This is a genomic window from Glutamicibacter sp. NPDC088483 (assembly GCF_044753145.1).
Lineage (GTDB): Bacteria > Actinomycetota > Actinomycetes > Actinomycetales > Micrococcaceae > Glutamicibacter.
On record NZ_JBIVMP010000005.1, the window covers coordinates 114,812 to 226,396 of the forward strand.

Genomic DNA, 111,585 nt, shown 5'->3' on the forward strand with positions numbered 1-111,585 from the left:
AAAGGGCATCTGCGGTCGCATAGGCGGTTCCCGCTGATGAAGATGAAGCACGCGAATTGTATTGCGTTGATGAATCGCCCAGTCAGTGCCCATGGGGAGAACTCTCCATGGCGGAGGTTTTGTCAGTTCGTTAGAATTGGAGGGCGTTGAGTCTGGCCTTGGGGAATAAGGCCGGATTCTGGCGCACACTCGTACCAGCAAACCAAGGACTGACCTCTAGATGGCTAAAGCCGCTTCGACCGGATGGACTGGACTGCTCAAAAGCACCGGGTTCAAGGTGACTGCGATCCCAGTCGTGGCGGCCCTTGCCGTCACCGGCGCCATTATCTATCCGGGCTTCGAAACAGCTGACGTGGAACTCAACGACGGTGGTGTCTGGGTAGTCAATCAGTCCGAAGGCAAGATCGGGCATGTCAACTACCAGTCGCGCACCATCGACGGTGGCGTTGCCACCCCGCTGGCCAACTATGACCTGGTGCAGCATGAAGAAAGCGTGCTGGTACGCAACCTGGAACAGGCCTCGCTGACCACTATTGACCCCGCGATGGTGCAATTTGCTGGCGATAACAACCTGCCAGCCAACTCATCCTTCTCCTTCGGTGCGTCCGTTGTCGCCGTTACCGACGCGGAACACGGAACTGTCCAGGCCAGCAACCTCGAACAGATTGCCGATTTCAAGGGCGAAGGCGCCGAACCGCTGATCGAGTCCAAGGGCGAAGTCGCCGCCGTGGTTGGCGCCGACGACACCATCTGGGCCGCAGACCTCGGCGCAGGAACCCTTTCCAGCTTCACCCTGGACGACGATGGCAAAGCCGAACTCGCCCAGGAATTCGAAATTCCGGAACTGGCCGAAATGAAGGAGCCGCAGCTTTCGGCCGTCGGCAAGATCGGCGTGGTCTTCGATGAAGCCACCGGCGAACTGGTCACCTCGGAGGGCAACTCCGCAATTCTCGAGAATCCTGCCAACGCCCGGATCCAGTCTCCGGGCCCGGCAGCCGAGAACATTGCTGTGGCCCTGGACCAGTCGCTGGCAACGGTGAGCCTGTCCGGCAAGGACACCAACTATGAGCAGCTGGAAACCGCTGGCACCCCTATCCAGCCGGTGCGCGTGGGAACGTGCACCTACGCGGCCTGGCAGACCAGCGGCGAGTATCTGCGCTTCTGCGATGACCCGGCACATAACCAGAGCACCGCAATTCCGGAAATGCCAGAAGGCGCTGAACTGGCGTTCCGCGTCAACCGGGACGTGGTCGTGCTCAACGACGTGCATTCGGGGCAAGTCTGGTTGGCCAATGAAGGCATGGAAATCGTCAGCAACTGGAGTGATCTGGAACCGCCTGCTGGCAAGGGCGAAGCCAAGGAAGAAGAAACCAAGGAAATCACCGACGCCATCGAGCTGCCCAACCGCACCGAGGAAAACAAGAAGCCGATCGCCGAGGACGACAGCTATTCGGTACGCCCTGGCCGCACCACCTTGCTGCCGGTGCTCTATAACGACGTGGATCCGGACGGCGATTTGCTGACCGCGAACCTGGAAGGCGCTGCGCCCTCGGTAGGTGCCGTGCAGCCGGTCCATGACGGCACCGGATTCCAGATTGTGGTCCCCGAAGATGCCAGGGGCGGCGCGAGTTTTTCCTACACCACCAAAGACGGCCGCGGGGGACAGGACACCGCGACCGTCAAGCTGAACGTGGTGGACGATGAAACCAACAAGGCTCCGGAACAAAAGCGCACCACCGTGCTGCGCGTGCAGCAGGGCGAGTCAGTCAGCCACAACGTGCTCGCTGACTGGACCGACGCGGAAGGCGATGACCTCCGCTTGCTCGGTGGAACCTCCGATGGCGATGACGTGATCCGCGTCCAACCCGATGGCACCTTGACCTTCCAGGATGACGGAAAGAAGCTGGGGCAAAAGGAATTGGCCATCCAGGTTTCCGACGGGCAGGAGGGCACCAAGGGCCGGGTACTGATCGAGGTCTTGGCCGACGCCACCGTGAAACCGGTGACCGCGACCGATCATGTGGTGGCCAATATCAATGAATCCGCCAGTTTCTCCCCGCTGGAAAATGACACTGATCCCAGCGGGGACGGTCTGCGGCTGGCCGGCGTGGATGATGTTCCCGGGTTGGAAATCAAAACCAACGCACAGACCGGAACCGTGACCGCACGTGCCGAACGTGCCGGAACCTACTACGTTGAATACATGGCCACCAACGGCCCGGCCAGCGCCCCGGGCCTGGCCCGCATCGATATCAAGAAGCCGGAAGAAAATGCCGAGGATCCGATCGCGGTACGCGATGTCGCCTTGCTGCCTGCCGGCCAGGATGTATTGGTCAACGTGCTGGGCAACGACACCGACCCGGCCGGTGGCGTACTGGTGGTAACCGGCGTGCAGACCGCCAGCGACAAGCCGTTCTCCACCTCCGTAGAACGCAATACCTTTGTCCGCATCACCGACGTGCGCGGCCTCACCGACCCGACCACCATTAGCTACACCGTGTCCAATGGCTCTCGTGAAGCGACCGGTTCCATCCGCGTGATTCCGATTCCGGCACCACCACGCATGGATCCGCCGCAGGCCAACCCGGACACCGTCACCGTCCGCGAGAACGACGTGGCCACCGTCAAGGTTCTGGAAAACGACATCCACCCGAACGGCGGAGAGCTGCTCTTGCGTCCCGAGCTGGAAGAAGCTGATGATCTGGGAGAAGGGTCCCTGATCTCGGTTGCCGACGAAACGATTCGATTCCGCGCCGGCGACTTTGGCGGCAAGGCCAAGCAGGTTTCCGCGGTCTACACCGTGGCAGGACCTGATGGCCAGGAAACCAGCGCCAGCGTCACCTTCAACGTCCTGCCCGAGGCAGAAGCCAATGACCTGGAAAAGAACACCCCGCCGAACCCGGAACCAGTCACCGGGCGCGTCTTCGCCGGCTCCAGCACCAACGTGCTGATCCCGATTGACGCTATCGACCCCGATGGCGACTCGGTCTCCCTCGTGCAATTCGGCGATTCCCCGCGCATGGGCACCGCGAAGATCCGCGGGGCCTCCATCGACTACACGGCTAACCCCGATGCCTCGGGCACCGATGAATTCAGCTACGTGGTGGAAGACCGTTTGGGTGCCCGCGCCACCGGCACGATCAAGATCGGCGTGGCACCGCTTGCCGAATCGAATAATTCCCCGGTTGCCGTCAACGACTTCTTGACCGTGCGCCCCAACCGCCCGGTGGCGGTGGACGTGATGGACAACGACACCGACCCGGATGGCGACCCGATCGCCTTGATGAGCGAAGTCTCCACCGAAGCCAGCATGGAGGTGGAAGTCATTGACGGCCGCGTCACCCTGACCTCGCCCCCGGAAGACGGCAACGTTTCGGTGCGCTACATGATTTCCGACGGCCGCGGCGGCACCGCGGCGGGCACGCTGAGCATCAAGTCCGATCCAGAGGCCCAGCTGCTGGCGCCCATTGCCCGCGATGACCGGGTTTCCTTGGAAGAAGTCATCGGCGATGAACAAGTGACCGTAGATATCTTGCGCAATGACGAGGACCCGGATGGCAGCTCCAGCGAATTGGAGATCAGCTTGCCGGATAACCCGTCTACTGCCCAAGTCACCGAAGATGGCTTGGTCGTCACCGCCACCGAGGACGCGCAGATCATTGCCTACACCCTGACCGACCCCGACGAACTGGCTTCTACTGCCTTCGTCCATGTGCCAGGCACCGCCGGAGCACGGCCAATCCTGCGCAGCGGGCTGAATCTGCAGGTCGAGGCGGGACAGGTCCTGCCACTGAACCTGGATGACCTGGTCCTCGTCCGCGAGGGACGCACCCCGCGCTTGACCACCGAAGAGTCGGTGGCCTCGATGCCGCAAAACGACGGCGAGCTGGTCAAGTCCGCCACCGAGCTTTCCTTCCGTGCACCGGTCGATTTCGACGGTTCGGCTACCGTCAGCTTCGAAGTCACCGACGGCACCGGCCCCGACGATGAAATGGGCCTGAAGTCCAAGCTGACTCTGCCAATCAATGTCACCCCGGCTCCGCGCCAGAACGATTCCGAGGAACGCCAGAACCAGAACGAGGAAGGCCAACCGGAGGAAGAAGAGCCAGAGGAAGAGGAAGAAGAGCAGCCGCAGGAGGAGAACTTCGCTCCGACCCTGCAGGCCAATGCCTTGGCCGTGGGCCAGGGCGAGGAGCCAGCCTTCCTGGACCTGCGCATGGCCGCCAACGATGCCAATGAAGACGACGTTCCGAAGTTGAAGTTCGCCATCTCTTCGGTGGATATCCAAGGTGTCCAGGCCGAACTGGTCGAAGAGCATAACCTGAAGGTCAGCGCCGGAGCTTCGACCCCGAAGGGCACCACCGGTACCGTCACCGTCACGGTCAGCGACGGTGTGAACCCGCCGGTTCCGGCCGCCATGAACATCACCGTGACCGGCTCGGTCCGCGAGCTGCCGGTAGCTGTGGCCGATAACGTGGCCGATGCGGCCCAGGGCAAGACCGAAGTGGTCGATGTGCTGGCCAACGACCACAACCCGTACGCGGATGAAGGCCCGCTGCGCCTGATCAACGCCCGCGCCCTGGAAGACACCGGGGAAGTGGAAACGAGCGGCGACAAGGTATCCATCACCCCGAAGGACAACTTCGTGGGCACCATGCGGGTGGAATACACCATTGGCGATGTCACCGAAGACGTGGCACGCAACGTCATCGGTACCGTGACGCTGAACGTCAAGGGCGCCCCGGAAGCCCCGGGCCTGCCACGCGTCCAGTCCACCGGGGATGAGAAGGCTGTGCTGCAGTGGGATCCACCGGCCAACAACGGCTCGCAGATCACCAACTACACCGTGACCGGCGGCGGGCACACCCAGCGGTGCGCCACCACCACCTGCACCATCACCCCGCTGGCCAACGACACCGTATACAACTTCACGGTGACCGCCGCCAACGAGATCGGCCAGTCCCCGGCCTCGGCGCCGTCAGCCGATGCCCGACCGGACGTGGAACCCGAACAGCCTGCCGCCCCGACCGGCACCGACGGCGACCAGCAGGCGGCCTTCAAGTGGACTGCCCCCGCCAGCCGGGGTTCGGCCATCCAGAGCTACACCTTGGAGATCTCCCCGGCACCGGCCAACGGCGTCACCCAGGTCACCGGCATTACCGGCACTTCCTATACCTGGAAGGGCCTGAAGAACGGCACCGATTACCAGGTCCGCGTGCGTGCGGTGAACAAGGCGTCCAAGCCATCGGCCTTCAGCGCCTACTCGGCAGCCGTGACCCCGGCTGGCAAGCCGTTCAAGCCGTCCGCCCCCACCGCGGCCCGCAAGGAATCCGCGGTGGATGGCGGCGTGGTCAACGTCGCCTGGAACGCACCGGGCACCAATGGCGCACCGATCACCGGCTATGCCCTGCGCGTCTACAAGTCCGGAACCCTGGAGAAGACCATTGGCTCCATTGCGGCCAACCAGACCAGCCAGTCGGTCACCGGCCTGAGCACCTCGGGTTCCTACACCTTCACCATCGCGGCAACCAACCGCAAGGGCAGCTCGGAACAGAGCTCGAATTCGGTGGCGGTGACCCCGTACGGGCGTCCAAAGGCCGTGTCCAGCGTGAGCGCCAAGGCCACCGGCGCCAATCGCATGGTGCAACTGGGCTTCCAGGCTCCTGCGGCCAACGGCTCGAAGATCACCGGATACCAGTACTCCGCCGATGGCGGAGGGTGGCAGTCCTTCGGCGGCCCCGGCTCGGTGATCGACACCGGTTCCCACGGCACCGCGCATACCTGGCGCGTGCGTGCCTTGAATGCTGCCGGCCCGGGAGATCCCAGCCCGGCCAGCAACCAGACCAGCGCCTACGGTCCGCTGCGCGATAACGCGAAGATTTCCTCGTCGCATGGCGATAACTGGATTTCCTTCAGCTGGAATACAGCCGCCGGCGAATCCAACGGACGCAAGGTCACCCAGACGGTAGCCATTGGCGGGTCTAACACGGCTAACGATGGTACGGAGAAGGTCAGCAACCTGGGCTACTCCACCAGCCGCACCCTTAAGATCGTGGCAACGGATACCGAAGGCCAGAGCAAGTCCTGGTCCAAAACGGATCAGACCAATCCTAAGCCGGCCCGTTCGGTGAAGCTGTCCGAAGGACCGTTGTACAACGGCTACGCGAACTCCACCTGCCCGCCGAACTGCTACAAGTACCACGTGGAGCTCTACGACTTCGACCCGGGCACCCACACCTACCTGGCGCAGTGCTACCACTCCAAGGGAATGTTCTCGGATAATTACGTGACCTTCAACGTCGACGGCAATGGCCGGGCCTCCAAGGACTTGCCATGCGTGATCGAATCGGGATATGCCCAGCCGTACTTCGCGAAAATCGACGGCACGGAATCCGACCGGGTTAATTTCAGATAAGCGCGGCATCGGCCGAGCATCAAGACGTACAGAAAGAACAAACACTGCCATGACCATGAGCACCGAGCAGGCCAACTGGTTCTGCGATACCTTCGCCAAATTGGTGTCCAATGTCGGACTGTCCGTGCTGGGCAAGGACCAGGCCATCAAGCTGGTGCTAACTGCCATGCTCACCGAAGGGCACGTGCTGCTCGAAGACGCACCGGGCACCGGCAAGACCATGCTGGCCCGCTCGCTGGCCGCCACGGTGCGGGGCAGCAACTCGCGCATCCAATTCACCCCGGACCTGTTGCCCTCGGACGTCACCGGCATCACCATATACGACCAGCGCAGCGGGCAGTTCGACTTCCACCATGGACCGATCTTCGCCAACCTCGTGCTGGCCGATGAGATCAACCGCGCGTCTCCAAAGACCCAGTCGGCGTTGCTGGAAGTCATGGAAGAAGGGCGGGTCACCGTCGATGGCACCACCTACCCGCAGGCTCGCCCGTTCATGGTGATTGCCACCCAGAACCCGATCGAGCAGGCCGGTACCTACCGGCTGCCCGAAGCCCAGCTGGACCGTTTCCTGATCAAGACCTCCATCGGGTATCCGGACCGGGAAGCCACCGTGGCGCTGCTTTCGGGCAGCACCCAGCGTGACCGCTCGACCGCGCTGAGCGCCATCATCACTACCGAAGCAGTGGTGGAAATGGCCGAGCTGGCAACCACCGTGCATGTGGACACCGCCGTGCTGGAGTACGTCGCGGCGCTGTGCGAAGCGACCCGCGAAGTTCCGGAAACCCGTTTGGGAGTTTCGGTCCGCGGAGCCCTGGCGATGGTGCGCGCGGCCAAGGTGTGGGCTGCCAGCCAGGGACGGAACTACGTGCTGCCGGATGACATCAAGGAATTGGCGCCCTATATCTTCACCCATCGCCTGGTGCTGGACCCGGAAGCGGAATTCACCGGCACCACCTCCGCCCAGGTCATCACCTCGGTGCTGCGCAAGGTCCCGGCCCCAACCCGCCGTGGCAACGACGACTCCGCCCCGGTCGCCGGCAAGGACCAGGACGAGCATTAATGAGCCGACGAGCTAAGCGTTCTGCGCGGAGCACCAAGTTGAATCGCAGGGCCGAAAAGTCGCTGACCATGGCCAGCGAAGCAATGCAGGTGCTGCGCGAATACCTGCGCCCTGCAACAGCGCGGGTCAAGGAATTCAGCGCCCGTTTCCTTGCACCGGTCACCTCGGTCATCTCCCCGCTGGGCTTCGTGCTGCTGGGTACGGCGATTCTCCTGTGGATTCTTGGTACCAATTTCGGCTGGCAGGAGGCCCTGCTGGGTGCCTTCATGGCCACCTTGCTGCTGCTGGCTTCCGTGGGATTCATCCTGGGCCGCAATGATTTCAGCGTGGACCTGGACCTGCACCGCACCCGAGTGGCTGTGGGGGACCGCGCCGTTGGCGCCCTGCAGGTGGCCAACCAGGCCTCGCGCAGCGCAGCGCCGGTGATGATGGAACTTCCGGTAGGCCATGGTGCCGCCCAGTTCCGGATCCCGCGCCTGGAGCCGCAAGGAACGCACGAAGACCTGTTCACCATCCCAACCCAGCGCCGCCAGGTGCTGGACGTGGGGCCGGTCCGCTCGGTCCGCCAGGATCCCTTCGCCATTCTGCGCCGGCAGGTGAAATGGACCGACCGCTACGAGCTGTTCATCCATCCGCGCACCACCGCGCTGGATGGTTCCTCTGCTGGTTTCATCCGCGACCTCGAAGGCATGCCCACTTCCGACCTCTCGAACTCCGATGTGTCTTTCCACGCCCTGCGCGAATACCAGGCAGGAGACGACCGCCGCCATATCCACTGGAAGTCAACGGCGCGTACCGGTGAATTGATGGTCCGCCAGTTCGAAGAGACCCGGCGTTCGCACCTGGCACTGAGCCTGAGCACCAATCTGGACGAGTACTGCGAGGCGCACGCAGAGGAAGATTTCGAACTGGCTATTTCGGTCGCTGCCTCCATCGGGCAGCAGGCAGTGGCGGAACAGCGCAAGCTGGCCATCGTGACCCAGCAAGGTCCGGTGCGCACCGACAGCGGCCGCATGATGATGGACTCGCTGACCCGCATCGAAGCAGCCGCTGGCCAGCGCGAGAACCTGGTGCAGGTGGTTCGCCACACCGCCGATATCGTGCCCGGAGCGTCGGTGCTTTTCTTCCTCACCGGCACCAGGACCAGTGCAAAGTCGCTGCGTGAAGCCTGGATGCATGTGCCTGCCGGAGTGCGCGCCATCGCTATCAGGTGCGAGACCGGCATGGAGCCGACGCGCTCGAACATTGGCGAGCTGACGGTACTGAGCCTGGGCAAGCTGGAAGAACTCGGCTTGATGCTGCGAAAGGCCGTGGCATGAAACAGACTTTGCCCCTCTGGCGCTTCGGCGTTGACGCGGCCTGCCTGGGATTGGCCCTGGTCCTTGGTGCCCTGGGTCTCCTGGACGCCTACGGCGCGAGCTTGAACTTCATCCTGGCTGCCGTGGGCGGAATTGTTGCCGGTCTTGCTTTGGCCTGGGCCAATGTGCACTTCAAGCTGGGCACGTGGCGGACCATGGCCCTGTTCGCACTGCTGTACCTCGTGCTGGGCACGCCGTTGGCCACTCCACGCGAGGCTGCCTTCGGAATCTTGCCCACCGGGCAATCCCTGCGCACCTTGCTGACCGGCCTGGTCTTCAGCTGGAAAGACATGCTCACCGTGGCGCCACCGGTAGGCTCCTACGGCGGCGTATTGATCGTGGCCTTCCTTTCCGCGCTGCTCACCGCGCTGCTGGCCGGCTTGGCGGCCTGGCATTTGCGCTCGCCGTATTGGACTTTGCTGCCGCTGCTGGCGATGTTCGTGCTGGGTATTGTTTTCGGCACCCGCGACGTGCCGATGCCGATCGCCCGAGGCGTCGCCTTGATTGCGGTATTGGTCGGTTGGCTTGCCTGGCGGCGCTTCATGGACACGCGCATTTCCGGCGGATTCAGCTCGGTGAACCACGAGCAGCTTGATTCCCATGGCGGCCAGCAGATGTTGCTGCGCCGCATCATCGCCGGAGCCCTGGTGCTGGCCGGAGCCGGCGTAGCGACCGCCGCGGCCACTCCGCTGCTGGCCCCCGAAACCCCGCGCCAGGTGTTGCGCGATGCGTTGGAACCACCGGTGGATCTCTACGATTATCCAAGCCCGCTGACGAGTTTCCGCAAGTATGTGAAGACAATGGCTGACGACACCCTGCTGACCGTCAAGGGCTTGCCAAAGGACGAGCGCATCCGCTTGGCCGCATTGGATTCCTACAACGGCATGGTCATCAACGTGGATCCTTCCGCGGGTGGCAGTTTTGCCCCCGTGGGTGATGCCAGCGATATTCGTTCTGCCCAGACGCTGGAAGGCCGCGAAGCGGCTGAACTTGAAATCTCGATCCAGGACTATGAAGGGGTGTGGGTTCCTTCCGGAGGCAAGCTCATGGGCTTGGATCTGGCCGGCGGTCGTGAAGATGAACTGGCCCGTTCCCTGTTCTACAGCGATACCTCTGAAAGCGCGCTGAGCTCCATTGGCCTGGAGAAGGGCGATGCCTACACGGCTAAGGTGCTCTTCCCCGCCAAGCCGAGCGATGACCAGCTCAATGAACTGGATTTGGCGCAGTTCCGCATGCCAGAGCTGGCCAATGTGCCAGCCACGGCGGGAGCCAAGGCCGCCGAATTCACCGGTACGGCACGCGGCGACCTGCAGCGCGTGCGGAGCATTGAAGCCATGCTTTCCGGAACCGGATTCTTCTCCAACGGCACCGAGGGCCAGGTTCCCTCGCTCTCCGGGCACGGAGCGGGACGTATCACCAGCCTGCTCGATGCCGAGCAGATGATCGGCGATGACGAGCAGTATGCTGTCGCGATGGCGCTGATGGCCCGCGAGCAAGGGATCCCTGCGCGCGTAGTCATGGGTTTCTACCCGGAGGAATACGCGCCGGGGAAAGCCGTTGAAATCAAGGGGTCCGATGTTCATGCCTGGGTGGAGATCGCTTTCGAGGAAATAGGCTGGGTTGCTTTCAACCCGACGCCGAATGAAGACGAGCAGCCCACTCCTCCGGAACAGGAACCCAAAGCTGTGCCGCAGCCGCAGGTGCTGCAACCGCCACCACCGGCGCAGGAAGAAGCGGATTTGCCTCCGCAAACTGCACCGGAGCCGCAGGAAGTCGAAGAGGAACCGAAAACCTTCTGGGAACGCTGGGGCCAGGTCATCATTGTCGCCGGCATTTCGCTGGGTTCGGTGCTGCTTGTGCTCTCGCCGCTGCTGCTGGTTGCCTTGCTGAAGCTGCGCCGCAGGCAGAAGCGTTCTCAAACCGGCAGCGCCGGTGACCGCGTGAGCGGTGGCTGGCAGGAATTGCTCAGCCATGCCACTGACCACCGAATCGCGACTGCCAGCGGTGCGACCCGGCGGGAAAGTGCCGGCGTGCTGGCCGACGGTTTCCCGGCGCTGTCCAGCCCGGTGCAGTCGCTGGCGCAGCGTGCGGATGCGGCGAACTTCGCGCATGAAGAACCGACCGAAGAGCAAGTGCGGAAGTACTGGGAGGATGTCATTGCGCAGACCCAGAAGATGCAGGAGCCGCTGGGCTTCTTCGGCAAGATGCGGGTGAAATACTCTCCACGCTCTCTGATACACGAATTGGCAGCTAAAACAGTCAAGACGGCACGAACATTGCAACGGAAAAACGGGAGCAAGCCATGGCGGTAAAGATGGACCTGGTAGATGCCAGAACTACGCAGCGACTGCTCTCGTGGCTCGTCGACTTCCTGCCAGTACTGGTCCTCTCGGTTATTTTCCTGCCGATGATCGCATCCAGGATGGTGAACTCGCTGAATGCTCCGCAGATCATGGGCGAGATCGCCGGAACGTACATCCTGTACAGCGTCCTCACTCTGGCCTGCACGGTTTTCTTGTGGTGGTGGGAAGCTGCTGCAGGCAAGAGTCTTGGCAATGTGCTCCTCGGGTTACGCACCGCTACTGTTTCAGGTGAGCGCCCGGGCTGGGGCAAGACCATTATTCGCCGCTTGCTGATAGCCGTCGCAGGTATCGTTCCGATCCTGGGATCGGTGCTGATGGTGATCTCCAATCAATTCGACGCGAATGGCAAGAAGCAGGGATGGCACGATAAGGCGGCCGGTACGCTGGTACTCGATATCAAAGCTGGACGGGATCCGCTGACTACCGGAGGTACCGGGGGACCAGGGTCTTTCGCGCCTCAGCAGCAGTATGCTCCGGGCCGTCGCTTCGTGGGCGAGCCAGAAGAAGTGCCCGGCAAGCCGTCGGGAGTCATTGATTCGGTGCCAGGTGCCGTGCGCAACAATGCGCCTGAGGCGCGTCCCCGTCCTGCGGCGCAGCCTAAGCCGGAGGCGAAGATCGTTGAGGTCCGGTCGTCCAAGGCCGATGCGGATCCGGATGCAGATCATGGGCATACACAGATTCGTTCGCAATCACCTGATGCCTTGCATCTGCTCTTTGACGATAGCCGGTGCCTCGACCTTGCCGGCAGCATTTTGATCGGACGCAACCCTTCCTACGCAGATGGCGATGTAGGTGTTCACCTGGTTGCGGTGGATGATCCGGAACGCACGGTCTCCAAAACGCATCTGCTGATCCAGCCCGGGGTAGGCAGTGTCTGGGTTACGGACCGGGATTCTGGCAATGGCTCTTCCATTGTTGATGAAGACGGAAACGTGCGCGAACTTGTCCCGGGCAAGCCGGAGCAGGCAATGATTGGCCATACGGTGTACTTCGGTGACCGCTACTTCCAGGTGGAACGTCCGTGACAGATCTTACCCCCGGAGTCAGCCTCAGATTCAGCCACGGCCAGGCAACTGACCGTGGACTGCGCCGCGCCCTGAACGAGGACAGCCTGCTGGCCTCGGAACGGTTGCTGGCCATTGCCGATGGCATGGGCGGGCATGAGGCCGGTGAAATAGCTAGCGCCCTGTGCCTCAAGATCCTGGGTGAAGGATTCCAAGACGCAGGCGCCAAGCTCGACCCGGAAACCCTGGACGTGCTGTTGACCGAAGCTGATCGCAGCATCGTGGAGGCAGGCTCCGGTCGAGCCGGAACCACACTCACCGGGGCCGTGCTGATTGATCCAAGGACCTCCAGCGCGCAGGAAGAACAACCCGAACTGCTGGTGTTCAATGTGGGCGACTCGCGCACCTACCTTTGGGCCCAGGGCTTGCTGCAACAGGTCAGCGTCGATCACTCCGAGGTGCAGGAGCTGATGGATATCGGCCAGCTGGACGCCGCGCAAGCGGCCACCCATCCGCGCCGGCACGTCATCACCCGCGCATTGGGGATCAACGCCAACAGCCATCCCGATTACTGGTTGGTGCCGCTGGCAGGGAACGAACGCATTCTGGTCTGTTCAGATGGGCTCAGCAGCGAAGTCGGCGATGCCGCAATCCAGGAGATCCTCACGCGTTTCCCGGACCCGCAGCAGGCTTCCGAGGAACTGGTCCGAGCGGCCCTGGACGCCGGGGGACGAGATAATATCAGCGTGATCGTCGCCGACGTGCAGTATGGGCACCCCGACGATGTTGGCATTACAATCCCACGCATATCGACCACGAGCCACCAAGAGGAGAAATCATGAACAGCCTGCGTTACATTCCCGGAGACTGGTACGCCCTGGTAAATGACCAGCACATCGTCCTCCTTCCTGCAAGCGCCAGCGCCGAGCAGGTCAACGGCTTGTGGGCCAGCGTCGCTGGTAAGACGACGGTGGAAGCACTGCTCTCAGAGCTGTTGCCGCTTTACCGGATGAACATTGCCGAGCTGCCGAACTTCGCTCTGGTATCCCGTGACAGCGCACCACATCTGGTCTTGCGGGGAGCCCCAGAATTTACCGCCCGGACAGCTGCCGGTGACGAAAAAGTTAGCGGTACCGGCATCGCGACCTGGGCCGAACGCAAACTTGGCGAGTCGAACTCATGGACTTTGAGCACCGGTTCGGCGAATCCTGAAGCTGCGTTCGCGCTGCCAATTAGCGAAGGCATTGTTCGAGTATCAAGCCTTGAGTGGGGCACCGAAGGGGATGCGGCTGCTGGTGCGCCCGCCGGTGCCGCATCCAAATCACCTGCCACCCCTTCTGCTCCGGCCAAAGCAGCTCCAAGCGTGATGGCGCCTGCCGCCGCTGCGGCCAAGCCTGTTGCGGCTCCGGCAAAGGCGCCAGCGCCAACTGCGGCTAAGCCTGCTGCTGCGCCCGCGCAGGCAAAGGCCCCCGCAGCAACGGCGGCTAAGCCTGCGGCGGCCCCCGCTGTTGCCAAGCCGGCGGCTGCTCCGGCAAAAGCTCCAGCGGCAGCGAAAGAGCCAGTGCCAGCTGCGGCTAAGCCTGCGGCGGCCCCCGCTGTTGCCAAGCCGGCGGCTGCTCCGGCAAAAGCTCCAGCGGCAGCGAAAGAACCAGTGCCAGCTGCGGCTAAGCCTGCGGCGGCGCCCGCGCAGGCAAAGACCCCCGCAGCAACCGCGGCCAAGCCTGCTGCTGCGCCCGCGCCGGCAAAGGCCCCAGCGGCAGCGAAAGAACCAGCGCCAACTGCCGCCAAGCCGGCATCCGACCCGGGCGCCGCCGCGCCGTCCAAAGAAGCAGGAGATCCCAAGGGCCCCGCAGCTGTGCTGGCACGAGCAGCCAAGGCAGCCGACGCGGCCAAGGTATCTGCACAGGGTGCCGGGGATGAGCAGACAGATGGCACGGCAACGAGTTATGCGCTGCCGCCGACCGAAGTCTCGGAAGAAACTCAGGATCCAGCACAATACGAGCAGGAAGCCTACTCGGAGGAACTATCGCTGGGCGGACAGCTGCTGGGCGCCAGAGGTGCAGCAGAGACCGTCTACGATACCGGCCAGGGCGATGATCTGGACACGATAATCAAACCGCGCCCGGGAAGTCCTGCATCTTCGGCGCGGCCGGTTGAACCAGCCGACGACGAGCACACGATCATCCGCGGCTCCAGTGTTCCGAAATCCAGCGCCGCTTCAGGTTTGGACGCCAAGGACGGCACCGAAAATTCGGTGTCGCTGAATGAATTCATCTTGGCCCGCTCTTGCTCCAAGCGGCATCCCAACCCTCCAACTGCCTCGACCTGCCGGGAATGCGGCGAGCGCCTCACCGGCCAAGCGCAGCAAGTTCGCAAACCGGCCATGGGGCGCATGATTGTCAGCGATCACGGTGGCGCCCGCGAATACGCCCATGAACTGAACCGCTCGGTGATCCTGGGGCGCCAGCCAAGCGCAGCAGCCATCAAATCCGACACCGAACCCCGCCTGCTGAAGGTGGAAAGCCCAAGCGGTGACATCTCCCGCTCGCACCTGCATGTGCGAGTGGAAGGATGGCATGTGCAGCTGGTTGACCTGGGCGCGACCAATGGCACCGTGCTCCTGCGCGAAGGGCAGCGGCCACGGCGCCTGTCCCGGCACCAGGAGATCATGCTGATCAAGGGCGATGTCGCTGATCTGGGCGATGGCGTGAGCATACGTTTCGAGGATCTGCCGTGAGCCTGCGGCGCGCGCCAGCTCCGGCGCCGCAGATCCCGGGATTCACCTACGTCAAGCCGCTGGGCACGGGCGGATTTTCCGATGTCTATCTGTACGAGCAGCACCGGCCCAACCGCAAGGTGGCGGTGAAGGTGCTGCTGGCGGATGTCAGCGATGAGGAAGCTCGCCAGCGATTCGAGGCGGAAGCCAACTTGATGGCCCAGCTGTCCACTCATCCGTATATTGTCACGATCTACCAAGCGGAGATCACCGAAGACGGACGTTCCTATTTGGCCATGGAGTATTGTTCCCGGCCTTCTTTGGACGTCCGATACCGTCGTGGCGTCCTGAGCATTGATGAAACGCTGTCCCTGGCGATCCAGTTGTGTTCAGCGGTGCATACTGCGCATCTTGCTGGCATTGTGCATCGCGATATCAAGCCGGGAAACGTGCTGACCACCGACTACAACAGGCCGGCGCTGACCGACTTCGGCATCTCGGGAACTATCGGTTCACACACCGCTGGGCTTTCGGTGCCATGGTCCGCGCCGGAAGCCTTCGGCGATGGCATGCCTCCGGGTGTGCGCATGGATGTGTACTCGCTCGGTGCCACGATCTATACGATCTTGGCCGGGCATTCGCCATTCGTCCGTCCTGGACAGGATAATTCGCAGGCAGTACTCATTGAGCGGATTTGCAATACGCCGTTGGTGCCGTTGGAACGGCTTGATGTTCCTGAATCATTGAGCCAGGCGCTGGCGGTAGCCATGGCGAAGAACCCGGCGTCGCGATTCGGCTCGGCTGCCGAACTGGCCCGCTCGATGCAACGAATCCAGATCGAGCTGGGCTTCTCGGTCACGCCCTTTGAAGTACTTGAAGAACCTGCAGAAGCGGTTGACGAAGATCACGGCGAGAGCACTCGCGTTCGCAATGTTACTTCGATTAGCGATGCGCAGCGTCCGCTGCCTACCCCACCGATGATTTCCTCCGTTCCCGGGCAACGGCTGCGGCAGGCAGGACCGTCAGTTCCAATACCGCGGCTGGAAATGCCGAAGGATTCCATTTCGGCTCCGGGCCAGCAGAGCGCAGCTCCAGGCGAATCAGGAACGCCGGTGGACGCGCCGGCAGAACCGAAGCCGCGCCAGGGCCTGCCGAAGGTCTTCATCGCAGTGGGCCTTGTGCTATTTCTCCTGGTTGGCGGCGCTGTCATTGCCAACATGTACTTGCCGGACCAAAATGCTGCACAGCGTTCTGGCCCGCCTATTACAGCGACGGACGGGCCCAAGGATGCATTGGTTGGCGGCACTGTGCCGAAGGTGGATAATTTTGCGTACTCCACGGTCGGAGAAACTGTAACTTTCCGTTGGTCCAACCCAGAACCGAATAAGGCAGACCATTACCGGTGGGCTCCAATTACCGCCACGGAAACGGGAGAATACAAGCAGACGATGTCCCCAAGCGCCACTACCGAGATCGGGAAAGGCGGACAAACCTGTATCGAGGTCAAGCTCGTGCGCGATGATGGACGTATCTCGGATGGAGCACGGTTCTGCACCGCCGCAGGTTCAGGAAAGTAGGCAAGAGAGATGAGTGAAGTAACTATCGAGTACTGCGGACAGTACTATCCTGTCCAAGACGCCAAGCCCTTCACCATCGGCCGAGAAGGCGATCTGGCCATCGACGACAATCCCTACTTGCACCGGCACTTCTTGACGATTACCAAGCAAAGCGGGCTGTGGTGGCTTAATAACGTCGGTAGCCGGCTGACCGCGACGATTGCTGACCGTACCGGCGGACTGCAGGCCTGGCTCTCGCCGGAATCGAGCCTGCCCCTGGTGCTGAACCGGGTGGGCGTGGTTTTCACCGCCGGTCCCACCACCTACGAGCTATCGATTCATGTTGCGCAGCCCGCGTTCCGACAGGCCTACATGGACTACGACGCTTCGGGCGAGACCACCATTGGCCCGGTGGTGCTGACCAGTGCCCAGCGGGCCTTGGTCGTTGTCCTGGCTGAGCCGATGCTGCGCCGTGAAGGCACTGGCTTGAGTTCAATTCCCACGAGTGCCGCTGCCGCCGCCCGGCTGGGGTGGGGAATTACGAAGTTCAATCGCAAACTCGATAACGTCTGCGACAAATTGGACAAGGCCGGCGTGGCCGGGCTGCGCGGGGGACCTGGAAAATTGGCCACCAACCGCAGGGCGCGACTGGTGGAACATGCTGTGAGTTCGCATCTGGTGACTCGTGCAGACCTAGCCATCTTGGACTTCGAAGTTCCCGACGAAGACTAGGATGCCAGCGGCGCTGCACAGAGCAATGGCCCGGAAAATTCCGCTAGGGAACGTTCCGGGCCATCGCTTTCAGCAGGCCTTAGCGCCGGCCAATAGTCCAGCCCAAACGCGGGGCCAGCGCCCGGCGCCTGCGGATCCGGGCTACACGCTTTTTGGGCTCGGCGGCTTCTGGTGCAGGAGCCGGAGTATTGCCCATGGCAGCGAGCAGCGCGGTAACTACCGCCACTTCCTCGTCACTGGGGTTTCCCTTGGTGACGCGGATCTGCGGGGCAACAGGCAACGCAGCGTTCTGTTCCATGGGAGTGCTCCTTATTGGTTTTAGCTGGTACTAGGCGGGCAGGCACTGCTGCTTACAGCGGGATGTTGCCGTGCTTCTTCGGAGGCAGGCTAACGTGCTTCTCGCGCAGCGCGCGCAGGCCGCGAACCAGCTGGAAGCGGGTCTCGCTCGGGGCGATGACCGCATCCACGTAACCCAGCTCCGCCGCCTGGTAGGGGTTGAGCAGTTCGGCCTCGTAGTCGTCGATAATCTGCTTGCGGCGTGCCTCGACGTCTCCGCCTTCGGCTTCCACTGCGGCCAGATCGCGGCGGTAGAGGATGTTCACTGCGCCCTGGGCACCCATCACGCCGATTTGCGCGGTAGGCCAAGCCAGGTTCAGGTCCGCGCCCAGCTTCTTCGAACCCATCACGATGTACGCTCCGCCGTAGGCCTTGCGGGTGATCACGGTCAGCTTCGGCACCGTGGCCTCGGCGTAGGCGTAGAGCAGCTTCGCACCGCGGCGGATGATGCCCTGGAATTCCTGGTCCTTGCCCGGCAGGAAGCCTGGCACGTCCACGAAGGTGAGGATCGGGATGTTGAAGGCGTCGCAGTTGCGCACGAAGCGGGCAGCTTTTTCCGAGGCAGCGATATCCAAGGTGCCAGCGAACTGCATTGGCTGGTTGGCGACGATGCCCACGGTGCGTCCTTCGATGCGGGCGTAGCCAATCATCACGTTCGGTGCGTACAGCGACTGCATTTCAAAGAAATGCTCGTCGTCGACAACCGACTCGATGACCGTGCGCATGTCATAAGGCTGGTTGGCGGAGTCCGGGATGAGCGTATCGAGCTCCAGGTCCTCGGCAGTGATATCCAGCTCTTCATCGAATTCGGCAATCAGCGGATCCGAGAGGTTGGACGACGGGAGGAAATCGAGCAGTTCCTTGCAGAACTCCACGGCGTCTTCTTCATCGGACGCAAGATAGGTGGCGGTACCGGTATTGGCGTTGTGCTGGCGGGCGCCGCCCAGGGTTTCCATGTCGATCTCCTCGCCGGTAACCGTCTTGATGACGTCCGGACCGGTGATGAACATGTGGCTGGTCTTGTCGACCATGATCACGTAGTCGGTCAGTGCAGGGGAGTACGCTGCACCACCGGCCGATGGGCCCATGATCAGCGAGATCTGCGGGACAACGCCCGAGGCATGGACATTGTTGCGGAAGATGTCGGCGAACATGGCCAGGGAAGCGACGCCTTCTTGGATGCGGGCACCTCCGCCATCCAGGATGCCGACAACTGGGCAGCCGTTGCGCAGCGCAAATTCCTGGACCTTGACGATTTTCTCGCCATTGACCTGGGACAGGGAGCCGCCGTAGACGGTGAAGTCCTGGGAGTAGACAGCCACCAGGCGGCCATCGACGGTGCCGTAGCCGGAGACCAGGCCATCGCCTAATGGCTTCTTCTTCTCCATGCCGAAGGCCGTGGAGCGGTGGACTGCGAGGGCGTCGAACTCAACGAAGGAATCCTCGTCCATGAGCATTTCAATGCGTTCGCGGGCAGTGTGCTTGCCGCGGGAGTGCTGCTTTTCAATCGCTCCTTCGCCACTTGGCGCTTTAGAGAGCTTCTGGCGGCGGCGGAACTCAGCAAGCTTTCCGGCGGTGGTGGACAGGTCGATTGACTCGGCTGCCTCGGTTCTGCCCTGCGTCATGCCTTCGACTCCCTCGAGTTGTCTTCAATGTGTAGGAATGGCACAAGAAAAATGCCAACTAAGCCAGTCTAGCTGGGCAAACAGCTCATTTGTTTGTAGGAATCTTACAAAATGGCCCGATATCTGGTGCGTGGCACGCCAGAATAAGTTACTGAACAGTAGCTTAGTGGGGGATCATCGCGTAATCTATATCACATGACTAGTGAATCGCGCACTCTTATCGCACCTGTTCCCGGGAACCTGGAAAACCGCACCATCCTGATGAGCGGCGGTAGCCGCGGCATCGGCCTGGCTATCGCCCTGGCCGCAGCCAAGCATGGGGCCAATGTGGTCCTGCTGTCCAAGACCGATACGCCGCATCCGGCACTGGAAGGGACTATCCACACCGCCGTTGCGCAGATCGAAGAAGCAGGTGGCAAGGGCCTGGCCGTAGTTGGCGATGTCCGCGTGGACGCCGATGTGCAGCGCGCGGTGGAAGAGGCCGTGGCAAAGTTCGGCGGCATCGACATTGTGGTCAACAACGCCTCGGCCATCAACCTGGCCAAGACCGATCAGCTTGATATGAAGCGCTACGACCTGATGCAGGACATCAACGTCCGCGGCACCTTCCTGCTCTCCAAGTCCGCGCTCCCGTACCTGCGCGCCTCCGAGCATGCCCATATACTCACCCTCTCCCCGCCATTGAACCTGGAACCGAAGTGGGCTGGACGGCATTTGGCCTACACCATGGCCAAATACGGCATGTCGCTGACCACCCTTGGCCTAGCCGAAGAACTGAAGGACGATGGCGTCGGCGTGAACTCGCTTTGGCCGGAAACCCTGATCGATACCGCAGCCATCCGGAACCTGCCGGGTGGACAGGAAATGGTTCAGGGAGCGCGCGATGCTTCGGTCGTGGCAGATGCCGCCATGGCCATTCTTGCCAGCCCGCCGGCCGGAGTCAGCGGAAACTTCTTCACGGATGGCCAGGTGCTGACGCTGGCTGGCGAGACGGACCTGGAGAAGTACACGTTGAACCCCGAAGTCCCGCTGGTTGAAGACATCTTCCTCTAGGCAGATGACGAGGCAGGACTAAGCATAATCATCGGCCGGTGCCATAGGGTTGGAGGTATGGAAAACCCGCATGGCACCGACCGCGCAGTTCTCGATTCCCGGCTCTTCACCGAGCTCACCGCCCAGCTGGGATTGGGGCTGGTTAATATCAAGCCAACCTCCGGTTCAACCAATACCGAGTTGGCGCAACTGGCTGGCAATGGCGAGGCCGGTCACCTCAGCGTGTACTTCACGGAGCACCAGCAGGCAGGCAAAGGGCGTTTGGGCCGTGAATGGGTAACTCCGGCAGGATCCTCCCTCACCGTCAGTGTCTTGGCAGTGCCCGGTCCCAGCTTCCCTGCCGAATCCCTGTCTTGGTACACCATGCTTGCGGCCTTGGCTTGGAGCCGGGCCGCCGAGAATATCGGCGGCGTCCCCTTGGGCATCAAATGGCCCAACGATTTGTTGGCCGGAGAGCAGAAAGTCTGCGGCATACTGGCGCAAATGGTTCCAACTGGCAACGGCTACGGGGTAGTGGTTGGCACCGGAATCAATGTGAACCAGAACCGGGACGAGCTTCCGGTGCCCACCGCGACGTCCCTGCGTTTGGCTGGCGCCCAGAACTTGGACCGCACCGAACTTCTGGCTGAGTACCTGAAGCAATTCGCAGCACTGGATCAGGGTTTCCGCCGGGTCGGCGGCTTTGCGCAGATGCCGTTGCCGGGAAATAATGGAAAATCTTTGCGCCAGCTCGTCAGCGGCAAGCTGGCCACACTGGGACATGAAGTGCGTGTGGAATTCCCCGATGGATCCACGCTGGTTGGCAACGCGGTCGAGTTGGGCGCAGACGGCTCGTTGGTCCTGGAATATGGAACCGGGCAGCGGAAGCACGTGATGGCAGGGGACGTGCACCACGTACGGCGCGCCGACGGAAAGTATGCCTAACCAGACTTGGGTCTTGGCCCGGGACTATTATTGGAGATGATGACCGAAACACGGAGTCGAGAACAGGAGGGGCGAGGAACAACACGATGAAGTTGCCGCTGCATGAAAGGGAACGAGTGATTATCAAAACTCGTGAACATTCCCGAGTGCTGCGCCAGCCCGTGGGAGCCTTCCTCGTATTGACTGCCCTGTGCACCTTCTCGTTGGGCTATCTCTCCCGGGACGATCTCTCGGACTGGCTAGCTGGCAACGCGAATGTGTGGATGGTCGTTTCGGTGGTTCTCTGGGCCGCACTGGTGCTGATCTGGAGCGTGATTCCCTGGGCACGGTGGCTACGCAGCCAAATCGTCTTGACCACCGAGCGGATCATGTTCCGGCCCACATACAACGATGGCAAGCTGCAATCTGTAGGATTATTTACAGTTCGCGACCTCGTCGCGCACAGCAAGGCGAAAAACACCATGACGCGTGCGGGAACCTTGGATATCGTGCTGAACCAGGGATACGTGAGACTCTCACATGTCCCCTCGGTACCGTATTTCCGTTCCCTGGCAATGGAGGCGATGGCGAACCTGCGCAGCAACCAGAATGCGGCACACACCGAAACGACGAACAGTGAGGGCATGGGGGCATGAGCACCGAGCACACCAACACACCCCGAGCAGACTCTCCGCAGTCCGCCGCCGAGGCTGTCCGCGGCGCCCGCCAGCACCCCCCTGTGGCCGCACCGGCCGAGTCAGATCCAATATTCGAACTTGCGCAGGCCATGGAAGGCCCCTTGCGCATTCCGGCCCACACCCCCGACGCTGTCCGCGACACCGTCGCTTCGCTGGAAAGGCGGCTCATCGGCGGCCAACGCGAATTCCGCCGACGCGAGGTCGCTTCTGAGGCCGGTGTTTCCCTGCACTCCGCGCGCAAGCTCTGGCGCGCCATCGGCTTCCCTGAACTCAGCGATGATGAAGTGTTCTTCACCCAGGCCGACAAGGAAGCCCTGGGCACCATGGTGGGCATGGTCCGCGAAGGCAAGCTGACCGAAGAAACCGCTATTTCCCTGATGCGTTCGGTTGGCCAGATGACTGACCGCATGGTGGTGTGGCAGATCGAAGCCCTGGTTGAGGACATGATCGCCAACCAGAACATGTCGGACCGCCAGGCGCGCCGCCAGCTTTTCGGCCTGCTGCCCGAAATCATCCCAGCGATTGAAGACCTGCTGCTCTACTCATGGCGCCGCCAGCTGAACTCTGCCGTGCACCGCATGGCATTGCGGGTGGAAACCGGAGTGGCTGCCTACAACCAAGACCGTGGCGACGAAGATGGCGGCACCCCGCTGCCGCTGGCCCGTGCGGTGGGCTTTGCCGACCTGGTCTCCTACACTTCGCTGTCGCGCCGCATGAACGAGCGCACCCTGGCCCAGCTGGTGCAGCGCTTCGAAGCCAAATGCGCCGAAGTCATTTCCGTGGGCGGTGGCCGCCTGGTCAAGACCATTGGCGATGAAGTGCTCTACGTGGCCGAAACCCCGCAGGCCGGCGCCGAGATTGCGCTGTCCCTGTCGCGCGAGCTGGCCAAGGACGAGCTCTTCCCGCAAACCCGCGGCGCGGTGGTCTGGGGCCGGCTGCTCTCACGCCTGGGCGATATCTATGGTCCTACGGTGAACATGGCGGCTCGGCTGACCTCGCTGGCGGAACCGGGCACCGTGCTGACCGACGCGATTACCGCAAACACCCTGCGCAATGACGCACGCTTTGTGCTCACCGCCCAGGAAATCACCGCGGTGCGCGGCTTTGGCGACATTCAACCCTATGAGCTCTCCGCAGGCGAGGGAGCAGGACTGGTGATCGACTAATGGCTAAAGAACCAGCACCGGTACCGTTCATCCTCGCCGCGGCAGGGCTGACGGACGTGGGCCGGAAACGAACGCAAAACCAGGACCGCATCCTGATGCACGACATCGTGTATGCGGTAGCCGACGGCATGGGCGGTCACGAAGCTGGCGAGGTGGCCAGCCAGCTTGCGGTGGAAACCATGCAGGAAATCTGCACCTTCGCCAATAAGACGTCGGTTCGGAAACTGCCATCCGTGCCGGATGTCCAGCGCCAGGTGCAGCTGGCTGATGACCGCATTCGCGAAGCGCTTGAATCACGTGGCGGCACTACCTTGTGCGCATTGGTGCAGATCAAGACCCCGGGCAAAGGCCGGGACAATGTGACCGCTCCACTGGCCGCGGTGCCGCCCTGGACCTCAAGTTTCGCGATGACGCAGAACACTGATGTCATCTCCAAGATCACTCCGCAAATGCTGGAGAACCACCGCGCCAGTTTGGCTCCAGCTACCGAGCCGATCCCGGTAGTCGCCGATGAAATCCCGAGCCTGTTGCTGGTCAACGTGGGGGACTCGCGCGGATACCGGCTGCGTGATGGCGCCCTGCAGCAGCTGACCCGTGACCACTCGGCCGTGCAGGAAATGGTGGATGCCGGGCAGATCACCGAGTTGGAAGCCCGCAATCATCCGCACCGGAATCTGATTACCCGTGCGCTTGGCGCCGGCGCCGAAAGCCAGCCGGATCTCACCGTCTTGCAGCCGCGCATCGGCGACCGCTACATGCTGTGCAGCGACGGGCTCTCGGGCGAACTGACCGAAGACATCTTGCAGACCTTGCTGGTGAACTACAAGGACCGCACCGAAGCGGCCCGGATTCTCACCGGGGCCGCACTGGAAGCTGGCGGCCGGGACAACATCGCGGTGATTGTCCTTGATGTGCTGGCAGCCGAGTCCGCGCAAATTGACGCACCTGGGAACTAGGGCTCCAAGCCAGCTAAACTGTCCGCCGGTGGGGCACAATTGAATACGTGAGTGAAAAAGACGTAACACCAGTTGAGGCCTCCAACGTTCCGCCAGAAGCTGACAAGTCCCGCTATGAACAGCTGGTCGAGCAGATCCGTGCCCACCGCGAGGCGTACTACCAAAACGATGCTCCTCTGGTCTCCGACGCGCAATACGATGCGTTGTTCCATGAGATCCAGCTGCTCGAGGCAACCTATCCCATCCTGGCTGGACAGGATTCGCCCACGCAGGAAGTCGGCGGCGAAGTTTCCGCCGCCTTCGCATCGGTCACCCACGCAAGCCGCATGTACTCGCTGGAAGACGTTTTCTCACTTGATGAACTCGAAGCGTGGCTCGAACGTGCCCAGATCAATGCCGAACGCCTGCACCCGCAAACCCCGGTCAAGTGGCTGTGCGAAGTCAAAATCGATGGCCTGGCACTGAACCTGACCTACCGCCAGGGCAAGCTGGTGCGTGCAGCTACCCGCGGCGACGGCACCACCGGTGAAGACGTTACCCACAATGCGCTGACCATCGGCGACATCCCGCAGGAGTTGTCCGGCACCGGCTGGCCCGAAGAATTCGAAGTCCGCGGCGAAGTCTTCATTGCCACCGATGACTTCAACAAGTTCAATGAAGCGTTGATTGCCCAGGGCAAGGCGCCCCTGGCCAACCCGCGCAACGCGGCCGCCGGGTCCTTGCGCCAGAAGGACCCGGAACAGACTGCCAAGCGTCCGCTGCGCATGTTCGTGCACGGACTGGGCCGCAGCCGCGATTTCAACCTTGCTGAACAGTCCCAGGCTTACGAGCTGATGCGCAACTGGGGTCTTCCGGTTTCGCCCTACGGCCGCGTTGTCGGCAGCCGCCAGGAAGCCAAGGACTACATTGCCGAGCACGGCGAGAAGCGCCACGATTTGATCCATGACATCGATGGCATCGTCATCAAGGTCGATGACCTGGCCACCCAGGAACAGCTGGGCTACACCTCGCGTGTTCCACGCTGGGCTGTCGCCTACAAGTACCCGCCAGAAGAAGTGCACACCAAGCTGCTGGACATCCAGGTCCAGGTGGGGCGCACCGGCCGCGTGACGCCTTTCGGCGTGATGGAACCGGTCCTCGTCGCTGGCTCCACCGTTGCCCGCGCGACCCTGCACAACCAGGAAGTCGTCAAGGCGAAGAACGTCAAGATTGGCGACACCATTATCCTGCGCAAGGCGGGAGACGTCATCCCTGAAATTGTTGGTCCGGTGCTGCCACTGCGTGAGGGCAACGAAGACCTGCGTGATTTCGTCATGCCTGTCGAATGCCCATCCTGCGGGCAGCCACTGGCGCCGGCCAAGGAAGGCGATGTGGACATTCGTTGCCTCAACGCTGAATCCTGCCCGGCCCAGCTCACCGAACGCGTGGCCTACCTCGGCGGACGCAGCGCCCTTGATATCGAGGCATTGGGCTACGAAGCAGCGGCGGCCCTGACCAGCGGTCCGGGCGAGGACCCTGCCACCCAGGGCGGCATCATTCTGCCTGCTGGCCCCGGCCCGCTGAAAAACGAAGCCGAACTGTTCAACCTCAAGGACATGCTCGACGAGCTTGGCGAGGTGAAGGTATGGCGGGAAAAGCGTTCCAAGGGGGAAGGCACCGGCATTTTCGAGCTCGTCCCGTACTTCTACTCCAAGGCCACCGCCAAGAAGCCGTCAGAGCCAACCAAGAGCACCATGAAGCTGCTCGATGAGCTGGAAAAGGCCAAGGGCAACCCGCTGTGGCGCGTGCTGGTGGCACTGTCCATCCGCCACGTTGGCCCGAACGCTTCGCGGGCCATTGCCACCCGCTACGGCTCCATGGATGCCCTGCTCGACGTCCTTGACTCGGGCAACGCCGAGGCTGAACTGAGCGAAATCGATTCCGTCGGATCAATCATTGCCGAAGCGCTGGTGGACTGGTTCAAGGTGGATTGGCACCGTGAAATTGTCTCCTCCTGGCAGGCCGCTGGGGTGAAGATGGAAGACGAGCAAGATGCGAACATCACCAAGAACCTCGAAGGCTTGGCCATCGTGGTGACCGGTACCTTGGAACACTATTCCCGCGATACCGCCAAGGAAGCGATCATTGTCCGTGGCGGCAAGGCCACCGGCAGCGTTTCGAAGAAGACTGACTTCCTGGTGGCCGGCGAAGCCGCAGGGTCAAAGCTGGACAAAGCCCAGTCCCTGGGTGTTCCGGTACTGGACGAAACCGGATTCGGCGTCCTGCTTGAACAGGGCCCAGACGCAGCGCGCGAGGTAGCCCTCGCCGCACCAACGGAAGGCTAGAAATGGACCGCGCAGTGACTCATGATCCGCTGGTAATGGTTGCCCGCCGGGCCGCCGCCGCCGGCGCCGAAGTACTCAACCGCCGCGATGAATCGCAGTTCAACCTCACCGACAAATCGGCGGCCGGGGACTGGGTGACCGACTTCGACCGTGCCGCCGAGGAAGCAATTCGCGCGGCCATCCTGACCTCCCGGCCCAACGACGAACTGACCGGCGAGGAATATCCAAGTGCCAAGCCTGCGAACCCGAGCGGCTTGCGCTGGAGCATTGATCCGCTGGATGGCACCACGAACTTCGTGCGCAACATCGCCTATTACTGCTCCTCGGTGGGCGTCTGCCAACGCAATGAGGATGGCAGCGAGACCTGGGTAGCCGCGGCCATCGTCGCCCCTGCATTGCAGGTGGAATACTTCGCCGGAAAGGGATTGGGTGCATGGAAGCTTGATCTGCGATCCGGGAAGCTCACACAGCTCACCGGGCCGGCCGAATCCGAGACCAGGATCCTGGCAACTGGCTTCGGCTATGATTCCCAGCGCCGCCAGTTCCAAGCCCAAGTGCTCGGGCAGATGCTCCAGGACTACGTCAATGTGCGCCGACTCGGCTCGGCCGCGCTGGACCTGTGCCTGGTGGCCGAGGGGTCTTTGGACGCCTACGCCGAATATGGCACCCAGGAGTATGACTGGGCTGCCGGCGCGCTGATTGCAGAGGAAGCCGGATGCCAGGTAGGCCGGCCCAGCAGCAACCCGGGCTGGCAGTACGCCGGATTGGTGGATCCAGCCAAGCTCGCGGAGCCTAGCGCCTAGGGAAGCAAAGCTGCTATCCATTGATGCGCGTAATGGATGGCGATGCCCACAGCTACACCGCCGCACACCTGTGTGGCGGTGTGCTGGTAGCTGCGGATCCGGGCCCAGGAAAGCACTGCATGGAAGAACACCACTAGCGGCATCAGCTCGGCCTGCTGTCCCGCCACCTGCAAAACAACGTAGGTGCCCACAGCCAGGTGCACCGAGACCTTCCACCACAAATTGATCACGGCAACAAGCGCCAATCCAATCAGGATGCTGAGCACTTCGAGGAAGATCCCGGAAGCGGCATCCATGACCCGCAGCACGAGCAGGCCGCACAGGATCAATCCTGCGGTATAGGCATAGATCCCATGCCGCTGACGCCTGACGGTCACGTGCATATCGGTGACCTTGCCGCGCAGTTTCGCCCCGGCCAGGATCAGCCACGGAATAATCGTGGTGAACAGGGCTGCAACAATCGACTCGGTCCAGCGCACTGAGGAATCCCGCCATGGCGTTGCCAGCAGCAACACGGTAGCCAGGATAATGGGGGAGAGCACGTGCGAAACCACTAAGGCGATTTTTCGCACCGAAAGAGGTGAGCTGGCTGTCGAGGTCTGCTGCATCGGGGTCATCGGCCTTGATAGGGGTAGCGGTTTACTGCCGTCGTGGCGACTAATCCACTGTACACGTGGAGCCGTCAATAATTCCCCTCGCAGGCCGACGGCGATGAGCCCTCGGATCCAACTTCCAATCCGCACTGCAACCGTGTACTCCGTCATCTTGGAGCGGGGCGAAGCCATATCGGATCAAGGCCCGGATCTGAAGATCCCGGTTAACACCGACGGTTCGTTCAGCCATGTGCTTCCGGTGGTTCCCAATGAATTGCCCAGCCCGATGGCCTTCATCGTCCAGGCGCAGCCGCAGACCGGAGAATGCGGGGAATCCGACTCCTGCGCGGTGCGCCAGTGGGCTGTGGTCATCGAGCCACAGGACCGCTAGCGAGCAGGATTAGCCTTGCGCGTTGACCAGGTAGTCGTTGCGGATCCGGATGAGCTTGGGCAGGTACCAGCCAAGCACGAGCCGCTCGGCTAGCCAGCCCAAGGGACCCAATGGAGCGCTGAAGCGGATCTTGTCCACCATCAACGTCCCCTGGTCCGACTCGTAGAATTCATGGACGTGGTGGAAGGATTTGAAAGGCCCTCGCTCCTGCTGGTCGGTGAACGTGTGCGGGGCATCCAGGTCGGAAATCCTCGAGGTCATCCGGAAGGGGATGCCGAAATGCTTGGCACGCCAGGTGACCTGCTCGCCTAATCCGATAGCGCCGCTGGTAACCCCCGCCACGGCCTTTTCCTGCGAATCGGCCATTGAACCGGCGTGCGCGTCGATGCTGAGCGATTTCTCGAAGAGGTCGGCACGTGAAGCACCGCAAAGCGTAACGCATTCAAAGTAGACGGCCATGGCTTCAGTATGCCATTGGCTGGGCGGTTTAGCTGACCACGAGGTCTACGACGGTCAGTTCCTCAGCCGCGTCATCGTAGTATTCACGCAGTTTCAGCCCCTTGGCTGCCGCTTCATCAACTACTACCACGGCATCCTGGTGCAGCTGCAGGACGGATGCCGGGCAGGAAGCTGACAGCGGCCCTTCTACGGCAGCGGCAATGGCTTGGGCCTTGCCCGCGCCTACAGCCACCAGGACCAAGCGGCCGGCGTCAAGAATAGTACCTAGTCCCTGGGTGACGCAGTGGGTGGGAACGTGCTCGATGCCGTCGAAGAACCGGGCGTTGTCTTCACGGGTATTGGCCGCAAGGCGCTTGATGCGGGTGCGGCTTCGCAGCGCGCTGCCTGGTTCGTTGAAGCCCAGATGCCCATTGGATCCGATACCCAGAATCTGTACGTGGATGCCACCGGCCTGGGCGATGGCGTCATCGTACGCCCGGGCCGCCGTCTCGATGGCCTCCACGGATGCGGCCATGCCCTGCGGTACATGCAGGCAGCGCGCAGGCAAGCCGATGACATTGCAGACCTCGTTGATCAGCGTCTGGCGGTAGGACTGCTCGTGGGTGTCCGGGATCCCGATGTACTCATCCAAGGCGAAACCCTGGGTATCGGTGAAGTCGGCACGGCCTTCCTGGACCGCACGGGAAAGTTCACGGTACAGGCCCAACGGAGACGAACCTGTGGCAAGCCCCAAATTCGAGGGGGCTCCAGCGCTGTGGTGGGCCAGGCCGGCCAACACGTTGTCGGCAGCGATGCGTGCAACTTCTTCAGGGGATGAACCAATGAGCACTCGCATGGTGGGCACTCTCCGATCTTGGCAGTGATGATTAGTGGAATACAGGTATGGAGAAACCGGGCGGTCCCGCTAGGTGATCCCCAGTTCATGGAATAGCACGTTGACCGCGCAACCTCGGAGCACCAGATGCTCTGGATCTTCGCTCAGCGAAAGCCGGAAGTTCTCGGCGCGTGCAGTATGCGAGCGCAGGGCCAGTGCTTCGCGTAGCGCTTGCGCGAGAGGCTGATCGACGACTTCCGGGGTGCCGGTGAAAATGACATCGCGAATGTCGAGTACCGAAAGAAGCGGGGCAAGTGCGCCAGCAAGATACGCGGCGATCCGCTGGTCCAGCTGATCCTTTGGTTCCCCTTCGGCCAGGGACTTCCAGATTGCAGGAACGGAAGCATAGGCTTCCAGGCAGCCGATTTGCCCGCAGCTGCATAAGGCAGTGTCCTGCGCACGCTGGCGGACATGGCCCAGCTCGCCGGCGGCGAAATCGGAGCCGCGCACCAGGGTGTTGTGGGTGATGACGCCGCAGCCCACACCGCGCCCCAGGCGCAGCAAGATCATGTGGTCGCTGCCTTGGCCGAAAGTGTGCTCGGAAAGGATGGCGCAGTCGGCGTCATTGAGGACATGAGCGGCCAGGCCGGTAGCCTGCTCGACCGCAGATCGCAGGTCGTAGTCGCGCCAACCGAACTTTTCGGCTGCGACGACAATTCCCCGATCGGTCACTACGCCGGGCGAGCCAATGCCCACGCCCAGAACCGGTGCGTCGCATTCGGCTAGTGCGGTGTCGAGCAGCTCCAGGAGCTGTACCGTCGCGGCCTCACCGGTTGCTTCACGTGCCTGGGCAGAAAAACTCTTGAGGATGGCGCCATCCAGGTCCATGATGGCCGCCCGGAACGGGACAACGCCGGATAAGTCCACGCCGATGATCCTGAGCCCCGGGCGATTCAAATCGACGAGGGTGGAGGGCTTGCCGGGGCGTTTTTGCTCTTGCTGCCCGGTCTCAATGACGTGCGAGCGGTTGATCAATTCCGCGACCAGTTCCGAGACGGTGACACGTGTCAGGCCGGTAGCGCGTGCCAGATCGGCACGGCTCGAAGCGCCTTGGTCCGAAAGTGTTTGCAGAACCAGAGAGAGGTTGTGCTCCCTTCCATGGGAGGGCAAAATAGCGCTGCCGTGCGACAGCACATTCCAGTCCTTGCGTGGGGAAGTCACAGGGTTAGTTAACTCCATTAACAAACTTGCGGGCAAGTTTTTCTCCCAGTTATTCGCAAGGCACTAATTCCCACCGCGAATCACTGCAGATCAGAGAAGAATTGCTCCGCAAAAATTTCAGCCAGAGCATCATTTGCCTTGGGTTCGGTGACGTGCAGAAAACCATCTGAGCTCGTGGCACACTTGGAGCATCATGACTGACGCGCAAACTTTTTCAACCAGCATTGGCGACTTGTCGATTGAACTGGCTGCTCCCGAGCACTACCAGCGTGTGGGGGAGCTGACCGCAGAGTCCTATTTTGCCGCTGGGCATTTCGACAGCCCGGATAACGAGTACCTGGACTTCGTGCGCAAGGTGGCCGAGCGTGCAGCCCAGACCGAAATCTACGTGGTGCGCCGGGAAGAAGAGATCATCGGTTCCATGACCTTGATCCGGGCGGGCAGCGACTATGCGGACATTGCCAGAGCGGACGAGCTGGAAATCCGCATGCTCAGCGTTGATCCGGCCGCGCAGCGCAGGGGTGTTGGCCGGAGCATGGTGCAGGCTGCCATCGAGCGCGCCCGGCTCATTCCCGGAATCAATGCCGTCTCCCTGACTACCGGCAGCAGCTGGGATTCTGCCCGGGGACTGTATGAATCCCTCGGATTCGTCCACTATCCCGAACGCGACTGGTTTGTGCCGAACACCGATATCGAATTGGTTGTCTACGCCTATAGCCTGCAGCCAAGATGGATTCAGCCTGGATCCAGGTGAACCGCCCATGACTTCGGCGGACACACGTTGTGGTCTGTCCGAGCGCGTGAATAGAATGGCGCCATGAGTGCTATTCGCCGAAGTGTTGCCGCCCTGTCCATTGCGTCCCTGGCCATGGCCGCACTAAGCGCCTGCAGTGCTGGCGCGCCAGACCCGGCGCCTTCGGCCGATGCACTGGTATCCGCCATGAATAGCGGCGATTTCGGCTCAGTGCAATTCGCTGGGACCAGCCCAGAAGATGCAGCGAAAGCCCAGGAAACTGCCTTTGGCACCATGGGCGAAATCAAGCACACGAGCACTGTTCGTTCGGTGGCCGAAGACGAAGAAGAGCAAGATGGGGTCAAGACTGCTACCGCGAGCATCACCACGGTATGGGATATCGACAAGTCGGACAAGGATCTGAGCTACGACACCCAGGCTGTGTGGGAATTCGACAAGGAATCCGATTCCTGGAAACTGCGCTTTGACCCGTCAATTCTTGCCCCTGAGTTCGAAACCGGCGACTACCTCAAAGCGGCCTTCGACCCTGCAGCACGAGGCAGCATCACCGATGCTGAAGGCGAAAGCATTGTCTCCAATCGGCCGGTGATTCGTGTTGGCATGGACAAGACCCACACCGGAAAAGAAAACTGGGAAAGCTCGGCGAAGAAACTGGCCAAGCTCGTGGACATCGATGAACAGACCTATGCGCAACGAGTGATGGCCGCTGGCGACAAAGCCTGGGTGGAAGCTATTGTCTTGCGCGATGACGCAACGCGGGAAGTCACCGACGAGGAAATCAAGGGCATTCCGGGTGCCGGCTTCCACAACGACGAGCTGCCCTTGGCACCCACTCGCTCCTTCGCCCGCCCGCTGCTAGGCAGCGTTGGCAAGGCCATCGCCGAGAATATCGAGAAGTCTGAAGGCAAGGTCAAGGCCGGTGACCAGGTAGGCCAATCAGGATTGCAAGCCGCCTACAATGACACCCTCGCGGGAACTGCAGGAGTCTCGGTATCGCAGTACAACGCTGAAGATGAAGCGGTAGCGGAACTGATCACCACAGCCCCGGTAGCAGGCAAGGACCTGAAGACCACTTTGGACACCGGACTGCAGGAAACCGCGGATGAACTGCTGGCCGAAGCCGAATCGAACTCTGCCATCGTGGTCATTCGGCCCTCTGACGGCAGCGTCCTCGCGGCCTCCTCGGGCCCGGTTGCTTCCGGGCTGAACACCTCCTTGCAAGCTTCCTATGCACCGGGTTCTTCCTTCAAGGTCGTGAGCGCCTTGGCGATGCTGCGTGACGGAGCGACACCGGGTACCGAGATCAAGTGCCCGGCAACCACGGTGGTGGATGGCAAGAGCTTCAAGAACTATGACGGCTATCCTGCTGCCGCCGTAGGCACCATCCCGCTATCCGAAGCAATCGCGCAGTCCTGCAACACGGTCTTTGTGAATCAGGGAACGGAAATTGGCGGCAAGAACCTGGCTGAAGCCGCAGCTGCTCTCGGCTTGCTGGCAGAGGACGGAACCGGTGCCGGTGCAGTGTTCGGTTCGGTGCCCGAAGATTCTGAAGGCACCACCCAGGCCGCGAACATGATTGGCCAGGGCGTGGTGGAAGCATCGCCACTGGGCATGGCCACCGTGATGGCATCGATCCAGGCGAAGTCCACGGTGCAGCCCAAGCTGATCCTGGCGCCAGAACCCCAGGCACCTGCCAAGCCGGCTTCCACGCTGAGCGAAGAGGAAGCAGGGCAGCTGTCCACCATGATGGCCGAGGTCGTGGACCACGGAACCCTGGAGGACCTGAAAGCGGTAGGCAGCGGAAAGATCATCGGCAAGAGCGGCACCGCCGAATACGACGGCGAAAAGAACGCGCATGCCTGGGCCATCGCCGCCCAAGGCGATCTGGCGGTTGCCGCGTTCGTCGAGGATGGAGACGGCGGAGCCCAGACGGCGGGACCGCTGGTGAAGTCCATGCTGGAGGAAGCGGCCAAATAGTACCGCGGGGTGCTGCTCAGCCCCGCTGGGCGAAGTATTCTCCGGCGAGCAGGCTCAGCTGCACCTGGTCGTGGAATACGCCATTGTGGAAGTACACCTCGCGTTGGCGCCCCTCCTGGGTATACCCGGCTTTCTCATAAGCCCGGATGGCCCGCTGGTTGAAGGCGGCAACGCACAGGCTAATCCGGTGCAGTCCCAACTCGCGGAAACCATAGCCGGACATCAACGCGGTGGCACGGGTGCCGAAACCCTGGCCGACGAAGTCCGGGCCGATCATCACCGCCATTTCAGCGGCGCGATGGGGCAACTGGCCGCCATGCAGCGTGATGTGCCCGATGAAGGTTCCGCTGCCGCGCTCGAAGATGCTGAAGCCGGCATCGCCGGAAGAGGGCTTGTTCTCGCTGAACTGTGCGAACATTTCCACGAGCGGAGTCCCGGGACGCGGTTTGATGGTTCGTTGCTGGAGCACCGCCCAGGCCGGGTCGTTCCACCACCCGGCCATGAACGAGAAGTCCTCGTGCTCGGACTCGCGCAGTTCAATGGCGGCATCTCGCAGCAGGTTCTGCCCGTACTGCTGCGCCTGCTGAACTTCATCCCACGGCTCATGTGTGTGCATGAAACCATCGTAGGAGCTATCAGCTGGCCAAAGAACCATTGCGCCAACACTTGTGCCTAATACCAGCAATTGACAGACTAAGCTCATGGGAATCGTCTACAACACCACTATGTCTCCAACCAAGACCGAGTTGGTGGCAGCCTGGCTGGCCAAGCAGGAGTTCTACACCGGCCAGGGCGCGCCGAAACTTGAAAGTGTTGGCGGATTCCGCCTGGAAGACCCGCAGGGTGAAGTCGGTATCGAGTTGAGCTTCTACGCAGACCACAGCGATACCTCTGACGTGATTTACCACGTCCCGCTGACCTATCGGGATGCCCCGGTTGACGGCGCGGAACGCTACCTCCTGGGAACGAGCGAGCACGCGATTCTGGGCACCCGCTTTGTCTATGACGCCGCCGGCGACCCCATTTTCATCGCCCAGGCACGTGAACTGCTGGCCGGGAATGCCACGCCGCAGCACCGGTCCGAGTCCTTTACCGCGGATCCGCGGATCCTGGTCCGCGGCGAGAGTCGGGGCAAGGACGCGGTGATCATCCGCAAACCGGTAGCCGGCGATCCCGCCGAAGCCGGTGTTATCGGGATCTGGGAGAACGCCCTCGGCCAGGACCTGAGCGGTTTGGTATTGCGCACAGCATAACTAATGCCCCGCATATAGGCATTGGGGCAGGCGCGTAAGGGATAGACTTGTCTATGAAACCCAACCGCCATTCTAGGGAGATACATGTCTGCCATCAGCCGTGAGGACGTTGTGCATCTGGCACACCTTGCCCACATCGAGATGAGCGACGCAGAGCTGGACAAAATGACCGGTGAACTCGACGCTATCGTCGGTGCCATCGCGTCCGTCAGCGAAGTCGCCGCCTCCGACGTCCCAGCCACCAGCCACCCGATCCCGCTGACCAACGTGTTGCGCGAAGATACGGTGGGGCAGACGCTGAGCATTGAAGAAGTTCTGCTCAACGCGCCTGATTCGGACTCGGACCGCTTCAAGGTCCCGGCTATTCTGGATGGTGAATAATCCAAGTGAATGAACTGATTAAGCTTTCCGCCACCGAGCTGGCCGCCAAGCTGCGCGCCGGTGAGGCCACCTCCGTTCAAGCAGTCCAGGCCCACCTGGACCGCATCGCCGAGGTTGACGGCGCACTGAATGCCTTCCTGCACGTGAACGCCGAAGAAGCGCTCGCCGTCGCAGCCGAAGTTGACGCCATCCGTGCCGCCGGCGGCGCGCAGGCCGAAGCCCTGCACCAGCTGGCCGGCGTGCCCATCGCGATCAAGGACCTGATCGTCACCAAGGGCCAGCCGACCACCGCGGCATCGAAGATGCTCGAAGGCTGGATGAGCCCCTACGATGCGACCGTGATCGAGAAGATCCGCGCTGCCAAGCTGCCGATGCTGGGCAAGACCAACTTGGATGAATTCGCCATGGGTTCCTCCACCGAGCACTCCGCCTACGGCGTGACCCGCAACCCGTGGAACCTGAACCGCATTCCGGGCGGGTCCGGCGGCGGCTCGGCCGCAGCCGTGGCCTCCTTCGAAGCTCCGCTGGCACTGGGCACCGACACCGGCGGCTCCATCCGCCAGCCAGGCGCCGTCACCGGTACCGTCGGCGTGAAGCCGACCTACGGTGCCGTCTCGCGCTACGGCGCGATCGCCATGGCTTCCTCGCTGGACCAGATCGGCCCGGTCTCGCGTACCGTGCTGGACTCGGCCTACCTGCAGGAACTGATCGGCGGGCACGATCCCAAGGATTCCACCTCGCTGCCCAACCCGCTCGAAGGCCTGGTTGCCGCCGCTGAATCCGGCGCCACCGGGGATATCAAGGGCCTGCGCATTGGCGTCATCAAGGAACTGACCGGCGAAGGCTACCAGGAGGGTGTCCAGGCACGCTTCAACGAGTCGCTGGAACTGCTCAAGGCTGCCGGTGCAGAAATCGTCGAGGTTTCCTGCCCGAACTTCAAGTACGCGCTGGGCGCCTACTACCTGATCATGCCGTCGGAAGTTTCCTCCAACCTGGCCAAATTCGATGGTGTGCGCTACGGCCACCGCGTGCTTCCGGAAGAGGGCCCGATGACCATCGAGCGCGTCATGGGCTCCACCCGTGCCGCCGGCTTCGGCGACGAGGTCAAGCGCCGCATCATCCTGGGCACCTACGCCCTGTCCGCCGGCTACTACGACGCCTACTACGGCTCGGCGCAGAAGGTCCGCACGCTGATCCAGCGCGACTTCGAGGCCGCTTTCGAGCAGGCCGACGTGCTGGTTTCCCCCACCGCGCCGACCGTCGCCTTCGAGCTGGGCGCGAACGACAACGACCCGCTGGCCATGTACCTCAACGACGTGGCCACCATCCCGGCCAACCTCGCTGGCGTTCCGGGCATCACCGTCCCGGGCGGCCTGTCCGAGAACCTGCCGGTAGGCATCCAGTTCCTGGCCCCGGCCTACGAGGATGCCCGCTTGTACCGTGCCGGCGCAGCACTGGAAACCCTGCTCGAGAAGCAGTGGGGCCACTCGCTGATCTCGCAGGCACCAGCCATTGACACCGCTTCGATCGCGCAGGAGGCCTAGGCACCATGAGCAACTACACCGATGAACTGGTCGACTTCGATACGGCGCTGGATCGCTACGACCCGGTCCTGGGCTTCGAGGTCCACGTTGAGCTGAACACCAAGACCAAGATGTTCTCCGACGCGCCGAACGCTTTTGGCGATGCCCCGAACACCAACGTCACCCCGGTAGACCTGGGCCTGCCCGGCGTGCTGCCGGTAGTCAACAAGACCGCCGTGGAGTACTCCATCCTGATCGGCCTGGCACTGAACTGCCAGATCGCGCAGAAGTGCGGCTTCGCCCGCAAGAACTACTTCTACCCGGATACCCCGAAGAACTTCCAGACCTCCCAGTACGATGATCCAATTGCCTTCGACGGCTACCTGGACATCGAGCTGGAAGACGGCGAAGTCTTCCGCGTCGAGATCGAACGCGCCCACATGGAAGAAGATGCCGGCAAGCTGACCCACATGGGTGGCGCTGCCGGGCGCATCCAGGGTGCGGACTACTCGCTGGTTGACTACAACCGTGCTGGTGTTCCGCTGGTGGAGATCGTGACCAAGCCAATTACGGGTGCCGGCAAGCGCGCTCCCGAGCTGGCCAAAGCCTACGTGGCCGCCGTGCGCGAAATCGTGAAGAACCTGGGCGTTTCGGATGCCAAGATGGAACGCGGCAACGTGCGTTGCGATGCCAACGTCTCGCTGATGCCCAAGGGCGCCCAGAAGTTCGGCACCCGTACCGAAACCAAGAACGTGAACTCCCTGCGCGCGGTGGAGCACGCCGTGCACTTCGAGATCGAGCGGCACGCAGCGGTGCTGGATTCCGGGGCGAAGATCGTCCAGGAAACCCGCCACTGGCATGAGGACACCCGTTCGACCACCTCGGGCCGCCCGAAGTCGGATGCCGATGACTACCGCTACTTCCCGGAGCCGGATCTGGTGCCTATCGTCACCACCGCCGAATGGGTCGAAGAGCTGCGCGGCCGCCTGCCGGAACCGCCAGCCGAGCGCCGCAAGCGCCTGAAGGCCGAGTGGGGCTACGCGGACAAGGAATTCCGCGACGTGGTCAACGCCGGTGTGCTCGACGAGATCGAGCAGACCATTGCCGCTGGCGCCAGCGCCGCTGTGGCCCGCAAGTGGTGGATGGGCGAGATCGCCCGCCTGGCCAAGGCCGCGGACAAGGACATCGCCGATCTGGGCGTGAGCGCTGCGACCATCGTTGAGCTGAACTCGCTGATCGAGGCGAAGAAGATCAACGACAAGATCGCCCGCCAGGTGCTGGAATTCGCCATCGCCGGCGAAGGCACCCCAAGCGAAATCGTCGAGAAGCGCAGCTTGGCTGTGGTGAATGACGATGATGCCTTGGGCAAGGCCGTGGATGATGCCATGGCTGCCATGCCTGATGTGGTCGAGAAGATCAAGGGCGGCAAGATGCAGGCCATCGGTGCGCTGATGGGCCCTGTCATGAAGGCCACCCGCGGACAGGCCGACGCCGGCCGCGTGCGCGAAATCGTGATGGAGAAGCTGGGACTCTAGTCCCCGGACTCCAAACCCTGCGCCAGCCTCGGACTTCCAATCGTGAAGTCCGAGGCTGGCGTTTTTTAGCAAGCATTACGCGCAAGCGGTCTTGATGGCACAAGTTTTTATGATTCGTTTTTATATTCAGTTATCATCTGAACATGATCAATGCATCTCGTGGAGCAAGAATTTTCAGCACGGTGGCCGCGGTTGGGCTGCTGCTCACTGGGTGCAGCGAACCGGAGCCGGACCTGGAATCCTCAACGCCAACGGTAGTTCCTTCGCCGAGCAAGGAAGAGCCTGGGATCGAATCCCTGCGAGATGCGGATCTTGGAAACGCAATCTGGATGGATCCGATGGCGCTCGATGGCAATCCCTCGAAGATCCGTCTTGAGAATTCGAAAGCCAGCGATGAATTCAACAGCTATGAGCTGGGCAAGATCGTCTACGCGGATCTGGACGGCGACGGCGTAGACGATGCCGTCGCATCGTTCATCAGCACGTCCGGCAATGCCTATTGGGAGCACTTCGTCGCCTGGGTTGCGACGGAGGAGGGGCCAGTCCAGGTTCCCGGCGAGATCGCTTATTCGCATAATTGCGGATCCACCGTTGCGAGCGTGGTGCCAGCCACGCAGGGCGTCAAGGTCACTGAGTACCTGCGCAGCGATTTCCAGAATACTGCCTGCGCGGAAAATGCCCCGCTGGAACAGGTTCGAACGGTAGGCGTAAAACAGTATTCCGGCGATGACCAGTACTACCTCGTGCGCACGGACGCTCTTGGAGGCGACGGTGGATACTGCCACCCGGAGGCAAAGGGCGACACCATTTCCGTGTCGATCCCCGTCTATTCTGCCCCGAACGCCAAGAGCGAGATGCCTTTGGAAGATCAAGAAATGATGGGCTACCTGGCCGGACCGGAAGCCATGGAGGAAGTCACCGACGACGGGCAGTGGATGCTGGGCACGGTGCTGATCAGGGATGGGCAAGCGGAGTCGGGCATGCAGACGCGCTGCGCGTGGATGCCGACGATGAAAAACCCGCTGCATACCGACGGGGACGCGGTGCTGGGTGAAAACGGCCAGCCGGCTGGATAGGGCGAAGTGGAACCTGCCTGGAATCGCACCTTCCGGCTTCTGTCATCGAGGCATACTGGATAGATGAATAGCGACTGGTTCGATAGGCCCGGTGGTGAACCTGTCCATCTTGTCGAGCATGATCCGTCGTGGGCCGTCCAGGCCGCTGATTGGATGCTGCGCATCAAGGCCGCCATTGGTCCTGACGCGGCATCTGCAGAGCATATCGGGTCGACAGCAGTTCCGGGCCTCATCGCCAAAGCAGTTCTCGACCTCCAAATAGCTGTTCCGGATATTTCAGAAGAGTCCGCGTACCGCAGCGGCCTCGAAGCGCTGGGGCTTGTGCTGCGGCAACGGGAGACCGGCCATCTCTTCTTTCGTCCGCCCGCGGGAGAGCCCCGAACAGTGCATGTTCACGTGTGCCAACTCGGTTCGGTCTGGGAACGCGAGCATCTGGTGTTCCGCGATCGACTGAGGGAAGACGCCAATGTTGCTACCGCATATGCCGAGCTGAAACAGGACTTGGCCACGAGGGTCGGGGATGACAGGATCGCTTATGCGCGAGGCAAGGCGCAATTCATCAAGGACGTTGTCGACGGAAAGTCGCTGCATGGCCGGTCGGCGTGATCCCCAATCGCGACGAGAAATGCTTGCGCAGCAGATCATCAGAAGCAAAGCCAACCTGACGGGCAACGGCGCCAACCGACAGGTCGCTTTGTTCCAGTAGGCGTTGGGCCTCGCTGACTCGAAGATCATTGAGCCATGCAATAGGTGTTGTCCCGACCGCGTCTGAGAACCACCGGTGAAAAGTCCGTGGTGACATTGCGCAGACCGCTGCTAGTTGTTGGACGTTCCAATGCCGTTGAAGATCTTGGCTGACTGCCAGATGCAGTTGTTCAACTGACGGCGATGAATTCCCAGGGATGCTGGTATCCGCGTATTGCGCTTGGGTTCCCGGTCTGAAAATAGGGGTGACCATGGCCTTCGCGATAGTTTCTGCAGCGCTGGTTCCCCAGTCCAGACGTACTAGATGGAGTAATAGATCAACTCCTGCGGTGACTCCAGCCGAAGTCCATACTTTGTCCTCGCCACAATACAAATCCCTCGACTTGACGTTGACCTCTGGATAACGCCTTGCAAGTTCATTGGCAAAACGCCAGTGGGTCGTCGCGCTTCGCCCATCGAGCAGTCCTGCAGCGGCGAGTGTGAATGCGCCGGTACACAATGAGGCGACAAGGACCCCGGAGGAAGCAGCTCGTGCAACTGCTGCCACTTCCTGCGGGTGAGGTTCTGCGAGCGGATTCTCGCTTCCTGGAACCACCATCATGTCGAGTTCCTCCACCGAAGCAAGCGGATGTGTGCGCCGTATTGAGCGAACCGGGTCAAGAGCGGTGACCGTGGTTGCTGCGAGGATTCGAACTGCGGGCCGGGGGAGACCACGGTCGGTTCGGTCGTCGTACACCTCACGTGCAACTTCGATATCAAATGCTCGACGGCCCGGCCCAATTAGAATCCCCACAATGGACATGGCGCAATCTTATCGAACCATGTCATTTATGCCACTGGTTGGGTTCCTCGATCCCTGATGAAGTAGAAGCATGATGACAAGTACAAAGACCGCATTGATCGTGGTTGACATGCAACAGGGTTTCTACGACACCTCATGGGGCCCGACAACCAACTACCCGCAATGCGAGAACAACGTTGATCGGCTTCTCTTGGAGTGGTCCCAAAAGAACATGCCGATAGTGATCGTCAGGCACGATAGCCGAAATTCGGACTCGCCCTTGTTCGTGGAAAGTCCCGGCAATAATCTTCACGAATCGGTGCAAGCGGTCACCCCTGATCTGTTCGTAACCAAGTCAGTGAACTCATCATTTTATGGCTCCCCGGATTTGGGCCAGTGGCTGAGGTCCAATCAGATCAAAAAAGATCGTGGTTTGCGGAATCCAAACCAACTTGTGTGTAGAAGCCACCGCCCGGATGGGCGGAAATCTGGGATTTGACATCATTGTGCCTCTCGATGCCACACGAACATTTGATCTGGCAGGACCTGACGGCACGGTAATACCGGCAGCCACTCTGATGCAGGTCACGGCGACCAATCTTCACGGAGACGGCTTTGCGCTGGTGGTTTCGACGCGAGAGATTCTGGATTCATTGAAAGCGGCCTGACATGGAAGCAGATATTCGGCCGGGTGCTGTCGCCACCGGATTCATGTTTACGCTGACTGGATCCGGCATGTCTTCTATAGGCTTGCCCCATGAATATCTCGTTCACAGCAATGGCACCGGAAGACAGCAGTGCCATCGCCGCTTTTCTATCAAGCAACAGCTTCCCATTCCATGTCCGTCGGAACTGGACAGAGCCGGAGCTGAGACGACTAGTCGATAGCGGACGATATTGGAACAGCGAGAGCCAAGGATTCTGGATTATTGGCGACGGAGAATGCTTGGGAATGGCAGTACTCGAAGATCTGGAAGACGACACCCCCCATGCTTGAGCTGCGCTTGGCGGAAAAGTACCGGGGATCAGGCCTGGGTACCCTCGTACTGAGGGAATTGACCGCCAAGGTGTTCACTGATTTCCCCGGCACCCTGCGCTTCGAAGGCCAAACCAGGGAAGACAACTTCGCGATGCGCAAGACTTTTCTTCGCGCCGGATTCCTCAAGGAAGCGCATTACCGGATGGCGTGGCCCACCGGCGACGGGCGCCATCTCGCCTCGGTTGCCTACGCGATCCTGCGCCAGGATTGGGAATCCGGGACCACTACCCGCTTCGATTGGGAAGATCTGGACCTGTGAGCGGCGCGCGGTCCTGCGGCATTTGATTCGGTGCCTCTGGCGAATGCGCACTGATCCTGCTAGGGTTTCACACCAAATCAACTACCGCTGAGCGGTAGAAGGCTTCTAGGAGGGTAGCCATGGCTGCATGGCCCAGAATCGCGGCGCTGGCCATGCTGCTGGCCGCCATGGTGGCATTGGTAGCATTCCAGTGGCTTCCAGCTCTCTTGTTCTTGCCTGCTGCAGGAGCCTTGCTCGTTTGGGACAGCTCTGCGCGCGGACGCTCTTCAGGCCGCGGGAAAGGCCATGGGTAGGCCAGCTGTGACCTGCCGGATGCCTTTCACGACGCGTCTTTGGCCAAGTGATCCCGGGTGATTTCCAGATGCCCCAAGTGCTGGCAGAGCTCTTCGAGCACATGCAGCAGCACGCCCTGGCAGGTGGACATCCAGTATTCGCCCTCCCTGCGTGGCGGGGCCGCAACGGGAGCATCATGCATGGCAGTGAACGCCAGGTCGTTGGCGAACGCCTTCCTGGCCTCATGCGCCAGTTGCAGGGCAGCCTCCTTGTCCATCACCGCGGTGAACTCGGCGGCCCGATCGCGGGGGACCTCGATGCCGAGATTGACCGTGGAAGACCAGCGGCGCATCATCCCGCAGCAATGCAGCACCAGCTGCACCGGCGAATTGCTGCCGTGAACGGGCAGGACGCTATTGGCCTGTTCCTGCGGAATGCTCGCCAAGGTTTCGGTAAGCTGGTCGAATTTCTCCAGCAGGAGCGTGGCGAGGATCTGCTCGCCGGGTGCAGGGGAGTCCATGCACCGATTCTAGAACGATTCGCGCGGCAGGGTGAGCCATGCGGGGTGCACTAGCATTGAGCAATGACTTCTTCTGTCTCCACGGATAAGGGAATGCCGCCAGCCGAAGTTGAAATTGACGCGGAGCTGGTCAGGCACCTGCTGGTTAGCCAGGCGCCGCACTGGGCGAACCAGGACATTGCCTATCTGGCTACCGGGTGGGATAACGAGGTGTACCGGCTGGGTGCTGAGCTGGTGGTGCGCCTGCCGCGCCGGGAACTAGGCGAGGCCATTGGACTCAAGGAACGGCGTTGGCTGCCGCAATTGGCCGCCGAGACCGGCCTGCCCATCGCCATGCCGGTCTTCGTTGGACGGCCCGCACCGCAGTACCCCTTCACGTTCTCCATCTGCCCCTATGTCCCGGGCCGCAGCGCCGCGACGGTGGACCGCCGCAGGCGCGATGGCTACGCCGGAGAATTCGCGCAGTACCTGTACCGGCTGCACCAGCCTGCCGGAGCCGCAGCGCCCAGCAGCGAATTCCGGGGCGTGGGGCTGGCCGCACTCGATGCGAAAACCTGCGGCCAGATTGCGGCGCTGGACTCCCCGCTGCGAGGTCCGGCGCAGGCCCTCTGGTCCCACGCATTGTCCGCCGCGCCGCATGATAAGGCATCGCTGTGGTTGCACGGTGATCCGCATCCGCACAATACGGTCATCACTGAGCAGCACGGCCGCTGCCAGCTAGCGGCGCTGATCGATTTCGGGGATTTGTGTGCCGGGGACCCGGCCTCGGATCTGGGCATGCTGTGGATGCACTTCAGCGCCGAAGCCACCGCCTCGGCTTTCGAAGGCTACGGCGCCCAACCGGGCAGCGACCTGTGGCAGCGGTCCAGGGGATGGGCGCTGCGCTACGCCATGCTTACCGCAACGCTTACCGAGGAGGATCCGCTGGGCCGCATCGGGCGCCAGACGCTGCGACTGCTGCTCGCCGGCGGCCAGTACCGGAAGTGAGCAGCAACCGGCCGGCGCGGATCGGGATTCTTGGAAGTGACCGGGGAATTGCTCCGGGCACTGGCCGGGCCCGGTTGCCGGCGATAGCCTGAAGCCACGCACGAAGTTTCTTGCAACTTCATCGATCCATGATGAGCTGGACATGGCCAAGAAAACCTCGCCGGAACCGGTTCGCGATCAGCGCGCAGATCACTTGCTCACTCCGGAGAATTGCGTGCTGGCGTTGATCGACTTCCAGCCCGAGCAGTATGGCACGGTCACTTCCACCACTCGCGAGCGGATCGATCTGAATGTCGTGGCGCTGTGCCAGCTGGCTACGGAGTACGGGATTCCGGTGGTGCTCTCGACCGTGGGCGTGGACATGGGAGTCAACCAAGGCACCGCGCAGGTGATCAAGGACGAGCTGCCCGGGGTCAAGGAAATCGACCGCAGCGGAGTCAACGCCTGGGAGGATGCCGAGTTCAGGCAGGCCATCGAAAGCAGCGGCCGGCGCAAGGTGGTCATGGCCGGGTTGTGGACCGAGGTCTGCCTCGCCTTTCCCACCCTGGACATGCTTTCCGAAGGCTACGAGGTCTATCCTGTAGCCGACGCGGTGGGCGGCATATCCCAGGCGGCGCACGACTTCGCCTTCGAACGGATGATCGCCGCCGGCGCCCAGCCGGTCACGGCCATTTCCTTCGGAGGCGAGCTCATGCGCAACTGGGCCCGCGATGATTCGGACAAATTGCGCAAGATCATGCGCTGGTACTTCCCGCTGAAGCATGAACTGGATTCGGCTGGGAAGTAGGCCCCGCGGATTTGCCGAGGCGTCAATGCGATAATTCCAGCTGGCGGTTACCTATTCTTGTGAATGTCCTCCGTTGAGTTTTCGAGAAAGCCGCACGATGTCCGCCAGCACGGGTCTTGATTTCTATCAGCACGGCCTGCACCGCATGCGCGGACGCGATCCGCAGGAGCAGAACCGGACCGCCACCACCTTGGAACTGTTCTTCGACCTGACGTTTGTCACGGCCTTCGGAATTGCCGGCAGCGAGCTGGCCCACGGCATCGAGGTGGGGCACTATGCGCCGGCCATCATCTCCTTCGCCATCGCGTGCTTGTCGATCATCTGGGCCTGGGCCAATTACGCGTGGCTGGCCTCGGCCTTCGACAACGACGGCTGGCTGTTCCGGAGCCTGACCTTGGTGCAGATGGCGGGCGTCATCGTGCTGGCGGTCGGCATCCCGATGATGTTCGCCTCCATCGATCAGGGGGCGGTGCTTGATGCCAATGTGATGGTCGCCGGCTACATTGTCATGCGCGTGGCGCTGATCGGGCAGTGGCTGCGGGTGGCCCGGCACGATCCGCAGCACCGGATGTCAGCGCGCGGCAATGCTATCGGGGTGGGCATTGCCCAGCTGGGCTGGACCTCATTCCTCTTCCTTCCGCTCTCGCTGGTTCCGGCGTTGTGCTGCCTGGCGGTCTTCTGGATCATCGATTTCAGCGCACCGCTGATTGCGGAGCGGGTGGCCCGTTCCCATGGCGAATCGGGTATTCCCTGGCACGCCCACCATCTGGCGGAACGCTATTCGCTCATGTCGATCATTGCCCTGGGCGAATGCATCGTGGGAACCTTGGCAGCTGCCCGGACGATCTCCCAAGGGGCGAACTGGAATTTCGAGAGCATCGTGGTGGTCGCCGCGGGCGTGCTGATTTCTTTCTCGCTGTGGTGGGCGTACTTCCAGCTGCCCTCCGGACCGGTGCTCCATTTGCGGCGGGACAAGGCCGCGGCGTGGATCTTCGGGCATATTGCGCTTTTCACGTCCATTGCCGCGATCGGCGCCGGGCTGCACACCATCGGCTACGCTTATGATCCCGAAGCCGCTACCGACCCAGTGGTGGTCATTGTGGCTCTGGCGATTCCGGTTTTCGCCTTCATGGTCATCATTACCCTGCTGCTGACCTGGTTGCTCGGTGCCCCGATGTTCACCTGGGCGCATTGCCCACGTTCCTGATGCCGCTGGCCGCTGGCCGCGGCCGGGCTCAGCCAGCTGGGCGTTCCGGTGTGGGCCTGCTTGCTGGTGCTGCTGTGCTCGCCGCTGACCGTGATCATCGTCTACGAGCTGGGGTATTGGCGCAAGCTGGCAGTATCCCTGGACAGGGTCCTGGTCCGGCCGGCGGGGTAGCGGTACTCGATCAGCCCAGCCGGCAATTATGCTCCGGAAGCCATGCCGGGCAGTGCGTCCATGCTGCTGAACACCTGGGTTGCTCCGGCCGCGCGCAGCAGCTCGGGCGAAGTGCTCGTGGGTCCGCCGTTGGAATAGCCGTACACCGTCGCGCCGGCCGCGATCCCGGCAGCCACCCCGGTGGCCGTGTCCTCGATAACCAGTGCGCCAGCTGGGTCAAGGCCCAGTGACGCGGCTGCGGCCAGGTAGACATCCGGTGCCGGTTTGCTGCGTGGGCATTCCATGCCGCTGAAGACCCGGTCTCCGAAGTACTCGGTGAACCCGGCCAGGGCCAGCTGCATTTCGACCTTGGCCCGGTCTGCGCCAGTGGCGCAGGCAATGTTCTGGCCGTAGACCGCCGAAATCTGCTTGACTGCTTCCAGCGCTCCGGGGATCGGCTGCAGCTCGGAGCGCAGCGCTTCGTCGCGGCGTGCGCGGAACTGGCTAATCCACTGGTCGTCGATGCGGAATCCGGTCTGGTCGAGGATGGGTTGCCACTGGTCTTTCAACGCCTTGCCGATGAAGATCTCGATGCATTGCTCGGGGCTGATCTCCCAGCCCAGCTCGATGAGCATCTGGCGGAGCACGGAATTGGTGATGGACTCGGAATCCACCAGGACGCCATCGCAATCGAAAAGCACGGCGGAAAATTTCGGATGCAGCAAGGACGGTCCCTTCCAAGGATTCAGCAATTGGCTACGCGGCAGAGAATTCGTGGAGAATGCGGGCCAGCGGCGCCAGCTCGGGCTGCTCTTCTGCCTGCTTCAACACGCGTTCCAGCGTGGCATCGTGAATGGGCTTGGCCTTCTGGTACAGCTCGTGGCCAGTGGCAGTGAGCTCGGTGTAAATGCCGCGGCGGTCATCGGCGCACAGCACCCGCGAGAGCAGATTGCGGTCTTCGAGCCTGGTAACCAGTCGCGTCGTTGCGCTGGGGCTCAGGGCCGTGGCGCGGGCCAGCTGCGCCATGCGCATATGCCAGCCATCCTGACGATTCAGGGCATCCAGAAGTGTGTACTCGACCACAGAGAGCCCCACTTGCGCCGTCAGGTCCTTTTCAAGTGCAGTATCGATTAATCCGTGCAACGACGCCAAAGTGCGCCATCCTCTTGCCCGAATTTCGACAGCATCATCTGCGATTCCCATCGGTTCCTCCAAAAGTACTTGCTTGCGCTGGTTAGTTGCGTGTGCAACGATAGTGTTCATCGCGCAATAACAAGCGTGTGCAACTAATTTATCTAGTCTATCAGGAGTAACGCTATGCCGCTCGGTCTTATTGCGTTGGCCATCGGTGCCTTCGGCATCGGGCTTACCGAATTTGTCATCATGGGCTTGTTGCCGGATGTGGCGGCCGACTTCGGCGTCAGCGAGGCCGCAGCTGGCTGGCTCATTTCCGGATACGCATTGAGCGTGGTGGTCGGCGCCCTCGGCCTGACCGCAGCCACCGTCCGCTGGCCGCGCAAGCCGGTGCTCGTCGGTTTGCTGGTGCTTTTCATCATCGGCAACTCGCTTACCGCGATGGCAGCAACGTACGAAGTGGCCATGATCGGCCGTGTCATTGCTGCCCTGTGCCACGGTGCCTTCTTCGGCATCGGCGCGGTCGTGGCAGCCGACCTGGTCCCGGCCAACAAGAAGGCTGGCGCCATTGCCATCATGTTCACCGGGCTGACCGCGGCCAACGTACTGGGTGTTCCCTTCGGTACCCTGCTGGGGCAGCATTCCGGCTGGCGCTCGACTTTCTGGGCCATCTCCGGCATTGGCGTTATCGCCCTGATCGGCATCCTCGTGCTGGTGCCAGCCATCAAGCACGCAGCCGAAGGCATCTCCCTGCGCAGAGAACTCGGGGCCTTCACCTCGCTGCAGGTCTGGCTGTCCCTAAGTGTCACGGTCCTTGGCTACGGTGGCATGTTCGGCGCCTTCACATACATCGCCTACACCCTGACCGAGGTCACCGGATTCAATGAGACCAGCGTTCCATGGCTGCTGATGCTCTTCGGCGTGGGTCTGTTCGTCGGCAACTGGATCGGTGGCCGCATGGCTGACAAGAGCATCGACCGCACTCTGCTCATCTTCATCTCGGCACTGCTGGTGGTCCTTGTCCTCTTCGGATTCTTCGCAAGCAACCAGATCGCCACCGTTATCGCTTTGCTGCTGATGGGCGGCTTCGGGTTCGGAACCGTTCCCGGTCTGCAAAGCCGCATCATGCAGTACGCCGGCAATGCACCGACCCTGGCATCCGGCGCCAATATCGGTGCGTTCAATGTCGGCAATGCGCTGGGCGCATGGGCTGGCGGCCTGGGCATTGCGGCAGGCCTGGGCTACACCTCGCCGATCTGGATCGGCGCGCTGATCACCCTCGTCGCACTGGTCGTTATTCTCCTGGCCATGGGCTTGGCCAAGAAGTCTTCGGCAGCATCACCCCAGCTGGTTACAGCTGGCTAATCCACAGTTTTGTTCAGTCCCCAACCAATTTCTAGGAGTTAGACATGACTACCCCCATTCCAACCATCACGCTGAACAATGGCGTTGAAATGCCTCAGGTAGGTTTTGGAGTCTTCCAGGTTCCCAACGAAGAGACCACTGCTGCAGTGGGTTCAGCGCTCAAGGCCGGCTACCGCAGCATCGATACCGCCGCCATCTACGGCAATGAGGAAGGCGTGGGCGCAGCACTGGCCCAGTCCGGCATCGCCCGAGAAGACCTGTTCATCACCTCCAAGATCTGGATTGCGGACATGGGTTACGAGCAGGCGCTGGAAGCCTTTGATGCAAGTCTTGAGCGCTTGGGCCTGGACTACCTGGACCTGTACTTGATTCACTGGCCAGCCCCGGAAAAGAATCTCTACGTTGAGACGTGGAAGGCGCTGGAGAAGCTGTATGCAGAGAAGAAGATCCGCGCCATCGGGGTTTCCAACTTCCAGCCTGAGCACCTGAAGCAGCTGGTCGCCGAAGGAACCATCGTTCCGGCCGTGAACCAGGTGGAGCTCCACCCAGCTTTGCAGAACCGCGAAGTCGTTGCAGCTAACGCGCAGCACGGTATCGTCACCGAAGCATGGAGCCCGCTGGCTCAGGGTGCAATGCTCACCGACGAAACCATCGTGGGCATCGCTCAGGCACATGAGGTGTCCGCGGCTCAGGTCATCCTGCGCTGGCATCTGCAGCAGGGCCGGGTGATCATCCCGAAGTCTGTGACTGAATCACGAATCATCGCCAACTTGAACTTGTTCGGCTTCAAATTGACCAGCGACGAACTGGCAAGCATTGATGCCCTTGATCGCGATGGACGCACCGGCCCAAACCCGGACACCTTCAACGGCTAACTTGATGACAACAACCAAGATGCTGCCTGTGCCCTCATCGGGCCACGGGCAGCATCTATGGCTTGGATAGTCCGAGGATTTGTTCGGATGTGGACTTTCTGCACTGGCGCCGGCTGGCCACAAGCATTATGGAGTGACGGACGACTATGCGTCTGATACAGCTATACGGCGGATCGTACAGTTTCCATTGATCAATGCTCTGCGGAAAAATGTAGGTAGAAATCATGTTTCGCCCGTCGGCCAGCTATACAGTCAAATGGAGACAGATCGGCGACGCGTGCTGTCTCCGGTTCGGCATCCTGCTGGTACGGCAAATTTTTTTCTGCCGCAGTCACGGTTGGAGAACGCAACGGCGCGTACTTGCTTGAGAATCATGCCTATCAGCGCCGTAAGTTCGCCTTTGGAGATTTCGAATGCCGAACTTGCAACTGCAGCGGGCGTTAGTTCGCCACCCCGGAGATAGCCACGGCGAGGACTCCACCCGTTCCCTCACCGAGGATGCCGTTGAATTGCACCGCATCGACCTGTGCCGTAGACAGGATCTCTGAAACCGATACGTTGTTCTCCTCGCCATTGCAGATGACTTCGACAGTATCGTTGCCGCTCCAACTGGACCCAGTCTGGGTAGCGAATCCGAGTCGAAGCGTTCCCTCTCCGAAGCAACTGACGCGGATCCCCGTGATCCGGGCGCCGGAGTCATAGTTGAGAACGATGCCCGAATCAGTATCTCCCGGAGTACCTTGGCCAACGCGCAGGGTGCCCCCACCGAGGGATCCCTTTGCAGACGTGGCTGCCTCTAGGAACATACTTGCCTCGTTTTGTGACTGATTCCAATCGACCTCAGGCATCGACGAGCAAGAGGCCAACCCGATAATAAGGACAGTTGGCATGATGACCGGAGAAAGACATTTAACCATTTGAAGCCATACTATCAAGGTGACTGAAGAATGAAACTTTGGTGTAACCGGACTGTCAGAGCTACGGCACGGCTGGTGTTTGAACGTGTTTGGTTTTAGGCGCACAATGTAGAAAGTTCAAAGGCCGTGAATCTGGGCGCGCTTTGTCTCAAAGAGGTGACGTACGCTGGGAGAAGTTGGATCCGCTCAGCCTTTACCCTACCTGGCGACGGAGCGCCCGCGTCGAGGATCCGATTCATGAGCGTCCATGTAGATTCGAAAATAAGTACTTCTACCGCGCAGGACCGCAATCAGTCTGAGACGGGCTCGACGATTGCTAAATCCAGACTGGGAAAGCTCGTATCCGTGAAACCGGTTCAATCAAATCGTGAAACTACGTTGTTGAGTCGGCTGATTGTCACTATCGTGTTGGGATGCTTTGCGATTTATTTCCTAGCACCAATATGGTGGTTACTGGTGTCGGCTTCAAAACCGATGGGCGAGCAGTTTGCTGCTCCAGGTTTTTGGTTCAACGGAATGCACCTGGGGAACAACATCGCCGAGTTGTTGGCGGCACGCGACGGAATTTTCCTGCGGTGGATTATGAATTCCGTATTTTATGCCGGGATCGGTGCCCTGGTTGGGACGTTACTGGTATCGATGGCTGGCTATGCCATGGCCAAATACCGCTTTCGTGGACGCGAAGTAGTTTTCAGTGTGGTGCTAGCAGCGGTACTAATTCCCAAGATTCTTTTCACTTTGCCCCTGTACCTCATGTTTTCAGAGCTGGGATTGATCAATAATCCATTGGCTGTCCTGCTGCCCAGTATCGTCAGCCCCTTCGGTGTATACCTTTCGCGAGTCTTCGCCGCGCAGTCCGTACCTGACGAAGTAATTGAAGCAGCGCGTCTTGACGGGGTAAGTGAAGTTGGGATCTTCTTCCGCGTGGGTGTGCGCATGATGACGCCCGCGCTGGTGACCATCTTCTTGTTCAATTTTGTAGAAATCTGGAATAACTATCTGTTGCCTGCAATGGTCATCAATGACTCCTCATTGCAGCCCGTGACAGTGGGTTTGGTGGCTTGGTTTGCTTCCAATGGCAAGGTGCCAATGTCGCTGTTAGTCGTTGGAGCACTGGTTTCCGTGATTCCGTTGCTGTTGCTATTCCTGTTCCTGCAACGCTTCTGGAAAGCAGGCCTGACAGCTGGCGCCATCAAATAAGCGGAATGCCCAAGGCTCGGTATTTTTACATCATTGGTCAGCAAAGCGGCCAGCTCAACGCTCTAGGTTGAGCTGGCCGCCTTGCTGTTCGGAGCTGTCCGGGAAAGTGGAAAAGCCTCCCAAGAAATGGCCTCCAACGCGAACTAACCCGGCGCTAGAGATTTTCGGCCACCAACTTCCGCGCCGTCTCTCTGAGGGCATCGATAACTCGAATAACTGTCGGTCTGTGAAGGTGTTCGGCGCGTACCAGGATGTCGATTTGTCGACCGGATTCCAAGCCTGAAACTGGTCGTAAAGTCACATCCTTGCCCAGCATGGACCGCGAAGTGAAGCGAGGCAAAATTCCCAAGCAATGACTGGCTCGTACCAGTGCGGCTGCCGTGCCGTAGTCGTTGACCCGATGCTCAATTCGAGGAGCCGACCCCGACAACGCGGCGATGGTATCGAGCACATCAGCCGGCGAGAATCCTGGGCGGGAGACCACCCAAGGCTCTTCGATAACTTGAGCTGGCGAGAGACTTTCAAACCGTGCCAGTGGATGATCTTGATGCACAGCAATATCTAGGGGTTCGAAGGCCAATGGGATTACGGAAACTCTGTCGGCAGGCCAGGCCTCGGTATGCGGCATTCGGTGAGCGAGGACCAGATCATATGTAGAAGTTAGGGCCGGAAAATCTTGTTGTGAAACGTCTTCATCAAAGAAACGCAAGGGCGGCAGGTCATCATCACCGGAATTCAGTAACGGCGCGAAGATCGTTTGGCCAATGGAATGAAATCCAGCGATGAGTACCGGTTGGGCAAAGTTGCCTTCATAGTTCCTGATCTTGGAGTCTGCCTCGGCGAGAGTTGAAGCAACCTGGGCGCTGGCTTGTGCCAAGATCCTTCCTTGGCTGGTGAGTACTAGCCGCCGTCCCTCTTTCTGTGTCAGTGGCACAGGGAAATTGCGCTGCAGTTGGGCCAAATGCTGCGAGACCGCCGAGGGCGAGACAAAAAGGGCCTTCGCCACGGCGTTGACGCTGCCCAAATCCGCGAGTTCACGCAGAATCCTCAACTGATGCAATTCCATGAAGTAAATTCTAAATCGTTGGATCAGTAAATCAGTGATCTTCTAAGGTGTTGTACCGTGCTGTCGGGTGCGACACTTGAAGCGACCCCATGTCTGTGTTGCGCGCACCCAGGTGCCCAATCCAAAGGAACCCGCATGAAAGCACTGTACAAGTCCGGCCCGCACGCGGGGCTGGAACTCGTTGATCGCCCAGAACCAGAGACCGGCGCCCACGAGGTCAAGATCCGCGTCATGACCGCCGGAATCTGCGGCACCGATCTGCACATCGAAGCCTACGATGATGCAGCCAAGGCCATGATCAACACCCCGCTGGTTCCGGGCCACGAGTTCTACGGCGAGGTCGTGGAAATCGGCGACTTCGTGCACGGGGTCAAGATCGGCGACCGCGTCTCGGGTGAAGGCCACGTTGTGTGCGGCCTGTGCCGCAACTGCCGCGCCGGACGCAAGCAGATGTGCATCAACGTCGATTCGGTAGGCGTGCAGCGTGACGGCGCATTCGCCGAATACGTGGTGATCCCCGAAAGCAATGTCTACATCCACCGCGATGAGCGCATCACCCCACTGCTCGGCGCCATCTTCGACCCGTTCGGCAATGCCGTGCACACCGCACTGCAGTTTCCGATGGTGGGCGAGGACGTGCTGATTACCGGCGCCGGACCCATCGGCCTGATGGCCGCGGCAGTGGCCCGCCACGTCGGCGCCCGCAACATCGCCATCACCGATGTCTCCGAGCAGCGCCTGGAACTGGCCCAGTCCATGGGCATCGATCTGGCCGTGAATGTCGCGACCACCCGCATCAAGGAAGCGCAGCAGAAGCTGGGCATGGTCGAAGGCTTCGACTACGGCATGGAAATGTCCGGGCACAAGACCGCCCTGCCGGAAATGATCGAGAACATGAACCATGGCGGCAAGATCGCCATGCTCGGCTTGCCCAGCACCTCGATCGACATCAACTGGGGCAAGGTTGTCACCCACATGCTGACCCTGCGCGGCATCTACGGCCGCGAAATGTTCGAGACCTGGTACGCCATGAGCGCCATGCTCACCTCCTCGGAGGTGATGCGCGAGCGCATTGCCTCGGTGGTTACCGACTTCCTGCCGGCCACCGAATGGCAGCAGGGATTCGAAGCTGCTCGCAGCGGGCACGGCGGCAAGGTCGTGCTCGACTGGACCGTTTTCTCAGGCTAAGAATTTCCCGCATCAACAAGGAGCATTTGCAATGTACACGGATCTCAAAGACCAGCTTGCCGCCGAATTGGACGAGCTGAAGTCCTCCGGCCTGTTCAAGGCAGAACGCCACATCGACTCGGCCCAGTCCGCTTCCATCATGGCCGGCTCGCTGGGCGACGATGCACGGAAGGTGCTGAATTTCTGCGCCAACAACTACCTGGGCTTGGCCGATAACCAGCAGATCATCGACGCGGCCAAGACCGCCATGGATGAGCGCGGCTTCGGCATGGCCTCGGTCCGCTTCATCTGCGGCACCCAGGACCTGCACCTGGACCTGGAAGCCAAGCTCTCTAAATTCCTGGGCACCGAGGACACCATCTTGTTCTCCAGCTGCTTCGATGCCAACGGCGGCGTGTTCGAATCGCTGTTCGGCAAGGAAGACGCCATCATCTCCGATGCGCTGAACCACGCCTCGATCATCGATGGCATCCGCTTGTCCAAGGCCGCGCGCTTCCGCTACGCCAACCAGGACACGGCCGACCTGGAAACCCAGCTGCAATCCGCCGCGCAGCTCAACGGCGGGGCGGGCGCCCGCCGCACCATCATCGTCACCGATGGCGTCTTCTCCATGGACGGCTACCTGGCTCCCTTGGAGGCCATCTGCGATCTGGCTGACAAGTACAACGCGCTGGTCATGGTCGATGACTCCCACGCCGTGGGCTTCATGGGCGCCACCGGGGCAGGCACCCCGGAGCATGCAGGAGTCTCAGACCGCGTGGACATCTACACCGGCACCTTCGGCAAGGCATTGGGCGGCGCCTCGGGCGGCTACGTGTCCGGCCGCGGCGAGATTGTCGCGATGCTGCGCCAGAAGGCCCGCCCGTACCTGTTCTCCAACTCGCTGGCTCCATCGATCGTGGCTGCCACGTTGAAGGCGCTGGACCTGGTGGTGGACTCCGGGGACCTGCGCGAGAAGCTCTTCGAGAACGCTGCGCACTTCCGCCGCCGCATGACCGAAGAGGGCTTCGAATTGCTCGACGGCGAGCACGCCATCATTCCGGTGATGTTCGGCGACGCGGTCAAGGCCGCAGAGGTCGCAGGCAAGATGCTGGAGCAGGGCGTCTTCGTCACGGCCTTCAGCTTCCCGGTAGTGCCCAAGGGCGCCGCGCGCATCCGCGTCCAGCTTTCTGCCGCGCATTCGGCTGAGGATATCGAGGCCTGCGTGCAGGCATTCGTCGCCAGCCGCTGACCCAGGGGGATTGCCCGCCGCCGTGTTTCAATAGGGATGACGAGTTGGAATAACCAAAGGCGGTGGGCTCATGGCCACCAGGAACGACGTGGCGCGCTTGGCCGGCGTATCTCCTAGTACCGTGTCCTACGTGATCAGCGGCCGGCGCACCATTTCCGAGGCGACCAAGGCCAGGGTCCTGGCGGCCATGCGGGAGTTGAACTACACCCCGGATGCCTTTGCCCAGGGCCTGGCCGGATCGCGCCGGGGCATCCTTGCCCTGCACTTTCCCACCAGCCTGGACGGCTATTCTTCCACCGAGTTCGAGTACGTCACCGCCGCCATGGAGCGTGCCCGCGCGCTGGGCTACCACATGCTGTTGTGGTCCAACCCGATGACCGATGCCATGGGATTGGAAAGCCTGGTCGGGCAGAAGCTGGTGGCCGGGGTGCTCTTGATGGAAGTGTCGATCAATGACCCGCGCTTTGATGTCCTGCGGCGCGCGGGCATTGCCTTTGCCTCCATTGGCCGTCCCGATGACAGCGCGGACCTGTCCTATGTCGATAATGATTTTGCCCAGGCCGGGCGCATCGCGGTGGATTATTTGGCGAGCCTCGGCCACCAATCCATCATGTACATCAACGTATCGGTGGAAGACCAGGAAGCCGGCAACGGCCCGGCCGTCCGCACGGCCCGGGCCATCTGCGATGCCGTGCGCGATCGGGGCATGGCGATGCAGGAAGTGCCGGTGGAAAACAACGCCCGCGGCGGCCGCGCGGCGCTGGATGCCTATCTGGAACTGCACCCGCGACCCACTGCGGTGCTTGCGCTCAAGGAGTTCGCCACCGCGGGATTTGTCAACGCCGCTGGCCTAGCTGCGTTGCGGATCCCCGATGACCTCTCGGTGATCGCCCTGGGGGTCGGGGACCGTTCGGCCGAGATGGTTGCCCCGGCGCTGACCACGGTAGCCCCGCCGGGGGAGGCCATTTCCCATGCCGCGGTGGACGCCCTGGTGCAGCAGATCGAGGGGCGCTCCCAGGCGCCGGTGCAGCAACTGGTCGCGCCGCTGATGGTGGTCCGGGACAGCTCGGGCCCGGCACCGCGATGACCTGCCCGCGCCATTTTCTCCACGGTGTTCACCCATAACTGTTGACGCGCGTCGATGACCTGCGTCACTATTGAGGGGATCACTCGTGCCAGGCCGCCTCATCCGGCAGGGCATTACCCAACGTGGAGGGCATCATGACTAAAGCAAAACGTGGGCTGAAGTTCGCGCCGGTTATCTCGGTGGCAGCAATCGGCCTGCTCCTGGCCGGTTGCTCGGGCGGAGCAGACCCCAATGACCCCAACGCCTCCGGCGGCGGCGAAGCCCAAGTGGGCCAAGCCGACGGAGTCGTCGATATCTACGGTCCGGTCACCGGCATTGAAGCCGAACTGCTGGAAGAATCCTGGGCCAAGTGGTCCGAGGAGAACGGCATCAAGATCCGCTACACCGGCGACAAGAACTTCGAATCCCAAATCGGAATCAAGGTCCAGGGCGGCGACACCCCGGACCTGGCCGTCTTCCCGCAACCCGGCTTGCTGCAGGCCACCGTGGCCCAGGGCAAGGTGCAGCAACTTCCCGAGGCAGTCCAGTCCCAGCTGCAGAGCAACTGGTCCGAGGACTGGCAGAACTACGGCAAGGTCGATGGGGTGCAGTACGGGGTGCCGCTGATGGCCAGCGTGAAAGGCTACATCTGGTACTCGCCCAAGCAGTTCGAGCAGTGGGGCTTGAGCGTCCCGGAAACCTGGGATGAAATGACCACCCTGGGCACCGAAATCTCGAAGCAGACCAATGAACCGGCCTGGTGTGCCGGATTCGCCTCGGGCGAGGCATCGGGATGGCCGGGCACCGACTGGATTGAAGACGCGGTCCTGCGCCAGTCCGGAACCGAAGCCTACGACAAGTGGGTTTCGGGCGATCTGGAATTCACTTCGCCAGAAATCACCAGCGCCTTCGAATCCGTTGGAAAGATCCTGCTGGACCCAGAGCAAGTCAACGCCGGATATGGCGACGTGAAGTCGATCAACGCCACCGCCTTCGGCGATGTTGGCACGGCCGTGGCCAAGGCAACCTGCCCGCTGACCCACCAGGCATCCTTCCTGGAAGGATACGTCCTGGATTCCAAGAACGCCGATGGCGAGAAAGCTACCGTGGCGCCTGACGGGGATGTCTGGGCTTTCGTTGCCCCGCCAGCCAAAGCCGATGACCCCGTATCTGTTGTAGGCGGCGGTGAATTCGTTGCCGCCTTCTCCAATGATGAGGATACCGCCAAGGTCCAGGAATACCTGGCCAGCGCGGATTGGGCCAATAGCCGCGTTGGACTCGGCGGCGTGATCTCGGCGAACTCCGGGCTTGATCCGGAGAACGCCAGCAGCGACCTGCTGCGTTCCGCTGTTGAATTGCTGCAGGATCCGAACACCACTTTCCGCTTCGACGGGTCTGATCTGATGCCCAAGAGCGTCGGCTCCGACTCCTTCTGGAAGGGCCTGGTGGACTGGATCGATGGCAAGCCGACCAAGGAAGTGCTTGAAAATATCCAGTCCGGCTATGACTCCTAGTCGCCATCTGGTCCATCGCCAACGGCCGGGAGCCCCGGTCGTTGGCGGGATTGTAGGAGCCTGAGCGCATGTCTGAATTCTTCCAGTGGCTGGCTGGCGTTCCGCCGCTAGTCCAAGTGCCGATCGTCCTGGTTGTCTTCGCGGTCTTGATCGCAGCGATCCTCGCCTTTGTCGAGATAGCGACCAAGGGCGGACGGGTTTTCGCCGTCGTGCGCTTTGCCGCCGCGGTCTTGGTCCCGGTGGCGATCCTGCTGGTCCTGGGCCTGTACAACTCCGTGATGTGGGTGGCCGCGCTGGCCGCGGTGCTCGGTGCGGTGCTGTTTTTCCTGGACCGGCGCTCGCGATCCGGCGCCGGCTCGCTGCTGCAGCTGTCCGGTTTCCTGGCTCCGGCCATGCTGCTGCTCGCTATGGGCTTGATCTACCCCACGGTCCGCACCGCGGTCAGCGCCTTCATGGCCAACGACGGATCCGGCTTCGTCGGCCTGGGGAATTTCCTCTGGGTGTTCACCAGCCCCGATGGCCTGACCGCCCTGCTCAATACCTTGGTGTGGGTTCTGGTGGCGCCCGTGGTCTCCACTATTATCGGATTGGCCTACGCGGTATTCATCGACAAGAGCCGTGGCGAGAAGTTCTTCAAGCTGCTGGTGTTCATGCCCATGGCGATTTCCTTCGTTGGCGCGTCGATCATCTTCAAGTTCTTCTACGACATCCGCCAGGGCGAGCAAATAGGCGTGCTCAACGCGATCATCACGGCATTCGGGGCCACCCCGGTCGACTGGCTCGGGCTCGAACCGTGGAACACGTTGTTCCTGGTGGTCATCCTGATCTGGACACAGGCGGGATTCGCCATGGTCATCCTGTCCGCGGCCATCAAGGGCGTGCCCGCAGAGCAAATCGAAGCAGCCTCCCTGGACGGGGCCAGCCCATGGCAGCGTTTCGCCAATGTCACGCTGCCGGGGATCCGCTCCACCGTCATCGTCGTATTGACCACCATTTCCATTGCCTCGCTCAAGGTCTTCGACATCGTCTCTTCGATGACCGGCGGACGCTCGGATACAACGGTGCTGGCATTCGAAATGGTGCGCCAGTTCCAGCTCGGGGCACGCACCGGCTACAGCTCGGCCCTGGCCGTCATCCTGTTCATCCTGGTACTGCCGATCATCATCTACAACGTCCGCCAGCATAAGAAGCAAAGGGGAGTCCGATGAGCACCGTCAGCGAATCCTCTCGACGCCTCTTGGCAGCTACCGAGAAAACCAGCGGGAAACTGCGCAAAGCCACCACCTCCCGCGCAGCCACCATTGCGGCGTTCATCATTGCCGCGGTGTGGACCATCCCCACCTTCGGCCTGTTTGTCTCCTCCTTCAGGCAGGCTGATGACATCAAGACCTCGGGCTGGTGGACGGCCCTGTCCAATCCTTCATTCACGCTCGATAACTATGCGCAGGCCTTTGCCTCCGGCGACAGCCTTCCGCTGTCCAAGGCGTTCCTGAATTCGCTGGTCATCACCATTCCGGCGGCGATCGTGCCGATCCTTGTCGCCAGCTTGGCTGCCTACGCTTTCGCGTGGATCAACTTCAAGGGGCGCAATACGCTCTTCGTTCTCGTTTTCGCCCTGCAGATCGTTCCGATCCAGATGGCGCTGGTTCCGCTGCTCCAGCTGTTCTCGGACGGAGTGAAGATCGGTGGGCTGTATATCCTGCCGGGCTTGGGAGTCAACGGGTTGGATGGCGCCTACGCCAAGGTCTGGATTGCCCACACGATCTTCGCCTTGCCGTTGGCGATCTTCATGCTGCACAACTTCATTTCGGAGATCCCCGATGAGGTCATCGAGGCTGCTCGTGTTGACGGAGCCGGGCACGGGAAGATCTTCTCGAAAATCGTCCTGCCCCTGTCGATGCCGGCTATTGCTTCCTTCGGAATCTTCCAGTTCCTCTGGGTGTGGAATGACCTCTTGGTGGCGACGGTCTTCACCTCGGGTGGAGGCTTGCCGATCACGAAAGCGCTCCAGGACCTCTCGGGTACCTACGGGCAATCCTGGGAGCTGCTCACCGCAGGCGCTTTCATCTCGATGATCATTCCGCTGGCGGTCTTCTTCGCCCTGCAACGGTTCTTCGTGCGGGGATTGCTGGCAGGTGCCACCAAGGGGTAACCCTGGCCTGCAGTGGGAACAATAGGGTGCCAGTCTGAAATCCCAGACGGGCACCCTATTGTTCTGCCCCATAGGCAACGAGCCATGGGTAGGCTCTTGGCTAAAGGATTGGAAATACCACGAAGGCGGAGCGCTCATGGCAACCCTGTTGCTTACCAACATTGGACAGCTGACTACGGTTGACGCGAAGGGGCGCGTGCTGGAAGACGCGGCGGTGCTGATCGAGGACGGACTGGTTGCATGGATCGGCAACATGGCGCATGCACCTGCTGCGGGACACGAGATCGATTTGGGCGGCCGTGCGGTGCTGCCCGGTTGGGTTGATTCCCACAGCCACCTGATTTTCGGCGGCGACCGCGCCGAGGAGTTCGTAGCCCGCATGGCAGGCCAGTCCTATGCCGCTGGAGGCATCGCGGTCACCACATCGGCCACCGGGCAGCTCTCGGACAAGGAACTGGCCGACCTCGTGGCTGATCGCCGCCGTGAAGCTCTGGCGATGGGCACCACCTGGATGGAAACCAAGACCGGCTACGGCCTGGCACTGGAAGAAGAAATCCGGCATTCGGTGCTGGGCAAGCCGCTGGTCGATTCCCTGACTTTCCTTGGCGCTCACTTGGTCCCGGCAGGATGGGATGCCGATGACTACACCGATTTGGTCACCGGACCGATGCTGGATGCCGTGGCGGCCAACGTCGACTTCGTGGATGTCTTCTGCGAACGCGGCGCATTCACCGAAGAACAGTCGCGCCGGGTCCTGGACGCCGCAAGGAACAAGGGACTGGCGACGAAGGTCCACGGAAACCAGCTGGGTCCAGGGCCGGGCGTGAAGCTGGCCGTAGAGTTCGGCAGCTACTCGGTAGACCACGTGAATTACCTGGACGAACAGGACCTCCAGGCGCTCGCCGGAAGCTGGGCTGGCTGGGACACGGCAACAAGAACAGGGACTGCGGGCACCGTCGCCACCTGCTTGCCCGCCTGCGACCTGTCCACACGGCAACCGCTGGCCCCGGGCCGTGCACTGCTCGATGCAGGCGTGCGAATCGCACTGGCAAGCAACTGCAATCCGGGTACCAGCTACACGAGCAACATGAACTTCTGCGTGGCTACCGCAGTGCTCCAAATGGACCTGACCCTGGCTGAAGCCATCGAGGCGGCAACCTACGGAGGGGCACTCGCGCTGGGCGTTGCCGACCAAGTGGGATCCATTGAGATCGGCAAGCGCGCGGATCTGCATGTTCTTGACGCGCCAGTTGCTGCGCATCTGGCGTACCGTCCCGGGATGGACCTGACCCACAGCGTGTATCGGGCCGGCAAGGCGATCTAGAGCGTTGCAGGAGCTCATCGACAACCCGGATGGATTACGCGCGCCCAGGGAAGGGGATAGGGATGGCAGGGATCCGGCCGCAAGGATTCCTCGGCCCCGAGCCGTGCTGCGGATTGAAGCAGTCCAAGCCGTAAGCAAAACTAGGACGCTGCATTCTGTCCGCCCGGTAGATAGAAGCGATGAGAAGCCTTCAATGCCTGCTCCTGCTGGACGCGCAGGTCCGGTACTCCCAATTCCCGACGATTGTTGGCGGCTTCTGGTGAGATCGAGGCAAGCCTCCGTGCCTTCCTGGACCGGTAGCTTCCTAGCGCTGGGGTATTAGCGTCTCGTGCCCGGAGCCATGGGCAATTCTCCCCGCTTGGCTCAGCACAGTTCTGCATGGGGATGCCCACTGTCCCAATGACATCGGAGAATAAAAGAGGCTTGCCGGCGGCTCGTGGAAACCGATGAAACGGCAGCTTCCCTTGCGAAGTCAGTTGGCTGCGAAACACCGGTCGCATTTAGGCAGCGATTCCAGGCCTTGAAAAGCTTGCCGACTGTTGAATACCTGGCGGCGTTTGGAAATAGCCACGAGGCTAGGAGGGCAGAATGAATATTCCATCTGGGCTCTGGAATCCTGAACGCTGACCGGTGCGTGCGTACACGCTCACCGACCATTGGGAGCCAGAACGGTAGGGAGCCAAATGCCAGTCGGCGAATCGCTGCACGAGCTGCAGCGAGGTTCCTTCGCGGAGTTCGTCCTGGTCTTCCGGTCCGCCGTTGGCATGGCGGGTGGTTCCGACAACGAGTACGCCCGTGACGCTGAGCACCTGATCGGCTAAGTTGAAAAGCCTCGCAGTTCATCGCGAGAAATGAAAGCAGGCACATTACCGGTCAACAATAGGGCGTCGTACGTCCTTGGCAGGTCATGCTCGCCCAATGAGCCCACGGCCAGCTGGTTCGCCGATAGCTGCCGGAACCAGCTCCCGTCGAATAGCTCTGCAGCTACATCCAGCACTTGGGGTGTGGGATCTATGCCGTAGCCACGGTGTCCCAAGCGGCGCAAGGCGTTGACGGTGTTGCCTACCCCGCAACCGATATCGAGAATTCGTGAATTGCGGCGGCAGAGCATGTCGGTGAAACGGGCGACTACTTCCAAATCAGTGCCGTCAAGGGTCTGAGCACGCATCTTCGCTGCGTATGAATCGTAGTCGGGGCCCATGTCCACAGTTTTGCATAGGAACGAGAAGTGAGCGACTTGTTTGCGCTAGTAGGCAGAAAATATAGCTCCGGATTAGGCATTCATGATAAACAAGACCTATGGCTAATACTGCTTTCAAGGGAACCCCTGTACAGACTATTGGTGATCTGCCGGCCGTTGGCTCGCAGGCTCCAGCTTTCACTCTCACCGACACCGGCCTTGCAGATGTCACCAGCGAATCGCTGGCTGGCCGTCGCGTTGTCCTGAACATCTTCCCGTCGGTTGATACCGGCGTTTGCGCTGCCAGCGTGCGTCGCTTCAACGAATTGGCTGCGGGTCTGGAGAACACGACCGTGGTGTGCGTTTCTGCTGACTTGCCATTCGCTCTGGGACGCTTCTGCGGTGCCGAAGACATCGAGAACGTTACCGCTGCTTCGGTCTTCCGTTCCGATTTCGGTTCGGACTATGGCGTCACCCAGGTTGACGGTCCACTAGCTGGTTTGCTGGCCCGTTCGGTTGTAGTACTGGATGAAGACGGCAAGGTTGTTTACAACCAGATCGTCCCGGAGATCACCACCGAGCCGGACTACGAGGCAGCCATCTCAGCACTGAACTAGATATTCTTTGTATCGGAGACGATACGCCAAAATGCCCACCTGAGCATCGTGCTCGGGTGGGCATTTTGCTTTTTCAACGCGTTTGAACAAAATAATGTTTCGCTAGATCCTGATAGACGAAGACATCGGGAGGGATCATCATCAAGTGCTAAGTCGCGTTTGAGGCAATTGATACCGTAAGTTCGTGTCCTTGCAACTCTCTTGCGACGAAAGTGAGCGAACTTGAGTAGCCGTTTAGAGAAATCTCTTCGCGGGCGTTTGCGCCGTCATGGGTGCAGGGAACGCTGATTTCTCCTTTGTCAGGTTTCTCATCGCTTTGCCATGCGATGCTGGACGACATGTCTTCGCCCGAGCATTCGAGCACTACCGTATATTTGCCGCCGCGGAGCGGAATAGCAAGGGAGATATTCTGGTCTTTCCTATCAATTTCTGTGCTGATGGCAGCCAGCTCATGGTCTTGCAGCGGCATCATCGAATCTGTACCTGGTGGAGGAGGACTGCTGGAATCGCTGAGGGAGCAACCTGTGAACGCCATTGAAGTTCCTACGAGGGCAATGAGAGCGAATGCGTTTTTCAGGGTCATATTTTTCCTCGCTTAGGAAGCTACAGTTCGATATCGGATTCTGGTTGGTGAGAATGCTGTCGCGACGGGATGAATGGTTAGCGAGGAGCTCACTTCCGTACCGTCTGCGCGGCGGTGAGGATGCGCGGACCAATCTTGCGCATGAGCTTGCCCATCTTCGGGTTGTCGGTGCGCGAGAGCGTATCCGATAGCCGTTCAAGACTCATCAGGCCCAACCAGATTTTGGCCCGGTATGCTTCCTCGGCGCTGGGAGCAATCAAATCCGCCATTTCCAACCCATGCCACAGGCTCAGGTAAGCGGTGTTCAAAGCCGGGTCCCACGCAGCGGCCAGGTCCCAGTCCAAGATGCCAACCAGTTTCTCGCCGATCCAATGCATGTTGTGGCCGGCCAAATCGCCATGAACCAAGCCCGCAGGAACCTGCGCCAGGAAATCGAGCTGGGCCCAGAGCTCGGTAGCAGGCCCTCGCAGTTCCTCGGGCAGCGCATCGAAGCATTGCTGCTGCCTGGCCTGGGTCCATTCGCCACGGAATGAAAACGGTTCGGCCAGATGCTCGCTGATCGGCTCCAGCGGCAGCTCGGCCAAATCCTTGACCAGCTGTCCCAGCACCTTCGGATCCCCGTAATGCGGTTCATGGGCGCTGCCGGGGATGAAAGACATGGCCACGGAGCTGAGTCCGTCGACGTGCAGGATCTCGGAAACCGCCACCGGAATCTGGTAGTTGAGCTGGCCCTCCAGCAAAGACAGCAGCTTGACGGAACGGGGCATCTGCTCCGTGGCCGCTGGCGTGCGCGCCATGCGAATCACCGCTTGCGGATTGCCAATGACCACCTTGTGGAATTGTCCGCCTTCGTTCACGGCCGCATCTTCCCAGGAAAGATCGGGGCAGAGCTGACGGGCAATCTGCAGTTCTCCAATGGTGGCAGGACGGCTCACTCGCACTCTTCTCGTTCAGCTTGCTGGTGGTCTCAACCTCAGGCTATCGCAGGTTTGCCACGTGGCTGCTCAGTACGCGCACAGCCAGATCAGCCTATGATCGGAAACGTGAACGCTGAACAATCTAAGCAGACAGCAACCCGCAAGACCCTCAAATTCGAGATCGTCTTGGTTCTTGCCCTGTCTTTGGGACAAAGCGCGGTCTACTCGCTGCTGAGCTTTGCCGACAAGGTCACCCGGGCGCCGCTGCGCGAGCAGACTACATCGCTGAACAACCCGCTGAGCACCCGCGAGTTCTTTGATTTCTCCTACCAGCTGCTGGACATCTTCTTTGCCTTGGTACCCGTCGTGCTGGCGCTCTACCTGATGAAGCGCACGACCGGACGAACTATCCGGGACATCGGTTTCGATATGCGCAAGCCGGGCAAGGACGCACTGCTCGGGGCGGGGATGTTCTTGGCCATGGGAGTAGGAACGCTGGGCGTCTATGCCGCTGGGCGGGCACTGGGCGTCACCACGGCACTGTCAGCAGCGAATCTTGGCGATTATTGGTGGAGCGTCCCAGTGCTTCTGCTGTCGGCTGCACGTCATGCAGTCCTCGAAGAAGTGCTGATGCTCGGATTCTTGTTCACCTACGCCAAGAAATTGAAGCTGGGCCTGTGGAGCACGATTATTGGTTCTGCGATGATCCGAGGCAGCTACCACCTGTACCAGGGGGTGGGGCCGATGATCGGCAATATGCTCATGGGCGTCGTCTTCGGCTGGGTATACCAGAAGTACGGGCGGGTGATGCCGCTGGTTATCGCGCACTTCCTGCTTGATGCCATCGGCTTCGTGGGATACGCCTTGGTCGGGCCGGCCATCGGAATCGGCCAGTAGCGCCGGTAAGCTGAGCCAATGCAGATTACCGTGCTGCGCGAAGAGGACCTTCGCCAAGCAGTTGAATTGTGGGAAGCAACTGGGCTGACTCGTCCGTGGAATGATGCGCTCGCCGACGCCCGACGGGCTTTGGCCGAGCCTACTTCCACGGTGCTGTCCATCGTTGAGAACGATCAACTCATGGCTACTGCGATGGTTGGCCATGATGGCCACCGAGGTTGGCTCTACTATGTTGCGGTGGATCCGTGCCGGCAGGGCAACGGACTGGGAAGGGCGCTGGTGGATGCCGCTGTCCTGTGGCTGCGGGATCTCGGCGTGCCCAAGGTGCAGCTCATGGTCCGCGAGGAGAACTCTGCCGTCATCGATTTCTATGAACGGCTGGGCTTCGAAGACCAGCACGTCGCGGTCCTGGGGAAGCGGCTGGACCGGCCTTAAGGAAAAGAAAGTAGGTGGGGACGCCATTGTCCCCGCCTACTTGCGATCTCTGCGGAACTGTTTACAGCACCACGGTTCCGGACTCGGTCTCAAAGGTAACCGACATGATGCCCGGAGTGCCATTCGGCGCTTCATATTGCATGGTGACAGCGCCCAAATTGACGTTCTGCGGCTGGCCCAGCCAATCCAGCACCCGTTCACGCGAGCCGGCGATGGCGATCTGGCTGATGGCGCCGGCAGGTTCCAGCGCCTTGGACGGATGCAGCTCCTCGGATCCTTCATCCCAGGAAATCAGGTACGGGCACTGCGGATCGGCGATCAGGCCCTTGATGCCAATCTGCTGCCAGGTCAGTTCGCGGCCATCAGGGAACTTCCGGTTGCCCGGCACCGACTTGCGGCCCAAGCGGTCCTCGGCACTGGATAGGTCCTCCACCGAGACGCACCAGCCCATCCAGCCGCCGCCGAGCTCCGAACGGGCGCGAACCGCCTGTCCGAAGGGTGCCTTGTCGCTGGCCGGGTGGTTCAGGACTTCAACCACCTCCAGGTACTGGCCGTGCTTGAGCGGGAAGATGACATTGCGTGTTCCGAATCGTGGATGCACGCCGCCCTTGACGAATTCCAGTCCAAGGGACTCGGAGATTCTTTCAGCGGTTGGCAACAGCCCGTCTGGGCCGCATGCATAACTTACGTGATCTAGCCTCATCATGTGCCCATCATGGCAACATGTGATGCGAGTCTCTACTTAGGCACACCTAAGTGCCGTGATGCTATCGAATACTCTGCGATGAACCTGCAATATTCGCGAAATATGACCGATTGAGTCCAATGACGAGCCCTTGCGTTGCAAAGATCTTCGGTTTTCGGGCAAACTGGTACCAGGTCATGAGTCCCAGTAACAAGCCCCGGCTTACTGGGCGGCAACCCTCCAACCGCGGTGGGGTGCCCCGGGTGAAGACCTGGCCCTTGAACGCACAAGGCATCAAGGACAAGCGCGGGTTACCCCTGGAAGTCGTCACGATATGGTGCTTCCTGTCGGTGTCTTTTCAGTGGCGTACCCCCATAGTCATGAAACGCTATTTGGAGGAAACCATGAGCAATAACTGGTCATTTGAAACCCGTCAGATCCACTCCGGCCAGACCCCGGATCCGACGACCGGAGCACGGGCTCTCCCGATTTTCCAAACCACCTCTTTCGTCTTCCCCAGCGCCCAGAGCGCTGCTGCACGTTTCGCGCTGCAGGAACTGGAGCCGATCTACACCCGTATCGGCAACCCGACCACTGACGCGGTGGAAACCCGCGTCGCTGACCTGGAGGGCGGCGTTGGAGCACTGCTGCTCTCTTCGGGACAGGCTGCCACCACTTTCGCCATCTTGAATTTGGCCGAAGCCGGCGACCACCTGGTGGCCAGCCCCAGCCTGTATGGCGGAACCCAGAACCTGCTCAAGCACACGCTCAAGCGCCTGGGCATCGAGGTCACCTTCGTTTCGGACCCGGACAACCTGGATGATTGGCGTGCCGCGGTGCGTCCGAACACCAAGGCCTTCTTCGGGGAAACCATCTCCAATCCGCGACAGGACGTCCTGGACATCGAGGGCATCTCGGCGATCGCCCACGAAGCTGGCGTGCCGCTGCTGGTGGACAACACCCTGGCCACCCCGTACCTGATCCGCCCGATCGAGTGGGGCGCGGATATCGTGATCCATTCGGCCACCAAGTTCCTTGGCGGCCACGGCAATGCCATTGCCGGTGTCATCGTGGACTCGGGCAACTTCGACTTCGCCAAGGACGCCGACCGCTTCCCGGGATTCAACACCCCGGACGAGTCATACAACGGCCTGGTCTTCGCCCGCGACCTGGGTGTCAACGGCATCCTGGGCGCCAATCTGGCCTACATCCTCAAGGCCCGCGTGCAGTTGCTGCGCGATTTGGGTTCCTCGGTTGCGCCGTTCAACGCGTTCTTGATCGCGCAGGGCCTGGAAACCTTGTCGCTGCGCATTGAGCGCCACGGCCAGAATGCCGTAGAAGTTGCCAATTGGCTCGAAGCCCGCGAGGAAGTGCAGAAGGTCGCCTACGCAGGCCTGAAGTCCTCGCCTTGGCATGAGCGTGCGCAGAAGTACAGCGATCAGGGCGCCGGCTCGATCATCGCGTTCGAACTGGAGGGCGGTTCGGAAGCCGGCCAGGCCTTCGTGGACGCACTGGTATTGCACTCCAATGTCGCGAACATCGGCGACGTGCGCTCATTGGTCATCCACCCGGCCTCCACCACCCATGCCCAGCTCTCCGAAGCGGAGCAGGTTGCGGCCGGCGTGAGCCCGGGACTGGTGCGGCTGAGCGTCGGACTGGAGAATATCAAGGATATTCTGGCCGATCTGGAACTGGGCTTCCAAGCTGTTGCAGCCCTCGAGAACAAGGAACTGCAGGAAACCCTCTAGGCATGGCATCCATTGTGACTACTGAAGATACTCTGCGCGCCGAAGAGCTCGCCGGCGGACAAGACGGCATTTTGCGCCGTAAGTCCGTGGGGGAGCACCACTTCGAATTCGGTGGATTCCTTCCGGACGTGGTGCTGGCCTATGAAACGTGGGGGACGCTAGCAGCTGATGGCTCCAACGCGGTGCTGGTGATGCATGCGCTCACCGGTGATGCCCACGTTGCGCAAGGCGATTCGCAAAGCGCCGGCTGGTGGGAAGAGCTCGTAGGCCCCGGCGCCACGGTTGACACTAATGAGTACTTTGTCGTGTCCATCAACATGGTGGGTGGTTGCAATGGTTCCACCGGCCCCTCGTCCTTGGGCGACCAGGGCCTGCCCTACGGTTCGAGCTTTCCTTTCGTCACCATCAAGGACTCGGTGCGCCTTGAAGCGCGGCTGGCCAAGCAACTGGGAATCGATTCCTGGCATGCGGTCATTGGCGGTTCGATGGGCGGTGCGCGCGCGTTGGAATACGCCGTCGAGTTCCCCGACCAAGTCAAGAACCTCGTAGTGATGGCCTCGAGCGCGCAGGCGACTGCCGAGCAAATTGCCTTTGCACAGGTGCAAACCCAATCCATCCGGTTGGATCCGCACTTCTGCAATGGCGACTACTACGGCAACGATGCGCGCCCGGACGCCGGTCTTGGCTTGGCTCGCCGCCTGGCCCACATCACCTATCGTTCCGAGGCCGAGCTTGAAACCCGTTTCTCGCGCAACCCGCAGGATGGCGAGAAGCCAACGGGTCTGCTCGAGGGGCCTCGCGGGCGGTACCAGGTGGAAAGCTATCTTGACCATCAGGCCAGCAAGTTGGTGAATCGTTTCGATGCCAACAGCTACCTGGTGCTCACCGAGGCGCTGATGAGCCATGATGTGGCTCGCGGCCATGAATCCCTGGAAGCCGCCTTGGCGCGACTGGCGAAGGTCAACGTGGTGGTTGCCGCGGTAACCACTGACCGGTTGTACTTTCCTGAGCAGTCAGTGAAGCTGGCTTCGTCGCTGGCCAAGCCAAAACCGGTGCACTACATTGATTCGCCGATTGGCCACGATGGATTCCTGACCGATGCCACGCAGCTCGATGGCGTGCTTCGGACCTTGGTGTTCGGAGACTGAACCCCGGAAGGGGCTCGGGAAGATTTCAAAGCCTGAAGCAGTTCCGCCAGTAATCGGTGGAACTGCTTCAGGCTTTTCATGCCTACTTGGCGCTGTCGCCGGCGCCGAGCGAGTCGTTTGGCTTGGTCTGCGCAAACGGCGTGGCCGAGGGCCGTTTCGGGGTGATGCCGTCGCCGGAGGACTGGTGGCGCAGGCGGCGCAATACCCAGGGAGCAAGATGCTCACGCGCCCACTGCAGATCCTCCTTGCGGGCTTCCCTCCAGCTGCGTTCATCCACGGCCGGAACGATTTCGGTGTCCAGCGGATGCGCGACGTTCAGCGAGTCCAGTGCCATGGCGGCAATGCGCTGGTGCCCGGCGGGGGAGAAGTGCAGGCGATCCGGTGCCCACATCTGGGATTGGTGCAACTCCTGCAAGGCCCACATGTCCGCCACGATGGCGTCGTGGCGGGCGGCTACGGTGCGCACGTTTTCGTTGTAGATCGCCACCTTGCCTCGGATGCTTCCCAAAACCGGGGTATCGCGAATATCGGGCCCGGTGAAGAGCAAGAGCGTGGCGCCCGTATCGGTGAGCTTGGCTACCGCATTGTCGAGGATATCTGCAATCTTGTCTGGATCCCCGCCCGGGCGCAGGACGTCGTTGCCGCCTGCGCAGAGAGAGATCAGATCGGGCTTCAGGTCAATGCAGGGATCGAGCTGTTCGGCAACGATCTGGCCGATCAGCCGGCCTCGAATGGCGAGATTGGCATACGAGAAGTCCGGGACGGTGCGGCTGAGCTCGTGGGCCAAGCGGTCGGCCCAGCCAAGGTGGCGGCCGGTGCTCGACGGGTCGGGGTCGCCGATGCCCTCGGTGAACGAGTCCCCAATGGCGACATAGCGGCGCCACGGATGCAGTGGGGCATTGGCGGATGTTGATGGTTCAGAAGCAGAATCGTTTGGCACGAATCTATTGTTACCAATGGGTAACTTATAGTCAATCATTCCCGAGGATGATTCCATGAGCCGCCGTGCTAGACGCTCAAAGCGTCCCGGCGCGCCTGCAAGTACTCGTCGCGGGTAATGATTCCTCGCGAGTGCAGGGAATCGAGTTCGGCAAGCTTGTCCTCAAGGGATTTTTCCGGCGCCAGCATAGCTGAATTAGCGGCTCTTGCCATCAGTTCGGTTTCCAGGGTCAGCGGATCAAAACCGGCGCTCTTGGCTTTGCGGTAATTGCGCACCGCCACGAAGATGATCAATCCGATAACGGCGATAAAGAGCATGGCGAACAGGGGAGTGCCGACTGAAAATACGGTGTCCACGTTTTCGAATAGGGACGAAGCGCTTCCCGGGTCCGGTTCGATGTACCCTAAACTATCGAGATCCTCTTGCAGCTGCCCCGGAATATTTTCGCTGTATTCAATTTCGTCCATGGCGCCTATTCCTAACTCTGTCGCTGTCGCTGCCTCGTCCGGCGAGAGCGGCGTTCCGGAGGGCCGTGAGGCCGTTGGTCCAGTTGAACACGAAAAACTTGGAAAGCTAAGCAATTTTTACAAGATTTATAATCTTGTAACATGTCAACTGGATTTCCAGGCCTTGGAAGACCAAGGTTCCAGGAGAGTGCCGGCCAACGCCATCAGCAGATTCGACGGCGATTATGGGGAAGTTCTGCGGCACCCGGGCGCTGCCATCGCCGGTGGCCGGGGACTTGATGGAATCGGGTCGCGGAAGCGCTGAGCTAGCTGTAGTTCCCCGCTACGTCCTGTTCGATAGTCTTGGGGAACTATGACTATCCCGGATCAGGCTCCAGTGGCCATCATCTCCCGTAACGACGAATCCCGCCTTGGAACTCCGCTGCTGGTGTTCCTGCACGGCTATGGCTCGAATGAACAAGACCTCATGGGGCTCTCGCAGCATCTGCCCGAAGAGTTCACTTACCTCTCGGTGCGCGCACCGCTGCAAGCAGGCCCGGGGTACAGCTGGTTCCCGCTGACCCAGGAAATCGACTACTCCATCGAGTCGGTGGCACGCAGCGTCGAAGCGCTATGGGCATTGCTGGAACCGCTGGTAAAACAGCACTCCTCGATCACCCTGCTCGGTTTCTCCCAGGGCATGGCCATGGCCACTTCATTGGCACGCTACCAGCCCGATTCCATTGAAGCCGTCGTCGGGCTCTCGGGCTTCGCCGTGGATCCCGGGCCCCTGGAAATATTCGACGACGCGAAGCTGGCAGAAAAGCCGCTACCGCTGTTCTGGGGCCGCGACCTGTCTGACCCGGTGATCACCCGGGACAAGATCGAATACACCCTGGGGTGGGTCCCGGGGCACACCGAATTGGCCAGCGAAACCTACCGGCAGATTGGCCACTCGGTGTGCATGGAAGAACTACAGGATGTGGCCGAGTTCCTCAACAGGGTCGTCCTGGGGAAAAGCTGACTACTGCTGGGCGGTGACCTTCACGCATTCACCATTCACGCACACCACGTCGCCGGGGCGGATCTGCGCCCCGCGACGGGTGTCCACCTCTCCATTGACGGTGACGATTCCGTCGGAAATCATTTCCTTGGCGTGGATGCCATCCTCGGCCAGGGAGGCAAGTTTGAGCAACTGGCCCAAGCGGATGGACTCGTCGCGGATTTCTAGGTCAAAAGCTTCGTTGGCACTCATGGCTTCCATTCTTCCCTAAATAAGTGCGCTGCATCGTAAGAATCGGCCAAAGGCGTGGAAGTTCACGTCGGCGTTACCTGATTCGGCTTCGTCTGCAGGCCGCGGAAACGATACCCTTGGAAGGTATGTATTTTTCTACGGACCGCAACCAGCGGCCTCGTAATTCCCATTGGAGTTGATATGGCGCCACAGTCCAAGCTAGACCAGGTTATTTCCCTCGCAAAGCGTCGAGGATTCGTTTTCCAGGCTGGTGAAATCTACGGTGGTTCCCGTTCGGCATGGGATTACGGTCCCCTGGGCACCGAACTGAAGGAAAACATCAAGCGCGAGTGGTGGCAGAACTTCGTTCGCGGCCGCGAGGACATGGTTGGCCTGGACTCGTCGATCATCTTGCCCAAGGCTGTCTGGGAAGCGTCGGGCCACGTGGCCACCTTCACCGACCCGCTGGTCGAATGCATCCAGTGCCACAAGCGCCACCGCCAGGACCACCTGATCGAGGCTTTCGAGACCAAGAAGGGCCGTGCCGCCAAGGACGGGATGAGCGAGATCGCCTGCCCTGACTGCGGCACCAAGGGCCAGTTCACCGAGCCGCAGATGTTCTCCGGCCTGATGAAGACCTTCCTGGGCCCAGTGGATACCGAAGCCGGCCTGGCCTACATGCGTCCGGAGACCGCCCAGGGCATCTTCGTGAACTTCGCCAACGTGCTCACCGCCTCGCGCAAGAAGCCGCCATTCGGCATCGGCCAGATCGGCAAGGCTTTCCGCAACGAAATCACCCCGGGCAACTTCATCTTCCGCACCCGCGAGTTCGAGCAGATGGAAATCGAGTTCTTCACCGCTCCGGAAGATGCCCCCGCCTTCTTCGACCAGTGGGTCAAGGATTGCTGGGCATGGTTCCTGGATCTGGGCATCAAAGAAGAGAACCTGCGCCAGTTCGACGTGCCAGAAGACGAGCGCGCGCACTACTCGGCCGGCACCATCGACTTCGAGTACCGCTTCGGCTTCCAGGGCTCGGAGTGGGGCGAGCTCATGGGCGTTGCCAACCGCACCGACTACGACCTGTCCAGCCATGCGAAGGCTTCGGGCTCCGAGCTGTCCTACTTCAACCAGGCCACCGGTGAGCGCTACACCCCCTACGTGATCGAGCCTTCCTTCGGCCTGACCCGTTCCATGATGGCTTTCCTGGTCGATGCCTACACCGAGGACGAAGCACCGAACACCAAGGGCGGCGTGGACAAGCGCACCGTGCTCAAGCTCGATCCGCGCCTGGCTCCGGTCAAGGCCGCGGTGCTGCCGCTGAGCCGCAATGAGAACCTTTCCCCGAAGGCCAAGGACCTGGCTGCCGAGCTGCGCAAGCGCTGGAACATCGACTTCGATGACGCCGGTGCCATTGGCCGCCGCTACCGCCGCCAGGATGAGATCGGCACCCCGTTCTGCATCACCGTGGACTTCGACACCCTCGAGGACCAGGCCGTGACCATCCGCGAACGCGACACCATGTCCCAGGAACGTGTTTCCCTGGACCAGGTCACCTCTTACCTTTCCGAGCGCCTGAACGGAGCCTAGAGCCCGATGAACGAACTGGAATTCCGCCTGTGGCGCTCCGGGGACGACCTCCAGCTGCTGCAGATCTTCGGCGACCCGCGTTCCCCGCAGGCCCACCAGGACCGCACCATGCTGCGCGAAAACAGCGATGCACCGTTCTCCCGCACGCTGGTAGCCACCGTTGACCAGGTGGCTATCGGCGCCGGCGTGGTGTTCGCTTCCTCGCTGCATCCGCAGCGCCTGTGGCTCTATGTCGAGGTAGCCGCCGAGCAGCGCCGGTCCGGCGTAGGCACCGCGCTGGTTCAGCAGCTGCGCAAGCAGATCCCTGCGGGCCAGGCTACGGAGCTCAAGGCCCGCTATACCGTGACCGCCGGCGATCCTGCGGCCGCGGCGGCTGGCTTCTGCCAGTCGCTGGGCCTGGGCGAAATCCAGGTCTCGCGCGATGTCATCCTGGAGCCGGGGGCTCTGGCTGAACCGGTTTTCGACACCAATGACCGGGTGATCGAGGACCTGTCCACCGGCAGTGTCGAGCTGACCCAGCTGGTGATGGATTTCTACAACGCGGTGCACACCGATTGGGATCCAGCCAAGATGACCGTGGGCTCGGCGCAGCGCATGCTGCTCGACGAGCACACCGGCGCGCAGGGCGCCCTGGTGCTGCGCGACAAGCCGAAGCGCGAGGGCGGTGTTCCGCTGGCTTTCGCGGTCAGCTACGTGCCCGCCCGCGAGAACGCCCCAACCGACGTGCTGGTAGGCCACAACCCGGCCTTCAGCGATGACGAAGTGGCAGAAGCGGTGCGCGACATGGTCGCCATGCTGATCCACCAGTACCCGGTGAAGCTGGAAGTCGACTCGTCGATGTTCGTCCTCTCCTCGCTGATTGATGCGTTGGCAGTGGTTGACCAGGCCACCGTCATATCCACGACGCATATCCTCGCCAGCGACGCGGCGAAGTAATGCCAGCAAGAACGGGACCCGCCTGGCGGGTCCCGTTTTTGCCATTCTGCACCAGCCTCCACTTCTTGAAAGAACTCCGTTGACCACCAGCACCACCATGACCGCGCAGGTCCGCTCCGGCGGAAAGATCCTGTTCATCCTGCTTGCCATCGCTTCGGGCCTGCTGCTGTGCGTGCAGTCGCGCATCAACGGGGCGCTGGGCGCGAAGCTGGGGGACGCCATCGCGGCATCAACCATCAGCTTCGGTGTCGGCTTGGCGGCATTGGTACTGCTGGCCATCTTTGTTCCCGCGGTGCGCGGCTCGGTGGCGCAAGTGCCGCGCGCCTTGGCCCAGGGCTGTTTCCCGCGCTGGTACCTGGTGGCCGGCGCGGTAGGTGCCCTGATTGTCTTCAGCCAGGCCGCAGCGGTGCCGCTCATTGGGGTGGCGCTGTTCACCGTCTGCCTGGTGACCGGCCAGGCAATCGGTTCCATGTTCATGGACCGGGTGGGCTTTGGCGGGGCCGCGCCGCGCAAGATCAATGCCTTGCGCATCCTCGGCGTGGTGCTGACCATTATCGGCGTGGTTTGGGCGGTCAGCCCGCGCGGAGCCGACGCGGACCTTTCCTCCTTGCTTCTGCCAATGGCGCTTTCGGCAGCCGTCGGCATGCTCATGGGCTTCCAGGCAGCTGCCAACGGCGCGCAAGCGGCGGCTTATGGCGGCGCCACGGCGGCGACCCTGGTGAACTTTGCCGTCGGGTTCGTGGTCCTGGCGATGGTGATGCTGGTGCGGTTGCCTGCCGGCATCGGCCTGGACCCGCTGCCAGGCACCTGGTGGTACTACATCGGCGGACTGCTCGGTTGCCTGTTCGTCGGCATCACCGCCCTGGTGGTCAAGCGGCTCGGAGTGCTGGTCACCAGCCTCGCGGCCGTTGGCGGCCAGCTGGTGGGCTCGCTGCTCCTGGACGTTTTCTTCCCGGCCCCCGGTTCGTCCGTCACCGCCGCAACTGTCATGGGTACCTTGCTGACACTGCTCGCCGTTGGCCTGGCCTCGATCTCAGGAGCGCGGAACGCGAAGCGCGCCAGCCCCCGGATCCCGGTGGCATCACGCAATTAGCGTGGCGCGCTATCGCTGTTTACCTTCCGTTTTCCTCCACGACTTATGCTGGAATCCATGGAATCACAGCGCATGGCACAGGGCTCGGCCAGGGAAGTCTTCAAGGTCTTCCTGAAGCTCGGCTTGACCTCTTTTGGCGGTCCCATCGCCCACTTGGGATACTTCCGCACCGAACTGGTTGATCGCCGCCGCTGGCTCGATGACCAGCAGTACGCCCAACTGGTCGCATTGAGCCAGTTCCTGCCCGGCCCGGCATCCAGCCAGGTCGGTTTCAGCTTGGGCTTGCACCGGGCCGGAATGCGCGGTGCCCTGGCGGCATTCCTGGCGTTCACCCTGCCCTCTGCGGTGGTGATGGCGGTCTTCGCCTTCGGCGCTTCGCTGTTCAGCGGTCCCATCGGTACCGGGCTGCTGGCCGGCCTGAAAATCGTCGCGGTCGCCATTATCGCCCACGCGGTACTGGGCATGGCAAGGAACCTGGCTCCGGATCGTGCCCGTGCCGCCATTGCGGTTGTCGCTGCCGGATCGGCGCTGCTTTTGGCCGGAAGCTTCGGGCAGGTCCTGGCCATTGCCTTCGGCGCATTGGCAGGATATTTCTGGTGCCGCGGCAAGGATGCCGGAGCAACGGGGGCTATGCAGTTTCCGGTATCAAGGACCGTGGGCATCAGCTGCCTGTCGCTGTTCGCCATCCTGCTTTTCGGGTTGCCGGTGGCGGCCCTTGCCACCGGCTGGGATCTGCTGGCCTTCATCGACGCGTTCTACCGCTCCGGCGCCCTGGTCTTTGGCGGCGGGCACGTGGTCCTGCCGCTGCTCCAAAGCGCAGTCGTGGATCCCGGGCTGATCAGTTCCCAAGAATTCCTCGCCGGCTACGGCGCGGCCCAGGCCATGCCCGGACCGCTCTTCACCTTCGCCGCGTTCCTTGGCGTCCTCGTCGACTCGGGTCCCGGCGGCGCGGCCGGAGCGCTCATCGCCTTGCTTGCCATTTTCCTTCCGGGCTTCCTGCTGCTGCTCGGCGTGCTGCCGTTCTGGAACCGGGTGAGCCACTGGCCTGCCGCCAGGGCCATCATGCATGGCGCCAATGCGGCAGTGGTCGGGGTGCTCGCCGCCGCACTGTACAACCCGGTCTTCACCTCGGCGATTACTTCGGCTCCCGCTTTCGTCCTTGCCTTGCTCTGCTTTGTTTTGCTGACCGCCTGGAAGATTGCCCCATGGATTGTCGTGGCCATCGGTGCGCTCGGGGGAGTGCTGCTGGGCGTGCTGGCTTAGGCAGGCTCGGTGAACTGCTGGGGCCGGCGCCCCGGTGCGCCTCGTGGCGCCCGGGTACCGGACCTCGGCGCAATGCCCCTAGTTCAGGCTCTTGGCTGTGTTGAGCACTGCGATCAGCTCGTCGAACCATTGCGCATAGCTGCTGTAGGTGAACGGACGCTTATCATCCCATTCGACCACCTGGCTGGCCTCTACCGCTGGCAAAGACGCGAAGACGGGATGGTCCTTGACCTGCTGCGCGGTGCCCGAATAGCTCAGCACCACATCGGCAGGGTAGTCGGCAACCTTCTCCCAGCTCATTGAAGCCCAGCCGCTGTCCTCGGTCTGGCCGACAATATCGAATCCGAGTTCGTCCAGCAGGGCCAGCTGGCCCAGTGATTTCTGGCCGACGTACAGGTCGTCATACCCATTGAGCGCGATGATCCGCAACGGCTGGTCCTTGGCCAAGGCACGCAACTGTTCAAGTTTGGCTTGGTAGTCGGCCTTGGCGGCGGACTGCGACGCAATATCCCCACCCAATGACTTGGCCAATGATTCATAGTCCTCGATGACCTCCAGAACAGGCCGGTTGCCAAATTTGATGCCCAGGAATGGAGCCGTGGCAGTGGCCTCTGCCTGGACCTTGTCATCCCACCAGGTCCAGCCCGTGCCTTCGGCATTGCCGAAGCCCACGATCAGATCCGGGTCGAGGCCAAGCAACTTCTCCAGGCTGAACTCTCCGTCCTGGCCGATGATGGTCATCTCTGCTGGATCCGCACTGCCAAGGGCCAGGCTGCCCGACTCGTCCAAACCGTATCCGAAGACGCCCGAGGGGCGGATGCCGTAGTCCCAGAGTGCCGCAGCCGAATAGGAATCGGTGACCAGCGTTTGCGGTGCGGCAACCATGGAGATGGTTTTTCCATAGCCGGAATCGGTGAAGCTCCACGCTGCGCTGGCTTCGCCGCTTGAGGGGGAGGCAGCCTGGGTGCTCGGGCTGCAGGCGGCCAGGGCCAGCGCTGCGGCGAGCGAAGCTGCGCCGAAAAAGACGCGTCGGGTCATTGGTTGCATGTTCTTTTCCTTCTTAGATGGCCTCGTGGCCCAGCGGGATCACGAGTGGTGTGTGCGAGACGGGATCCTGGATGATGGTGCAGGGCAAGGCGAAAACCTCGCGGATCAGTTCCTCGGTGACAATCTGCGAGGGAGGTCCTGCGGCGACGATCTCACCGGATTTCATCGCGATCAGGTGCGTGGCGTAGCGGCACGCTTGGTTCAAGTCATGGAGTACCGCAACCACCGTATTGCCCTGTTGCTCGTTGAGCCTGCGGCACAGTTCCATGATTTCGATCTGGTGGGAGATGTCCAAGAAGGTGGTCGGTTCATCGAGCAGCAGCAAAGGAGTCTGCTGGGCCAGTACCATGGCGATCCAGACGCGTTGGCGTTGCCCGCCGGATAGTTCGTCGACCAGCCGCCGGGAGAGCCCGGTGGTGCCTGTGGCGTGCATGGCGCTGAGCACTGCTTGCTCGTCCGCGGCAGACCATTGGGAGAACAAGCCTTGGTGCGGGCTGCGGCCGCGGGCGATCAGATCCGCAACGGTGATGCCATCCGGGGCGATGGAGGACTGCGGCAGCAGCCCCAGCCGCTGGGCCACCTGCTTGGCTGGCAGGGACAGGATCGGTTTGCCATCCAGGATGACCTGGCCGGAGGAAGGCTTCAGCACCCTGGACAGGGCGCGCAGCAAGGTCGATTTGCCGCAGGCGTTGGGTCCAACGACGACCGTAAACGAGCCCGGGGGGATGGATAGCGAGAGGTTTTCGGAGATGGCCGATGGCCCGTAGCCCAAGGTGAGCCGGTCGGCGGATAGCTGCGGATGGGTCGTGCTCATTGGCGTCGTGCCTCACGAAGTAGTAGCCAGATCAGGTAGACCCCGCCGATGCTGACGGTGACTACGCCAACCGGCAGGGAAGTGTTCTCCAAAACGCGCTGGGCCAGCACATCGCTGGCCAGCAGCAGCACGGCGCCGAGCAATGCCGAGTAAGCCAACGACACGCCTGCGCTGCCCATGATCCGGCGCGCGATTTGCGGAGCAGCTAGCGAGATGAAGGCGATGGGGCCTGCCGCCGCGGTGGCCAGGGCAGTCAACGCCACCCCGATCACCAGCAAGGACAGCTTGCTGGATTCGGTGTTGATGCCCAGCGCCACAGCAGCGTCGTCGCCCAGTTCCAGCAGGCGCATCCTGCGCGTGCAGGCCATGGCGCCCAGCGCGAGAGGCAGGGCTACCGCTGCGGCCGGTATGGCCTGGTCCCAGCCGATGGCATTGAGCGAGCCGGCACCCCAGATGGCCGCGGACATGGCGTCCTCCAGCTCGCTGCGCAAGATCAGCCAGGTGTTGGCCGAAGCGAGGATCGCGCTGACCGCGATCCCGACGATGATCAGCCGGAATCCCTCAGAGCCGTTCTTAAAGGACAAGGCATACACCACGGCCGCGGTGGCCAAGCCACCAGCCAATGCACCGAGTGCCACCTGGAAATACCCGCCGCCGAAGACCAGCATGACGGCCAGCGCACCGGTATAGGCACCGGTATTGAATCCGATAATGTCTGGAGAACCCAGGGGATTGCGGGTCATGGATTGGAAAATTGCCCCGCTGGCGCCTAGCGCTGCGCCCAATAGCAGTGCCATCAGAACGCGGGGCAGCCGCCATTGCAGCACCACCCGCTGGCTGCTGGCCTCCCCGGCTCCAGCCAGGGTATTGAGCACTTCGCCCAAGCCCAGCGTGTAGTCGCCAGTGGCCAACGCGTAGAGGCCCAGGGCGGCCGCCAACACCGAGAGCAGTGCGGCGAGAAGCAGCTGACGTGGTTGCACGCGCAACCAGATGCGTCCAATGCGCAGTACCCGGCGGCCCGGGCCGAAATCCACAGCACTCATAGTCCGCTAGCCCGCTTGCGCCGAACCAGCCAAATCAGCACCGGAGCGCCAAGCAAGGCCGTGACGACCCCCACCTGCATTTCGCCGGGCGGGACAACGATGCGGCCAAGCACATCGGAAACGAGCAACAGCACCGGGCCGAGGATCATCGAGAAACACAGGATCCATCGCTGATCCGGTCCGACGATCCAACGGCTGATATGCGGGATCATCAAGCCCACGAAGCCGATCGGGCCGGCGGCGGCGGTCGCTGCGCCGCAGAGCAGGGTGACCGCCACGATCACCACTGCGCGGGTCAGGCCGATATTGGTACCCAGCGCGAGGCTGGCCTCATCGCCCAAGGCCAATGTGTTCAGCGAGCGGGTGCACAGCACCGCCAATACCAGCCCCAGGATAACGAAAGGGGCGATGACGCCCACCATGGGCAGGGTGCGGTTGTTCAAGGTTCCCGCGCCCCAATAGCGCATGCGGTCAAAAGCCTCGGGGTTGAGCAGGGTCATCCCGTTGGAAATTCCTCCCAGCACGGCGCCCAGTGCGACGCCGGACAAGGTCAGCCTGGCCGGTGTCGCTCCACCGCGGCCACGCGATCCAATGAGGTATACCGCGAGGGTGGCCAGCACGGCCCCGGCGAAGGCGAACCAGATGTACTGGGAAATGTGGGTGATGCCCAGGAATGCCACTGCGAGCACGACGGCGAATCCGGCGCCCGCGTTGACCCCGAGGATACCGGGATCTGCCAGCGGATTGCGGGTCAGTGCCTGAATCAATGCGCCGCCAACAGCCAGGGACATTCCTGCCAGGAGCCCAATCGCGGTGCGCGGCAGGCGCAGCTCGTTGATGATCACCAGTGTTTCGGGTGCGCCAATTCCCCATAGCGCCTGCCCGGCAGCCAGCGGTGCAATAGCCTTTGCTCCAATGCCCAAAGACGCGAAGAGGGCGACTGCGAGCAAACCGAGGCACAGGGCCATCGCCGCTGACTTCCAAGCATTGCTGGCGGCCAATCCTGCTGATCCATGGGCGGCTTTGGTTCGATCGGACTTGTTGGTGGGTTGATGCGGCGCAAGGAGGGTCATGCGACTTTCCGTAATTAGGGAACACTCACTGAATCGCGAGCACAAAAAGTCACACTACCATGATGTTTTTAGGTTAGGGCAAAATAAGTCACAATAGACGAACCTATTTACAGATTGGTGATGAATGCGTTCCGACTAGGCGAGATTGATAAAACGCACCGACCCGTCAGCTTCGGCAAGGACCATGAAGGAGTCATGATGAGTTGCCAGGTATTCCTCGATGCGCGCCAGCACCGACACCTCGGCCCGGTCGTCCAGCGCAGGGCCGGACGAAGCCATCCACGTCACCGCTAGCTCCGGGCGCGCTTTGAGCTGAGCCGCCATCGGCTCGGAAGGCGCCGGGCCAACGATTACCACTGCTCGACGTGTTATCGCCCCCTGAGAGGCAATGGATTTTCCAGAAGAACCGGCTCTGGAATCCTTATCCGAACGCCACAGCGCAAAGTGGTAGCCGGCCACGGCAGCGGTCGCAACCAGCCAGCCCAGCGGGCCGCGAACGGTGTCCAGGAGGGAATCAAGACGAGAATCGGGTTCCAGGTAGAACTCGAAAATCCGGTACCCGAAGACCAGCAGGGAAACCAGCGCGACGACGGAACTGGCTCCGAAGAACAGGACCAAATAGGCGCTGCGCGAGTCTGCCGGGAAGGGCTTCCAGGGCTTGAAGTACCAAAGCCATGCGGCGGTTCCGAAGGCGAGCAAGCCGAGACCATGGCCCAGCAAACCCGCGGAGTAGCCCACCGAGACGCTGGACCCCAGTGCTGCGAAGAGCGCATTGACCACCATGCCCAGACCGGTAGCCAGCACGGCCAGGCTGACACCGCTCAGCGCCAGGTGCGCTGCGCCAACCACGGCGGCAGGGTGCAGCCCGGAACGCAGCTGGGACTGGTGATAAATCCAGAGAACCGCGGCCGCCACGATGATGGCCAGCAGGCTTGGACCGCCGTCGAGGAAGAGGTCGGTGCGTTCCTGCGCCGTCCATGCCTGCGGCCACACCCAGGAAACCAGCTCGGCGATCGCCAGCAGGAACGCCAACGCCGGTGCGGCCAGGCCCAATACAACCAGCAGGATGCTGTTCAGGAGATTGGACATCATCTGGACTCTGCGCAGTTTCCAATGCCAGAACCACAGGGCCGAGGAACCGGCCAGCCAGACCAGCGCCATCAGCAGATTCGGCATGCCGGTGGGACCCACCAGCGTATTTTCCGGCACGAACAGGATTTCCAACGCGACCGTCAGCGTGGCAACCAGCGAAAGCGCGAAGAGCACCATGCTGAAGTAATTTCCCACGGTGGCCGCCAGCTGGGCGAATTGCCGTGGTGCAGTACGCGATGAAGTAATTTGGCGGTGCTGCCAGGCGCACACCGTGCCCCAGCCCAAGGCCACCGCCAGCGTCGACTGCCATGCCCCGTCGCGGGCTGCGGAAACAAGTCCCGCCAGGAACGCCAGCGCGGCGCAGCTGCTGGCAGCCAGGGTGGCAAGGTACGCGGCGGAGGCCTGCAAGGACCAGATGGCTGAGTCGAAGGCCGACGGCCGGGCCAGGCGCTTGCGGATGGAACGCCACAACAACCAGGCCAAGGGGATTCCAACTAGGGTGAAGGTGAAGGCCATCGCCAGCTGCTCGGTGCTGACCAGCAAGGAATCGAAACCATGGAAGAGCGCGGTAAAGAGCGTAGACAGACCCGTAGCCGAGACCATCAACAGCACGAACAGCAAGCCGTGGAGGATCACCGGACGCAGCACGCTGCTGCTTTGCACGTGGAACGCCGGGGCGGTTGCGGCCATCAGTAACCCATCTCCTCGGCGGTGCACAGGCCGACCTGCCACGGCACGCGGTCAATCAGCCAGGTTCCATCGACCTTGCGCAGCTCGAAGGCCTCTTCATATGAGGAGAGATTCCCCAAGGGCAGGAATTGGGCGTCGCGGGTATTGAACCTGGTGCGGACGGTAGCACTGGACTCCCCGACGGTGCTGCGCAGCAGCTGCACATCAAGTGGCTGCGGGGCATAGGGTTCGGGAGAGCACAGCATCCTGGATTGGCCTTCAATGGTGTGGCGCTGCATGGCCGGCAAATCCTCGGCCTCGAAAGCCATCAGATATCTTTGCACGACCCCTTCCGGGGTGTTCTCCCCGTGGACCTCTGGTGCCGAACGCAGCGAAACCACGAGCAATGCGGATATAACCAAAGCCACAATGGCGGCGGCAAGGGCCAGCAAAACCACCCGCGCCGCCGAAAATTTACTTGTCATTGCATCATTTTGGTCCACATCAGGACAATAATCCAGCGCCTCGGCATCAAGATTTGATGAAGATCTCAGTTACTGTTTTGCGTTCGTGCGGGATAATGGATGGGTGACGACCCTGACTGATGCGCCAACCAACACCCCGACCCTCAAGCTGCCTCCATTGCAGCTGGGCAAGCTGACCATTGATACCCCGGTGGTTCTTGCTCCGATGGCTGGGGTGACCAACCGCGCTTTCCGCCGCCTCTGCCGCGAATACGGCGGCGGGCTGTACGTGACCGAAATGGTGACCGCCCGGGCACTGGTGGAACGCAACCCCGAATCCTTGCGCATCATCTCCCACGATCCCGACGAGGAAATCCGCTCCATCCAGATCTACGGCGTGGACCCCGGCACCGTGCGCGCTGCCGTGCGCATGGTGGTTGACGAAAACCTGGCGGACCACGTTGACCTGAACTTCGGCTGCCCAGTTCCAAAGGTCACCCGCAAGGGCGGCGGCTCGGCCCTGCCCTGGAAATCGGATCTCTACACCTCCATCATCGAAGCCGCGACCTCAGAGGCCGCCAAGGGCGATATCCCGCTGACCGTGAAGATGCGCATCGGCATCGACAAGGACCACCTGACCTACCTGGAATCAGCGAAAATTGCCCGGGACCACGGTGCGGCCGCAGTCACCTTGCACGCGCGCACCGCCGGCCAGTACTACGCGGGGCACTCCGACTGGGACGCGATCACCACCCTGCGCGAAGCCATGGATGACATGCCGGTGTTGGGCAACGGCGATATCTTCAGTGCCGAGGACGCCATTGAAATGGTTGAGCAGACCGGTGCCGCCGGCGTCATGGTAGGCCGTGGCTGCCAGGGCCGGCCATGGATTTTCGGCGACCTGCAGGCGGCCTTCGAGGGCCGTGAAGACCGTTTCCGCCCGGGCGTGCGCAAGGTCGCTGACACCGTATACCGCCATGGCGAACTGCTGGCCGAATTCTTCGAGGACGAGGGCAAGGGCATGCGCGATATCCGCAAGCACATTGCCTGGTACTTCAAGGGCTACCCGGTAGGCGGCGAAATCCGCTCGCAGCTGGCCCAGGTGCCATCCCTGGCAGTGCTGCGCGAACTGCTGGACCAGCTGGATCTGGACCTGCCATACCCGGGGGTTGCCGCAGAAGGCACCCGCGGACGTGCGGGCCACCCGAAGAAGACGCACGTCCCCGACGGCTGGCTGGATAACCGCGTGATGAGCGATGCCCACCGCGAAATGATCAAGGCCGCTGAGCTGGATATCTCCGGCGGCTAGCCACCCCGGAATAGCCACGGCTACGCCACTAGTGGATAACTCCTCAATGCCGGCAAAGAGTTACTAGACTAGGAACTATGACTCAGATCCCCGGATATACCGAAGCCGACCAGCAGCGGTGGGTGCCTGAACCAGCGAAGAAGTCCTACCGTACTGCCTTTGAGCGGGACCGTGCCCGCGTGCTGCATTCCTCCGCCTTGCGCCGTTTGAGCGCCAAGACCCAGGTAGTGGCACCGAACCAGAATGACTTCGTGCGCAACCGGCTCACCCACTCATTGGAAGTGGCCCAGGTGGGCCGCGAGCTCGGTGCGGCCCTTGGCTGCGATCCGGATGTCGTCGACACCGCCTGCTTGGCGCACGACCTGGGTCATCCGCCCTTTGGCCACAACGGCGAGAAGGCGCTGGACAAGGCAGCCAAGGACATTGGCGGATTCGAGGGCAATGCCCAGACCTTGCGTTTGCTCACTCGCTTGGAAACCAAGACTTTCCGGCACAACGGGCATTCGGCCGGGTTGAATCTTTCGCGGGCCTCGCTGGATGCAGCGTGCAAGTACCCGTGGCTGAAAACCGATGCGCCAGAGGTCAACGGCAAGAAAACCAGGAAGTTCGGTGTTTACGAGGATGACGCCACCGTCTTCAACTGGTTGCGCAATGTCCCGGAGGCCACCGCCGGAGCGGTCTGCATGGAAGGCCAGGTCATGGACTTGGCTGATGACATTTCCTACTCGGTTCATGACGTGGAAGACGCAATTGTCGGCGGCAAGCTGCAGCTGCGTTGGCTCAAGCAGGATCTGCAGCGCGAGCGTGCGTTGCAGGTGACCAAGGACTGGTACTTGCCGACCACTGGGGAGGCCGACATCGATGCGGCGTTGCGCCGCCTGGAAATCAGCGATGAGTGGGTTTCGCATTTTGACGGCTCACGGCGTTCCATGGCGGCGCTGAAGGACATGACCAGCCAATTCATTGGCCGCTTCGCTGCCGCCGCAATGGATGCCACCCGGGCACGCTTCGGGGAAGGCAAGCTCACCCGCTATAACGCGAACCTGATTGTGCCCGAGGAAACCGAACACGAGATTGCCGTGATGAAGGGCATCGCGGCCAGCTACGTGATGGCTTCGGAAGTGCGCCAGCCGCTCTACCTGGATCAGCGCACGCTGCTGACCGAGCTGGTCGAACTGCTCTTTGAAACGGGCCGGGATAATCTGGAGCCGATCTTCGCAGCTGACTGGGAAGACGCCGCTGATGAAGCGGCCCAGCTGCGTGTGGTGATTGACCAGGTCGCCTCGCTCACTGACGTCTCAGCCACCGAATGGCACTCGTATCTGGTTAAGGGCGAAGCCCCTGACGCAAAGTTGTTCTAGAAGGGAATCATGGCAGGGCTGATCAAGCGTGAAGATATCGACGAGGTGCGTAACCGCACCGACCTCCGTGAGGTCGTCGAATCCTATGTCACGCTCAAATCCGCGGGCATTGGCTCGTTCAAGGGCCTGTGCCCTTTTCACGACGAACGCAGTCCGTCCTTCCATATTCGCCCGCAGCTAGGAACCTTCCACTGCTTTGGCTGTGGCGAGTCCGGCGACGTGATCGCCTTCATCCAGAAAATGGACCACTCGTCGTTCACCGAAACTGTGGAACTTCTGGCTGCCCGGATCAACTACGAGCTTCGCTATGAAGACGGGGGACCGGGACCGCGCCGCGAAGACTACGGCAAGCGCCAGCGCCTGGTCGACGCGCACAAGGTCGCCGAGGAATTCTTCCGCGCGCAGCTGGCTACCGAGGAAGGAGCCGCCGGCCGCGAGTTCCTTGCCGGTCGCGGTTTTGACCAGGAAGTCACAGCCCAATTCTCCGTGGGCTATGCGCCCAAGGGCTGGGATTCGCTGCTCAAGCACCTGCGCTCCAAGGGCTTCGTTGATGATGAGCTGAAGCTGACGGGCATGTTCTCCGAGGGCAACCGCGGAATCTATGACCGATTCCGCGGACGTGTCATGTGGCCGATCCGCGACCTGTCTGGTGCCACCATCGGCTTCGGTGCACGCAAGCTCTACGAGGATGACCAGGGCCCGAAGTATCTGAACACCCCGGAGACCCAGCTCTACAAGAAATCCCAGGTCCTCTATGGCCTGGACCTGGCCAAGAAGCAGATTTCCAAGAGCCGCCAGATCGTTGTGGTGGAAGGCTACACCGACGTGATGGCCTGCCATCTGGCTGGCATCACCACCGCGGTAGCCACCTGCGGTACCGCTTTCGGCACGGACCACATCAAGATTGCCCGTCGCCTGCTGCAGGATGACGGCACCGGTGGCGAAGTCGTCTTCACCTTCGATGGTGACGCCGCAGGCCAGAAGGCCGCGCTGCGCGCCTTCGAAGAAGACCAGCGATTTATTGCCCAGACTTACGTTTGTGTTGAACCAACCGGTGCTGACCCGTGCGACTTGCGTTTGCACCGCGGAGACGAAGCTGTACGCGAGCTCATCGAGCTCAAGCGTCCGCTGTTTGAATTCGCCATCCGTGCCGAATTGAAGAAATTCAATCTGAACACCGTTGAAGGACGTGTCCAGGCCTTGCGCCAGACCGCTCCGATCGTTGCGCAGATCCGCGACTCGGCCATTCGTCCGGCATATGCCCGTGAGCTTGCCGGCTGGCTGGGAATGAATAATGAGGACGTCAACCGCTCGGTGGGCGCCTCCATCAAACGCGCCCGGTTGCCGAAGAACGCAGACCTGCAGGCACCACACCCGCAACCGGGGGAGGCTGAACAGGCAATCCCGGCGGCGGCCTTTGAACGCCCGGATCACCGCGACCCGGTGATGCGCCTTGAACGACAGGCCCTGGAAGTGGTGATCCAGCAGCCGCAGCGGTTGAAGGACGAGCAATGGCAGGCGTTCTACGAGGCTCGCTTCCTGGCCCCGGCGCACTCTGCTGTCCACGATGGCGTCGTTGCCGCGTCCAGCGCAGGCGCGTCGGCGACCTCCTGGGTTGAAGTCATTCGCGACGAAGTCCCCGAGCAGTTGCGCAGCTTCGTTTCAGAACTCGCAGTGACCAGCATTCCGGCATCTGACGAACATAGCCTGAACCGCTACTGCGCCGACATCATCAACGGCTTGATTGAGCTTCAAATCACACACCGCAAGGCTGAGTTGATCGGCCGCTTGCAGCGTGCTGAAATGGCACCCGAAGGCGAAGAATATGCCCAGATCAACCGGGAACTGATGGAACTGGAGATGCGCCGGAGGATCCTTCGCGGAACCTAGGATCCCGATTTTGCATTCGCGGGAATCTTGGGTAAAGTTATATCTCGTTGCAATCCTCCATAGCTCAATTGGCAGAGCATTCGACTGTTAATCGAAGGGTTACTGGTTCAAGTCCAGTTGGAGGAGCTTACAAGAAGGTTCCGGCTCGCATTCGCGAGTCGGAACCTTTTATTTTCGCCTGAAACCGGAATTCTGGCACCTAGCCCTGACTAGCCTCGCCAGGAAAAAGCCGAGTTAGGTAGCAGGGGCCAGTTGCCGGACCAGCGGCGGGTATTTTGCCTAGCGGACTCAGGGAACCGGGTTCCACAAGCGCCGGGATTCCAGATACCAGAAATACGAGAAAAGGCTGATCTCGAACCATTCGACAATGAATAGGGCCTCCTGGATGCCCGCGGCCAGCAGGATCGGCCAGGCAATCAATCCGATGAGCATCAGCACCAGGATGATTGCGTAGTGCAGCTTCTTGCCTCCGCTGGTGTCCATCGCGCACAGCGGCTTGTGGTCCAGGTGGCTGGCGATGGCGATGCCCATGGAGAAGATCAGCAGGAATGCAGCGCTGGCATGCACGCCGGCGAACTGCTTGCCTTCAACGGTCCGCCACAGCAGCAGCAGGACAAAGCCGACCAGGAGCAGGGTGCTCAGCAAACCGAGCGCTTCGGTCGCGGTGCTGTGGAACAGCGCGCGGTGCGGAGCGCGGCTAGTCCTGATTCCCAGCCAGATGAATACCGAGCTGACGACGAGAATCGCAATAACCGATACCTGCACGGAGAAGATGAGCCGCCTCTGCTCGCCCAGGGGCAGTTGCGCCAGCGTTTCACCCAGCTTGGTGGGAACCAAGGCGACGAACATGGCGTAGAAGCCGGCCAAATTCAGTGCATAGTCCTCCAGCTCGTCTCCGGTGTAAACCACGAGCAGCACTCCGGTAGTCACCAGCATCGCAACGAACAAGTCCCGTGCTGGACCCAGGTAATAGGAACTCAGGGAGTCTTCAATGCGCTGGTTGGCAATGCCATAGATGACGATGGCAACGACAAGGAGCAGGGGCACCGCGAGCAGCATGAGGCGCACATAGCGCAATGTACTGCGGCCCGGGGAGTGTTCAAGGGAAGTGGCCATAAGTGCATTCTGTAATGAATCACCCAGGTTTTGCCAACGGGCCCGCCTAGCGCAGGAAAATTCCCGGGAGAATCGCAGGCATCGGTCCGCGGGCCAGATGCACCTGCTGGAACACCCGAATGGTGCACGTCAATCGCCCGCACTTGGCTTCCGGAAACTGCAGCTGCCTTGGGCAGCTCGGCTGGAGCCGAATCCGGGGCAAGCTAAATTGCCGGTAGGCACTGGCATGATTTTTGAAGAGTCAACAAAGACTCTTTTCGGCCGAAGTCCTCATCCGCTTGGGTTGATATCCGCCTCGGCGCCAGCGTGGCGCCGTCTTCACTCGAAGGAAGCTTTCATGTCTGTACAAAATCCGGTCGATCCGAACATGGTGCCACCGGCACCGCCTGCCAAGAGCTCAGCTGGCAAGGGCCTGGGCATTGCGGCCCTGGTCGTGGCCATCGTTGCATTGGCCCTGTGCTGGGTACCGATCGTCAACAACTTTGCCGCCGTGCTCGGTTTCATTGCTCTGGTACTGGGCATCGTCTCGCTCATTGTCGCTTCCAAGCGCCGTGGCAGCAAGGGCTTGGGCGTTGCATCGAGCATCATCGCCATCGTAGCCATCGTTTTTGTGTTCGCCACCCAGGCAGCCTATGTGAAGGCGATCGACGAGGTCGCCAACGGCATTGCCGACGCTTCCGACGGCGAAGTGGCGGCACCGGCTGAGATCATCGAGCAAGCCGAAGACGAAACACAGGTATTGGCCTTGGGGCAGGCCGCTGCTGTTGGCGAGTATTCGGTCAATGTCAGTGCGGTGAACCTGGATGCCGGCGCACAGATCGCCAAGGCAAATGAGTTCAACCAGGAGGCCGAAGGCCAGTATGTCCTCGTGGACCTTTCTGTTGTCTACAACGGAGAAGAAGAAGGCGACGCATGGCTGGACCTTAATCCAGAGCTGGTGGGCTCGGATGCAAGCATCTACAGCACCAGCAGCGCGACTGCGATCACCGCCAAGCCGGGCATGGACGTTCCTACCTTGGCCAAGGGCGGGAAGGGAAGCTACCAGGTGGTCTTCGACGTGCCGGCCGAGGCCGTGGCAGATGCGAAAATCCGCATGAGCGAAACGCTCTCGTTAACTGACGACTCGGTGCTCTGGGCTGCGAAGTAGCTCGAATTCGCAGAGGTTCCGCTATCCCATCAGGGGTGGCGGAACCTCTTTTCTTTTGCCCTGGCGGCGAGGAAGCCCGCAGCTCGCGGATTGCGACCACAACATGAACACCGGAAATAGGAAGATCGGGAAAATTTTCAAGGAATTCCCCGCGCTGCCGGACCTCGGAAATACGCGAGAACCCGGGGCGATTCGCTCGCTCTCATTTGCTTCTCATGGACGCGCCATAATCCTCTCACCACCGCCTAATGCGCTCCTCACAAGGGTCTTTTAATGTTCAAAGCATGAATCGCCGCATACTTCTCATCCTCATGGTGTTGGCCGTGCCAGCGGGACTGGCCGGCGCCAGCCAGGCACTTGCCGACAAGGCCAATCCGCCCATCCCGCATCAGCAGCCAATCATTGTCCAGCTCTCACCGGCTCCCGAGCCCGCTGCTGCACAAGCGCAAGCTGAGGAGCTGATCGGCAATGGCTGATATCCATGAGCACCAGGGATCAACGGTGTCGGCACGGTTGCGCATTGTCGGGTGGATCGTGCTCACTACTGCACTGGCCCTGCTGGCCGTAACGGTTTCGATGCGTTCGATCATGTCCGGCCAGGTAGCCGAAGCTGCCAACGTGGGCATCGCGCAGGAAATCGAGGAGTTCCGGACCTTCGCCGCCGAGGGACTGGACCCGAAGACAGCTCGCCCGTTTTCCTCGATCGGTGAATTGATGGAACGCTATCTGGCCCGCCAGCAGCCGATGGCCGGCGAAGCGATTCTCGCGCAGGCCAATGGACGGGTGCTCACCGCAGGCACCGCAGCCAACCAGGCCGGGACCTGGCTGGCTGATGACCCCGTGCTCCTGGGCCGTATTCTCGATGACGCGAAGACCTCCGGAATCCTGGAGAGCAACCACGGGACGGTTCGCTGGGCGAAGGCCGAGGCCAAGGATGCCTCCGGAGCCAGCGGGGCGGGGCACCAAGCCCATCTGGTCGTCGCGCACTTCATTGGCGGGGCCCAGGAAGAAGCCAACCGGCAGGCAACCATGCTCTTCGGCGTGGCCGCCGGGGGACTGGCCTTGACCGCGGGGATCGCCTGGTTGGCAGCCGGGCAGATCATGCGTCCCATCCGCACCATGAGCGAAACCGCCGCCTCGATTAGCGCCAATGACCTCTCGGCCCGCGTTCCGGTTGAAGGACGCGACGACTTGGCGCAGCTGGCCAGGACACTGAATGCGATGCTTGACCGGGTTGAAGCTTCGCATCTGGCCCAACGCCACTTCATCGCCGAAGCACGAGAGCACCTGGGAAGCCCGCAACGCAAGATGGCAGCTGCCTTGCAGAAGCTCAACGAGGAAGAGGTGCCCCGGAAGCAACGCGGCAGGATCATCAGCACCGCGCAGGCGCACATTTCACTGATGGGGCAGACGCTTGCCGACCTGGAATTGCTGGCCCAAAGCTCGGACCCGGACTTCATCCAGCGCCGAATGGTGCCCGTCGGCGAAGTCACGGCGGACGTTGCCGCGGCAGCCGCCCGCCCGGGCGCCCACCCGGACCGCCGATTCCGCATAGCCGAGTCTGCCAAGGCCCAGGCGTGGCTGGATCCGCTGCGCGTTGCCCAGGCCATGCACCAACTGATCCAAAATGCCGTCGCGCATACCGAGGATGGAGAAAGCATCCGGATCGGTTCTGCCGCAGCAAAGGGCATGGCCAGCTTCTGGGTTGCCAACGATGGACCGGCGTTGGACCCGGACCAGGCCCGTGCCCTGCTGGAAAACTATCGCAGTGCCCCGGAAGCCGGCCAGCAGGGATCCGGCATGGGCTTGGGCTTGGCCGTGGTGAAAGCGGTCGCGCAAGCCCACGGCGGCACGGCCTGGGTGGAATCCGGAAACGGCAACGGAACAAGTTTCGGATTTTCCCTCCCGCAAGCTGATGCCGGACAAGGCATCCGCTGCGAAGAAGAATTCGCCCAATCCATGGCCAGCAGCCTGGGCGGTGAGTCATGAGCATCAAGCCAACCGCGCCACGCTCGGGATTCCGCTACACCGCCCAGCGCTCCATGGACCAGGCCGCGGAACAGGGCAACGCCGGTGCGGCACGAAACCGGTGGAGCAAGCAGAACGCAGCGCGAATCATCGCCGCACTGGTCTTGCTGGGCTTTCTCGGCTGGTGCGCCTATGGAGCCTTCGGCCCAGATGCGGGGACAGTGCAGGCATTGCCAGGCCAAGGGGCCCTGACCCTGGCGGTCTTCGCCTTGGCCATCTGGCTCTGGGTCTTCTCGCCAGTAGGCGATACCTTTATCGCCTTGGGCGCAGCAGTGGTGCTGGTGCTCATGGGCGTGCTGCCCGAAGCCGACCTGTTCTCCTCGCTGGGAGAAGACACCATTTGGCTCTTGCTGGCCGCCTTCGTGATCGCGGCGGGGATCACCGCCACGGGACTGGCTACCCGCGCCGCAGCATGGATAGCCGCAGGGGCGAACACCCCGCGGCAGCTGATCCACCTGACTACCGGCGTGCTGGTGGCTACCGCATTCGCGGTGCCGTCCACTTCCGGGCGCGCGGCCCTGGCCATTCCGGTCTTCATTGCCCTGGCCAAGGCGCTGGTGGATCGCCGCCGCATCGTCCTGGCCCTGTCCCTGGTTTTCCCCTCGGTTATCCTGCTTTCGGCAGTGGCATCCTATCTGGGCGCCGGAGCGCACCTGATCACCAGCCAGATCCTCGCCACCGCGGGCCATGAAGGATTCTCCTTCGCCGGCTGGCTGGTCTACGGATTGCCGCTGGCTTTCGTTTCCTCCCATCTGTGCGCCGAGCTGGTGCTGTGGATGTTCACCCGCAAGGAGGACCGCGCAGAACCGCTGGCGGTGGGCATCGAGCGGCTGCAGCAGTATTCGCCGGTGCCGCTCTCGGGCCCGCTCACGGTGGGGCAATCCAGGGCAGCGCTGCTGGTCTCGGCTGTGGTGGTGCTCTGGTGCACCGAGCCCCTGCACCAGCTCCATCCCGCCATCGTGGCCCTGCTTGGTTCATTGCTGGTAGCCAGCCCGGGATATGGCTCTGTAGGCCTGGCCAAGGCATTGAAGGCGGTGCCGTGGTCGATGCTCATCTTCATGGCCGCGACCCTCACCCTGGGCACGGCGCTCGCCGGAAGCGGAGCCGCCGAATGGCTGGCCCGCAAGGTGCTTGGCCCCGTCGAGCAGCTCGGCGCTGCCGCACCCTGGGTCTTCACCGTCCTCGTGGTGGTGGTCTCTGCCGCGGCGCATCTGGTCATCCAGTCCCGTTCGGCCCGCTCAGCGGTGCTGATTCCGCTGGTGGTCTCGCTGGCCCCGGGCGTCGGGGTCAACGCGGTAGCCATTGCCCTGGCTTCCACCGCCGCTGCCGGTTTCTGCCACACACTGACCAGCAGCGCGAAGCCGGTGAACCTGTTCTCCGAGATCGAGGGCATCGAAACCTATAAGCCGGCAGACCTGCTGCGCCTGAGCGCGGTGCTCGGACCGCTCATGGTCCTGCTGGTCCTGGTCTTCGCCTTCTGGATCTGGCCGGCCATGGGACTGCCGCTGTTTCTCTGAACCACCTCGTAGCTTCACATCTCATCGCATTCATCCTCACTGAAAAGGACAACGAATCATGGCACACGCACTTCCACAACGCATCCTGGTCGCCCCTTCCGGATTCAAGGAATCCCTCGACGCGGCGGCAGTCGCGGCGGCCATCGGCGCCGGGGTTCGCCGGGCCTTGCCCGGAGCCACGGTCAAGGCAGTGCCCATCGCCGATGGCGGCGAAGGCACCGCAGAAACCTTGGCGTGCGCTACCGGCGGCCACCTGGTGCCAATGGCAGTCACCGGTCCGGTCGGACAGCAAGTCGAGTCCCACTACGCCATGCTCGGTGGCGAAGCGGCCGGAACGGCAGTCGTCGAAATGGCCGCCGCTGCGGGCCTGCGGCTGGTTCCCCGCGACCAGCGGGATCCGGGAACCACCACCAGCTACGGTGTGGGCGAGCTGATCGCGGCCGCCATTGATGCCGGGGCCTCCAAGATCCTCGTGGGCTGCGGCGATTCGGGTACCTCGGATGGCGGCATGGGGGCATTGCAGGCGCTGGGTGCACGAATCCTTGATGCCAACGGCCATGAGGTCAAGGCCGGCGGCAACTACCTCGGATCGGTGGACCGGTTGGATCTGTCCGGCCTGCACCCGGCCCTGGCTGCCGGGAATGTCCGGGTCACCATGGCGCTGAACCCGCACAATGTGCTGACCGGCCCGCGCGGAGTGGCCCGCGTTTTCGGTCCGCAGAAGGGGGCAACTCCGGAACAGGTCGAAATCATGTCAGCAGGTTTCGAACGCTGGGCCTCGATCCTGCGGCGCGATGCGCTGGAGTCCTCGCGCTCCACGGATTTCGCTTTGGCCCCGGGGACGGGTGCTTCGGGCGGGCTGGGCGCTGGCTTGGCGGCGGTGGGGGCGGTGCTCTTGCCTCGCTTCGAGGCGATCCTGGACTCGGGCTTGGCCGGCATCGATCTGGACTCGATGCTGCGCGGAGCGGATCTGGTCATCACCGCAGAAGGCGCCATCGACTTCCAGACGCCCAAGGGCAAGGTGCCGGCGGAGGTAGCGCGGCGCGCGGCGCTGCATGGGGTGCCGGTAGTGGCCCTGGCAGGAACTCTGGGCCGCGGCTGCCGAGACGTGCACGATATCGGAATTGACGCCATTGCCTCGATCATGCCGATCCCGATGACGCTGCAAGAAGCAGTGGATGACGGGGAACGGCTGCTGATCGAAGCGGCCGAACGCTTCATGCGCACCATCATTCTGGGTGCATCAATGGCAGCAGCCCGGCTCAGCCCGCGCGAGGCTTGGTAGCAGCCAGCCGTCTCGCCCTGAATAGGAACAGGCGTGCTGTCTTGCTAGAGCACGTAGGAGGCGATGAGCTGAGAGAGGGCCCGGACATCAACTTTGCCCTTGAACTCCAGACGAACTTTGCCTAACCCGCTGAACCACAGGTCCAGCTCCGCATCCAGATCGAAGGTTCCAGCTGTTTCAACGGAGAACGACTGGACTTTCGAATACGGTAACGAGGTGTAATCCCGCTTTTTGCCGGTCATGCCTTGCACATTGACGGCGATGAGTCTCTTGTTGCTGAAGACCACGTAGTCGCGTGCACCCTTGAAAGCGCTTAGTAGCTCTTCGCCAGTGACCATCATGGGTACGATCTCCGGCGCGACTTGTGAAAGGTCCCATGGGCCCAATTTGAAGACAGAGGAATTATTGAAATCAATCATGTAAAGAGCGTACGAAGGATGAGGGACAAATAGGCGACGACTGATTTCCCGAATCATGGCTGAGAGCCCAACTTGTCGGTACTTTCAGGTACGGTGAAATAATCAAATCTTCAACCAACAATGGGGGTCAGCGTAAATGCAACTTCGATCAAAAGTAGACTTCAGCACTGCGGTAGAAGATGTAAGGGACTATTTCGGGACCATGGGAAACGGTCGGCCCAAGTATTCTGGATCGCGCTTTGAAACTCTTGGTGAAGGTGTCGATACTGATCCACATCGAATCACTGCGACCGACTTGGTGGCGGTATCGATGCTCTCCGTTGACGTGCCAGCGCAGGCTTCCTTGGGAATCCTCGAAACGCTAGCCGAGCAAATCAGCGAATTGCTGTCCCAGATTCCGCAGGACTTGAAGTTCGAGAATTTGACACCAGAATTATTCGAGAAATATCTCGATGAGGGATCGCCTGCGGATAAATTGTGGTCGCTTCTACGGCAACATGAAGACCCTTGGAAGGTCGGCCAAACCACGGCAAGCAAGATCATGGCTCGCAAGCGGCCGGACTTGATTCCGGTTTACGATTCGGTTGTCAAAGCAGTTGCCGGGATCGAAGGCAGTGGAGAACAATGGATCGTTTGGTACTCCGCCTTCCACGACGGTTCTTCCGAGGCCGCGGAATTTGTAGACAAGCTCAGAGCGATCAGGGCTGAGGCCGGCCAACCTCATTTGTCGTTATTACGAATTTTGGATATTGCATTATGGAAGCAAGGAAAGCGCGAAATAAGGCATTTGTAGATCGCGCCTAGGGCTTGGCCCTGAATAGGAACAGGCGTGCTGCCTTGGCCGTTGACAACGGCGTTCACGGCGGCACGCCTGTTTTTCGCGTATTCCCTAGAGCTCGATAGCCGCCACGGCCTGAACCGCGCGTGCCGCCTCGGCGCCCTTCTTCAGGAAATGCTCGAAGTAGAAGCCCTGGTGCTCATCATTCGAGTGGAAGTGGTGCGGGGTCAGGCTGACCGAGAAAGTAGGTACATCGGTATCCAGCTGGACCCGCATCAAGCCGTCCACTACCGCCTGGGCAACGAAGTCGTGGCGGTAGATGCCGCCGTCAACCACGAGGGCTGCGGCTACCACGGCATCGTACTTGCCGGTCTTCGCCAGGCGCTGGGCCTGCAACGGCATTTCGTAGGCGCCGGGTACGCTGACGACATTGATGGTGTATTCCTGCCCGGAAGAATCCATCTCGGCCTTGAAGCCGGCCAGGGCCTGGTCGACGATATCCGCATGCCAGCTGGCCTTGATGAAGGCGACGTTCAAAGGCTTGCTCATGAGTTGCTCCCTGATTCTGCGTGCAAATGTCTAAGTCTTTTGATCTAGCCTAGTGGCGTGGGTCTCAATGGAATAAATGGGGAAGGGGTCCGCGTAACGAATGAGCCGGTTCAGCGCCAGCCCATCAGCGGGGCCACGTGCTTGAGCACTGATTCGATGACGTGGGCGTTGTAGTCCACGCCCAACTGGTTTGGAACGGTGAGAAGGAGCGTATCCGCCGCGGCGATGGCTTCGTCTTCGGCCAGCTTCTTGGCCAGTTCATCTGGTTCCCCGGCATAGGACTTGCCGAAGACCGCACGGGTCTTCTCATCGATGTTGCCGATCTGGTCCGAGCTGTAGCGGTCACGGCCGAAGTACTGCCAGTCGCGCTCATCGGTCAGTGCGAAGATGCTGCGGCTCACCGAGACGCGCGGTTCGCGTGAGTGGCCGGCTTCCTTCCAGGCGTCGCGGTAGAGCTGGATCTGCTCGGCCTGCTGGACGTGGAAGGGCTTGCCCGATTCATCGTCCTTGAGCGTGGAGCTCTGCAGGTTCATGCCCAGCTTCGCGGCCCACACGGCAGTGGCATTGGATCCGGAACCCCACCAGATGCGTTCGCGCAAGGTGTCCGAATGCGGCTCGACGCGCAGCAGGCCCGGGGGATTGGGGAACATCGGGTTCGGGCTAGGCTCGGCGAACCCTTCCCCGGAAAGCACCTCGAGCAGGCGCTCGGTATGCCGGCGGCCCATATCGGCATCCGATTCGCCCTCGCGCGGCTCGAAGCCGAAGTGGCGCCAGCCGTCAATGACCTGCTCGGGCGAACCACGGCTGATGCCCAGCTGCAGGCGGCGATTGGAAATCAGGTCGGCGGAGCCTGCATCCTCAGCCATGTACAGCGGGTTCTCGTAGCGCATGTCGATGACGCCGGTGCCGATCTCGATGCGGCTGGTTCGCGCGCCGATGGCAGCCAGCAGCGGGAACGGGGAGGCGTATTGCTGGGCGAAGTGGTGCACGCGGAAATAGGCGCCGTCCGCGCCGAGCTCCTCGGCGGCGACCGCCAGATCGATGGCCTGCAGCAGGGCGTCGGAGGCAGTGCGGGTGCCTGATTGCGGGTGGTCGGTCCAGTGGCCGAAGGACAAAAAGCCGATGTTCTTCATGCTTGAGGCAACAAGTAATCTCGGGAGGATATTCCGCCGCCAGGGACCTCAGGCAATCAATGCGACAGGATGGGGCTTTCGGGCCGGTTCGACTCTTTGGTCTCGTCCAGTGCGGACCAGATCGCGTCAAGGGAGAGGCCGAGTACGGCCGCGACGGCGGCGATGGTGGAAAAAGCGGGAGTGGCGACGCGGCCGGTTTCGATTTTCCGCAGGGTTTCGGGGGAGAGGCCGGCTTGGATCGCGACGTCGAGGATTGTTCGTTCGCCGCGTGCCTGCCGAAGCAGCGCGCCGAGGTTCTTGCCCTGTTCGATTTCCCGGGCGGTAAGCGGCAGTCTAACCATAATGAGACCATTATACCGGTATTAAAATACCGGTATAGTAATTGGAATGATTGAGATTCTCACAGCCAGCGAAGTAGAGCGCGCCCGCGAGACCGGACGCCTTGTCGGAAACATCCTCAATACGCTCAAGCACCGCGTGCAGGTCGGCACCAATCTCTTGGAAATCGACGCCTGGACCAAGGAAATGATCGAGGAGGCCGGCGCGGTCTCCTGCTACGTCGACTACGCCCCGTCCTTCGGCAGCGGCCCCTTCGGCCATTACATCTGCACGGGAGTCAACGATGCGGTGCTCCATGGACTTCCTCGCGACTACCAGCTGGCCGATGGCGACTTGCTCACCCTGGATCTGGCCGTCACCTTGAAAGGCATCGCCTCCGACGCGGCGATCAGCTTCATTGTCGGCACGGCTACGCGTGCAGAAGACCTGAAAATGATCGAGACCACGCAGCGCGCCCTGGCCGCCGCCATCGCCGAGGCGCGTCCCGGAGCCAAGATCGGCGACCTGTCCTTCGCCATCGGGTCGGTGCTGACCGCCGAAGGGTACAAGGTCAATATGGAATTCGGCGGCCACGGCATCGGCAGCACCATGCATCAGGATCCTCACGTTTCCAACGACGGCCGCCGCGGACGCGGGTACACGCTGCGTCCCGGTCTTCTGCTGGCCATCGAACCGTGGGTCATGGCCGATACCAGCAAGCTGGTGACCGACCGTGATGGCTGGACCCTGCGCAGTGCCACCGGCTGCCGCACCGCGCACACCGAGCACACCATTGCCATCACGGAAGCTGGCGCGGAGATTCTCACCCTGCCCACCGACCTCTCGGCATAGGCAGAGGCCGCATGGCGGCGATCAGGCGTTCGGGCTTTCCCCGGTCCCGGCACCGCGGCGGCGGAGCACCGGTTCGGCCGTGCCGGTGCCGCAGCCCGAGGAGGCGCTGCTGCAGGCCGGGGAAGCAACGGAGGTGCAGCATGATCCGCTGCACCCGTTGGCCCCGGCGTTGCCCGCATCCTCCGGCTGGCGCGAAGCGTGGCCGGCGGCTTCGCGCAGCGTCCTGGCCAGCTGCGCCGGGTCCTGGCCTTCTTGGCCCAGCACCACGAAACCCGCGTCGGCAATCATCGCCAGGTCGGCTTTCGCGTCCTGGCCTTCGCTGGTCAGGTAGTCGCCGAGGAACAGCGAATTGGCCACTTCCAGGGCGTTGGCCTGCAAGGAACGCAGATGCATTTCGCGTCCGCCGGCCATCCGGATCTCCTTGTCCGGGCAGGCTAATCGCACTACGGCCAGGATCCGCAGGCACGCGCGCGGGGTCAGGTTCCAGGTGCCTTCCAGCGGGGTGCCGTCGAAAGGCATCAAGAAGTTCACCGGAATGGAATCGGCCTCCAGCGCGCGCAAGGCGAAGATCGCCTCGACCAGCTGCTCAGGAGTTTCGCCCAGTCCAACGATGAGCCCCGAGCAGGGGGAGAGGCCGGCGGACCTGGACTGCTGGACGGTGGAGACGCGCTCGGCGAAGCTGTGGGTGCTGCAGATTTCCGGGTAGAGGGACTCGGCCGTATTCAGGTTGTGGTTGTAGGCGTCGGCGCCGGCCTCCTTGAGCCGCTGGGCCTGCCCCTGCTTCAGGATGCCGATGCAGGCGCAGACCTCGACCTGCGGATGCTCTTCCTTCAATGCGCCGATCATGTCCGCGACGCGTTGCACATCGCGGTCCGTGGGTCCCTTGCCGGAGGCGACCATGCAGACCCGCGAGGCGCCGCCGGCGATGCCCAAACCTGCCTGGCGCACCGCTTCGCCGGGCTTGAGCCAGGTGTATTTCAGGATTTCGGCCTTGGAGCCCAGACGCTGGGAACAGTAGGTGCAGTCCTCGGGGCATAAGCCGGACTTCAGGTTGACCAGGTAGTTGACCTTCACGGTGTTGCCGAAATGCTTGCGCCGCAGCACCCCGGCCGCACTGACCAGTGCCGACGTCTGAGCGTCGCTTGTGGCCAGCAGCCCGAGGGCCTCTGCTGCGGTGAGCTGGTGGCCAGCGGAGATGCGTGCGGCCAGCTCGGTGAAATCTGCGGTGTTGGTGCGCTGCGCGGGGATGCTCATGGGTTCCTTCGCCTGGTTGGATGGCTGCCTGCCAAGGTGCAGCCATTCTTGAACGGTGTTCAATTGCTGGCACCAATGTACACGAAAAGCCCCCGACTTGAACAATGTTCAAGTCGGGGGCTTGCGCTGCTTCCCGTGGCAGTTGCAGACGGCGCGCGTCCCGTGCCGCGCGCCCGCTGCTCAGCTGGAGGTCTTGCTCCGGTAGATCCGCGTGGCCAGCGCCCAAGCCAGGATCAAGATGCCTGCCAGCCAGGCCAGGGCGATCCAGAGCTCGGAACCCACGGGTTCTTGCGACAGCAGGGCGCGCAGCGAATCGACGATAGCAGTGATCGGCTGGTGCTCGGCGAACCAGGCCACCGGCCCGGGCATTGACTCGGTGGGAACGAACGCCGAGGAAATGAAGGGCAGGAAGATCAGCGGGTAACTGAAGGCGCTGGCGCCATCCACCGATTTCGCGCTCAAGCCGGCAAGCACCGCTGCCCAGGTCAGGCTCAGGGTCACCAGGCACAGCAGCGCGAGCACGGCGATCCACGCTGCCATGGAGGCGGAGGAGCGGAAGCCCATGGCCAGGGCGACCCCCAGTACCAGCGCCAGGGACAGGAGGTTCGCCGCCAACGAGGTCGCCACATGGCTCCAGAGCACGCTGGAGCGGGAGATCGGCATGGAGCGCAGGCGCTGCACCAGCCCATCGCGCAGGTCCAGAAACAGCCGGTAGGAGGTGTAGGCGACCCCGGAGGCGATGATGATGACCAGGATCCCGGGCAGCAGGTAGCTGATATACGGCCCGGTGGCGCTGGTGCCGATGGCCCCGCCGAAAACGTAGGTGAACAGCAGCATCATGGCCACCGGGGTGATGGCCGTGGTGATGATGGTGTCGGGGCTGCGCACAACGTGGCGCATCGAGCGCCCGGTGAGGATTCTGGTTTCCCGCAGTGCCGCGATGCTCATGGCTTGCTCCCTTCGGTTCGCTGGTGGTGGCCGATCAGTTCCAGGAAGATCTCCTCCAGGCTCGGCCGCTTGGCCACCAGCTCGGTGGTGGCCGGCGGCAGCAGGGCCTGGAATTCGGCCAGCGTGCCCTGGTGGATGATGGTGCCCTCGTGGAGGATGGCGATTTGATCGGCCAGGTGCTCTGCTTCATCCAGCTACTGGGTGGTGAGCAGGATCGTGGTGCCGGACTCGGCCAAGTCGCGGATCACCTGCCAGGTCTCGCGGCGCAATTGGGGATCCAGTCCCGTGGTCGGCTCATCGAGCAGGAGCACCGGCGGGTTGCCGGCCAGTCCCATGGCGATATCAAGGCGCCTGCGCATCCCGCCGGAGTAGGTTCCTGCAGGCCGGTCAGCTGCGTCGCAGAGGTTGAAGCGCTCCAGCAAGCCGTTGGCGATGGGCCGCGGATTCTCCAAGCGGAGCAGCCGCGCGATCAGCAGCAAGTTTTCGCGCCCGGTCAGGACCTCGTCCACTGCGGCGAATTGCCCGGTCAGGCCCAGTGACCGGCGGACCTGGACCGGGTTCTCGCGCACTGCAGCTCCGCAGACCCGGGCGGTTCCCGCATCGGCGGGAAGGAGGGTGGCCAGGATCCGCACCAGCGTCGTCTTGCCGGCGCCATTGGAACCGAGCAAGGCGAAGATGCTGCCGGGCTGCACGGTGAAGTCCAGTCCGCGCAGCACGGGCAGCTTCTTGAATGACTTGGCCAGTCCGGTGACCTCGATGGCCGGTTCCGGGGCCAACGCGGTATTCATGTCATTGCTCCTTCGATTCGTTCTCTGCTTCGGAAATGGTGTCGGCCAGGCGGGTGCGTTCCTTGTCGGTCCAGCGCTTGCCCCCGTAGGCCTGGGCGAAGTCGTCGGCGAATTCCGCCGGGTCCTGGCCAAGCAGTTCGCGCAGCGCGGTGCCGTTGGCGGCTGCTCCTTCGAAGAGGTCGGCCAGGTCCGAATACATGGAGATCATCGTTTCGGCGTCGGTGATCCCGCTCTGGTTCAGCAGGTAGCGCTGCACTCCTGCAGCGGCCTTGGCATAGGGCTGGGGCAGGGTCTTGAGGCGTGCCATGCTCTGCTGTACTGCTTCTTCTGCTCCAGTGAGCCGGTGAAAGTTTCAATCCATTTGGCGACCATGATCAGTGCCCTTTCTGCGGGGTGCTCGGGTGGGGGAGGAGGTTGTTGATGCGGGAGACGAGCAGGTTCCAGGTGGTCCAGAAGTCGTCGAGCTGCTGCTTGCCGCTGGGGTTGAGGGTGAAGACTTTGCGGGGAGGCCCTTTTTCGGACGGGACTTTCTCCACCGAGACGAGGCCTTTCTGCTCGATGCGCACCAGCAGTGCGTAGATGGTCCCCTCGGCCAGATCGGTGAAGCCGCGTTCGCGCAGTTCCGTGGTGATCTCGTATCCGTAGGCCGGGCGTTCGGCCAGGATCGCCAGGACGATCCCTTCCAAGGTGCCTTTGAGCATCTCGGTCATCTGTGTGGCCATGGTGCACCCCTCTCTACTTAGTGTCATTGAGTACAAGTAGGAAGTACAACTAAGTAGCGGTATTTAGCAATACTTAGTACCAAGATTTTCCAGATATTTTTCGGGGCTTTGGAGAACCGCCATTTGACCAGTGGCAAGATGGGGCAACCGGAAATCCGGTATGCTCCTGGAAGCTGAGCCGGTACTGGATCTATGGGGATGAGGCGCCATGAAGGATGCGAGATGGCATTGGGAGCTGGTCCATGCCGAGCGTGCGCGGTTGGCAGGATTGCTGGGCAGCTTGGCGCCGGAGCAGTGGAACGCCCCATCGTTGTGCGAGAACTGGCAGATCCGCGATGTGGCGGCGCACCTGGCGGCCGCCGGATCCACCTCGACCGCCCGCTGGCTGGTGAATATGGCTCGTTCCGGATTGAATGCCGACCGGCACAACGAGCGGCTGCTGCGCCTGCAGCTCGGGGACGGCGCCCGGCAAACGCTGGATAATTTCAATCGTTCTGCCAGCAAGTCCATTGCCCCGCTGAACTCGGTGACCGGTTTGCTGGGCGAAGTGGTAGTGCACGGGCAGGACATCGCCCAGGCACTCGATCTGATCCTGCAGCCTGAACCCACGGCACTGCGAGCGGTGGCAGGATTCTTCGCCTCCAAGGACTTCGCAGTCAATAGCAGCACCCTGGTTAAGGGGTTGCGGATGTCGGCGGCGGACGACGCTTTCAGTTGCGGGAACGGTCCCGAGGTGCGTGGCGAATTGCTGGATCTGGTCCTGGCGATGGCCGGAAGGGAACAGGTCCTCCCGCGGCTTCAGGGCGCAGGGGTTGGCGAGCTGGCACGCAGGATCACGGCACAGCCGCGGAAATAGCAAGCATCGCGCCGCACGATGACTGTACGGCGCGATGCTGGGGAAGCTGGCAAATCAGCCAGCGGGAATGAGGGCGGTGGCCAGCGGGTTCTCCAGATCGCCTGCGTAGAGCAGGCCTCCGGACTGGTCGGCGAGATCCAGCATCTGCTGGTTGTTGCGCAACTGCAGGCGGTTCAAGCACGACAGCGGGAAGTTCTGCGCGAAAAGTCCCAGCTGATCAAAGCGTTCAGCGAACTGCGGATGCTGCCCGCGATAATCCAGCAGCCGTTGAACTACGGTCTTCCAGAAATCTGCTTCGGAAAGCAGTTCTTCGGCATCCAGCAGCGGCGCGAGGAAGCGGAAGAACGAATCAAAGACATCCGTGAAGACCGACAATACCGGATCTCCACCGGTGCGTACCCGGCGAATCTCCTCCGGGAGTTCCACCCGGTCCGAGAGCACGGCAATCTCTTCGCCCAGATCCTTGAGCAGGACCTTCTTCACAGCACCGTTCTCAAGCACCATGATCACGTTTTCGCCATGCGGCATGAACACCAAATCATAGGCAGCCAGGCAATGCACCAGCGGAATGAGGTAGGCATCGAGGTAACGGCTTAGCCAGTCGGCCGGTGCTAGCCCGCTGCGGCGAATGAGGGCGCCGGCAAAGGACCTGCCGGACGCATCGACATGCAATAGGCTGGCCATCGTAGCCAACTTTTCTTCCGGGCCCAGCAGGCTGATCGGGGACTCCCGCCAAAGCGCAGCCAGCATCTTCCGCTGCGGATCGCTCATGCCGGTGGCTGCTTCGAACTGCGGGTTGCGGTAGCCTACGGCCGCAATTTCACGCAGCAGGGCGACCGGCTGGGTCGAGAGCACCGGGTCCTTTGCGAACAACTCGCCCAACCACTGGTTGATCGCGGGAGTCACCTTCATGTACTCGGCACTGAGCCCGCGCATGAAGCCCATATTCAAGATCGACATTGCCGTCTTGACGTAGTGGCGTTCCGGGTTGGACAGGTTGAAGAAGGTGCGGATCGACTGCTGCGCCTGGTACTCGTCAACGCTGGTGCCCAGCCAGATCAATTGCTTGCGGGCAATATCATTGGCGAACGTGATCGACAGGCGGTTCTCCCATTGCCAAGGGTGTACCGGAATGAAGATGTAGTCCCCGGCTGCATAGCCGGTGCCGGACAAGGTGGCCTCCAGGGCCGCGTCCAAGCGCTGGCGCTCGGCTGGATCCAGCTCGGCGGCCAGCAGCCCTTCGTAATCCAGCGAATCCACGGCGTCGAATTGTGCTCGGGACTTGTGGGCGGCAGCCCAGCCAAGGTGCAGGGCGGAACCGGTTTCGGGGGCGTACCTCAGGTAGTCGGTGCGCCCGATGCCCATTCTTCCGTTGTTGGCTATGAAGCACGGGTGGCCCTCGGTCATGGAAGATTCGATGAGCTGGAAGGACTGTGCGGCTGTGCCGTCGAACCGGGCCAACTGTGCTGAATTATGGGTTGCATGAACCTGCTTGTAGCAGTGGCTGGCCAGCGTGGATGAGAGCTCTTCAAGGTAGGTGGGCAGCTGCACCGGGGAAAGCGTGAGTTCCTGGCAGAAGTGGGTGATGAACTCAATGGCGTCCACCTCTGCCTGCTGCCAGCTGCCGTCAACGAAGTGGTGGTGTTCCACGGACTGCGGTGAAACCAACCAGTGGTTCAGCTGGTACCGCTGGGCGCTGAAGCTGTAGCGGTGGGCATCCTTCTGGACTGAGTAGCGGTTTTCTCCATGGCCGGCAGGCTCCAGGAGGCGCTCATGCGAAAATTCGCCCAGGGCCTTGGCCAAGACATGGCGGTTGGCGATGTCCCAACGTGCAGGGGAGAGGAATGAGGATTCCAAGCCGCGGCCGGTAGCGGTTTCGAAGTCCTGGCGAGTGCAGATGGACAGAAGTGCCTGCTTGATTGAGCCGTCTGCTTCGGAGAGCTCCACTGGACGTACCGGGCGGAAGCCAACTCGGGCATTCAGGGCATGGATGGCTTTGTTGCGCAGGTCAGGTTCCACGATGATTCGTTCGGTTCCGGGCAGGGCGAAAGCCTGGACCATGGCAGAGGAGAGAGCTTCGAGGGTGAACCCAGGCTGCGGCTCGGTGGCTGCCGGAGCCAGGAAGTGCAGTCCACGGTCGCCGCGGACGTAGTTGTACGCATCGGCCAGGGGCGATGCTGCGGGGTCGTAGAGCTCGACAAGGAATTTCTCGTCCCCTGATGCGTCGATGCCGAAGAGGACTTCGTAGCCTGGGGTGCCAAGCAATGTGCGGTATTCTGCTTCGATTTCCTTTTCGGTTGCGTTGGCCATGCACCAGAAGGAGGCATGCGCGGTGGCAATCCACGAATGCAGCAGCGCAGTATCCCCGGGCAACGTCACGGAACGGAAAGTGTAGTTGGTCATCGGAAGTTCCTTAGGCTCGTGCGCTGGCAGTGGCGGACGTGGGCAAGCCGCTGAGTTCGGCGGCGCCGAATCGCTGGAAAGCGATCCGTCGCTCGACCGGGTAGACCTCGCGTCCAGCCAAGCGGTTGATAATTACTGAATTGCGGTAGGCTCCCATGCCCAGATCCGGAGCGGTGAAGCCGTGGGTGTGCAGTTCAGCGTTCTGCACGAAGATGTCCTGGTCCAACCCGATGGAATATTCGCGATCTACATTGAAGCGGCCATCGGGAAGGTAATCGATGCGTTGGCTGATGCCTTGCAAGAAGTCCGGAGTGCCTGCGCGGTAGCCGGTTGCCATGACAAGGTGGTCGGCGAGGAATTCCAGGTCTTCACCGGTGCGTTCATGGCGCAAGCTGATGGCCAGGTGATCCGTGTCAGCGCCGATGCTCGTGACCGCGCAGCCGGTACGCAGGTGCACATTCGCTGCGCCATTGACGCTTCGCTGGTAGAGCTCCTCGTGGATTTCGTTGATCAAGTCCGCGTTGATCCCCTTGTAGAGCCCCTTTTGCTCTGCTGACAGGACATCCCGCTGATCCATGGGCAGGGCATGGAAGTGGTCGATGTATTCCGGAGATGTCATCTCCAAAGTGAGCTTGGTGTATTCCAGCGGGAAGTAGCGTTCTGAACGCGTTGCCCACACCAGATGATCCTCTTCTGGCAAGCTGCGCAGAAGATCCAAGAAGATTTCCGCGGCGCTCTGGCCGCTGCCGAGCACAGCAGTTACTTGCGGACCGGAACCTGCGGTCCGGGAAGATAGGAGTTTCTCGCGGTGGAAGGCGTAGTCGCTTGAGTGCACCACGTTGCCGGTGGCTTGTGCTTCCGTGGTGAGAACCGGCGGCAGATAAGGCTGGGATCCGGTGCCCAGTACCAATTTGCCTGCGGTGAAGCGGGTCAGTCCTGCGGCAGTGAGCACCGACAACCGGTAGACCCCGTCGTGGTATTCGGCTTCGAGCACCCGGTGCCCGAATCGTACGCTTTGAATATTTTCTGCGGCCCACGCCAGGTAGTTGGAATACTCCTCGCGCAGCGCGTAGAAGTCTTCGCGGATATAGAACGGGTAAAGCCGCTGTTTTTCCTTGAGATAGTTCAAGAACGAATGCTTGCTGGTCGGGTCCGCCATGGTCACCAGATCTGCCATGAAGGGAACCTGGAGATGGGTTCCGGGAAGCATCATGCCAGGGTGCCAGACGAACTTCTCTCCTGCTTCCAGAACTGCAACGTGCAGATCATCCAATCCATCGGCCAAGGCGGCAAAACCCAGGTTGAAAGGGCCAGCGCCAATAGCGATGACGTCAAAGTGCTCGGTAGGTTCAATCATTTCTTCTCTCCAAGGGTGCGTTCGGCCAGCAGTCCGGAACCAATCCGGCAGATAGCGTCGAGGATCTCGCTGATATCGGCCAGGGTCGTATTCGGGTTGAGCAGCGTCAGTTTCAGCAGGCGTTTGCCTTTGACCGTGGTGGCGGCGATCATCGCTTCGCCGCTGGCATAGAGGCGTTGGCGGATCTGGTTGGCCAGGGCATTGTGCTCGTCCAGTTCCAGTGGGTGCTGTGGATCTTCAAAGGAGAAGACCAGCGTGCTCAGCTGCACGTCGGCTGCCATCCGTAGCTGGGCGCGCATGGCAACTTCCTGTTGAGCGTCCTCTGCCAAGGCGATGACCTGGTCGAACATGGCACCCAAACGGCTGGCCCCCAAAGAGCGCAACGTGACCCACAGCTTCAGCGCATCGAAGCGCCGTGTGGTCTGCAGAGACTTCGAGACCTGGTTGGGGGTGGACTCGGCCTCCGCACGCGGGTTCAGATACTCGGCATAGTGGGCGATGGATTCCATGGAGGCCGCCGAGCGGACCACCAAGGCGCTGGAGCCGATGGGCTGGAAGAAGGACTTGTGGTAATCCACGGTGACCGAGTCGGCCAATTCAATGCCGTCCAGCCGGTGGCGGTGGGAGTTGGAGATGAGCAGGCCGCAACCGTATGCGGCATCCACATGGAACCACGCGCCTACTTCTGTGGCGATAGCACGCAGCTGGGGCAACGGATCGATGGCCCCGAAGTCGGTATTCCCGCTGGTGGCGGAGATGGCCATGGGCACCAAACCGGCGGCGAGGTCTGCGTCCAGGCGCACGCGCAATGCATGCGCATCCATGCGGTGCTGGGCGTCTGTAGGGATCGCCACGGCCGCGTCGTAGCCCAGGCCAAGGAGCATCGCGGCGTTGCGAATCGAGAAGTGCGCATCTTCCGAGCAATAGATCCGCAGATTAGCCAGCCGTTCAGGCAAGGTGCCCCGCAGCTTTGCGGTAGCGGTGTTTCGTGCGATCAGCATGGCCTGAAGGTTGGATTGAGTTCCGCCAGAGGTAAAGATTCCGTCGGCCTGCCCGGTCCCGAAGCCGATCAGATCGGCGGTGAAATCGATGAGCTTGCGCTCGATCAGTGTTGCTCCAGCGCTCTGGTCAAAAGTGTCCATCGAGGTGTTGATGCTCGTGACGAAGTTCTCGGCGACCACCGCAGGGATCACGACAGGGCAGTTCAAGTGCGCCGCGTACTTCGGATCGTGGAAGTAGACCGCGTCGTTGAAATACAACTCATTCAGCTCGGCGAACGAGTCCTGGGTTGAACCCAACGGACTATGCAGGTCGACCAGGTCGATGCGTTCCTGCAACTGCTGCGGAGTCGGTCCGGTCGTCGGCGCGTTCACCGATGCCAATCGGTGGGCCACGCGTGAAATGGCTTCACGCGACTCGTTTTCGTAGACACGGGCGGTGTCTGCGCAGAGCAACGAATCATCGTAGATCGGCAGTGGTAGATCAGGCATTTGCAGGGTAGGCAGTGAGGCACCCAAAAGCATGCTCCTCAGATAGAGACAATCAATAGTTGGTCAGGCTCACCTAACAAGAATCTATTAACAACACACTTCAATTAGTTAATGCAAGCCGAGTAATTCACTCTCTCCGCCAGGAGAAAAGTTTCTACATTTTCCTGCGGGTGGCGCCCGGCTGTGATAAGTTACCCGCTGACCTGCATCTGAGCGAGGCTGAAGTTGGACCCCTGCGAGGTTGAAGTGGAGAGAACTTCTCGACTTCCAATTTCTCGGAATTATCACTAATCGTTTGATTGCACTTTCAAGCTAGAACTGTATGATCAAACAGTTAGAGCAAGGGAGGGCAAGTGGCCACGGCAAGCCCAGGAAAAGTCCAGCGATCCCAGCGTCTGCTCCTCGGGTCGAACGCAATGGACGCGGCAGGACGCTCACTTTCTGATATCACGATTGATCTGCTGTTCGTGGGTACCCTTGGCGCAACTGCCATGCAGATGGGAGTGCTCAATGCGCTTGGTTCCCTTTCCTTTGTGCTCGCCAGCATCCCCGCGGGCCATTTGGTCGACAAGTATTCCGCGTTGCGGGTCCTGCGCATCGGTCTCGGGTCCAAGCTTTTCCTGCTGGGGTGCCTAGCGGCACTGTCCTTCGCCGAGGAACTAACGATCCCGCTGGGGATGCTGTTGTGCGCAATGCTCGGCTTCTGCAATGTATTTTCCGAAACTTCCCAAACCACTGCCGTTCCGCAGCTCATCGGAGATGAACCTGAAGTCCGAGCGGCGAGCATTAGCAAGCTGATCGCCTCGCTGGGAGCTGCGGACCAGTCAATGACCGTGATTGTCCCGGCCTTGGCGGGAACCGGCTTCGCGCTGTGGGGAGCGCCAGCGCTGCTGAGCATCTCGACGGCCCTGGGCCTGCTGGCAATGCTGATGGCGCTGCAGGTGCGTTCCTCTCGCCTGTCGCAAGGCCCTGGCCGCCGCCCCGGGCCGTCGACCGAAAAGGGCGGCATCCTGGCTGGCCTCAGGTATCTGGCCCGGCACCGCCTGCTCTTGGCAATTACCGTTGCAGTGATGTTCTCCAACTTGGGGCTGGCCATCGGGTCATCGGTGGAAGCGATCTTCATTATCAACGAGCTCGGCTTTGGCGAATTCGGGTACGGCCTTTTCGCCTCGGTGAGTGGCGTTGGCGGGCTAATTGGAGCTGCTATCGCAGGAACGCTGGCTGGAAAATTCGCTCCGGCAACCTTGCTGATCTACACCGGTTCGATGCAGGCAGTTTTGGCGGGCTGCGTATTGGGCGCGGCTTATGCAACCGAAATGTGGTCCATGGTGCTGCTGGGAATTTTCGCGCTGGGTTGGGGAATCGTCGTGCTGCTCTTCAACATTGCTGCCTCGTCCTGGATTGTGCAGATCGTTCCGGAGCAGCTGCTGGGCCGGGTCCTAAGCGCACGCCGGTTATTCACCTTTGGAGTCGTACCCGTTGGCGGATTGGCGGGCGGCGCATTGGCCAGCGCGTGGGGGATTACCGCTGGACTGCTTGCCTGGGTCGTTGCCGCAACCCTCTCAGTTATTAGCTACCTAGTGATGCGCGGCCCCGCAAGCCGTTAGGCTGGAAAGCATACGCACCACGAAGTAAAGGCAACCGCGCACGTGAAACTCGTTATCGACGCTCGATACACCCGCATCACCCACCATGATGGCATTAGCCGGTATACCGCCGGGTTGATCGAGGCCGCCAGCAAGCTTGCCGAGGTCACGATGCTGGTCAACGACACCAGGCAGCTGGCAATGCTCCCCGATGTTCCGTATCTGAAGATTTCCGGCCCCACGAGCGTGCTCGAGCCATTCGTCGCCCTGCAGATCAACAAGCTCAAGCCGGATGTCGTGTTCTCGCCCATGCAGACCATCGGATCGTTGGGGCGGAAATATCCCTTGGTCCTGACCCTGCATGATTTGATCTACTACTCGCATCCGCATGCACCGAAGTTCCTGCCTGCTCCGATTCGCGCTGGATGGTACTTGTTCCATCAGGTCTACTGGCCGCAGCGGATGCTCCTGAATCGTGCCGACGCGGTGGCTACCGTTTCCAACACCACAGCCGATCTCATGCGCAGGCATCGACTGACCAAGAAGCATATTGGACTGGTGTCCAACGCCCCCACCGGAAATTTTGCTCGTCGAGACCAAGCGAAGCGCCCCAAGAAGACCTTGGTCTATATGGGTTCCTTCATGGAATACAAGAACGTCGAGACACTCATCCGCGGCATGGCGCACCTGCCGGACTATGAGCTGCACCTGCTAAGCGGGATCAACGAGCAACGTCATGCTGAATTATCCAAGCTCATCCCCTCGCAAGCCACAGTGGTATTCCACCGCGGTGTCAGCGACGAGGAATACGAGCAGCTGCTCAGCGAATGCACTGCCTTGGTAACCCTTTCGCGAGAAGAAGGCTACGGGCTTCCCCTGGTCGAAGCGATGAGCATGGGAACTCCGGTGATTGCCACCGATATGCCGATTTTCAGGGAAGTCGCGGATGACGCCGCGCTGTACGCTTCGGCAGATGATGTACAAGGCTTCGCGGACCAAGTACGCACTTTGGATGAGCAGGCTACCTGGAGACAGTATTCGCAACGCGCCGTGGAACGAGCCAGGCACTATTCATGGGAACAATCAGCGCAGCAGCTGCTGGATTTGGCCAGATATGCGGCAGATCACAGAAAGTAGTTTGCTGCTGCTTGGTGGATAAGCATCCGGTCTCGCCCGGAAAATGGCGGAATTTCGGGGCAGGGAACGCATGCTCCGCAACGGGAACTTCCGATTTGAAAACGGCACTTGGCCAGTGCTAAAGTATTACTCGTTGCATTCCTCCATAGCTCAATTGGCAGAGCATTCGACTGTTAATCGAAGGGTTACTGGTTCAAGTCCAGTTGGAGGAGCCAAAGAAACCTCCCAGCTCCGCAAGTAGCTGGGAGGTTTTGTTTTACCCAAAAGCGGTCGTTGCCATGCGCAAATTCGAAGTGAAAACCCAACAACACCCGAACCTCCTATAACCACAGGTGATTAGACGATAGACTTTCGAATCGTTAACAGTTACACCCACAGCATGAGATAAATGCAGTGGGTTTTACGCCTGAAGACTGAGTCGTATGCGGCAACCGGGGTGTTAGCGTTTGATGTACCGGTTGCTGAGCGATCGAGAATATGGAGAAACCATGTCTGAAGCTGAATCGACGCAAGCTGACGAAAGCCTTAAGTCGAGTGTCAAGAGTGCTAAGACGCAGGTTGATGGTCTCAAGGAGCTTGTTCCACAACAGCTCTCGGACGAGATCAAACTCGCGACTACGGTACTCAAAGGCAAGGGAATCAGCAT

Annotated in this window: 107 protein-coding genes, 2 tRNA genes, 1 pseudogene and 1 riboswitch (1 of these 111 running past the window's edge); of the genes and pseudogenes, 71 read left to right on the forward strand and 39 right to left on the reverse strand. The window is 61.5% G+C overall.

The annotated features are described in order from the left end of the window. Positions 1-220: 220 nt before the first annotated feature. The 9 genes from ACIP6G_RS11675 to ACIP6G_RS11715 are packed head-to-tail and all read left to right on the forward strand — an operon-like array spanning position 221 to position 17,204. On the forward strand, positions 221-6,415 hold the full coding sequence (locus ACIP6G_RS11675) for an Ig-like domain-containing protein (RefSeq protein WP_400290193.1): 6,195 nt from the start codon (positions 221-223) through the stop codon (positions 6,413-6,415). A 49-nt stretch (positions 6,416-6,464) separates the two neighbouring features. Further along, positions 6,465-7,475, forward strand: coding sequence for a MoxR family ATPase (locus tag ACIP6G_RS11680; protein WP_332487818.1), 1,011 nt, complete (start codon positions 6,465-6,467; stop codon positions 7,473-7,475). Further along, positions 7,475-8,794 carry a DUF58 domain-containing protein gene (locus tag ACIP6G_RS11685; RefSeq protein ID WP_400290196.1) on the forward strand — a complete coding sequence of 440 codons (1,320 nt, stop codon included), beginning with the start codon at positions 7,475-7,477 and terminating at the stop codon, positions 8,792-8,794. Before ACIP6G_RS11680 ends, ACIP6G_RS11685 begins: the two co-directional genes overlap by 1 nt. Then, positions 8,791-11,145, forward strand: coding sequence for a DUF4129 domain-containing transglutaminase family protein (locus tag ACIP6G_RS11690; RefSeq protein ID WP_400290198.1), 2,355 nt, complete (start codon positions 8,791-8,793; stop codon positions 11,143-11,145). The genes ACIP6G_RS11685 and ACIP6G_RS11690 overlap by 4 nt, the downstream gene beginning before the upstream one ends. Further along, a complete protein-coding gene (locus ACIP6G_RS11695; protein ID WP_400290200.1) occupies positions 11,136-12,221 on the forward strand; it encodes an RDD family protein in 1,086 nt (361 codons plus the stop codon). The genes ACIP6G_RS11690 and ACIP6G_RS11695 overlap by 10 nt, the downstream gene beginning before the upstream one ends. Further along, complete coding sequence (locus ACIP6G_RS11700; protein WP_400290202.1) at positions 12,218-13,042, forward strand: PP2C family protein-serine/threonine phosphatase; 825 nt, start codon at positions 12,218-12,220, stop codon at positions 13,040-13,042. Before ACIP6G_RS11695 ends, ACIP6G_RS11700 begins: the two co-directional genes overlap by 4 nt. Then, entirely contained in the window at positions 13,039-14,937 is a 1,899-nt protein-coding gene (locus tag ACIP6G_RS11705; RefSeq protein WP_400290203.1) for an FHA domain-containing protein, read from the forward strand. The genes ACIP6G_RS11700 and ACIP6G_RS11705 overlap by 4 nt, the downstream gene beginning before the upstream one ends. Further along, the gene (locus tag ACIP6G_RS11710; RefSeq protein WP_133833031.1) at positions 14,934-16,493 is read left to right on the forward strand and encodes a serine/threonine-protein kinase; all 1,560 of its coding nucleotides are present in this window, start codon (positions 14,934-14,936) and stop codon (positions 16,491-16,493) included. The genes ACIP6G_RS11705 and ACIP6G_RS11710 overlap by 4 nt, the downstream gene beginning before the upstream one ends. A gap of 9 nt (positions 16,494-16,502) precedes the next feature. After that, positions 16,503-17,204 carry a hypothetical protein gene (locus ACIP6G_RS11715; RefSeq protein WP_332487805.1) on the forward strand — a complete coding sequence of 234 codons (702 nt, stop codon included), beginning with the start codon at positions 16,503-16,505 and terminating at the stop codon, positions 17,202-17,204. Between the two features lie 79 nt (positions 17,205-17,283). On the opposite strand, the gene ACIP6G_RS11720 is transcribed toward ACIP6G_RS11715, so the two are convergent. Together ACIP6G_RS11720 and ACIP6G_RS11725 are read right to left on the reverse strand one after the other, a co-directional pair. Next, on the reverse strand, positions 17,284-17,502 hold the full coding sequence (locus tag ACIP6G_RS11720; RefSeq protein WP_105657136.1) for an acyl-CoA carboxylase subunit epsilon: 219 nt from the start codon (positions 17,500-17,502) through the stop codon (positions 17,284-17,286). A 52-nt stretch (positions 17,503-17,554) separates the two neighbouring features. Continuing rightward, positions 17,555-19,165: an acyl-CoA carboxylase subunit beta gene (locus tag ACIP6G_RS11725; RefSeq protein ID WP_400290205.1), complete on the reverse strand. Its 1,611-nt coding sequence runs from the start codon at positions 19,163-19,165 to the stop codon at positions 17,555-17,557. 195 nt (positions 19,166-19,360) lie between these two features. On the opposite strand from ACIP6G_RS11725, the gene ACIP6G_RS11730 reads away from it, so the two are divergent. From ACIP6G_RS11730 to ACIP6G_RS11760, 7 genes are all read left to right on the forward strand, one after another. Continuing rightward, positions 19,361-20,218, forward strand: coding sequence for an SDR family oxidoreductase (locus ACIP6G_RS11730; RefSeq protein ID WP_400290207.1), 858 nt, complete (start codon positions 19,361-19,363; stop codon positions 20,216-20,218). Positions 20,219-20,275: 57 nt separating this feature from the next. Continuing rightward, positions 20,276-21,142, forward strand: coding sequence for a biotin--[acetyl-CoA-carboxylase] ligase (locus ACIP6G_RS11735; RefSeq protein ID WP_400290209.1), 867 nt, complete (start codon positions 20,276-20,278; stop codon positions 21,140-21,142). An 86-nt stretch (positions 21,143-21,228) separates the two neighbouring features. Continuing rightward, on the forward strand, positions 21,229-21,777 hold the full coding sequence (locus tag ACIP6G_RS11740; protein WP_400290211.1) for a hypothetical protein: 549 nt from the start codon (positions 21,229-21,231) through the stop codon (positions 21,775-21,777). After that, positions 21,774-22,985, forward strand: a complete 1,212-nt coding sequence (locus tag ACIP6G_RS11745) for an adenylate/guanylate cyclase domain-containing protein (protein ID WP_400290213.1) — start codon at positions 21,774-21,776, stop codon at positions 22,983-22,985. Before ACIP6G_RS11740 ends, ACIP6G_RS11745 begins: the two co-directional genes overlap by 4 nt. After that, positions 22,985-23,941, forward strand: coding sequence for a PP2C family serine/threonine-protein phosphatase (locus tag ACIP6G_RS11750; RefSeq protein WP_105657142.1), 957 nt, complete (start codon positions 22,985-22,987; stop codon positions 23,939-23,941). Before ACIP6G_RS11745 ends, ACIP6G_RS11750 begins: the two co-directional genes overlap by 1 nt. 47 nt (positions 23,942-23,988) lie before the next feature. Next, entirely contained in the window at positions 23,989-26,265 is a 2,277-nt protein-coding gene (gene ligA, locus ACIP6G_RS11755) for an NAD-dependent DNA ligase LigA (RefSeq protein ID WP_400290215.1), read from the forward strand. Positions 26,266-26,279: 14 nt separating this feature from the next. Further along, entirely contained in the window at positions 26,280-27,068 is a 789-nt protein-coding gene (locus ACIP6G_RS11760) for an inositol monophosphatase family protein (protein ID WP_332594782.1), read from the forward strand. On the opposite strand, the gene ACIP6G_RS11765 is transcribed toward ACIP6G_RS11760, so the two are convergent. Then, a complete protein-coding gene (locus ACIP6G_RS11765; RefSeq protein WP_400290217.1) occupies positions 27,065-27,622 on the reverse strand; it encodes a hypothetical protein in 558 nt (185 codons plus the stop codon). The two genes, ACIP6G_RS11760 and ACIP6G_RS11765, sit on opposite strands and share 4 nt — an antisense overlap. 157 nt (positions 27,623-27,779) lie before the next feature. Between ACIP6G_RS11765 and ACIP6G_RS11770 the strand changes: the two genes are divergently transcribed. After that, on the forward strand, positions 27,780-28,052 hold the full coding sequence (locus tag ACIP6G_RS11770) for a hypothetical protein (protein WP_400290220.1): 273 nt from the start codon (positions 27,780-27,782) through the stop codon (positions 28,050-28,052). Between the two features lie 9 nt (positions 28,053-28,061). Here the strand turns inward: ACIP6G_RS11770 and ACIP6G_RS11775 are convergent, their stop codons facing one another. The 3 genes from ACIP6G_RS11775 to ACIP6G_RS11785 form a co-directional block, all read right to left on the reverse strand. Continuing rightward, complete coding sequence (locus tag ACIP6G_RS11775; protein ID WP_332503376.1) at positions 28,062-28,511, reverse strand: SRPBCC family protein; 450 nt, start codon at positions 28,509-28,511, stop codon at positions 28,062-28,064. 28 nt (positions 28,512-28,539) lie between these two features. Next, on the reverse strand, positions 28,540-29,346 hold the full coding sequence (locus ACIP6G_RS11780; RefSeq protein WP_105657148.1) for a glucosamine-6-phosphate deaminase: 807 nt from the start codon (positions 29,344-29,346) through the stop codon (positions 28,540-28,542). A gap of 69 nt (positions 29,347-29,415) precedes the next feature. Continuing rightward, on the reverse strand, positions 29,416-30,546 hold the full coding sequence (locus tag ACIP6G_RS11785; RefSeq protein WP_400290222.1) for an ROK family transcriptional regulator: 1,131 nt from the start codon (positions 30,544-30,546) through the stop codon (positions 29,416-29,418). 193 nt (positions 30,547-30,739) lie between these two features. Here ACIP6G_RS11785 and ACIP6G_RS11790 point away from each other — a divergent pair, with 193 nt between their 5' ends. Beyond that, the gene (locus ACIP6G_RS11790) at positions 30,740-31,300 is read left to right on the forward strand and encodes a GNAT family N-acetyltransferase (RefSeq protein WP_332594779.1); all 561 of its coding nucleotides are present in this window, start codon (positions 30,740-30,742) and stop codon (positions 31,298-31,300) included. A gap of 63 nt (positions 31,301-31,363) precedes the next feature. After that, the gene (locus ACIP6G_RS11795) at positions 31,364-33,277 is read left to right on the forward strand and encodes a penicillin-binding transpeptidase domain-containing protein (protein ID WP_400290224.1); all 1,914 of its coding nucleotides are present in this window, start codon (positions 31,364-31,366) and stop codon (positions 33,275-33,277) included. Positions 33,278-33,293: 16 nt separating this feature from the next. Here ACIP6G_RS11795 and ACIP6G_RS11800 read toward each other — a convergent pair whose 3' ends face one another. After that, positions 33,294-33,893, reverse strand: a complete 600-nt coding sequence (locus ACIP6G_RS11800) for a GNAT family N-acetyltransferase (protein WP_400290226.1) — start codon at positions 33,891-33,893, stop codon at positions 33,294-33,296. An 85-nt stretch (positions 33,894-33,978) separates the two neighbouring features. Between ACIP6G_RS11800 and ACIP6G_RS11805 the strand changes: the two genes are divergently transcribed. The 6 genes from ACIP6G_RS11805 (at position 33,979) to ACIP6G_RS11830 (ending at position 39,651) form a co-directional block, all read left to right on the forward strand. After that, positions 33,979-34,530: a maltokinase N-terminal cap-like domain-containing protein gene (locus ACIP6G_RS11805; RefSeq protein WP_133833017.1), complete on the forward strand. Its 552-nt coding sequence runs from the start codon at positions 33,979-33,981 to the stop codon at positions 34,528-34,530. Positions 34,531-34,614: 84 nt separating this feature from the next. Continuing rightward, positions 34,615-34,911 carry an Asp-tRNA(Asn)/Glu-tRNA(Gln) amidotransferase subunit GatC gene (gene gatC / locus ACIP6G_RS11810; protein WP_038989805.1) on the forward strand — a complete coding sequence of 99 codons (297 nt, stop codon included), beginning with the start codon at positions 34,615-34,617 and terminating at the stop codon, positions 34,909-34,911. A 5-nt stretch (positions 34,912-34,916) separates the two neighbouring features. Continuing rightward, the gene (gene gatA, locus ACIP6G_RS11815) at positions 34,917-36,455 is read left to right on the forward strand and encodes an Asp-tRNA(Asn)/Glu-tRNA(Gln) amidotransferase subunit GatA (protein ID WP_400290228.1); all 1,539 of its coding nucleotides are present in this window, start codon (positions 34,917-34,919) and stop codon (positions 36,453-36,455) included. A 5-nt stretch (positions 36,456-36,460) separates the two neighbouring features. Continuing rightward, the gene (gatB, locus tag ACIP6G_RS11820) at positions 36,461-37,969 is read left to right on the forward strand and encodes an Asp-tRNA(Asn)/Glu-tRNA(Gln) amidotransferase subunit GatB (protein ID WP_332594776.1); all 1,509 of its coding nucleotides are present in this window, start codon (positions 36,461-36,463) and stop codon (positions 37,967-37,969) included. Positions 37,970-38,112: 143 nt separating this feature from the next. Continuing rightward, positions 38,113-39,045: a hypothetical protein gene (locus ACIP6G_RS11825; RefSeq protein ID WP_400290230.1), complete on the forward strand. Its 933-nt coding sequence runs from the start codon at positions 38,113-38,115 to the stop codon at positions 39,043-39,045. Between the two features lie 63 nt (positions 39,046-39,108). After that, on the forward strand, positions 39,109-39,651 hold the full coding sequence (locus ACIP6G_RS11830) for a GrpB family protein (RefSeq protein ID WP_400290232.1): 543 nt from the start codon (positions 39,109-39,111) through the stop codon (positions 39,649-39,651). On the opposite strand, the gene ACIP6G_RS11835 is transcribed toward ACIP6G_RS11830, so the two are convergent. Beyond that, positions 39,605-40,552, reverse strand: a complete 948-nt coding sequence (locus ACIP6G_RS11835; RefSeq protein ID WP_400290234.1) for a GlxA family transcriptional regulator — start codon at positions 40,550-40,552, stop codon at positions 39,605-39,607. The two genes, ACIP6G_RS11830 and ACIP6G_RS11835, sit on opposite strands and share 47 nt — an antisense overlap. A gap of 109 nt (positions 40,553-40,661) precedes the next feature. Here ACIP6G_RS11835 and ACIP6G_RS11840 point away from each other — a divergent pair, with 109 nt between their 5' ends. The 5 genes from ACIP6G_RS11840 (at position 40,662) to ACIP6G_RS11860 (ending at position 42,122) form a co-directional block, all read left to right on the forward strand. Continuing rightward, the gene (locus tag ACIP6G_RS11840) at positions 40,662-41,030 is read left to right on the forward strand and encodes an isochorismatase family protein (protein WP_400290570.1); all 369 of its coding nucleotides are present in this window, start codon (positions 40,662-40,664) and stop codon (positions 41,028-41,030) included. Beyond that, the gene (locus ACIP6G_RS11845) at positions 41,008-41,199 is read left to right on the forward strand and encodes a hypothetical protein (RefSeq protein ID WP_400290237.1); all 192 of its coding nucleotides are present in this window, start codon (positions 41,008-41,010) and stop codon (positions 41,197-41,199) included. Before ACIP6G_RS11840 ends, ACIP6G_RS11845 begins: the two co-directional genes overlap by 23 nt. Positions 41,200-41,288: 89 nt before the next feature. Beyond that, the gene (locus tag ACIP6G_RS11850) at positions 41,289-41,528 is read left to right on the forward strand and encodes a hypothetical protein (RefSeq protein ID WP_400290239.1); all 240 of its coding nucleotides are present in this window, start codon (positions 41,289-41,291) and stop codon (positions 41,526-41,528) included. Continuing rightward, entirely contained in the window at positions 41,521-41,829 is a 309-nt protein-coding gene (locus ACIP6G_RS11855; RefSeq protein WP_400290242.1) for a GNAT family N-acetyltransferase, read from the forward strand. The genes ACIP6G_RS11850 and ACIP6G_RS11855 overlap by 8 nt, the downstream gene beginning before the upstream one ends. A gap of 119 nt (positions 41,830-41,948) precedes the next feature. After that, a complete protein-coding gene (locus ACIP6G_RS11860; protein WP_400290244.1) occupies positions 41,949-42,122 on the forward strand; it encodes a hypothetical protein in 174 nt (57 codons plus the stop codon). Between the two features lie 26 nt (positions 42,123-42,148). On the opposite strand, the gene ACIP6G_RS11865 is transcribed toward ACIP6G_RS11860, so the two are convergent. Beyond that, positions 42,149-42,622, reverse strand: a complete 474-nt coding sequence (locus ACIP6G_RS11865) for a DUF664 domain-containing protein (protein WP_400290247.1) — start codon at positions 42,620-42,622, stop codon at positions 42,149-42,151. Positions 42,623-42,685: 63 nt separating this feature from the next. Here ACIP6G_RS11865 and ACIP6G_RS11870 point away from each other — a divergent pair, with 63 nt between their 5' ends. The 4 genes from ACIP6G_RS11870 (at position 42,686) to ACIP6G_RS11885 (ending at position 45,774) form a co-directional block, all read left to right on the forward strand. Then, complete coding sequence (locus tag ACIP6G_RS11870) at positions 42,686-43,609, forward strand: aminoglycoside phosphotransferase family protein (RefSeq protein WP_400290249.1); 924 nt, start codon at positions 42,686-42,688, stop codon at positions 43,607-43,609. 142 nt (positions 43,610-43,751) lie between these two features. Continuing rightward, on the forward strand, positions 43,752-44,396 hold the full coding sequence (locus tag ACIP6G_RS11875; protein ID WP_400290251.1) for an isochorismatase family protein: 645 nt from the start codon (positions 43,752-43,754) through the stop codon (positions 44,394-44,396). A 97-nt stretch (positions 44,397-44,493) separates the two neighbouring features. After that, positions 44,494-45,603, forward strand: coding sequence for a low temperature requirement protein A (locus ACIP6G_RS11880; protein WP_400290253.1), 1,110 nt, complete (start codon positions 44,494-44,496; stop codon positions 45,601-45,603). 48 nt (positions 45,604-45,651) lie between these two features. Continuing rightward, on the forward strand, positions 45,652-45,774 hold the full coding sequence (locus ACIP6G_RS11885) for a hypothetical protein (RefSeq protein WP_400290255.1): 123 nt from the start codon (positions 45,652-45,654) through the stop codon (positions 45,772-45,774). A gap of 26 nt (positions 45,775-45,800) precedes the next feature. On the opposite strand, the gene ACIP6G_RS11890 is transcribed toward ACIP6G_RS11885, so the two are convergent. Together ACIP6G_RS11890 and ACIP6G_RS11895 are read right to left on the reverse strand one after the other, a co-directional pair. After that, positions 45,801-46,454, reverse strand: coding sequence for an HAD family hydrolase (locus ACIP6G_RS11890; RefSeq protein WP_400290256.1), 654 nt, complete (start codon positions 46,452-46,454; stop codon positions 45,801-45,803). A gap of 55 nt (positions 46,455-46,509) precedes the next feature. Further along, positions 46,510-46,956 carry a MarR family transcriptional regulator gene (locus tag ACIP6G_RS11895; protein WP_332503593.1) on the reverse strand — a complete coding sequence of 149 codons (447 nt, stop codon included), beginning with the start codon at positions 46,954-46,956 and terminating at the stop codon, positions 46,510-46,512. 114 nt (positions 46,957-47,070) lie between these two features. Between ACIP6G_RS11895 and ACIP6G_RS11900 the strand changes: the two genes are divergently transcribed. Both ACIP6G_RS11900 and ACIP6G_RS11905 read left to right on the forward strand, forming a co-directional pair. Then, positions 47,071-48,252, forward strand: coding sequence for an MFS transporter (locus tag ACIP6G_RS11900; RefSeq protein WP_400290258.1), 1,182 nt, complete (start codon positions 47,071-47,073; stop codon positions 48,250-48,252). A gap of 44 nt (positions 48,253-48,296) precedes the next feature. After that, on the forward strand, positions 48,297-49,127 hold the full coding sequence (locus tag ACIP6G_RS11905) for an aldo/keto reductase (protein WP_400290260.1): 831 nt from the start codon (positions 48,297-48,299) through the stop codon (positions 49,125-49,127). A gap of 440 nt (positions 49,128-49,567) precedes the next feature. On the opposite strand, the gene ACIP6G_RS11910 is transcribed toward ACIP6G_RS11905, so the two are convergent. Further along, positions 49,568-49,933 carry a hypothetical protein gene (locus tag ACIP6G_RS11910; RefSeq protein ID WP_105657172.1) on the reverse strand — a complete coding sequence of 122 codons (366 nt, stop codon included), beginning with the start codon at positions 49,931-49,933 and terminating at the stop codon, positions 49,568-49,570. A gap of 348 nt (positions 49,934-50,281) precedes the next feature. Between ACIP6G_RS11910 and ACIP6G_RS11915 the strand changes: the two genes are divergently transcribed. Beyond that, entirely contained in the window at positions 50,282-51,244 is a 963-nt protein-coding gene (locus tag ACIP6G_RS11915; RefSeq protein WP_332595285.1) for a carbohydrate ABC transporter permease, read from the forward strand. Between the two features lie 154 nt (positions 51,245-51,398). Here ACIP6G_RS11915 and ACIP6G_RS11920 read toward each other — a convergent pair whose 3' ends face one another. Next, on the reverse strand, positions 51,399-52,310 hold the full coding sequence (locus tag ACIP6G_RS11920) for a LysR family transcriptional regulator (RefSeq protein ID WP_105657174.1): 912 nt from the start codon (positions 52,308-52,310) through the stop codon (positions 51,399-51,401). Between the two features lie 135 nt (positions 52,311-52,445). Between ACIP6G_RS11920 and tdh the strand changes: the two genes are divergently transcribed. The 8 genes from tdh to ACIP6G_RS11960 all read left to right on the forward strand — a co-directional run bounded on the left by tdh (position 52,446) and on the right by ACIP6G_RS11960 (position 61,606). Beyond that, on the forward strand, positions 52,446-53,498 hold the full coding sequence (gene tdh, locus ACIP6G_RS11925; RefSeq protein WP_105657175.1) for an L-threonine 3-dehydrogenase: 1,053 nt from the start codon (positions 52,446-52,448) through the stop codon (positions 53,496-53,498). Positions 53,499-53,529: 31 nt separating this feature from the next. Further along, positions 53,530-54,729 (forward strand): glycine C-acetyltransferase, encoded by a 1,200-nt coding sequence (locus ACIP6G_RS11930; RefSeq protein ID WP_400290261.1) that lies wholly within the window; start codon positions 53,530-53,532, stop codon positions 54,727-54,729. A gap of 70 nt (positions 54,730-54,799) precedes the next feature. After that, entirely contained in the window at positions 54,800-55,816 is a 1,017-nt protein-coding gene (locus tag ACIP6G_RS11935) for a LacI family DNA-binding transcriptional regulator (protein ID WP_400290263.1), read from the forward strand. A gap of 134 nt (positions 55,817-55,950) precedes the next feature. Beyond that, entirely contained in the window at positions 55,951-57,309 is a 1,359-nt protein-coding gene (locus ACIP6G_RS11940; RefSeq protein WP_400290265.1) for an ABC transporter substrate-binding protein, read from the forward strand. 68 nt (positions 57,310-57,377) lie between these two features. Then, positions 57,378-58,517: a carbohydrate ABC transporter permease gene (locus ACIP6G_RS11945; RefSeq protein ID WP_400290267.1), complete on the forward strand. Its 1,140-nt coding sequence runs from the start codon at positions 57,378-57,380 to the stop codon at positions 58,515-58,517. Continuing rightward, positions 58,514-59,461 carry a carbohydrate ABC transporter permease gene (locus tag ACIP6G_RS11950; RefSeq protein WP_105661767.1) on the forward strand — a complete coding sequence of 316 codons (948 nt, stop codon included), beginning with the start codon at positions 58,514-58,516 and terminating at the stop codon, positions 59,459-59,461. The genes ACIP6G_RS11945 and ACIP6G_RS11950 overlap by 4 nt, the downstream gene beginning before the upstream one ends. A gap of 136 nt (positions 59,462-59,597) precedes the next feature. After that, complete coding sequence (gene hutI / locus ACIP6G_RS11955; protein ID WP_400290269.1) at positions 59,598-60,785, forward strand: imidazolonepropionase; 1,188 nt, start codon at positions 59,598-59,600, stop codon at positions 60,783-60,785. A 683-nt stretch (positions 60,786-61,468) separates the two neighbouring features. Beyond that, positions 61,469-61,606 carry a hypothetical protein gene (locus ACIP6G_RS11960; protein WP_400290271.1) on the forward strand — a complete coding sequence of 46 codons (138 nt, stop codon included), beginning with the start codon at positions 61,469-61,471 and terminating at the stop codon, positions 61,604-61,606. Here the strand turns inward: ACIP6G_RS11960 and ACIP6G_RS11965 are convergent. Continuing rightward, on the reverse strand, positions 61,603-61,986 hold the full coding sequence (locus tag ACIP6G_RS11965) for a class I SAM-dependent methyltransferase (RefSeq protein WP_400290273.1): 384 nt from the start codon (positions 61,984-61,986) through the stop codon (positions 61,603-61,605). The genes ACIP6G_RS11960 and ACIP6G_RS11965 overlap by 4 nt on opposite strands. 98 nt (positions 61,987-62,084) lie before the next feature. Here ACIP6G_RS11965 and tpx point away from each other — a divergent pair, with 98 nt between their 5' ends. Continuing rightward, a complete protein-coding gene (gene tpx, locus ACIP6G_RS11970; protein WP_332489327.1) occupies positions 62,085-62,582 on the forward strand; it encodes a thiol peroxidase in 498 nt (165 codons plus the stop codon). 148 nt (positions 62,583-62,730) lie between these two features. Here tpx and ACIP6G_RS11975 read toward each other — a convergent pair whose 3' ends face one another. Both ACIP6G_RS11975 and ACIP6G_RS11980 read right to left on the reverse strand, forming a co-directional pair. After that, positions 62,731-63,165 (reverse strand): hypothetical protein, encoded by a 435-nt coding sequence (locus tag ACIP6G_RS11975; RefSeq protein WP_332489328.1) that lies wholly within the window; start codon positions 63,163-63,165, stop codon positions 62,731-62,733. A gap of 89 nt (positions 63,166-63,254) precedes the next feature. Continuing rightward, positions 63,255-64,100 (reverse strand): phosphotransferase family protein, encoded by an 846-nt coding sequence (locus tag ACIP6G_RS11980; protein ID WP_400290276.1) that lies wholly within the window; start codon positions 64,098-64,100, stop codon positions 63,255-63,257. Between the two features lie 96 nt (positions 64,101-64,196). Here ACIP6G_RS11980 and ACIP6G_RS11985 point away from each other — a divergent pair, with 96 nt between their 5' ends. Together ACIP6G_RS11985 and ACIP6G_RS11990 are read left to right on the forward strand one after the other, a co-directional pair. Next, positions 64,197-64,979: a type II CAAX endopeptidase family protein gene (locus ACIP6G_RS11985; RefSeq protein ID WP_332489388.1), complete on the forward strand. Its 783-nt coding sequence runs from the start codon at positions 64,197-64,199 to the stop codon at positions 64,977-64,979. An 18-nt stretch (positions 64,980-64,997) separates the two neighbouring features. After that, positions 64,998-65,414 carry a GNAT family acetyltransferase gene (locus tag ACIP6G_RS11990; RefSeq protein WP_332489387.1) on the forward strand — a complete coding sequence of 139 codons (417 nt, stop codon included), beginning with the start codon at positions 64,998-65,000 and terminating at the stop codon, positions 65,412-65,414. Positions 65,415-65,475: 61 nt separating this feature from the next. Here the strand turns inward: ACIP6G_RS11990 and ACIP6G_RS11995 are convergent, their stop codons facing one another. Further along, the gene (locus ACIP6G_RS11995; protein WP_332498748.1) at positions 65,476-66,120 is read right to left on the reverse strand and encodes a VOC family protein; all 645 of its coding nucleotides are present in this window, start codon (positions 66,118-66,120) and stop codon (positions 65,476-65,478) included. Between the two features lie 172 nt (positions 66,121-66,292). Then, positions 66,293-66,412: riboswitch (SAM riboswitch) on the forward strand. A 91-nt stretch (positions 66,413-66,503) separates the two neighbouring features. Between ACIP6G_RS11995 and ACIP6G_RS12000 the strand changes: the two genes are divergently transcribed. Together ACIP6G_RS12000 and ACIP6G_RS12005 are read left to right on the forward strand one after the other, a co-directional pair. After that, positions 66,504-67,847: a bifunctional o-acetylhomoserine/o-acetylserine sulfhydrylase gene (locus ACIP6G_RS12000; protein WP_400290572.1), complete on the forward strand. Its 1,344-nt coding sequence runs from the start codon at positions 66,504-66,506 to the stop codon at positions 67,845-67,847. 2 nt (positions 67,848-67,849) lie between these two features. Further along, positions 67,850-68,995 (forward strand): homoserine O-acetyltransferase, encoded by a 1,146-nt coding sequence (locus ACIP6G_RS12005; protein WP_332489386.1) that lies wholly within the window; start codon positions 67,850-67,852, stop codon positions 68,993-68,995. 82 nt (positions 68,996-69,077) lie between these two features. Here the strand turns inward: ACIP6G_RS12005 and ACIP6G_RS12010 are convergent, their stop codons facing one another. Next, positions 69,078-69,974, reverse strand: coding sequence for an SGNH/GDSL hydrolase family protein (locus ACIP6G_RS12010; protein ID WP_400290280.1), 897 nt, complete (start codon positions 69,972-69,974; stop codon positions 69,078-69,080). Positions 69,975-70,003: 29 nt separating this feature from the next. Next, complete coding sequence (locus tag ACIP6G_RS12015; RefSeq protein WP_400290282.1) at positions 70,004-70,402, reverse strand: SHOCT domain-containing protein; 399 nt, start codon at positions 70,400-70,402, stop codon at positions 70,004-70,006. A gap of 352 nt (positions 70,403-70,754) precedes the next feature. Between ACIP6G_RS12015 and ACIP6G_RS12020 the strand changes: the two genes are divergently transcribed. Next, positions 70,755-71,405, forward strand: a complete 651-nt coding sequence (locus tag ACIP6G_RS12020) for an alpha/beta fold hydrolase (RefSeq protein ID WP_332502605.1) — start codon at positions 70,755-70,757, stop codon at positions 71,403-71,405. On the opposite strand, the gene ACIP6G_RS12025 is transcribed toward ACIP6G_RS12020, so the two are convergent. Then, positions 71,406-71,636 (reverse strand): RNA-binding S4 domain-containing protein, encoded by a 231-nt coding sequence (locus tag ACIP6G_RS12025; protein WP_181148825.1) that lies wholly within the window; start codon positions 71,634-71,636, stop codon positions 71,406-71,408. It abuts the gene before it with no gap. Between the two features lie 180 nt (positions 71,637-71,816). Between ACIP6G_RS12025 and ACIP6G_RS12030 the strand changes: the two genes are divergently transcribed. The 4 genes from ACIP6G_RS12030 to chrA all read left to right on the forward strand — a co-directional run bounded on the left by ACIP6G_RS12030 (position 71,817) and on the right by chrA (position 76,494). Beyond that, positions 71,817-73,202, forward strand: coding sequence for a glycine--tRNA ligase (locus ACIP6G_RS12030; protein WP_400290284.1), 1,386 nt, complete (start codon positions 71,817-71,819; stop codon positions 73,200-73,202). 6 nt (positions 73,203-73,208) lie between these two features. Next, entirely contained in the window at positions 73,209-74,138 is a 930-nt protein-coding gene (locus ACIP6G_RS12035; protein WP_400290286.1) for a GNAT family N-acetyltransferase, read from the forward strand. A 79-nt stretch (positions 74,139-74,217) separates the two neighbouring features. Beyond that, positions 74,218-75,231 (forward strand): DMT family transporter, encoded by a 1,014-nt coding sequence (locus tag ACIP6G_RS12040; protein ID WP_400290288.1) that lies wholly within the window; start codon positions 74,218-74,220, stop codon positions 75,229-75,231. A 57-nt stretch (positions 75,232-75,288) separates the two neighbouring features. Then, the gene (gene chrA / locus ACIP6G_RS12045; RefSeq protein WP_400290289.1) at positions 75,289-76,494 is read left to right on the forward strand and encodes a chromate efflux transporter; all 1,206 of its coding nucleotides are present in this window, start codon (positions 75,289-75,291) and stop codon (positions 76,492-76,494) included. 78 nt (positions 76,495-76,572) lie between these two features. Here chrA and ACIP6G_RS12050 read toward each other — a convergent pair whose 3' ends face one another. From ACIP6G_RS12050 to ACIP6G_RS12075, 6 genes are all read right to left on the reverse strand, one after another. Next, complete coding sequence (locus tag ACIP6G_RS12050) at positions 76,573-77,541, reverse strand: ABC transporter substrate-binding protein (protein WP_400290291.1); 969 nt, start codon at positions 77,539-77,541, stop codon at positions 76,573-76,575. 13 nt (positions 77,542-77,554) lie between these two features. Then, positions 77,555-78,355, reverse strand: a complete 801-nt coding sequence (locus ACIP6G_RS12055; protein ID WP_400290293.1) for an ABC transporter ATP-binding protein — start codon at positions 78,353-78,355, stop codon at positions 77,555-77,557. After that, positions 78,352-79,398 carry an iron chelate uptake ABC transporter family permease subunit gene (locus ACIP6G_RS12060; protein WP_332727459.1) on the reverse strand — a complete coding sequence of 349 codons (1,047 nt, stop codon included), beginning with the start codon at positions 79,396-79,398 and terminating at the stop codon, positions 78,352-78,354. The genes ACIP6G_RS12055 and ACIP6G_RS12060 overlap by 4 nt, the downstream gene beginning before the upstream one ends. Continuing rightward, the gene (locus tag ACIP6G_RS12065; RefSeq protein ID WP_400290296.1) at positions 79,395-80,471 is read right to left on the reverse strand and encodes an iron chelate uptake ABC transporter family permease subunit; all 1,077 of its coding nucleotides are present in this window, start codon (positions 80,469-80,471) and stop codon (positions 79,395-79,397) included. Before ACIP6G_RS12065 ends, ACIP6G_RS12060 begins: the two co-directional genes overlap by 4 nt. Positions 80,472-80,606: 135 nt before the next feature. Then, complete coding sequence (locus ACIP6G_RS12070; protein WP_400290298.1) at positions 80,607-82,253, reverse strand: DUF5671 domain-containing protein; 1,647 nt, start codon at positions 82,251-82,253, stop codon at positions 80,607-80,609. Then, positions 82,253-82,717, reverse strand: coding sequence for a hypothetical protein (locus ACIP6G_RS12075; RefSeq protein WP_400290300.1), 465 nt, complete (start codon positions 82,715-82,717; stop codon positions 82,253-82,255). The genes ACIP6G_RS12070 and ACIP6G_RS12075 overlap by 1 nt, the downstream gene beginning before the upstream one ends. A 103-nt stretch (positions 82,718-82,820) precedes the next feature. Here ACIP6G_RS12075 and dusB point away from each other — a divergent pair, with 103 nt between their 5' ends. The 4 genes from dusB (at position 82,821) to ACIP6G_RS12095 (ending at position 87,382) form a co-directional block, all read left to right on the forward strand. Continuing rightward, on the forward strand, positions 82,821-84,005 hold the full coding sequence (gene dusB / locus ACIP6G_RS12080; RefSeq protein WP_105657211.1) for a tRNA dihydrouridine synthase DusB: 1,185 nt from the start codon (positions 82,821-82,823) through the stop codon (positions 84,003-84,005). Positions 84,006-84,082: 77 nt separating this feature from the next. Continuing rightward, positions 84,083-85,366, forward strand: a complete 1,284-nt coding sequence (locus ACIP6G_RS12085) for a deoxyguanosinetriphosphate triphosphohydrolase (protein WP_332498739.1) — start codon at positions 84,083-84,085, stop codon at positions 85,364-85,366. Between the two features lie 9 nt (positions 85,367-85,375). Beyond that, positions 85,376-87,256, forward strand: a complete 1,881-nt coding sequence (gene dnaG / locus ACIP6G_RS12090) for a DNA primase (protein ID WP_105657213.1) — start codon at positions 85,376-85,378, stop codon at positions 87,254-87,256. A 53-nt stretch (positions 87,257-87,309) separates the two neighbouring features. Beyond that, positions 87,310-87,382 (forward strand) — tRNA-Asn (locus ACIP6G_RS12095). A 162-nt stretch (positions 87,383-87,544) separates the two neighbouring features. On the opposite strand, the gene ACIP6G_RS12100 is transcribed toward ACIP6G_RS12095, so the two are convergent. Further along, positions 87,545-88,372, reverse strand: a complete 828-nt coding sequence (locus tag ACIP6G_RS12100; protein WP_400290303.1) for a hypothetical protein — start codon at positions 88,370-88,372, stop codon at positions 87,545-87,547. Positions 88,373-88,709: 337 nt separating this feature from the next. Between ACIP6G_RS12100 and ACIP6G_RS12105 the strand changes: the two genes are divergently transcribed. The 5 genes from ACIP6G_RS12105 to ACIP6G_RS12125 all read left to right on the forward strand — a co-directional run bounded on the left by ACIP6G_RS12105 (position 88,710) and on the right by ACIP6G_RS12125 (position 94,349). After that, positions 88,710-89,519, forward strand: coding sequence for a DUF4352 domain-containing protein (locus tag ACIP6G_RS12105; RefSeq protein ID WP_400290305.1), 810 nt, complete (start codon positions 88,710-88,712; stop codon positions 89,517-89,519). Between the two features lie 284 nt (positions 89,520-89,803). Then, a complete protein-coding gene (locus ACIP6G_RS12110; RefSeq protein ID WP_332499411.1) occupies positions 89,804-89,995 on the forward strand; it encodes a hypothetical protein in 192 nt (63 codons plus the stop codon). Further along, entirely contained in the window at positions 89,988-91,508 is a 1,521-nt protein-coding gene (locus ACIP6G_RS12115; RefSeq protein WP_332486669.1) for an ATP-binding protein, read from the forward strand. The genes ACIP6G_RS12110 and ACIP6G_RS12115 overlap by 8 nt, the downstream gene beginning before the upstream one ends. After that, positions 91,505-93,064, forward strand: a complete 1,560-nt coding sequence (locus tag ACIP6G_RS12120; protein WP_400290307.1) for an SLC13 family permease — start codon at positions 91,505-91,507, stop codon at positions 93,062-93,064. The genes ACIP6G_RS12115 and ACIP6G_RS12120 overlap by 4 nt, the downstream gene beginning before the upstream one ends. Before the next feature lie 58 nt (positions 93,065-93,122). Beyond that, on the forward strand, positions 93,123-94,349 hold the full coding sequence (locus tag ACIP6G_RS12125) for a glycerate kinase (RefSeq protein ID WP_400290309.1): 1,227 nt from the start codon (positions 93,123-93,125) through the stop codon (positions 94,347-94,349). A 44-nt stretch (positions 94,350-94,393) separates the two neighbouring features. On the opposite strand, the gene ACIP6G_RS12130 is transcribed toward ACIP6G_RS12125, so the two are convergent. Further along, positions 94,394-94,768 (reverse strand): PH domain-containing protein, encoded by a 375-nt coding sequence (locus tag ACIP6G_RS12130; protein WP_013348303.1) that lies wholly within the window; start codon positions 94,766-94,768, stop codon positions 94,394-94,396. Between the two features lie 136 nt (positions 94,769-94,904). Between ACIP6G_RS12130 and ACIP6G_RS12135 the strand changes: the two genes are divergently transcribed. Then, entirely contained in the window at positions 94,905-95,561 is a 657-nt protein-coding gene (locus ACIP6G_RS12135) for a DUF6308 family protein (protein WP_134780870.1), read from the forward strand. Positions 95,562-95,657: 96 nt separating this feature from the next. Here the strand turns inward: ACIP6G_RS12135 and ACIP6G_RS12140 are convergent, their stop codons facing one another. From ACIP6G_RS12140 to ACIP6G_RS12150, 3 genes are all read right to left on the reverse strand, one after another. Then, positions 95,658-96,095, reverse strand: coding sequence for a 6,7-dimethyl-8-ribityllumazine synthase (locus ACIP6G_RS12140; RefSeq protein WP_105657220.1), 438 nt, complete (start codon positions 96,093-96,095; stop codon positions 95,658-95,660). A 110-nt stretch (positions 96,096-96,205) separates the two neighbouring features. Then, positions 96,206-97,228: an LLM class flavin-dependent oxidoreductase gene (locus ACIP6G_RS12145; RefSeq protein WP_400290312.1), complete on the reverse strand. Its 1,023-nt coding sequence runs from the start codon at positions 97,226-97,228 to the stop codon at positions 96,206-96,208. Positions 97,229-97,284: 56 nt separating this feature from the next. Beyond that, positions 97,285-97,569, reverse strand: coding sequence for a helix-turn-helix transcriptional regulator (locus ACIP6G_RS12150; RefSeq protein WP_332731018.1), 285 nt, complete (start codon positions 97,567-97,569; stop codon positions 97,285-97,287). 46 nt (positions 97,570-97,615) lie between these two features. On the opposite strand from ACIP6G_RS12150, the gene map reads away from it, so the two are divergent. After that, positions 97,616-98,398: a type I methionyl aminopeptidase gene (map, locus tag ACIP6G_RS12155; protein ID WP_400290314.1), complete on the forward strand. Its 783-nt coding sequence runs from the start codon at positions 97,616-97,618 to the stop codon at positions 98,396-98,398. 21 nt (positions 98,399-98,419) lie between these two features. Here the strand turns inward: map and bioB are convergent, their stop codons facing one another. From bioB to ACIP6G_RS12180, 5 genes and pseudogenes are all read right to left on the reverse strand, one after another. Next, positions 98,420-99,652: a biotin synthase BioB gene (gene bioB / locus ACIP6G_RS12160; protein WP_400290316.1), complete on the reverse strand. Its 1,233-nt coding sequence runs from the start codon at positions 99,650-99,652 to the stop codon at positions 98,420-98,422. Positions 99,653-99,832: 180 nt separating this feature from the next. Beyond that, positions 99,833-100,600: an ABC transporter permease gene (locus tag ACIP6G_RS12165; protein ID WP_400290318.1), complete on the reverse strand. Its 768-nt coding sequence runs from the start codon at positions 100,598-100,600 to the stop codon at positions 99,833-99,835. Continuing rightward, positions 100,597-101,388: pseudogene (locus ACIP6G_RS12170) on the reverse strand (ABC transporter ATP-binding protein). Before ACIP6G_RS12170 ends, ACIP6G_RS12165 begins: the two are co-directional and overlap by 4 nt. A gap of 1 nt (position 101,389) precedes the next feature. Continuing rightward, the gene (locus ACIP6G_RS12175) at positions 101,390-101,695 is read right to left on the reverse strand and encodes a DUF1048 domain-containing protein (protein ID WP_400290320.1); all 306 of its coding nucleotides are present in this window, start codon (positions 101,693-101,695) and stop codon (positions 101,390-101,392) included. 67 nt (positions 101,696-101,762) lie between these two features. After that, entirely contained in the window at positions 101,763-102,110 is a 348-nt protein-coding gene (locus ACIP6G_RS12180) for a PadR family transcriptional regulator (RefSeq protein WP_400290321.1), read from the reverse strand. 208 nt (positions 102,111-102,318) lie between these two features. On the opposite strand from ACIP6G_RS12180, the gene ACIP6G_RS12185 reads away from it, so the two are divergent. Then, a complete protein-coding gene (locus ACIP6G_RS12185) occupies positions 102,319-102,966 on the forward strand; it encodes a maleylpyruvate isomerase family mycothiol-dependent enzyme (protein ID WP_400290323.1) in 648 nt (215 codons plus the stop codon). A gap of 54 nt (positions 102,967-103,020) precedes the next feature. On the opposite strand, the gene ACIP6G_RS12190 is transcribed toward ACIP6G_RS12185, so the two are convergent. The 3 genes from ACIP6G_RS12190 to ACIP6G_RS12200 are packed head-to-tail and all read right to left on the reverse strand — an operon-like array spanning position 103,021 to position 108,216. After that, positions 103,021-105,369, reverse strand: coding sequence for a GNAT family N-acetyltransferase (locus ACIP6G_RS12190; RefSeq protein WP_400290325.1), 2,349 nt, complete (start codon positions 105,367-105,369; stop codon positions 103,021-103,023). Positions 105,370-105,379: 10 nt separating this feature from the next. Further along, on the reverse strand, positions 105,380-106,726 hold the full coding sequence (locus tag ACIP6G_RS12195; protein ID WP_400290327.1) for a lysine N(6)-hydroxylase/L-ornithine N(5)-oxygenase family protein: 1,347 nt from the start codon (positions 106,724-106,726) through the stop codon (positions 105,380-105,382). After that, positions 106,723-108,216, reverse strand: a complete 1,494-nt coding sequence (locus tag ACIP6G_RS12200) for a pyridoxal phosphate-dependent decarboxylase family protein (protein WP_400290329.1) — start codon at positions 108,214-108,216, stop codon at positions 106,723-106,725. Before ACIP6G_RS12200 ends, ACIP6G_RS12195 begins: the two co-directional genes overlap by 4 nt. 353 nt (positions 108,217-108,569) lie before the next feature. Here ACIP6G_RS12200 and ACIP6G_RS12205 point away from each other — a divergent pair, with 353 nt between their 5' ends. From ACIP6G_RS12205 to ACIP6G_RS12220, 4 genes are all read left to right on the forward strand, one after another. Then, positions 108,570-109,823, forward strand: coding sequence for an MFS transporter (locus ACIP6G_RS12205; RefSeq protein WP_400290331.1), 1,254 nt, complete (start codon positions 108,570-108,572; stop codon positions 109,821-109,823). Positions 109,824-109,865: 42 nt separating this feature from the next. Next, positions 109,866-110,939, forward strand: coding sequence for a glycosyltransferase family 4 protein (locus ACIP6G_RS12210; RefSeq protein WP_400290332.1), 1,074 nt, complete (start codon positions 109,866-109,868; stop codon positions 110,937-110,939). 139 nt (positions 110,940-111,078) lie between these two features. Beyond that, positions 111,079-111,154: transfer RNA gene (locus ACIP6G_RS12215), tRNA-Asn, on the forward strand. A 273-nt stretch (positions 111,155-111,427) separates the two neighbouring features. Further along, positions 111,428-111,585, forward strand: partial view of a phage holin family protein gene (locus ACIP6G_RS12220; RefSeq protein WP_400290335.1) — the beginning only. The gene runs 688 nt beyond the window's last position; 158 of the gene's 846 nt are visible here — the first part of the coding sequence; it begins with the start codon at positions 111,428-111,430; its stop codon lies off the right edge, out of view.

What these genes read in the sequence shown, in the direction of transcription:
- ACIP6G_RS11675 (WP_400290193.1), top strand. Translation starts at nt 221, where the DNA reads ATGGCTAAAGCCGCTTCGACCGGATGGACTGGACTGCTCAAAAGCACC.
- ACIP6G_RS11680 (WP_332487818.1), top strand. Translation starts at nt 6,465, where the DNA reads ATGACCATGAGCACCGAGCAGGCCAACTGGTTCTGCGATACCTTCGCC.
- ACIP6G_RS11685 (WP_400290196.1), top strand. Translation starts at nt 7,475, where the DNA reads ATGAGCCGACGAGCTAAGCGTTCTGCGCGGAGCACCAAGTTGAATCGC.
- ACIP6G_RS11690 (WP_400290198.1), top strand. Translation starts at nt 8,791, where the DNA reads ATGAAACAGACTTTGCCCCTCTGGCGCTTCGGCGTTGACGCGGCCTGC.
- ACIP6G_RS11695 (WP_400290200.1), top strand. Translation starts at nt 11,136, where the DNA reads ATGGCGGTAAAGATGGACCTGGTAGATGCCAGAACTACGCAGCGACTG.
- ACIP6G_RS11705 (WP_400290203.1), top strand. Translation starts at nt 13,039, where the DNA reads ATGAACAGCCTGCGTTACATTCCCGGAGACTGGTACGCCCTGGTAAAT.
- ACIP6G_RS11715 (WP_332487805.1), top strand. Translation starts at nt 16,503, where the DNA reads ATGAGTGAAGTAACTATCGAGTACTGCGGACAGTACTATCCTGTCCAA.
- ACIP6G_RS11720 (WP_105657136.1), bottom strand. Translation starts at nt 17,502, where the DNA reads ATGGAACAGAACGCTGCGTTGCCTGTTGCCCCGCAGATCCGCGTCACC.
- ACIP6G_RS11725 (WP_400290205.1), bottom strand. Translation starts at nt 19,165, where the DNA reads ATGACGCAGGGCAGAACCGAGGCAGCCGAGTCAATCGACCTGTCCACC.
- ACIP6G_RS11730 (WP_400290207.1), top strand. Translation starts at nt 19,361, where the DNA reads ATGACTAGTGAATCGCGCACTCTTATCGCACCTGTTCCCGGGAACCTG.
- ACIP6G_RS11735 (WP_400290209.1), top strand. Translation starts at nt 20,276, where the DNA reads ATGGAAAACCCGCATGGCACCGACCGCGCAGTTCTCGATTCCCGGCTC.
- ACIP6G_RS11740 (WP_400290211.1), top strand. Translation starts at nt 21,229, where the DNA reads ATGAAGTTGCCGCTGCATGAAAGGGAACGAGTGATTATCAAAACTCGT.
- ACIP6G_RS11745 (WP_400290213.1), top strand. Translation starts at nt 21,774, where the DNA reads ATGAGCACCGAGCACACCAACACACCCCGAGCAGACTCTCCGCAGTCC.
- ACIP6G_RS11750 (WP_105657142.1), top strand. Translation starts at nt 22,985, where the DNA reads ATGGCTAAAGAACCAGCACCGGTACCGTTCATCCTCGCCGCGGCAGGG.
- ACIP6G_RS11770 (WP_400290220.1), top strand. Translation starts at nt 27,780, where the DNA reads ATGAGCCCTCGGATCCAACTTCCAATCCGCACTGCAACCGTGTACTCC.
- ACIP6G_RS11775 (WP_332503376.1), bottom strand. Translation starts at nt 28,511, where the DNA reads ATGGCCGTCTACTTTGAATGCGTTACGCTTTGCGGTGCTTCACGTGCC.
- ACIP6G_RS11780 (WP_105657148.1), bottom strand. Translation starts at nt 29,346, where the DNA reads ATGCGAGTGCTCATTGGTTCATCCCCTGAAGAAGTTGCACGCATCGCT.
- ACIP6G_RS11790 (WP_332594779.1), top strand. Translation starts at nt 30,740, where the DNA reads ATGACTGACGCGCAAACTTTTTCAACCAGCATTGGCGACTTGTCGATT.
- ACIP6G_RS11795 (WP_400290224.1), top strand. Translation starts at nt 31,364, where the DNA reads ATGAGTGCTATTCGCCGAAGTGTTGCCGCCCTGTCCATTGCGTCCCTG.
- ACIP6G_RS11800 (WP_400290226.1), bottom strand. Translation starts at nt 33,893, where the DNA reads ATGCACACACATGAGCCGTGGGATGAAGTTCAGCAGGCGCAGCAGTAC.
- ACIP6G_RS11805 (WP_133833017.1), top strand. Translation starts at nt 33,979, where the DNA reads ATGGGAATCGTCTACAACACCACTATGTCTCCAACCAAGACCGAGTTG.
- gatC (WP_038989805.1), top strand. Translation starts at nt 34,615, where the DNA reads ATGTCTGCCATCAGCCGTGAGGACGTTGTGCATCTGGCACACCTTGCC.
- gatB (WP_332594776.1), top strand. Translation starts at nt 36,461, where the DNA reads ATGAGCAACTACACCGATGAACTGGTCGACTTCGATACGGCGCTGGAT.
- ACIP6G_RS11825 (WP_400290230.1), top strand. Translation starts at nt 38,113, where the DNA reads ATGATCAATGCATCTCGTGGAGCAAGAATTTTCAGCACGGTGGCCGCG.
- ACIP6G_RS11830 (WP_400290232.1), top strand. Translation starts at nt 39,109, where the DNA reads ATGAATAGCGACTGGTTCGATAGGCCCGGTGGTGAACCTGTCCATCTT.
- ACIP6G_RS11835 (WP_400290234.1), bottom strand. Translation starts at nt 40,552, where the DNA reads ATGTCCATTGTGGGGATTCTAATTGGGCCGGGCCGTCGAGCATTTGAT.
- ACIP6G_RS11840 (WP_400290570.1), top strand. Translation starts at nt 40,662, where the DNA reads ATGCAACAGGGTTTCTACGACACCTCATGGGGCCCGACAACCAACTAC.
- ACIP6G_RS11845 (WP_400290237.1), top strand. Translation starts at nt 41,008, where the DNA reads ATGGGCGGAAATCTGGGATTTGACATCATTGTGCCTCTCGATGCCACA.
- ACIP6G_RS11850 (WP_400290239.1), top strand. Translation starts at nt 41,289, where the DNA reads ATGAATATCTCGTTCACAGCAATGGCACCGGAAGACAGCAGTGCCATC.
- ACIP6G_RS11855 (WP_400290242.1), top strand. Translation starts at nt 41,521, where the DNA reads ATGCTTGAGCTGCGCTTGGCGGAAAAGTACCGGGGATCAGGCCTGGGT.
- ACIP6G_RS11860 (WP_400290244.1), top strand. Translation starts at nt 41,949, where the DNA reads ATGGCTGCATGGCCCAGAATCGCGGCGCTGGCCATGCTGCTGGCCGCC.
- ACIP6G_RS11865 (WP_400290247.1), bottom strand. Translation starts at nt 42,622, where the DNA reads ATGGACTCCCCTGCACCCGGCGAGCAGATCCTCGCCACGCTCCTGCTG.
- ACIP6G_RS11870 (WP_400290249.1), top strand. Translation starts at nt 42,686, where the DNA reads ATGACTTCTTCTGTCTCCACGGATAAGGGAATGCCGCCAGCCGAAGTT.
- ACIP6G_RS11875 (WP_400290251.1), top strand. Translation starts at nt 43,752, where the DNA reads ATGGCCAAGAAAACCTCGCCGGAACCGGTTCGCGATCAGCGCGCAGAT.
- ACIP6G_RS11880 (WP_400290253.1), top strand. Translation starts at nt 44,494, where the DNA reads ATGTCCGCCAGCACGGGTCTTGATTTCTATCAGCACGGCCTGCACCGC.
- ACIP6G_RS11895 (WP_332503593.1), bottom strand. Translation starts at nt 46,956, where the DNA reads ATGGGAATCGCAGATGATGCTGTCGAAATTCGGGCAAGAGGATGGCGC.
- ACIP6G_RS11900 (WP_400290258.1), top strand. Translation starts at nt 47,071, where the DNA reads ATGCCGCTCGGTCTTATTGCGTTGGCCATCGGTGCCTTCGGCATCGGG.
- ACIP6G_RS11905 (WP_400290260.1), top strand. Translation starts at nt 48,297, where the DNA reads ATGACTACCCCCATTCCAACCATCACGCTGAACAATGGCGTTGAAATG.
- ACIP6G_RS11910 (WP_105657172.1), bottom strand. Translation starts at nt 49,933, where the DNA reads ATGTTCCTAGAGGCAGCCACGTCTGCAAAGGGATCCCTCGGTGGGGGC.
- ACIP6G_RS11915 (WP_332595285.1), top strand. Translation starts at nt 50,282, where the DNA reads ATGAGCGTCCATGTAGATTCGAAAATAAGTACTTCTACCGCGCAGGAC.
- ACIP6G_RS11920 (WP_105657174.1), bottom strand. Translation starts at nt 52,310, where the DNA reads ATGGAATTGCATCAGTTGAGGATTCTGCGTGAACTCGCGGATTTGGGC.
- tdh (WP_105657175.1), top strand. Translation starts at nt 52,446, where the DNA reads ATGAAAGCACTGTACAAGTCCGGCCCGCACGCGGGGCTGGAACTCGTT.
- ACIP6G_RS11930 (WP_400290261.1), top strand. Translation starts at nt 53,530, where the DNA reads ATGTACACGGATCTCAAAGACCAGCTTGCCGCCGAATTGGACGAGCTG.
- ACIP6G_RS11935 (WP_400290263.1), top strand. Translation starts at nt 54,800, where the DNA reads ATGGCCACCAGGAACGACGTGGCGCGCTTGGCCGGCGTATCTCCTAGT.
- ACIP6G_RS11940 (WP_400290265.1), top strand. Translation starts at nt 55,951, where the DNA reads ATGACTAAAGCAAAACGTGGGCTGAAGTTCGCGCCGGTTATCTCGGTG.
- ACIP6G_RS11945 (WP_400290267.1), top strand. Translation starts at nt 57,378, where the DNA reads ATGTCTGAATTCTTCCAGTGGCTGGCTGGCGTTCCGCCGCTAGTCCAA.
- ACIP6G_RS11950 (WP_105661767.1), top strand. Translation starts at nt 58,514, where the DNA reads ATGAGCACCGTCAGCGAATCCTCTCGACGCCTCTTGGCAGCTACCGAG.
- hutI (WP_400290269.1), top strand. Translation starts at nt 59,598, where the DNA reads ATGGCAACCCTGTTGCTTACCAACATTGGACAGCTGACTACGGTTGAC.
- ACIP6G_RS11960 (WP_400290271.1), top strand. Translation starts at nt 61,469, where the DNA reads ATGCCAGTCGGCGAATCGCTGCACGAGCTGCAGCGAGGTTCCTTCGCG.
- ACIP6G_RS11965 (WP_400290273.1), bottom strand. Translation starts at nt 61,986, where the DNA reads ATGGGCCCCGACTACGATTCATACGCAGCGAAGATGCGTGCTCAGACC.
- tpx (WP_332489327.1), top strand. Translation starts at nt 62,085, where the DNA reads ATGGCTAATACTGCTTTCAAGGGAACCCCTGTACAGACTATTGGTGAT.
- ACIP6G_RS11975 (WP_332489328.1), bottom strand. Translation starts at nt 63,165, where the DNA reads ATGACCCTGAAAAACGCATTCGCTCTCATTGCCCTCGTAGGAACTTCA.
- ACIP6G_RS11985 (WP_332489388.1), top strand. Translation starts at nt 64,197, where the DNA reads ATGATCGGAAACGTGAACGCTGAACAATCTAAGCAGACAGCAACCCGC.
- ACIP6G_RS11990 (WP_332489387.1), top strand. Translation starts at nt 64,998, where the DNA reads ATGCAGATTACCGTGCTGCGCGAAGAGGACCTTCGCCAAGCAGTTGAA.
- ACIP6G_RS11995 (WP_332498748.1), bottom strand. Translation starts at nt 66,120, where the DNA reads ATGATGAGGCTAGATCACGTAAGTTATGCATGCGGCCCAGACGGGCTG.
- ACIP6G_RS12000 (WP_400290572.1), top strand. Translation starts at nt 66,504, where the DNA reads ATGAGCAATAACTGGTCATTTGAAACCCGTCAGATCCACTCCGGCCAG.
- ACIP6G_RS12005 (WP_332489386.1), top strand. Translation starts at nt 67,850, where the DNA reads ATGGCATCCATTGTGACTACTGAAGATACTCTGCGCGCCGAAGAGCTC.
- ACIP6G_RS12010 (WP_400290280.1), bottom strand. Translation starts at nt 69,974, where the DNA reads ATGATTGACTATAAGTTACCCATTGGTAACAATAGATTCGTGCCAAAC.
- ACIP6G_RS12015 (WP_400290282.1), bottom strand. Translation starts at nt 70,402, where the DNA reads ATGGACGAAATTGAATACAGCGAAAATATTCCGGGGCAGCTGCAAGAG.
- ACIP6G_RS12020 (WP_332502605.1), top strand. Translation starts at nt 70,755, where the DNA reads ATGACTATCCCGGATCAGGCTCCAGTGGCCATCATCTCCCGTAACGAC.
- ACIP6G_RS12025 (WP_181148825.1), bottom strand. Translation starts at nt 71,636, where the DNA reads ATGAGTGCCAACGAAGCTTTTGACCTAGAAATCCGCGACGAGTCCATC.
- ACIP6G_RS12030 (WP_400290284.1), top strand. Translation starts at nt 71,817, where the DNA reads ATGGCGCCACAGTCCAAGCTAGACCAGGTTATTTCCCTCGCAAAGCGT.
- ACIP6G_RS12035 (WP_400290286.1), top strand. Translation starts at nt 73,209, where the DNA reads ATGAACGAACTGGAATTCCGCCTGTGGCGCTCCGGGGACGACCTCCAG.
- chrA (WP_400290289.1), top strand. Translation starts at nt 75,289, where the DNA reads ATGGAATCACAGCGCATGGCACAGGGCTCGGCCAGGGAAGTCTTCAAG.
- ACIP6G_RS12050 (WP_400290291.1), bottom strand. Translation starts at nt 77,541, where the DNA reads ATGCAACCAATGACCCGACGCGTCTTTTTCGGCGCAGCTTCGCTCGCC.
- ACIP6G_RS12055 (WP_400290293.1), bottom strand. Translation starts at nt 78,355, where the DNA reads ATGAGCACGACCCATCCGCAGCTATCCGCCGACCGGCTCACCTTGGGC.
- ACIP6G_RS12060 (WP_332727459.1), bottom strand. Translation starts at nt 79,398, where the DNA reads ATGAGTGCTGTGGATTTCGGCCCGGGCCGCCGGGTACTGCGCATTGGA.
- ACIP6G_RS12065 (WP_400290296.1), bottom strand. Translation starts at nt 80,471, where the DNA reads ATGACCCTCCTTGCGCCGCATCAACCCACCAACAAGTCCGATCGAACC.
- ACIP6G_RS12070 (WP_400290298.1), bottom strand. Translation starts at nt 82,253, where the DNA reads ATGGCCGCAACCGCCCCGGCGTTCCACGTGCAAAGCAGCAGCGTGCTG.
- ACIP6G_RS12075 (WP_400290300.1), bottom strand. Translation starts at nt 82,717, where the DNA reads ATGACAAGTAAATTTTCGGCGGCGCGGGTGGTTTTGCTGGCCCTTGCC.
- ACIP6G_RS12085 (WP_332498739.1), top strand. Translation starts at nt 84,083, where the DNA reads ATGACTCAGATCCCCGGATATACCGAAGCCGACCAGCAGCGGTGGGTG.
- dnaG (WP_105657213.1), top strand. Translation starts at nt 85,376, where the DNA reads ATGGCAGGGCTGATCAAGCGTGAAGATATCGACGAGGTGCGTAACCGC.
- ACIP6G_RS12100 (WP_400290303.1), bottom strand. Translation starts at nt 88,372, where the DNA reads ATGGCCACTTCCCTTGAACACTCCCCGGGCCGCAGTACATTGCGCTAT.
- ACIP6G_RS12105 (WP_400290305.1), top strand. Translation starts at nt 88,710, where the DNA reads ATGTCTGTACAAAATCCGGTCGATCCGAACATGGTGCCACCGGCACCG.
- ACIP6G_RS12110 (WP_332499411.1), top strand. Translation starts at nt 89,804, where the DNA reads ATGAATCGCCGCATACTTCTCATCCTCATGGTGTTGGCCGTGCCAGCG.
- ACIP6G_RS12115 (WP_332486669.1), top strand. Translation starts at nt 89,988, where the DNA reads ATGGCTGATATCCATGAGCACCAGGGATCAACGGTGTCGGCACGGTTG.
- ACIP6G_RS12120 (WP_400290307.1), top strand. Translation starts at nt 91,505, where the DNA reads ATGAGCATCAAGCCAACCGCGCCACGCTCGGGATTCCGCTACACCGCC.
- ACIP6G_RS12125 (WP_400290309.1), top strand. Translation starts at nt 93,123, where the DNA reads ATGGCACACGCACTTCCACAACGCATCCTGGTCGCCCCTTCCGGATTC.
- ACIP6G_RS12130 (WP_013348303.1), bottom strand. Translation starts at nt 94,768, where the DNA reads ATGATTGATTTCAATAATTCCTCTGTCTTCAAATTGGGCCCATGGGAC.
- ACIP6G_RS12135 (WP_134780870.1), top strand. Translation starts at nt 94,905, where the DNA reads ATGCAACTTCGATCAAAAGTAGACTTCAGCACTGCGGTAGAAGATGTA.
- ACIP6G_RS12140 (WP_105657220.1), bottom strand. Translation starts at nt 96,095, where the DNA reads ATGAGCAAGCCTTTGAACGTCGCCTTCATCAAGGCCAGCTGGCATGCG.
- ACIP6G_RS12145 (WP_400290312.1), bottom strand. Translation starts at nt 97,228, where the DNA reads ATGAAGAACATCGGCTTTTTGTCCTTCGGCCACTGGACCGACCACCCG.
- ACIP6G_RS12150 (WP_332731018.1), bottom strand. Translation starts at nt 97,569, where the DNA reads ATGGTTAGACTGCCGCTTACCGCCCGGGAAATCGAACAGGGCAAGAAC.
- map (WP_400290314.1), top strand. Translation starts at nt 97,616, where the DNA reads ATGATTGAGATTCTCACAGCCAGCGAAGTAGAGCGCGCCCGCGAGACC.
- bioB (WP_400290316.1), bottom strand. Translation starts at nt 99,652, where the DNA reads ATGAGCATCCCCGCGCAGCGCACCAACACCGCAGATTTCACCGAGCTG.
- ACIP6G_RS12165 (WP_400290318.1), bottom strand. Translation starts at nt 100,600, where the DNA reads ATGAGCATCGCGGCACTGCGGGAAACCAGAATCCTCACCGGGCGCTCG.
- ACIP6G_RS12175 (WP_400290320.1), bottom strand. Translation starts at nt 101,695, where the DNA reads ATGGCACGCCTCAAGACCCTGCCCCAGCCCTATGCCAAGGCCGCTGCA.
- ACIP6G_RS12180 (WP_400290321.1), bottom strand. Translation starts at nt 102,110, where the DNA reads ATGGCCACACAGATGACCGAGATGCTCAAAGGCACCTTGGAAGGGATC.
- ACIP6G_RS12185 (WP_400290323.1), top strand. Translation starts at nt 102,319, where the DNA reads ATGAAGGATGCGAGATGGCATTGGGAGCTGGTCCATGCCGAGCGTGCG.
- ACIP6G_RS12190 (WP_400290325.1), bottom strand. Translation starts at nt 105,369, where the DNA reads ATGACCAACTACACTTTCCGTTCCGTGACGTTGCCCGGGGATACTGCG.
- ACIP6G_RS12195 (WP_400290327.1), bottom strand. Translation starts at nt 106,726, where the DNA reads ATGATTGAACCTACCGAGCACTTTGACGTCATCGCTATTGGCGCTGGC.
- ACIP6G_RS12200 (WP_400290329.1), bottom strand. Translation starts at nt 108,216, where the DNA reads ATGCCTGATCTACCACTGCCGATCTACGATGATTCGTTGCTCTGCGCA.